Source organism: Streptomyces sp. CMB-StM0423, from assembly GCF_002847285.1.
Lineage (GTDB): Bacteria > Actinomycetota > Actinomycetes > Streptomycetales > Streptomycetaceae > Streptomyces.
In genome coordinates this window covers 3,123,984-3,234,858 of sequence record NZ_CP025407.1, presented here as the reverse complement: position 1 = coordinate 3,234,858, position 110,875 = coordinate 3,123,984, and the positions used below count along the sequence as shown (strand labels likewise).

The 110,875-nt window shown below is 71.2% G+C and carries 116 protein-coding genes, 1 tRNA gene and 3 pseudogenes (2 of these 120 only partly in view); 93 read left to right on the top strand and 27 right to left on the bottom strand.

The window, feature by feature from the left end:
* Window positions 1–1,050, bottom strand: partial view of a helix-turn-helix domain-containing protein gene (locus CXR04_RS13810; protein WP_234380217.1) — the 5' portion only. It extends 432 nt beyond the left edge of the window; the window shows 1,050 of its 1,482 coding nt (coding positions 1–1,050); it begins with the start codon at window positions 1,048–1,050; its stop codon lies off the left edge, out of view.
* A 516-nt stretch (window positions 1,051–1,566) separates the two neighbouring features.
* Window positions 1,567–2,049, bottom strand: a complete 483-nt coding sequence (locus CXR04_RS13805; protein WP_199850457.1) for an Ig-like domain-containing protein — start codon at window positions 2,047–2,049, stop codon at window positions 1,567–1,569.
* Between the two features lie 532 nt (window positions 2,050–2,581).
* Here CXR04_RS13805 and CXR04_RS34820 point away from each other — a divergent pair.
* Both CXR04_RS34820 and CXR04_RS13785 read left to right on the top strand, forming a co-directional pair.
* The gene (locus tag CXR04_RS34820; RefSeq protein WP_159072315.1) at window positions 2,582–3,379 is read left to right on the top strand and encodes an IPT/TIG domain-containing protein; all 798 of its coding nucleotides are present in this window, start codon (window positions 2,582–2,584) and stop codon (window positions 3,377–3,379) included.
* Window positions 3,380–3,504: 125 nt separating this feature from the next.
* Window positions 3,505–4,497: an IPT/TIG domain-containing protein gene (locus tag CXR04_RS13785; RefSeq protein ID WP_101422329.1), complete on the top strand. Its 993-nt coding sequence runs from the start codon at window positions 3,505–3,507 to the stop codon at window positions 4,495–4,497.
* A 92-nt stretch (window positions 4,498–4,589) separates the two neighbouring features.
* Here the strand turns inward: CXR04_RS13785 and CXR04_RS13780 are convergent, their stop codons facing one another.
* On the bottom strand, window positions 4,590–5,894 hold the full coding sequence (locus tag CXR04_RS13780; RefSeq protein ID WP_159072314.1) for a hypothetical protein: 1,305 nt from the start codon (window positions 5,892–5,894) through the stop codon (window positions 4,590–4,592).
* Window positions 5,895–6,053: 159 nt separating this feature from the next.
* Between CXR04_RS13780 and CXR04_RS13775 the strand changes: the two genes are divergently transcribed.
* Complete coding sequence (locus CXR04_RS13775) at window positions 6,054–6,650, top strand: hypothetical protein (protein ID WP_101422326.1); 597 nt, start codon at window positions 6,054–6,056, stop codon at window positions 6,648–6,650.
* A gap of 18 nt (window positions 6,651–6,668) precedes the next feature.
* Here CXR04_RS13775 and CXR04_RS13770 read toward each other — a convergent pair whose 3' ends face one another.
* The 3 genes from CXR04_RS13770 to CXR04_RS13760 form a co-directional block, all read right to left on the bottom strand.
* Complete coding sequence (locus CXR04_RS13770; protein WP_234380216.1) at window positions 6,669–8,285, bottom strand: N,N-dimethylformamidase beta subunit family domain-containing protein; 1,617 nt, start codon at window positions 8,283–8,285, stop codon at window positions 6,669–6,671.
* 157 nt (window positions 8,286–8,442) lie between these two features.
* A complete protein-coding gene (locus CXR04_RS13765; protein WP_199850630.1) occupies window positions 8,443–9,078 on the bottom strand; it encodes a response regulator in 636 nt (211 codons plus the stop codon).
* On the bottom strand, window positions 9,078–10,232 hold the full coding sequence (locus CXR04_RS13760; protein WP_101422322.1) for a sensor histidine kinase: 1,155 nt from the start codon (window positions 10,230–10,232) through the stop codon (window positions 9,078–9,080). The genes CXR04_RS13765 and CXR04_RS13760 overlap by 1 nt, the downstream gene beginning before the upstream one ends.
* A 224-nt stretch (window positions 10,233–10,456) precedes the next feature.
* Between CXR04_RS13760 and CXR04_RS13755 the strand changes: the two genes are divergently transcribed.
* The 4 genes and pseudogenes from CXR04_RS13755 to CXR04_RS13740 all read left to right on the top strand — a co-directional run bounded on the left by CXR04_RS13755 (window position 10,457) and on the right by CXR04_RS13740 (window position 13,153).
* Window positions 10,457–11,059, top strand: coding sequence for a DedA family protein (locus CXR04_RS13755; RefSeq protein ID WP_101422320.1), 603 nt, complete (start codon window positions 10,457–10,459; stop codon window positions 11,057–11,059).
* A 48-nt stretch (window positions 11,060–11,107) separates the two neighbouring features.
* A pseudogene (locus CXR04_RS35860) lies at window positions 11,108–11,518 on the top strand (nitroreductase/quinone reductase family protein); the annotation flags it as partial.
* Between the two features lie 269 nt (window positions 11,519–11,787).
* Window positions 11,788–12,087: pseudogene (locus CXR04_RS35855) on the top strand (hemerythrin domain-containing protein); the annotation flags it as partial.
* A gap of 10 nt (window positions 12,088–12,097) precedes the next feature.
* Window positions 12,098–13,153 (top strand): UDP-N-acetylmuramate dehydrogenase, encoded by a 1,056-nt coding sequence (locus CXR04_RS13740; protein WP_101422318.1) that lies wholly within the window; start codon window positions 12,098–12,100, stop codon window positions 13,151–13,153.
* Between the two features lie 88 nt (window positions 13,154–13,241).
* Here the strand turns inward: CXR04_RS13740 and CXR04_RS13735 are convergent, their stop codons facing one another.
* Window positions 13,242–13,985 carry an NAD(P)-dependent oxidoreductase gene (locus tag CXR04_RS13735; RefSeq protein WP_101422316.1) on the bottom strand — a complete coding sequence of 248 codons (744 nt, stop codon included), beginning with the start codon at window positions 13,983–13,985 and terminating at the stop codon, window positions 13,242–13,244.
* A gap of 49 nt (window positions 13,986–14,034) precedes the next feature.
* Between CXR04_RS13735 and CXR04_RS35850 the strand changes: the two are divergent.
* Window positions 14,035–14,523: pseudogene (locus CXR04_RS35850) on the top strand (TetR/AcrR family transcriptional regulator); the annotation flags it as partial.
* 56 nt (window positions 14,524–14,579) lie between these two features.
* Here CXR04_RS35850 and CXR04_RS13725 read toward each other — a convergent pair.
* Entirely contained in the window at window positions 14,580–15,749 is a 1,170-nt protein-coding gene (locus tag CXR04_RS13725; RefSeq protein ID WP_101422314.1) for an adenosine deaminase, read from the bottom strand.
* A 104-nt stretch (window positions 15,750–15,853) separates the two neighbouring features.
* Entirely contained in the window at window positions 15,854–17,089 is a 1,236-nt protein-coding gene (locus CXR04_RS13720; protein WP_101426353.1) for a pyridoxal phosphate-dependent aminotransferase, read from the bottom strand.
* A gap of 190 nt (window positions 17,090–17,279) precedes the next feature.
* On the opposite strand from CXR04_RS13720, the gene CXR04_RS13715 reads away from it, so the two are divergent.
* The 21 genes from CXR04_RS13715 to CXR04_RS34815 all read left to right on the top strand — a co-directional run bounded on the left by CXR04_RS13715 (window position 17,280) and on the right by CXR04_RS34815 (window position 42,302).
* Window positions 17,280–17,352 (top strand) — tRNA-Trp (locus CXR04_RS13715).
* A gap of 106 nt (window positions 17,353–17,458) precedes the next feature.
* Window positions 17,459–17,731 (top strand): preprotein translocase subunit SecE, encoded by a 273-nt coding sequence (gene secE, locus CXR04_RS13710; RefSeq protein ID WP_027771083.1) that lies wholly within the window; start codon window positions 17,459–17,461, stop codon window positions 17,729–17,731.
* Window positions 17,732–17,820: 89 nt separating this feature from the next.
* Window positions 17,821–18,783, top strand: a complete 963-nt coding sequence (gene nusG / locus CXR04_RS13705) for a transcription termination/antitermination protein NusG (protein ID WP_101422312.1) — start codon at window positions 17,821–17,823, stop codon at window positions 18,781–18,783.
* 177 nt (window positions 18,784–18,960) lie between these two features.
* Complete coding sequence (gene rplK / locus CXR04_RS13700) at window positions 18,961–19,395, top strand: 50S ribosomal protein L11 (RefSeq protein ID WP_018834878.1); 435 nt, start codon at window positions 18,961–18,963, stop codon at window positions 19,393–19,395.
* An 85-nt stretch (window positions 19,396–19,480) separates the two neighbouring features.
* Window positions 19,481–20,197, top strand: a complete 717-nt coding sequence (gene rplA / locus CXR04_RS13695) for a 50S ribosomal protein L1 (RefSeq protein ID WP_101422310.1) — start codon at window positions 19,481–19,483, stop codon at window positions 20,195–20,197.
* 170 nt (window positions 20,198–20,367) lie between these two features.
* A complete protein-coding gene (locus tag CXR04_RS13690) occupies window positions 20,368–21,267 on the top strand; it encodes a hypothetical protein (RefSeq protein ID WP_101426352.1) in 900 nt (299 codons plus the stop codon).
* An 80-nt stretch (window positions 21,268–21,347) separates the two neighbouring features.
* Window positions 21,348–22,229: a DUF1396 domain-containing protein gene (locus CXR04_RS13685; RefSeq protein WP_234380215.1), complete on the top strand. Its 882-nt coding sequence runs from the start codon at window positions 21,348–21,350 to the stop codon at window positions 22,227–22,229.
* Window positions 22,230–22,543: 314 nt separating this feature from the next.
* Window positions 22,544–23,098 (top strand): 50S ribosomal protein L10, encoded by a 555-nt coding sequence (gene rplJ, locus CXR04_RS13680; RefSeq protein WP_047017547.1) that lies wholly within the window; start codon window positions 22,544–22,546, stop codon window positions 23,096–23,098.
* A 98-nt stretch (window positions 23,099–23,196) separates the two neighbouring features.
* Window positions 23,197–23,583, top strand: a complete 387-nt coding sequence (gene rplL / locus CXR04_RS13675) for a 50S ribosomal protein L7/L12 (protein ID WP_101422308.1) — start codon at window positions 23,197–23,199, stop codon at window positions 23,581–23,583.
* A 616-nt stretch (window positions 23,584–24,199) separates the two neighbouring features.
* Window positions 24,200–27,685: a DNA-directed RNA polymerase subunit beta gene (gene rpoB, locus CXR04_RS13665; RefSeq protein WP_101422306.1), complete on the top strand. Its 3,486-nt coding sequence runs from the start codon at window positions 24,200–24,202 to the stop codon at window positions 27,683–27,685.
* Between the two features lie 127 nt (window positions 27,686–27,812).
* On the top strand, window positions 27,813–31,721 hold the full coding sequence (locus CXR04_RS13660; protein ID WP_101422304.1) for a DNA-directed RNA polymerase subunit beta': 3,909 nt from the start codon (window positions 27,813–27,815) through the stop codon (window positions 31,719–31,721).
* Window positions 31,722–32,059: 338 nt separating this feature from the next.
* Entirely contained in the window at window positions 32,060–32,536 is a 477-nt protein-coding gene (locus tag CXR04_RS13655) for a DUF1707 and DUF4190 domain-containing protein (protein ID WP_101422302.1), read from the top strand.
* Window positions 32,537–32,826: 290 nt separating this feature from the next.
* On the top strand, window positions 32,827–33,198 hold the full coding sequence (gene rpsL, locus CXR04_RS13650; protein ID WP_003948652.1) for a 30S ribosomal protein S12: 372 nt from the start codon (window positions 32,827–32,829) through the stop codon (window positions 33,196–33,198).
* Window positions 33,199–33,200: 2 nt separating this feature from the next.
* Entirely contained in the window at window positions 33,201–33,671 is a 471-nt protein-coding gene (gene rpsG / locus CXR04_RS13645) for a 30S ribosomal protein S7 (RefSeq protein ID WP_101422300.1), read from the top strand.
* A 39-nt stretch (window positions 33,672–33,710) separates the two neighbouring features.
* Complete coding sequence (gene fusA, locus CXR04_RS13640) at window positions 33,711–35,831, top strand: elongation factor G (RefSeq protein WP_101422298.1); 2,121 nt, start codon at window positions 33,711–33,713, stop codon at window positions 35,829–35,831.
* A 198-nt stretch (window positions 35,832–36,029) separates the two neighbouring features.
* Window positions 36,030–37,223: an elongation factor Tu gene (tuf, locus tag CXR04_RS13635; RefSeq protein ID WP_018834867.1), complete on the top strand. Its 1,194-nt coding sequence runs from the start codon at window positions 36,030–36,032 to the stop codon at window positions 37,221–37,223.
* 262 nt (window positions 37,224–37,485) lie between these two features.
* On the top strand, window positions 37,486–38,142 hold the full coding sequence (locus CXR04_RS13630; protein WP_101422296.1) for a hypothetical protein: 657 nt from the start codon (window positions 37,486–37,488) through the stop codon (window positions 38,140–38,142).
* A 32-nt stretch (window positions 38,143–38,174) separates the two neighbouring features.
* On the top strand, window positions 38,175–39,212 hold the full coding sequence (locus tag CXR04_RS13625; protein WP_101422294.1) for a hypothetical protein: 1,038 nt from the start codon (window positions 38,175–38,177) through the stop codon (window positions 39,210–39,212).
* Window positions 39,213–39,408: 196 nt separating this feature from the next.
* Window positions 39,409–40,008: a hypothetical protein gene (locus tag CXR04_RS13620; RefSeq protein ID WP_234380213.1), complete on the top strand. Its 600-nt coding sequence runs from the start codon at window positions 39,409–39,411 to the stop codon at window positions 40,006–40,008.
* Between the two features lie 721 nt (window positions 40,009–40,729).
* Window positions 40,730–41,449, top strand: a complete 720-nt coding sequence (locus CXR04_RS13615; protein ID WP_101422293.1) for an endonuclease V — start codon at window positions 40,730–40,732, stop codon at window positions 41,447–41,449.
* A 592-nt stretch (window positions 41,450–42,041) separates the two neighbouring features.
* Window positions 42,042–42,302, top strand: a complete 261-nt coding sequence (locus CXR04_RS34815; RefSeq protein WP_159072312.1) for a hypothetical protein — start codon at window positions 42,042–42,044, stop codon at window positions 42,300–42,302.
* Window positions 42,303–42,377: 75 nt separating this feature from the next.
* Here the strand turns inward: CXR04_RS34815 and CXR04_RS13605 are convergent, their stop codons facing one another.
* A complete protein-coding gene (locus tag CXR04_RS13605) occupies window positions 42,378–43,013 on the bottom strand; it encodes a GAP family protein (RefSeq protein ID WP_101422291.1) in 636 nt (211 codons plus the stop codon).
* A gap of 417 nt (window positions 43,014–43,430) precedes the next feature.
* Between CXR04_RS13605 and CXR04_RS13600 the strand changes: the two genes are divergently transcribed.
* From CXR04_RS13600 to CXR04_RS13425, 35 genes are all read left to right on the top strand, one after another.
* Window positions 43,431–44,300, top strand: coding sequence for an LLM class flavin-dependent oxidoreductase (locus CXR04_RS13600; RefSeq protein ID WP_101422289.1), 870 nt, complete (start codon window positions 43,431–43,433; stop codon window positions 44,298–44,300).
* 187 nt (window positions 44,301–44,487) lie between these two features.
* Window positions 44,488–45,288: a hypothetical protein gene (locus tag CXR04_RS13595; protein ID WP_101422287.1), complete on the top strand. Its 801-nt coding sequence runs from the start codon at window positions 44,488–44,490 to the stop codon at window positions 45,286–45,288.
* Between the two features lie 443 nt (window positions 45,289–45,731).
* Window positions 45,732–46,040: a 30S ribosomal protein S10 gene (gene rpsJ / locus CXR04_RS13590; RefSeq protein ID WP_003948644.1), complete on the top strand. Its 309-nt coding sequence runs from the start codon at window positions 45,732–45,734 to the stop codon at window positions 46,038–46,040.
* Between the two features lie 14 nt (window positions 46,041–46,054).
* Window positions 46,055–46,699, top strand: coding sequence for a 50S ribosomal protein L3 (gene rplC, locus CXR04_RS13585; RefSeq protein ID WP_101422285.1), 645 nt, complete (start codon window positions 46,055–46,057; stop codon window positions 46,697–46,699).
* A gap of 4 nt (window positions 46,700–46,703) precedes the next feature.
* Window positions 46,704–47,387 (top strand): 50S ribosomal protein L4, encoded by a 684-nt coding sequence (rplD, locus tag CXR04_RS13580; protein WP_101422283.1) that lies wholly within the window; start codon window positions 46,704–46,706, stop codon window positions 47,385–47,387.
* The gene (gene rplW, locus CXR04_RS13575; RefSeq protein WP_101422281.1) at window positions 47,387–47,755 is read left to right on the top strand and encodes a 50S ribosomal protein L23; all 369 of its coding nucleotides are present in this window, start codon (window positions 47,387–47,389) and stop codon (window positions 47,753–47,755) included. Before rplD ends, rplW begins: the two co-directional genes overlap by 1 nt.
* A gap of 43 nt (window positions 47,756–47,798) precedes the next feature.
* On the top strand, window positions 47,799–48,635 hold the full coding sequence (gene rplB / locus CXR04_RS13570) for a 50S ribosomal protein L2 (protein WP_101422280.1): 837 nt from the start codon (window positions 47,799–47,801) through the stop codon (window positions 48,633–48,635).
* A gap of 17 nt (window positions 48,636–48,652) precedes the next feature.
* A complete protein-coding gene (gene rpsS, locus CXR04_RS13565; RefSeq protein WP_101422278.1) occupies window positions 48,653–48,934 on the top strand; it encodes a 30S ribosomal protein S19 in 282 nt (93 codons plus the stop codon).
* Window positions 48,935–48,977: 43 nt separating this feature from the next.
* Window positions 48,978–49,325, top strand: coding sequence for a 50S ribosomal protein L22 (gene rplV, locus CXR04_RS13560; RefSeq protein ID WP_018834843.1), 348 nt, complete (start codon window positions 48,978–48,980; stop codon window positions 49,323–49,325).
* A complete protein-coding gene (gene rpsC, locus CXR04_RS13555; RefSeq protein WP_101422276.1) occupies window positions 49,325–50,188 on the top strand; it encodes a 30S ribosomal protein S3 in 864 nt (287 codons plus the stop codon). Before rplV ends, rpsC begins: the two co-directional genes overlap by 1 nt.
* 3 nt (window positions 50,189–50,191) lie before the next feature.
* The gene (gene rplP / locus CXR04_RS13550; RefSeq protein ID WP_027754754.1) at window positions 50,192–50,611 is read left to right on the top strand and encodes a 50S ribosomal protein L16; all 420 of its coding nucleotides are present in this window, start codon (window positions 50,192–50,194) and stop codon (window positions 50,609–50,611) included.
* Window positions 50,611–50,838, top strand: coding sequence for a 50S ribosomal protein L29 (rpmC, locus tag CXR04_RS13545; protein WP_101422274.1), 228 nt, complete (start codon window positions 50,611–50,613; stop codon window positions 50,836–50,838). The genes rplP and rpmC overlap by 1 nt, the downstream gene beginning before the upstream one ends.
* A complete protein-coding gene (gene rpsQ / locus CXR04_RS13540; protein WP_101422272.1) occupies window positions 50,835–51,122 on the top strand; it encodes a 30S ribosomal protein S17 in 288 nt (95 codons plus the stop codon). The genes rpmC and rpsQ overlap by 4 nt, the downstream gene beginning before the upstream one ends.
* A 99-nt stretch (window positions 51,123–51,221) precedes the next feature.
* The gene (gene rplN / locus CXR04_RS13535) at window positions 51,222–51,590 is read left to right on the top strand and encodes a 50S ribosomal protein L14 (protein ID WP_018834838.1); all 369 of its coding nucleotides are present in this window, start codon (window positions 51,222–51,224) and stop codon (window positions 51,588–51,590) included.
* 3 nt (window positions 51,591–51,593) lie between these two features.
* Window positions 51,594–51,917: a 50S ribosomal protein L24 gene (gene rplX, locus CXR04_RS13530; protein ID WP_027754750.1), complete on the top strand. Its 324-nt coding sequence runs from the start codon at window positions 51,594–51,596 to the stop codon at window positions 51,915–51,917.
* Complete coding sequence (rplE, locus tag CXR04_RS13525; RefSeq protein WP_018834836.1) at window positions 51,917–52,477, top strand: 50S ribosomal protein L5; 561 nt, start codon at window positions 51,917–51,919, stop codon at window positions 52,475–52,477. The genes rplX and rplE overlap by 1 nt, the downstream gene beginning before the upstream one ends.
* Before the next feature lie 3 nt (window positions 52,478–52,480).
* The gene (locus CXR04_RS13520; protein ID WP_018834835.1) at window positions 52,481–52,666 is read left to right on the top strand and encodes a type Z 30S ribosomal protein S14; all 186 of its coding nucleotides are present in this window, start codon (window positions 52,481–52,483) and stop codon (window positions 52,664–52,666) included.
* Window positions 52,667–52,795: 129 nt separating this feature from the next.
* Window positions 52,796–53,194 carry a 30S ribosomal protein S8 gene (rpsH, locus tag CXR04_RS13510; protein WP_018834834.1) on the top strand — a complete coding sequence of 133 codons (399 nt, stop codon included), beginning with the start codon at window positions 52,796–52,798 and terminating at the stop codon, window positions 53,192–53,194.
* Window positions 53,195–53,217: 23 nt separating this feature from the next.
* A complete protein-coding gene (rplF, locus tag CXR04_RS13505) occupies window positions 53,218–53,757 on the top strand; it encodes a 50S ribosomal protein L6 (protein WP_101422270.1) in 540 nt (179 codons plus the stop codon).
* A 3-nt stretch (window positions 53,758–53,760) separates the two neighbouring features.
* Window positions 53,761–54,144 (top strand): 50S ribosomal protein L18, encoded by a 384-nt coding sequence (gene rplR, locus CXR04_RS13500; protein WP_101422268.1) that lies wholly within the window; start codon window positions 53,761–53,763, stop codon window positions 54,142–54,144.
* A 13-nt stretch (window positions 54,145–54,157) separates the two neighbouring features.
* Window positions 54,158–54,760: a 30S ribosomal protein S5 gene (gene rpsE, locus CXR04_RS13495; protein WP_101422266.1), complete on the top strand. Its 603-nt coding sequence runs from the start codon at window positions 54,158–54,160 to the stop codon at window positions 54,758–54,760.
* Entirely contained in the window at window positions 54,760–54,942 is a 183-nt protein-coding gene (gene rpmD, locus CXR04_RS13490) for a 50S ribosomal protein L30 (RefSeq protein ID WP_018834830.1), read from the top strand. Before rpsE ends, rpmD begins: the two co-directional genes overlap by 1 nt.
* 1 nt (window position 54,943) lies before the next feature.
* Window positions 54,944–55,414, top strand: coding sequence for a 50S ribosomal protein L15 (gene rplO, locus CXR04_RS13485; RefSeq protein ID WP_101422264.1), 471 nt, complete (start codon window positions 54,944–54,946; stop codon window positions 55,412–55,414).
* Window positions 55,415–55,610: 196 nt separating this feature from the next.
* On the top strand, window positions 55,611–56,924 hold the full coding sequence (gene secY, locus CXR04_RS13480; protein ID WP_101422262.1) for a preprotein translocase subunit SecY: 1,314 nt from the start codon (window positions 55,611–55,613) through the stop codon (window positions 56,922–56,924).
* Window positions 56,924–57,592, top strand: a complete 669-nt coding sequence (locus CXR04_RS13475) for an adenylate kinase (protein WP_101422260.1) — start codon at window positions 56,924–56,926, stop codon at window positions 57,590–57,592. Before secY ends, CXR04_RS13475 begins: the two co-directional genes overlap by 1 nt.
* Before the next feature lie 281 nt (window positions 57,593–57,873).
* On the top strand, window positions 57,874–58,710 hold the full coding sequence (gene map / locus CXR04_RS13470) for a type I methionyl aminopeptidase (RefSeq protein WP_101422258.1): 837 nt from the start codon (window positions 57,874–57,876) through the stop codon (window positions 58,708–58,710).
* Window positions 58,711–58,886: 176 nt separating this feature from the next.
* A complete protein-coding gene (gene infA / locus CXR04_RS13465; RefSeq protein WP_003948620.1) occupies window positions 58,887–59,108 on the top strand; it encodes a translation initiation factor IF-1 in 222 nt (73 codons plus the stop codon).
* A gap of 58 nt (window positions 59,109–59,166) precedes the next feature.
* Complete coding sequence (gene rpmJ / locus CXR04_RS13460) at window positions 59,167–59,280, top strand: 50S ribosomal protein L36 (protein ID WP_009740505.1); 114 nt, start codon at window positions 59,167–59,169, stop codon at window positions 59,278–59,280.
* Between the two features lie 194 nt (window positions 59,281–59,474).
* On the top strand, window positions 59,475–59,855 hold the full coding sequence (gene rpsM, locus CXR04_RS13455) for a 30S ribosomal protein S13 (protein ID WP_101422256.1): 381 nt from the start codon (window positions 59,475–59,477) through the stop codon (window positions 59,853–59,855).
* A 69-nt stretch (window positions 59,856–59,924) separates the two neighbouring features.
* Entirely contained in the window at window positions 59,925–60,329 is a 405-nt protein-coding gene (gene rpsK / locus CXR04_RS13450) for a 30S ribosomal protein S11 (RefSeq protein ID WP_101422254.1), read from the top strand.
* A gap of 27 nt (window positions 60,330–60,356) precedes the next feature.
* On the top strand, window positions 60,357–60,983 hold the full coding sequence (gene rpsD / locus CXR04_RS13445) for a 30S ribosomal protein S4 (protein ID WP_101422252.1): 627 nt from the start codon (window positions 60,357–60,359) through the stop codon (window positions 60,981–60,983).
* Between the two features lie 117 nt (window positions 60,984–61,100).
* Window positions 61,101–62,123 carry a DNA-directed RNA polymerase subunit alpha gene (locus CXR04_RS13440; protein ID WP_018834822.1) on the top strand — a complete coding sequence of 341 codons (1,023 nt, stop codon included), beginning with the start codon at window positions 61,101–61,103 and terminating at the stop codon, window positions 62,121–62,123.
* Window positions 62,124–62,200: 77 nt separating this feature from the next.
* Complete coding sequence (rplQ, locus tag CXR04_RS13435) at window positions 62,201–62,764, top strand: 50S ribosomal protein L17 (RefSeq protein ID WP_101422250.1); 564 nt, start codon at window positions 62,201–62,203, stop codon at window positions 62,762–62,764.
* 74 nt (window positions 62,765–62,838) lie between these two features.
* Window positions 62,839–63,693 carry a tRNA pseudouridine(38-40) synthase TruA gene (truA, locus tag CXR04_RS13430; protein ID WP_101422248.1) on the top strand — a complete coding sequence of 285 codons (855 nt, stop codon included), beginning with the start codon at window positions 62,839–62,841 and terminating at the stop codon, window positions 63,691–63,693.
* Window positions 63,694–64,092: 399 nt separating this feature from the next.
* The gene (locus CXR04_RS13425) at window positions 64,093–65,781 is read left to right on the top strand and encodes a glycoside hydrolase family 3 protein (RefSeq protein WP_101422247.1); all 1,689 of its coding nucleotides are present in this window, start codon (window positions 64,093–64,095) and stop codon (window positions 65,779–65,781) included.
* 68 nt (window positions 65,782–65,849) lie between these two features.
* Here CXR04_RS13425 and CXR04_RS13420 read toward each other — a convergent pair whose 3' ends face one another.
* Together CXR04_RS13420 and CXR04_RS13415 are read right to left on the bottom strand one after the other, a co-directional pair.
* Complete coding sequence (locus tag CXR04_RS13420) at window positions 65,850–66,812, bottom strand: NAD-dependent epimerase/dehydratase family protein (protein ID WP_101422245.1); 963 nt, start codon at window positions 66,810–66,812, stop codon at window positions 65,850–65,852.
* A gap of 84 nt (window positions 66,813–66,896) precedes the next feature.
* Window positions 66,897–67,766, bottom strand: coding sequence for a hypothetical protein (locus CXR04_RS13415; protein WP_101422242.1), 870 nt, complete (start codon window positions 67,764–67,766; stop codon window positions 66,897–66,899).
* 155 nt (window positions 67,767–67,921) lie between these two features.
* Between CXR04_RS13415 and CXR04_RS13410 the strand changes: the two genes are divergently transcribed.
* The 4 genes from CXR04_RS13410 (at window position 67,922) to glmM (ending at window position 72,344) form a co-directional block, all read left to right on the top strand.
* Window positions 67,922–69,553, top strand: coding sequence for an ABC-F family ATP-binding cassette domain-containing protein (locus tag CXR04_RS13410; protein WP_101422240.1), 1,632 nt, complete (start codon window positions 67,922–67,924; stop codon window positions 69,551–69,553).
* A 263-nt stretch (window positions 69,554–69,816) separates the two neighbouring features.
* Window positions 69,817–70,260 carry a 50S ribosomal protein L13 gene (gene rplM, locus CXR04_RS13405; RefSeq protein WP_027772201.1) on the top strand — a complete coding sequence of 148 codons (444 nt, stop codon included), beginning with the start codon at window positions 69,817–69,819 and terminating at the stop codon, window positions 70,258–70,260.
* Between the two features lie 42 nt (window positions 70,261–70,302).
* Window positions 70,303–70,800, top strand: a complete 498-nt coding sequence (rpsI, locus tag CXR04_RS13400) for a 30S ribosomal protein S9 (RefSeq protein WP_101422238.1) — start codon at window positions 70,303–70,305, stop codon at window positions 70,798–70,800.
* Window positions 70,801–70,979: 179 nt separating this feature from the next.
* Complete coding sequence (glmM, locus tag CXR04_RS13395) at window positions 70,980–72,344, top strand: phosphoglucosamine mutase (protein ID WP_101422236.1); 1,365 nt, start codon at window positions 70,980–70,982, stop codon at window positions 72,342–72,344.
* A 73-nt stretch (window positions 72,345–72,417) separates the two neighbouring features.
* Here the strand turns inward: glmM and CXR04_RS13390 are convergent, their stop codons facing one another.
* Together CXR04_RS13390 and coaA are read right to left on the bottom strand one after the other, a co-directional pair.
* Complete coding sequence (locus CXR04_RS13390) at window positions 72,418–73,404, bottom strand: DUF389 domain-containing protein (RefSeq protein WP_101422234.1); 987 nt, start codon at window positions 73,402–73,404, stop codon at window positions 72,418–72,420.
* Between the two features lie 109 nt (window positions 73,405–73,513).
* Window positions 73,514–74,488: a type I pantothenate kinase gene (gene coaA, locus CXR04_RS13385; protein ID WP_101422232.1), complete on the bottom strand. Its 975-nt coding sequence runs from the start codon at window positions 74,486–74,488 to the stop codon at window positions 73,514–73,516.
* 115 nt (window positions 74,489–74,603) lie between these two features.
* Here coaA and CXR04_RS13380 point away from each other — a divergent pair, with 115 nt between their 5' ends.
* Window positions 74,604–74,870, top strand: a complete 267-nt coding sequence (locus tag CXR04_RS13380) for a hypothetical protein (RefSeq protein WP_101422230.1) — start codon at window positions 74,604–74,606, stop codon at window positions 74,868–74,870.
* An 8-nt stretch (window positions 74,871–74,878) separates the two neighbouring features.
* On the opposite strand, the gene CXR04_RS13375 is transcribed toward CXR04_RS13380, so the two are convergent.
* The gene (locus tag CXR04_RS13375; protein WP_101422228.1) at window positions 74,879–75,253 is read right to left on the bottom strand and encodes a holo-ACP synthase; all 375 of its coding nucleotides are present in this window, start codon (window positions 75,251–75,253) and stop codon (window positions 74,879–74,881) included.
* 77 nt (window positions 75,254–75,330) lie between these two features.
* Between CXR04_RS13375 and CXR04_RS13370 the strand changes: the two genes are divergently transcribed.
* The 6 genes from CXR04_RS13370 (at window position 75,331) to CXR04_RS35195 (ending at window position 81,106) form a co-directional block, all read left to right on the top strand.
* A complete protein-coding gene (locus CXR04_RS13370; RefSeq protein WP_101422226.1) occupies window positions 75,331–76,167 on the top strand; it encodes a class I SAM-dependent methyltransferase in 837 nt (278 codons plus the stop codon).
* Window positions 76,168–76,229: 62 nt separating this feature from the next.
* Window positions 76,230–77,747: an NAD(P)H-hydrate dehydratase gene (locus tag CXR04_RS13365; protein ID WP_101422224.1), complete on the top strand. Its 1,518-nt coding sequence runs from the start codon at window positions 76,230–76,232 to the stop codon at window positions 77,745–77,747.
* Window positions 77,748–77,791: 44 nt separating this feature from the next.
* Complete coding sequence (alr, locus tag CXR04_RS13360) at window positions 77,792–78,985, top strand: alanine racemase (protein WP_101422222.1); 1,194 nt, start codon at window positions 77,792–77,794, stop codon at window positions 78,983–78,985.
* Complete coding sequence (locus CXR04_RS13355) at window positions 78,978–80,279, top strand: alpha/beta fold hydrolase (protein ID WP_101422219.1); 1,302 nt, start codon at window positions 78,978–78,980, stop codon at window positions 80,277–80,279. Before alr ends, CXR04_RS13355 begins: the two co-directional genes overlap by 8 nt.
* Window positions 80,280–80,290: 11 nt before the next feature.
* A complete protein-coding gene (gene tsaE, locus CXR04_RS13350; protein WP_101422217.1) occupies window positions 80,291–80,845 on the top strand; it encodes a tRNA (adenosine(37)-N6)-threonylcarbamoyltransferase complex ATPase subunit type 1 TsaE in 555 nt (184 codons plus the stop codon).
* 87 nt (window positions 80,846–80,932) lie between these two features.
* Window positions 80,933–81,106, top strand: a complete 174-nt coding sequence (locus CXR04_RS35195) for a hypothetical protein (protein ID WP_199850456.1) — start codon at window positions 80,933–80,935, stop codon at window positions 81,104–81,106.
* Window positions 81,107–81,161: 55 nt separating this feature from the next.
* On the opposite strand, the gene CXR04_RS13345 is transcribed toward CXR04_RS35195, so the two are convergent.
* The 3 genes from CXR04_RS13345 to CXR04_RS13325 all read right to left on the bottom strand — a co-directional run bounded on the left by CXR04_RS13345 (window position 81,162) and on the right by CXR04_RS13325 (window position 83,162).
* On the bottom strand, window positions 81,162–81,584 hold the full coding sequence (locus CXR04_RS13345; RefSeq protein ID WP_159072311.1) for a hypothetical protein: 423 nt from the start codon (window positions 81,582–81,584) through the stop codon (window positions 81,162–81,164).
* Window positions 81,581–82,425 (bottom strand): IS5 family transposase gene (locus CXR04_RS13340; protein ID WP_442802456.1). Its coding sequence is split into 2 segments (ribosomal slippage): window positions 81,581–82,065 and window positions 82,065–82,425, totalling 846 coding nucleotides; the frame shifts between segments, so codons are not numbered across the junction. Before CXR04_RS13340 ends, CXR04_RS13345 begins: the two co-directional genes overlap by 4 nt.
* Before the next feature lie 359 nt (window positions 82,426–82,784).
* A complete protein-coding gene (locus CXR04_RS13325; RefSeq protein ID WP_101422213.1) occupies window positions 82,785–83,162 on the bottom strand; it encodes a hypothetical protein in 378 nt (125 codons plus the stop codon).
* 95 nt (window positions 83,163–83,257) lie between these two features.
* Between CXR04_RS13325 and CXR04_RS13320 the strand changes: the two genes are divergently transcribed.
* Window positions 83,258–84,124 (top strand): LLM class flavin-dependent oxidoreductase, encoded by an 867-nt coding sequence (locus CXR04_RS13320; protein ID WP_101422211.1) that lies wholly within the window; start codon window positions 83,258–83,260, stop codon window positions 84,122–84,124.
* 53 nt (window positions 84,125–84,177) lie between these two features.
* Here CXR04_RS13320 and CXR04_RS13315 read toward each other — a convergent pair whose 3' ends face one another.
* Window positions 84,178–84,696, bottom strand: a complete 519-nt coding sequence (locus CXR04_RS13315; protein WP_101422209.1) for a hypothetical protein — start codon at window positions 84,694–84,696, stop codon at window positions 84,178–84,180.
* 240 nt (window positions 84,697–84,936) lie between these two features.
* On the opposite strand from CXR04_RS13315, the gene tsaB reads away from it, so the two are divergent.
* From tsaB to CXR04_RS13295, 4 genes are read left to right on the top strand one after another with little or no spacing between them, the layout of a single operon-like run.
* Entirely contained in the window at window positions 84,937–85,608 is a 672-nt protein-coding gene (tsaB, locus tag CXR04_RS13310; protein WP_101426349.1) for a tRNA (adenosine(37)-N6)-threonylcarbamoyltransferase complex dimerization subunit type 1 TsaB, read from the top strand.
* 37 nt (window positions 85,609–85,645) lie between these two features.
* Complete coding sequence (gene rimI / locus CXR04_RS13305; RefSeq protein WP_101422207.1) at window positions 85,646–86,116, top strand: ribosomal protein S18-alanine N-acetyltransferase; 471 nt, start codon at window positions 85,646–85,648, stop codon at window positions 86,114–86,116.
* An 8-nt stretch (window positions 86,117–86,124) separates the two neighbouring features.
* On the top strand, window positions 86,125–87,234 hold the full coding sequence (gene tsaD / locus CXR04_RS13300; protein WP_101422205.1) for a tRNA (adenosine(37)-N6)-threonylcarbamoyltransferase complex transferase subunit TsaD: 1,110 nt from the start codon (window positions 86,125–86,127) through the stop codon (window positions 87,232–87,234).
* Between the two features lie 14 nt (window positions 87,235–87,248).
* Window positions 87,249–87,515, top strand: a complete 267-nt coding sequence (locus CXR04_RS13295) for a hypothetical protein (protein ID WP_101426348.1) — start codon at window positions 87,249–87,251, stop codon at window positions 87,513–87,515.
* Here the strand turns inward: CXR04_RS13295 and CXR04_RS13290 are convergent.
* Window positions 87,478–88,701, bottom strand: a complete 1,224-nt coding sequence (locus CXR04_RS13290; protein WP_101422203.1) for a class I SAM-dependent methyltransferase — start codon at window positions 88,699–88,701, stop codon at window positions 87,478–87,480. The genes CXR04_RS13295 and CXR04_RS13290 overlap by 38 nt on opposite strands.
* Before the next feature lie 112 nt (window positions 88,702–88,813).
* On the opposite strand from CXR04_RS13290, the gene CXR04_RS13285 reads away from it, so the two are divergent.
* The 4 genes from CXR04_RS13285 to groL all read left to right on the top strand — a co-directional run bounded on the left by CXR04_RS13285 (window position 88,814) and on the right by groL (window position 92,967).
* A complete protein-coding gene (locus CXR04_RS13285; RefSeq protein WP_101422201.1) occupies window positions 88,814–89,746 on the top strand; it encodes a polysaccharide deacetylase family protein in 933 nt (310 codons plus the stop codon).
* Complete coding sequence (locus tag CXR04_RS13280) at window positions 89,743–90,678, top strand: polysaccharide deacetylase family protein (RefSeq protein WP_101422199.1); 936 nt, start codon at window positions 89,743–89,745, stop codon at window positions 90,676–90,678. Before CXR04_RS13285 ends, CXR04_RS13280 begins: the two co-directional genes overlap by 4 nt.
* A 236-nt stretch (window positions 90,679–90,914) precedes the next feature.
* On the top strand, window positions 90,915–91,223 hold the full coding sequence (groES, locus tag CXR04_RS13275; protein WP_101422197.1) for a co-chaperone GroES: 309 nt from the start codon (window positions 90,915–90,917) through the stop codon (window positions 91,221–91,223).
* 124 nt (window positions 91,224–91,347) lie between these two features.
* Window positions 91,348–92,967 carry a chaperonin GroEL gene (gene groL, locus CXR04_RS13270; protein WP_101422195.1) on the top strand — a complete coding sequence of 540 codons (1,620 nt, stop codon included), beginning with the start codon at window positions 91,348–91,350 and terminating at the stop codon, window positions 92,965–92,967.
* 226 nt (window positions 92,968–93,193) lie between these two features.
* Here the strand turns inward: groL and CXR04_RS13265 are convergent, their stop codons facing one another.
* From CXR04_RS13265 to CXR04_RS13255, 3 genes are all read right to left on the bottom strand, one after another.
* Window positions 93,194–93,973 (bottom strand): SDR family NAD(P)-dependent oxidoreductase, encoded by a 780-nt coding sequence (locus tag CXR04_RS13265; RefSeq protein WP_101422193.1) that lies wholly within the window; start codon window positions 93,971–93,973, stop codon window positions 93,194–93,196.
* 56 nt (window positions 93,974–94,029) lie between these two features.
* Window positions 94,030–95,598 (bottom strand): multicopper oxidase family protein, encoded by a 1,569-nt coding sequence (locus CXR04_RS13260; protein WP_199850455.1) that lies wholly within the window; start codon window positions 95,596–95,598, stop codon window positions 94,030–94,032.
* A gap of 110 nt (window positions 95,599–95,708) precedes the next feature.
* The gene (locus tag CXR04_RS13255; protein ID WP_101422192.1) at window positions 95,709–96,377 is read right to left on the bottom strand and encodes an MOSC domain-containing protein; all 669 of its coding nucleotides are present in this window, start codon (window positions 96,375–96,377) and stop codon (window positions 95,709–95,711) included.
* An 88-nt stretch (window positions 96,378–96,465) separates the two neighbouring features.
* Between CXR04_RS13255 and CXR04_RS13250 the strand changes: the two genes are divergently transcribed.
* Window positions 96,466–97,428 carry a LysR family transcriptional regulator gene (locus tag CXR04_RS13250; RefSeq protein ID WP_101422190.1) on the top strand — a complete coding sequence of 321 codons (963 nt, stop codon included), beginning with the start codon at window positions 96,466–96,468 and terminating at the stop codon, window positions 97,426–97,428.
* A 75-nt stretch (window positions 97,429–97,503) separates the two neighbouring features.
* Here CXR04_RS13250 and CXR04_RS13245 read toward each other — a convergent pair whose 3' ends face one another.
* Window positions 97,504–97,899, bottom strand: coding sequence for a WhiB family transcriptional regulator (locus CXR04_RS13245; RefSeq protein WP_101422188.1), 396 nt, complete (start codon window positions 97,897–97,899; stop codon window positions 97,504–97,506).
* A 413-nt stretch (window positions 97,900–98,312) separates the two neighbouring features.
* Between CXR04_RS13245 and CXR04_RS13240 the strand changes: the two genes are divergently transcribed.
* From CXR04_RS13240 to CXR04_RS13215, 6 genes are all read left to right on the top strand, one after another.
* Window positions 98,313–98,924: a response regulator transcription factor gene (locus tag CXR04_RS13240; RefSeq protein WP_026276081.1), complete on the top strand. Its 612-nt coding sequence runs from the start codon at window positions 98,313–98,315 to the stop codon at window positions 98,922–98,924.
* 301 nt (window positions 98,925–99,225) lie between these two features.
* Complete coding sequence (locus tag CXR04_RS13235; protein ID WP_101422187.1) at window positions 99,226–99,828, top strand: sigma-70 family RNA polymerase sigma factor; 603 nt, start codon at window positions 99,226–99,228, stop codon at window positions 99,826–99,828.
* A 225-nt stretch (window positions 99,829–100,053) separates the two neighbouring features.
* Window positions 100,054–101,559, top strand: a complete 1,506-nt coding sequence (gene guaB, locus CXR04_RS13230) for an IMP dehydrogenase (RefSeq protein WP_101422186.1) — start codon at window positions 100,054–100,056, stop codon at window positions 101,557–101,559.
* A gap of 53 nt (window positions 101,560–101,612) precedes the next feature.
* A complete protein-coding gene (locus CXR04_RS13225; protein ID WP_101422185.1) occupies window positions 101,613–102,728 on the top strand; it encodes a GuaB3 family IMP dehydrogenase-related protein in 1,116 nt (371 codons plus the stop codon).
* Between the two features lie 378 nt (window positions 102,729–103,106).
* Window positions 103,107–103,301: a hypothetical protein gene (locus CXR04_RS13220; protein ID WP_101422184.1), complete on the top strand. Its 195-nt coding sequence runs from the start codon at window positions 103,107–103,109 to the stop codon at window positions 103,299–103,301.
* A gap of 213 nt (window positions 103,302–103,514) precedes the next feature.
* The gene (locus CXR04_RS13215) at window positions 103,515–103,922 is read left to right on the top strand and encodes a hypothetical protein (RefSeq protein WP_101422183.1); all 408 of its coding nucleotides are present in this window, start codon (window positions 103,515–103,517) and stop codon (window positions 103,920–103,922) included.
* A 98-nt stretch (window positions 103,923–104,020) separates the two neighbouring features.
* On the opposite strand, the gene CXR04_RS13210 is transcribed toward CXR04_RS13215, so the two are convergent.
* From CXR04_RS13210 to CXR04_RS13200, 3 genes are all read right to left on the bottom strand, one after another.
* A complete protein-coding gene (locus CXR04_RS13210; protein ID WP_101422182.1) occupies window positions 104,021–104,542 on the bottom strand; it encodes a hypothetical protein in 522 nt (173 codons plus the stop codon).
* A 118-nt stretch (window positions 104,543–104,660) separates the two neighbouring features.
* A complete protein-coding gene (locus CXR04_RS13205; protein WP_234380212.1) occupies window positions 104,661–105,113 on the bottom strand; it encodes a hypothetical protein in 453 nt (150 codons plus the stop codon).
* Between the two features lie 113 nt (window positions 105,114–105,226).
* Window positions 105,227–106,504 carry a nucleotide sugar dehydrogenase gene (locus tag CXR04_RS13200; RefSeq protein ID WP_101422180.1) on the bottom strand — a complete coding sequence of 426 codons (1,278 nt, stop codon included), beginning with the start codon at window positions 106,502–106,504 and terminating at the stop codon, window positions 105,227–105,229.
* A 296-nt stretch (window positions 106,505–106,800) separates the two neighbouring features.
* Here CXR04_RS13200 and CXR04_RS13195 point away from each other — a divergent pair, with 296 nt between their 5' ends.
* Window positions 106,801–108,507 (top strand): glycerol-3-phosphate dehydrogenase/oxidase, encoded by a 1,707-nt coding sequence (locus CXR04_RS13195; RefSeq protein WP_101422179.1) that lies wholly within the window; start codon window positions 106,801–106,803, stop codon window positions 108,505–108,507.
* Window positions 108,508–108,756: 249 nt separating this feature from the next.
* On the top strand, window positions 108,757–110,875 hold the 5' portion of the coding sequence (locus tag CXR04_RS13190; protein WP_101422178.1) for a serine/threonine-protein kinase. It continues 62 nt past the right edge of the window; only the first 2,119 of its 2,181 coding nucleotides appear in the window; its start codon is at window positions 108,757–108,759; its stop codon lies beyond the right edge, outside the window.

The window sequence follows — 110,875 nt, the reverse complement described above, 5'->3', positions numbered from 1 at the left end:
GTGCGCCGCGGTGAAGTCCGCGATCCACCGGGGTTCGCCGTCCGCGGACGTTTCGTCGAACGTCTCCAGTGCGAGGTCTGCGCTCCGCTCGCAGGAGAATGCGTCGCCAAGCAAAGCGTGCCCGCGTGCCTCCGCCAGGTGAAACAGTGCTTCCAAGGACGGGGTAGTGAGGCCGCCGGTGCCGCCACGGGCGGCGAGGGCGAGTGGCACCACTTCTCGTGGGTGACCGAGAAGCGGCGCGATATAGGCCATACCGTCGGCCAGCACGAATCCACCGAGCGCGCGGTCGCCGGCCGCTTGAGCCAGCCTGAGCGCCTGGATGTAGTAGCGCTGCGCCAGACTGGGCCTGCCGGTGTCCACCGTCATGAGGCCGGTGTGCTTGGCGAGTTGGGCAACGGCGGCGAAGAGGCTGCGGCCGGTCGTCTCCGTGTAGGTGCCTGAGAGCAGTCCGGAGACGAATACGTTGAGGTAGTGCACCGCGACGGAACGCGTGTGGCCGCCGCCGAAGCTGCGGTCGAGCCCGGACAGCGCCAGGGTCGTCTCCCGCACCGCCTCCACGTCGGCGAGGTGCACCTGTGAGCCGCCCTCGCGGGAGACCTCCGCATCGCATGCCGTGATGAGCCAGTCGCGGCTGGGGCCGATCAGGGTGGAGACCGCCACCGTGGGGCCGAACACCAGGCCCCGGGGGTCGGCGTCGCAGGACCAGAGTTCGCATGTCGACTGGATGGCCTCGGGCAGATCTGGTGCAAATTTCAGACCGACGTTACTGGCCAGGCTTTTCCCGTACCCCATTCCGATCTCGTCCAGCGATACGGTACGGTCGAGTTTCTCGCTGAGTACTTCGGCGATAATCACGGCCGTGCGGATTCGAGGACGCTGACCACGCACCCACCGACTCACGGAGGTCTTGTCGTGACGCAGGTTGAGTCCGCGCTGGCTGCCCCGGATGTTCACTCGCCGAGCGAGTCCGGCATTCGAGATCCCCGCCTCGTGCAGCAGGGCCTCAAGTCTCTGATTCGGCGGACGAGAAACAAGCTTGCGGGCAGCCATCTTCATCCTTTCAAAGAACCCCTGAGCGGACCGGCCGTGCCGTCACTCAATGAGGAAATTTGACCAAGCAGCCCCGTGCGAGAACCAGACCCCCCTGCAGCCATTCTCATGTTTCCGATTGCCTCTGGCAAGTGCGCAAAGTGGTGAACCGGAATCGAAGTCGCATGTACCGGCGCGCAAGTAGCATTTGGGAAAGAAACGTTCCCTCGTGCACCTGTTTTCACCTTCTCATTAGTTATTCCTTTTAATACGGTGCCCGTGGGAGGAGGTAGCGCACGGCACGATGAACGCGGGCCGACCTCGCCCAGCTCCGCGCCGCACCGGCGGCCGCAAGCCCTGCTTCTGCCGGCGATTCACCCGGGGGCGGCGGTTGTGCGCGGCCCGGCAAGTTCGCCGATCCGGGCGCGTTACCAGGCGCGTTCGTGTAGGGGGGTCTCGTGGCGGCGGTGGTGTGGGACGGCTGCGGGCGCCGCTCAGCCATTGATCACGGCGAGCGGCGCCCGGTCGTCGGGGTGTTCAGTACACGACGACGTCGTTGTCGATGTTGCCGACGGTGAAGTTGATCACGCCGCCGCAGGCGAGGACGCAGAAGCCGTAGGGCGGGTCGGGGGGAGTGGGGGAGGAGGAGACCGTGACGGTGGCTTCGTCGTTGGAGGCGGCGCAGTTGTCGTTGCCGTTGTAGGCGGCGGTGATGGTGTGGGTGCCTGTGGTGGCGAAGGTCGTGTCGTATGTTGCGGTGCCGTCGGGGGCGACCGGGACGGTGGCCAGGAGGTCGGGGCCGTCGAAGAAGGAGACGCCCAGGCCGCCGCTGGGGTCCTCGGGGCAACTGACCGTGGCGTCCAGTTCCACCGGTGCCCCGACGGCTGCGGTTGAGGGTGTTGCGGTGACCGAGGTGGTCGAGGGCTCCAGGGCTGCGGCCGGGGAAGCCAGGCCGATGACTGCGGCCAGTGCGCAGAAGAACGCTGTCTTCCAGAATCTCCATCGCTGCCAACGACTCACTGATGGGCTCCTTGAACGAGGGTTTTCCGGGCTTGTGCACCCGGCCGGACAGCCGAGGACCGTAGTCGCCCTTTGCGGTGACGACACGGAAGGCACTCGGGAGACGGTCCACTTGGATCACACGGAATACCCCCCCCGGAGTAACACCCCCTTTTCTCCGTGGTGCTTCCGGTTCCTCCCGTCTCAGCGCGGAACATGCGGGTGCGGCCGGGCGGGGAGGTGGATCGACTCACATGTGTTCATATGTCCCAACAGTCACTCGGATGTAACTCGTTTGGGTGATGTGTCGTGCATATTCTTGCCACTTCTTTCACCCGAGTGGCTCACTGGCTATGTCCGACACAGGCGGACCGCACATCCCTCCGCTGGGGGCATCGGCGGCAGTGCCGCGATTCCCAAGACGCCTCGGCTCGGCAACCCGGTCACGGGCGTACCCGGCGTGGTGATCCGATCTGCTTCCTCGTGTCTGCTGCCGCACGCGGCACTGATCCGGATGCGGCGGCAGAACTCACTCCGCAAAGGAGAGGACCCCATGGCCCCCTTCATCACGTCCATCAGCCCCACCCAGGGCACGGCCGGCACCTCGGTGACCATCACCGGTACCGGGTTCGGCGCCCTCGCCAGCACGCCGGTCGTCCACTTCGGCAGCACGTCCGTGAACGGTACGGTCACGGTCGCCAACACCCAGATCAGCGTCACCGCCCCCGGCGGTTGCGCCGGGCAGGTCAACGCCAGCGTGACCGTGGGCAGCTCCACCAGCAACAGCAAGGCGTTCTTCTACATCGCCGCCCCCACGATCGGGGGCGTCAGCGCCAACGTCGGCCCCGACACCTCCCCGCCGGCCAGCACCCTCTTCGGCAGCGGATTAGCCGCTGCCACGGCGGTCACCTTCGGTGCCGCCGGCGCCGGCACCCTCGGCGCCGTCGTCAGCGACTCCCAGCGCTCCGCCACCCCGCCCTCCTTCGCCGTCACCGGCGCCCCGGTCACCGTCAACGTCACGGTGACCAACCCGGGCGGGACCAGCACCATCACCGGAGCCGCCGACCAGTACTCCTACTACGACCAGCCGACGGCCACGGCCATCAGTCCCAGTACCGGGTCGCCGGGAGACAGCGGCGTCCTCATCACGGGCACCGGCTTCTACGATGTCAGCGCGGTGACCTTCACCGACCCCGCAGGCCCGACCGACTTCCCGGCCAGTTTCGCCGCTTCCAGCGACACCCAACTGATCGTGACGGTCCCCTCCGGTGCCCCGACGGGAACGGCGCTCAATGTGACCGTCACCAACCCCGGCGGCACCACCACTCCCGCTCTGGTCTTCAACACCTGACCGCACAACACCGCGCGCGTGTGTGCCATGGGCAACCAGGGCACACACGCCCCCGAACCGGGCATGGCGAGCGCACAGATGTGCACAGCGCCCGGACGAGAAACACAGCGAGAAAGGTCCTTTCCATGGCACCGGTGATCAGCGCTCTCAATCCCACCCAGGGCCCCGCCGCCGGTGGCAACCAGGTCACCATCTCCGGCTCCGCCTTCACCGGCGCCACCGCCGTCCGCTTCGGCACGAACTCCGCCACTTTCGGGGTGGTCAGCAACTCCTCGATCACAGCCGTCGCGCCCCCGGGCTCCGGAGCCGTGACCGTGCGGGTGACGTCGCCGAGCGGGACGAGCAACGGCCTCACCTACACCTACGTCCCGGCGCCGGTACTCAGCGGGCTCGTACCCGGCCAGGGGCCGACGAGCGGCGGGACTCAGGTGGTCCTCACGGGCACCGGATTCACCGGTGCCACTTCGGTCCACTTCGGCGCCGCCTCAGCGGCATTCACGGTCAACAACGACACGCAGATCACCGCCACCGCACCCGCGGGCTCGGGTTCCGTCGCCGTGACGGTGACGACACCGGGCGGCACCAGCAACAGCATCACCTACACCTACGTCACGGCACCGGCGCCCGTCCTCATAGACCTCGATCCCCATTTCGGGCCCAACGGTGGCGGCAACAGCGTCACCATCCTCGGGGCCGGCCTGACCGGCACCACTGCCGTCCACTTCGCAGCCCAGACCGCCGGCTACGTCGCCGTGAGCGACAACGAGATCACCGCAACCGCACCGGCCGGCACCGGCACCGCCGTGGTCACCGTCACCACACCCGGAGGCACCAGCAGCACCAGCATCGGCAACCCCTACTACACCTACCTACCACAACCCGTCCTCACCAGCCTCGCCCCCAACACCGGCCCCACCACCGGCGGCACCGACATCACCATCAACGGCACCGCCCTCACCTACACCGACAAAGTCCTCTTCGGCGCCACCCTCGCCAACTTCGCCGCCATCTCCGACACCATCGTCGTCGCCACCGCACCACCCGGCACCGGAACCGCCCCCCTCACCGTCCACACCCCCGGCGGCACCAGCAACTCCCTGCCCTTCACCTACCAGTGACCAGACCACACCACACCCGGCTCCGTCCTCCGGCACCGCTGCCCCGGGAGACGGGGGCTCGTCCAGTGCCGCGGTGCGGGCGGTGCGGGGGTTCAGCTCGCGTGTGGGTACGCGACCATCGTGCGCGACGCTTCGTCCCAGAACAGGCCGAAACCGGCGGTGTCGCCGAAGGGGAAGTCGATGTTGACGTCGTCGAACTCCTGGATCTTGCCGGTCCTCATGTCGAGTTGCACCGGCCGCCCCGAGGAGCTGAAGCCCTCCGAGTTGATGGCGTTCCCGTACACCACGCCCTCGTCGGTGGCGAGTTGGAACTCGACCGGGTTTGTCGAGTCCGTGCGCTCGTAGCAGACGCCTGTGCCCTCTTCGAGGTCGAACACGCGGCCCCCGTGGACGAGGTAGCGGCCGTTGGCCGACATGTGGTCGTCTATGGGGGTCGTGTCCCCCTCACAGCGGACCGTGGCGAGCGTCTCACCCGAGGCGCTGTCGACGGCGCTCCACACGATCGCGTCGGTGTTCCGCTCCTGGCCCCAGTCGACGACGAGGAGGTCGTCGGAGATGACCTGGGCGATGGGCGACCCATCCGGGTCGACGCCCTTCGGGCGGAGGTCGGCGGAGGTCCAGCCGCCGGGGACCCAGAAGCCGCTGTAGTCGATGTCGATGCTGGTGCCCATCAGCAGACCGTTGGCCGTGAGTCCCCGAACCTCCCAACTGCTCTCGCACTGTGGGCAGTCGGCCGGCGGTTCCTGGTCGTCGATGCCGTACTCGGTGGTGTCGCCGGTCGCCGGGTCGACGGCCACCACGGTGTCGTCGCCGCTCTCCACCAGCAGGCCGGCGCCGCCGTCGCGGACCTTGCCCTCACCGTCCACCTCGACGTGGACCGGTTGGACGCCGTCACCGGACGAATCGGCCGGGAAGATGTCGATGGCGACGATCTCCCTGCCGCGGTTGACGGCATCGTCGTCCGTGGTGCCGGACGACCAGACGGCCAGATACTCCTTGCCGTCCACGGTCGCCCTGATGTACGGAAGATTCGTACTCCCCAGCGGGCTGACGGGGACGCTGCTCCACCGCTTCTCGCCCGTTGCGGCGTCCAGGACCGTGAACCCGTGCTCGTCGGGTCCCCCCTCGCCCGGCCGCTCCCAGTACACCGCCACCGCGCCGGTCCGCGGGAGCGGCAACTGCGTGCCCTCCTCCGTCGACTCCCAGCCGCGCCCCGTGTCGTACAGCGTCGGCACCTCCAACTGGGTGCCGGGCGGCGTCGCCTCGGCACTCGGCGACGGGCCGGTGCGCTTGCCGTCCTTCGCCCCGGGGTTCTCCTCGTCCTCTCCGGAGTCCGAGCAGCCCGCCAGTAACGCCACCACCACCGCCGCGCAGGCGATCCACCTCGTTGTACGCATCAGCGTCCCCCACCCCGTATTCGACTGAGCGCACCACAATGTCACCGCGGCTGACGGTCCGCAAACCTCGTCCAGGGCTGCGCGGCAGGGAAGTTCGCCGGCCACCGGCGGACCGCCGCCCTCCGGCAGAATCGACCCGGACGAAGGTGGAGGATGTGTATGGGCAGGAGCCGGATCGGATACCTGGGCTCGTACCGGCCGCTGGACGGGCCGGAGGCCGGGGACGGGGTGCCGGAGGCGCGGGATCAGGTCGTGTCGGCGTTCTTCCAGCAGGTCTCGGACATGGCGTTCAAGGGCGGTCCGCTCGGCATCGAGCTGACGCGCCTGGACGCTGTCAGCCAGACGTTCACCTTCCGCAAGGCGCCCGAGCCGGATCCGCTGGTTCCGGTCGGCGAGGCCGGTGCCGTGCCCGCCGATGACCGCGAGCGGGCCGGGACGGAGTGGGCGCCGCGGCCCGCTTCTCCGGCGTGGGCGCATCTGGCGTGGCTGCTCGCCGAGCTTCCCTTCGTCCATACGTTCAGGGAGTACGGCCCCGAGGGTGGCCCGGCGCTCCGCGGAGTGGTGGTTCCGTCGCGTGAATGGGCGGACGTGCTCGTGGAGCATCGCCGGGAGCAGTGGCGGGTGCGGGTGGCGCTGCAGGGGCGCACCGAGCCGATCGAGTTTCCCGGGATGGTGATCGGCGAGCTGTTCGGCGAGGGCAGGCACCGGCGCCTGGCGGTGGCGGGCGAGCCGAACCTGGTGGCTTCCGGGATCTGACGACGCCCTCCCGCGCCGTCAGGTACGGGCGTCCCGCACCGCTACCCCCCGGAACCCGGGCCTCAGCAGTTTGCGGGGGTCCCGCAGCCTTCCTTTCTCGTACATCTCCTTCACGTTCGGGTTCGGCTTCGGCCGGTGGCGGGCGGCGGGGCCTTCGGCGAAGGCGTGCAGGAGGTTCTCCGTGGTACGGGTGACGAAGGCGCGGGTGCGGGCGTCCATGCCGTGGACGCGGCCCGCGTGGGGGGTCTTGGCCGTCAGGGCCTCCACCCAGCGCATGGTGCCGGTCGCGAAGACGCCCGCGCCGCCCGGCACGGTGTAGTACGCCGAATCGCTGCTGCTGCGGCGGCCGTTGCACACCAGCGGGGAGTGGGCGGTGATCTCGATGGACCCCGGGTGCGGCGACTCCGGGGTGACCCGGTCGTACTCGACGCCGACCAGATGGTCGAAGCCGTCGCCGCGGCGTACGCCCGTTCCCTCGTACAGCCAGTGGCCCGCGGTGTGGACGACGTAGGGGGCGTCCGTCGGGTAGCCCTCGTAGAGCACGCCCGTCAGCGTGGACTCCGGGTCGGGTTCCGGGTCCTGGCGGAAGTCCGCCGTCACCGCTGCGGGGCGGCTGGTGTAGCAGGGGTCGTCCTTGAAGGAGGACTTGTAGCAGACCACCCTGTCCCCTTCGAAGCGGATGCGGCGGTAGCAGGTGTTGGCGCCGAGGAAGGCCACGTTGGTGCCGGTGTCGCGGGCCTCGGTGAGGTGCCGGCGCTGCCGCGGGGTCCAGTACTCGTCGTGGCCCAGGGAGATCACCGCGGCGGCCCCGCGCAGCACCCGCGGGTCGCGGTGCACGTCGTTCCCCGTCGTGTACGCCAGCGGGATGCCGAGCCGTTCGGCGAGGACCACCAGCGGCCGCTCGTACACCATGAACTTCTCCGCGCCGTCACGGTCGTAGGGCCGGTCGTAGCTCACGGCCAGGGACCGCTTCTCGTACGAACCGGAGTGGCCCTCGTAGAGGTTGTAGCCGCCCCACCGGTTGTACGCCTGCCAGGTCGCGGGCGCGTGCATCAGCACCGTCCGGCCCTCACCCTGCTCCGAGCGCACGACGAGCGGGACGTAGCGCTGGTGGCCGTCCCGGGTGTCGAGCCGCAGCAGGTAGGCACCCTCCGGCCAGCCCTCCGTGTCGAGGCTCATCGTGCGCCGCCACTCCGCCCGGATCGTACGGGTACCGGACACCAGCCGGGGCCCGGACTGGGCCCGGCCCCGTACCCGCCCGGACGACCACACCAGCCGCGCCCCCGCCCCGCCGTACCAGCCGATGCGGAAGGCCGAGACCTTGAAGGACGGGGCGGTCGTCGACACGTACAGGCCGCACTCGTCGCCCGGCCGCACGCTCACCCGGTCGGTATACGCGGCGACGGCCGCCGCGGGACCTTGCGAGCGGATACGCCAGTCGGAGGTCCCGGACCGGTCCCGTTCGTCCTCCGGCCGGTGCGAGGCCGATGCGCCGCCTTCGCCGGCGGCGGGGGCGTCGCAGGCGCCGGCGATCGCGGGGACGAGCCCGGCACCCGCCTTCAGCAGGGTTCTGCGGCGCAGTACAGGCCCGTCTTCCGCGCCGTGCCGCGGTGTCTCCTGCCCGCCAGGGCTCATGTCGCCTCCGTACGTCCGGCCCGTATGCCGCCACCTCCCCAGCGGCAGCGTCGCACGGCGGCAGACGTTCCGCCCGGCGTGCCCGGCCGGTACGGAGGCGGCGGCATCGACGGCGGCGACGGCGGCGGAGCCGTCAGCGCCCGCTACGCCCCCGGGCTCACGGCTCCAGGTAGCGCAGGATGGCCAGGACCCTGCGGCTGTAGCCCTGCGTGTGGCCCAGGTCGAGCTTGTCGAAGATCGCGTTGACGTGCTTCTCCACCGCGCTCTGCGAGATGTGCAGGCGGGTGGCGATCGTGGCGTTGGTGTGGCCCTGGGCCATGCGGTCCAGGACGTCCCGTTCGCGCGGGGTCAGGCGGTCCAGGGGGGCCGTGCGGGTGCTGTGGGTCAGGAGGCGGCGCACGACCTCGGGGTCGAGGGCCGTGCCGCCCGCGGCCACGCGGTCGAGGGCGTCGAGGAACTCGTCGACCTGGACCACGCGGTCCTTCAGCAGATAGCCGACGCCGCCCGTGCTGCCGGTGACCAACTCGGCCGCGTAGCGCCGCTCCACGTACTGCGACAGCACCAGTACCCCCGTCTGCGGCCACCGTTCGCGGATCTCCAGCGCCGCGCGCAGGCCGTCGTCGGAATGGCCGGGGGGCATGCGGACGTCGACGACGGCGACGTCGGGCGGGTCGGCGGCGACGGCCGCGACCAGGGCCGGGGCGTCGCCGACGGCGGCGGTGACCTCGTGGCCCTCGTCGGCGAGGAGGCGGGCGAGGCCCTCGCGGAGGAGTGTCGAGTCGTCGGCCAGCACTACGCGCACGGCAGCTCCGCGGTGACGGTGGTGGGCCCGCCGGGCGGGCTGGAGACGGCGAGCCGGCCGTCGAGGGCGGCGATGCGGCGGGCGAGGCCCAGCAGACCGCCGCCGGCGGGGTCCGCGCCGCCCGTACCGTCGTCCTCGATGCTCACGCGCGCCATGGTCGCATCCCGCGTCAGCCGTACGGTCACGAGCGTGGCGGACGAGTGCTTGATCGCGTTCGTGACGGCCTCGGAGACGGTGAAGTACGCGACCGTGCGCACCGCTTCCGGCAGCGGGTCCGCGAGCGCGTAGTCGATCCGTACGGGCAGCTCCGAGCGCTCCGCCAGCGCCTCCAGCGCGGCGCGCAGGCCGGTGTCGTCCAGCGCCGCCGGGTAGACGTGCCAGGCGACCTCGCGCAGGTCGGTGAGCGCCAGTTGGGACTGCTCGTGGGCCTGGCGGAGCAGTTCCCGCGCCTTGTCCGGGTCGGCGGCCCCGGTGCGCCGGGCCCGGCCCAGGAGCAGTCCGAGGACGACGAGGCGCTGCTGTACGCCGTCGTGGAGGTCGCGTTCGATGCGGCGGCGCTCGTCGTGTACGGCGGCCACGATCCCGGCCCGGGTGGCGGCGAGTTCGCCGATACGGCGCTGGAGGAGGTCGGCGGGGCTGGGGCCGAGGAAGCGGTGGGCGAGGTGGTTGTCGAGCGCGGCGACGCTTTCCACACCCTGGATGGAGAGGAAGAGGAGAAACAGGCCGCCGAGGCCGGAGGCGAGCATGACGAAGGGGTTGGCGTCCCGCGCGACGAACCAGATCCACAACAGCGTCGAGCCGTACAACGCGCCGATCAGCGCCGTCAAGAGCACAGCGCCCCCGAGCGCGCCGACGCCCCAGCGCAGCGCGAGGTACTGCAGCGCGCGGGGGGTGGCACGGGGCGGGGCGAGCTCGCTGCCGTAGAAGTACGTCATGCGCGTGCGCTCCGCCGCCGCCAGGCGGGCGGCAGCCGCGTACGGCAGGCGCGTCGCGCGCGGGGCGCCGCCGGCGGCGGCCTGCCACGGCCAGGCGGCGAGGAGCCACAGCCCGCACAGGGCGACCAGCGGCAGCTCGACGAGGGCGGTGAGGCCGCCGGTGAGGACCCCGGCCGCGGTACGCAGGCGGCGGAGCAGGATCGGACGCATGATGCCGTCACGCTAACCGCGGGCGGGGGAGGGGCGCACTGCGGCTTTCCGCACGATGGTCCGGGGTGCGGTCCGGCACAGCCGGGGGGTGTGGTTTTCCTTACGGGGTTGGGTGGGACCCCGGATTCCGGTTGTCGGACCGGACACGTAACGTCATCACCATGATCGGAATCGCTGCGGGAGAGGCGCCCAGCGGTGGCGTCGCGGGGTGGGCCGCCGGGCTCATGGAGGATCTCGGGGCGCCGGGGGCCGGGCTGGCCATCGCGCTGGAGAACCTCTTCCCGCCCCTGCCCAGCGAGGTCATTCTCCCGCTCGCCGGATTCACGGCCAGCCAGGGCGGGTTGAACCTGGCGGCGGTCCTCGTCTGGACCACCATCGGCTCCGTCGTCGGCGCCCTCGCGCTGTACTGGGTGGGCGCGATGCTCGGCCGCGAGCGGACCGTCGGGCTGGCGGCGAAGCTGCCGCTGCTCAAGGTGCGCGACATCGAGCGTACGGAGGCATGGTTCCTCCGGCACGGCACGAAGGCGGTCTTCTTCGGCCGCATGATCCCGATCTTCCGCAGCCTCATATCGGTGCCCGCGGGCGTCGAACGGATGCGGGTGCCGGTCTTCCTCTGCCTCACGGCCGCGGGCAGCGCCCTGTGGAACACGGTGTTCGTGCTCGCCGGCTACTGGCTGGGCTCGCGCTGGCACGAGATCAGCGACCTGGTCGGCGTGTACTCCAAGGTGGTCCTGGGCGTCGTCGCCCTCGCGGTGGTGCTGTTCTTCGCCGTACGGGCCGTGACCGCGGGCCGCGGCCGCCACCGGGCGCCCCGCGGGGGCGCGTAGCCCGTACCGTCCGGGCGTCCGGCCCTACGCCGGGTCGCCGCCGCCCAGGTGCCGCTCGTACGCCGTCAGCGTCTCCACGAACGTCCGCCGCTCGGCCGCCGTCAGCGGCTCCAGCGCCACCCGCCACGCCGCCGCGCTCCGCCCCAGCCACCCGTCGATCGCCGGGCGGCGCTCCGCCGTGATGCTGACCAGCTTCCGCCGCCGGTCCGCCGGGTCCTCGCGCCGCTCCAGGACGCCGTCGTCTACCTGCGCGACGGCGCCCGCCTGCTCGTCTTCGGCTCCAACGGCGGCGCCGACCACCACCCCGCCTGGTACCGCAACCTCCTCGCCCACCCCCGCGTCACCGTCGAGATCCGGGACGCCGACGCCCCCGGCGGCACGACGGCGTACGAGGCCGACGCCGTCCCGCTGCCCGCCGCGGAACGCGACCGGATGTACGCGGTGCAGGCCGGACTCGACCCCGCCTTCGCCGCCTACGAGCGAGGCACCGCACGCACCATCCCCGTCGTCGCCCTGCACCCCGCCCCTTCCCCGGACGCCAACCCCTTCGCCGACCCGCAGCGCCGCCTGGCCGCCGGGGAGCAACTTCTCAAGGCGCACGAGGATCTGCGCCGCGAGCTGGCAGGGGTGCTGGCCGCTGCCGAAGGGGCACGTGCGGACACCGCCCGGGAGCCTGCCTCCGTGACCTCCGCCGCCACTGCCTCGCCTACGGCGGGTCCCTCGAAGAGCACCACGGCGCGGAAGACGGCGCCCTCGGCGCCATGGAGCGGCAGTTCCCCCACCTCGCCCCCGCCGTCGCCCGGATCCGCGAGGAGCACCACGACGTCACCGCGATGCTGGAGCGCGTACGCGACCTGGCCGCCGCAGTGCCGCAAGCGGCTGCTGCCCAGGCTGCCGCCCCCGTCCTCGCCGAGCTGCACGCCCTCGCCGGCCGCCTCGACGCCCACTTCGCGTACGAGGAGCGCGAGCTCCTTCCCGCCCTCGGCCTCCCGGCACCGCTTACGCGCGCTGTCACCCCCGGCCCGTAACCTTGGCCTCGTGCAGGTACGCCACGACGCCCCCCTCGCCCCGCTGACCACCCTCCGCCTCGGCGGCCCCGCCGCCCGGCTCGTCACCGCCACGACCGACGCCGAGGTGGTCGACGCCGTGCGCGCGGCCGACGCCGCCGGGACGCCGCTGCTGATCGTCGGCGGCGGCAGCAACCTCGTCGTCTCCGACGCCGGCTTCCCCGGCACCGCGCTGCGCATCGCCACCGCGGGGTTCGCCCTCGACGGCACCGCGCTCGAACTGGCCGCGGGGGAGAACTGGTCAGACGCCGTCTCCCGCACCGTCGACGCGGGACTCGCCGGCGTCGAGTGCCTCGCCGGCATCCCCGGCTCGGCCGGGGCGACGCCGATCCAGAACGTCGGCGCGTACGGCCAGGAGGTCGCGGAGACGATCACCGAGGTCGTCGCGTACGACCGCACCACCGGCGAGACCGTCACCGTCCCCGGCGCCGACTGCGGCTTCTCGTACCGGCACAGCCGCTTCAAGGCCGACCCCGACCGCTTCGTCGTGCTCCGCGTCCGCTTCCGGCTCGCCGACGAGGGCGGGCTCTCCGCGCCCATCCGCTACGGGGAGACGGCGCGCATGCTCGGCGTCGCGCCCGGCGGGCGGGTGCCGGCCGCCCAGGCGCGCGACGCGGTGCTGAAGCTGCGCGCGGGCAAGGGCATGGTGCTCGACCCGGAGGACCACGACACGTGGTCGGCCGGCTCCTTCTTCACCAACCCGATCCTCGACGAGCAGGCGCACGCCGCCTTCCTCGGCCGCGTCGCCGACCGCCTCGGCCCCGACGCGCGCCCGCCGGCGTTCCCGGCGGGGGAGGGGCGTACGAAGACGTCGGCGGCCTGGCTGATCGACCACGCCGGCTTCACCCGCGGCTACGGCACGGGCCCGGCCCGCATCTCCAGCAAGCACACCCTGGCCCTGACCAACCGCGGCTCGGCGACCACGGAGGACCTGCTCGCGCTCGCCCGCGAGGTGCGCGACGGCGTACGGGACGCCTTCGGCGTCACGCTGGTCAACGAGCCGGTGACGGTCGGCGTCAGCCTGTAGCCGACGGTTGGGCGTCGCCTCGCAGGCGAGGTTCGACGGCACCCCGCAGCCGGCGGTCGGCGCCAGCCCGCGGCCGCCGTACGGGCCTTCACCCCCGCGCCGACCCGAGCCCCACCGTCCGCCCCCGCACCGCGGGGTCGTCCATCAGGTCGAGCACCGCCCGTGCCAGGTCCGCCCGCGCCAGCGTCCCCGTACCGGGGACGTTGCCGCCGACCCGGCGCCGGTAGCGCCCCTTGCCCCGCCGGTTCGTCAGCTTGCCCGGCCGCAGCACCGTCCAGTCGAGACCGCTGTGCGCCAACTCCGACTCCATCGCCGCGGCCTCCGCGTACACGTCCTTGAACACCGTCCGCAGTACCGGCGACACCGCCCGCCCCAGCACCCCCTCGTCCGGCGGCAGCGGCCCGACCGGCGCCGTGCTGACGACCAGCAGCCGCCGCACGCCTGCCGCCCGCGCGGCCCGTACCAGCGCGTGTGCGGCGGCGCCGAGGCGGCCCGTGGGCCGGCCCCCGCCCGGCAGCCCGGGGCAGAACAGCAGCGCGTCGCGGCCCCTGACGACGGGACCGAGGGCCGCGGGGTTCGTCAGGTCCTCGACGGTCATCACCGTCAACCGCCCGCGCCCGCCGCCCTGTCCGCCCCGCCGCGAGGCGTCCGCCACGCCGCTACGGCCCTTCCCGCCCGGTGCCGCGCCGTCCCCGGGGTCCGCGCCCGCCACCGCGGCCAGGCTCCGGGCCCCCTTGCGCACCACAGCCGTCACCTCGTGCCCGGCGGCCAGCGCCTGCCGGACGACCTCCCGGCCGGTCCCGCCGGACGCGCCCAAGACCGTGAGCTTCATGGTCCCTCCCGTAAGTGGGTGCTCACCCACCCCCTGTTAGGGTGAGTGAATGCCCACCTCCCCGTCAAGGCCGGCTCCCGAGCGCATCGTCGACGCCGCGGAGCGGCTCATCCGCACCGCCGGGTTCGTGCACGCGACCACCAAGGAGATCGCGCGCGAGGCGGGCTGCTCGGAGGCGCTGCTCTACAAGCACTTCGTCAACAAGGAGGACATCTTCCTCCGCGTCCTCATCGAGCGGCTGCCGCGCCTGACCGCGCTGTTCACCGGGCTGACCGACGACCCGGGCGGGCGCGGGGTCGAGGAGTGCCTGACGGCCGTCGCCCGCAAGGCCGCCGACTTCTACGAGGAGATGCTGCCCATGGTGGGCGCGCTGCTCGCCGAGCCGGGGCTGCTCACGCGGTTCGCGGAAGGGCTCTCCGCGGTCGGGCGCAAGGGGCCGTACGAGGCGGGCGACGCGCTCACCGACTACCTGGCCCGGGAGCGCGAGCGCGGCCGGATCCGCGCCGACGCGGACCCGCGGGCCGCGGCGGGGATGCTGATAGGCGCGTGCTTCCAGCGGGCGTTCTTCGTGGCCTTCGGCGGGCCCGCGGCGGTTCAGCCGGCGGACGACTTCGCCGCGGCGCTGTCCCGTACGCTCTGGGCCGCGCTCGCCCCGCCGCCCGCGGCAGCCGCGCCTCCGGCAGCCCCGCCCGCGGCGCCTCCGCCCGCGGCCTGACGGCCGGCCTCCGGCTCCCCCGACAGCCAGTCGTCCACCCGCGCCAGCAGCCCCCGCCGCACGTCCTCCGGCGCCACCGAGGCCCGTACCGACTGCCGCGCCAGCTCCGCCAACTCCTCGTCCGTGAACTCGTGGTACGTCCGCGCGAGCTCGTACTGCGCCGCCAGCCGCGAGCCGAAGAGCAGCGGGTCGTCCGCCCCCAGCGCCATCGGCACCCCCGCGTCCCACAGCGCCCGCAGCGGCACGTCCTCCGGCCGCTCGTACACCCCCAGGGCGACGTTCGACGACGGGCACACCTCGCACGTGACCCCCGCAGCCGCGAGCCGCGACAGCAGCCGCGGGTCCTCGGCGGCGCGGATGCCGTGCCCGATGCGGCCCGCGTCCAGGTCGTCCAGGCAGTCGCGGACGCTCGTCGGGCCCGCCAGCTCGCCGCCGTGCGGGGCGGCCAGCAGGCCGCCGTCGCGGGCGATGGCGAAGGCGCGGTCGAAGTCGCGGGCGAAGCCGCGGCGCTCGTCGTTGGAGAGCCCGAAGCCGACGACGCCGCGGTCCGCGTAGCGCACGGCGAGCCGGGCGAGGGTACGGGCGTCGAGCGGGTGCTTCATCCGGTTCGCGGCGACCAGCACGCGCATCCCGAGGCCGGTGTCCCTGGCCGTGGTCTCGACCGCGTCGAGGATGATCTCCAGCGCCGGGATCAGCCCGCCGAGGCGCGGCGCGTACGAGGTGGGGTCGACCTGGATCTCCAGCCACCCCGAGCCGTCCGCGAGATCCTCTTCCGCGGCCTCGCGCACCAGCCGCTGGATGTCCTCCGGCGTACGCAGACAGGAGCGGGCCAGGTCGTAGAGCCGCTGGAAGCGGAACCAGCCGCGCTCGTCGGTCGCGCGCAGCTTGGGCGGCTCGCCGCTGCTCAGCGCCTCGGGCAGGTGCACGCCGTACTTCTCGGCCAGCTCGATGAGCGTGGCCGAGCGCATGGAGCCGGTGAAGTGCAGGTGCAGATGTGCCTTCGGCAGGCGGCGTACGTCTCGTGCGGCGGGGCGGTGGTCGTGCTCCATGGAGAGATCTTGCCGCATCCGCGGGGGGTGGCGACACCGGCACCTACGAACGAGGGCTTGCCCGGACGGTTGTCCGGGCAAGCCCCGTCTGCTCACGTGCCCGGCTACTCCGCCTCCGCCAGCAGCTTCTGCATCCGCGAGACGCCCTCGACCAGGTCCTCGTCCCCCAGCGCGTACGACAGCCGCAGGTACCCCGGCGTCCCGAACGCCTCACCCGGGACCACGGCCACCTCGGCCTCCTCCAGGATCACCTCGGCCAGCTCCACCGAGTTCGCCGGCCGCCGGCCGCGGATCTCCTTGCCGAGCAGCCCCTTCACCGACGGGTACGCGTAGAACGCGCCCTCCGGCTCCGGGCACTCCACGCCCTCGATCTCGTTCAGCATCCGCACGATCGTCCTGCGCCGCCGGTCGAACGCCTCGCGCATCTTCGCCACCGCGTCCAGGTCGCCGGAGACGGCCGCCAGCGCGGCGGCCTGGGCGACGTTGGAGACGTTGGACGTGGCGTGCGACTGCAGGTTCGCCGCGGCCTTGATCACGTCCTTCGGGCCGATGGCCCAGCCGACCCGCCAGCCGGTCATCGCGTACGTCTTGGCCACGCCGTTGACGACGACGCACTTGTCGCGCAGCTCCGGCACCACCACCGGCAGGGAGTGGAACTCGGCGGTCCCGTACACCAGGTGCTCGTAGATCTCGTCCGTCAGCACCCACAGCCCGTGCTCCGCGGCCCAGCGGCCGATCGCCTCGACCTGCTCGCGGGAGTAGACCGCGCCGGTCGGGTTGGACGGGGAGACGAAGAGCAGCACCTTCGAGCGCGGGGTGCGCGCGGCTTCGAGCTGCTCGACGGAGACCCGGTAGCCCGTGGTCTCGTCGGCGACGACGTCGACGGGCACGCCGCCGGCCAGCCGGATCGACTCGGGGTAGGTGGTCCAGTACGGCGTCGGGACGATGACCTCGTCGCCCGGGTCGAGCAGGGCGGCGAACGACTCGTAGATCGCCTGCTTCCCGCCGTTGGTGACGAGCACCTGGGCCGGCTCCACCTCGTACCCCGAGTCGCGCGCGGTCTTCGCGGCGATGGCGGCCTTCAGCTCGGGCAGCCCGCCCGCGGGCGTGTACCGGTGGTACGTCGGGTTGGTGCACGCTGCGATCGCGGCCTCGACGATGTAGTCGGGCGTCGGGAAGTCGGGCTCGCCTGCGCCGAAGCCGATCACCGGCCGGCCGGCCGCCTTCAGTGCCTTGGCCTTGGCGTCCACGGCGAGCGTCGCGGACTCGGAGATGGCGCCGACGCGGGCCGACACCCGTCGTTCGGTCGGGGACTGGGACGCGGTGTTTGCAGCGGTCATGACGCCCATCGTTCCAGACGGGCGGGGGGCCGGGCACGTGGGTTGCACGGCTCGTACGCGGGGCGCGCGGCGTACTCGTTCGACGGCGGGGCGTGAAACCCGTACACTCAACCACCGTGCCAGCCCTGGTGCAGATCTTGCACGCGCTCGTGAAGCCCCTGCAAGAATGCGTTAGGTTGGCATGACACAAAGGGTCGTAGCTCAATTGGTAGAGCACTGGTCTCCAAAACCAGCGGTTGGGGGTTCAAGTCCCTCCGGCCCTGCTACGCGCATCCTCTTCAGGGGGTGCGTACGCAGTTCACAGCAGCCCCGCCGTGCTGCACCACCGGGCGCGGCAGGTCAACGAACCGGGATCCAGGTGAGGGACGAGTGACGGAAGCCTCCACCGCGACGCCTGACCGCCCCGAAGGCGACGCGCGACCCGCTCGCCGCGGCGGCAAGCGCGGCCGGAAGGGCCCGTTCGCCCGCCTGGCGCTCTTCTACCGCCAGATCGTCGCGGAGCTGCGCAAGGTCGTCTGGCCGACGCGGAACCAGCTCACGACGTACACGACCGTCGTGATCATCTTTGTGGTGGTCATGATCGGCATCGTGACGGTGATCGACTTCGGGTTCACCGAACTCATGCAGTACGTCTTCGGCTGACCGATTCGCGTACGCGCCGCCCCGTAAGGTACGTAAGGTAGGCGTCTGCATGTGCACATCCCCTTTTGAGCCAGGAAGAAGCAGCTACCGTGTCTGACCCGAACCTGAACGACGCAGTCGCGACCGACGAGGTCGCCGGCGCTGAGCCTGCCGAGCGGGTGGAGGCGGCCGAGACGGCGGCGGTGGAGGCCGGACGCGAAGACGCCGAGGAAGCCGGGGCCGCGGCCGAGCGGGCCGGCGACGCCGAAGAGGACGCCGAAGAGGCCGAGGACGGCGCCGGGAGCGCGGCCGGAGAGGCCGCTGACGAGGCGGCCGAGGCCGGCGACGAGACGGCCGAGGCTGGCGACGAGACGGACGGCGACGAGACGGCCGCGGACGCGGACGAGAAGCCCGACGAGACCGACGAAGCCGCCGAGCCGGCCGAGGAGACCGTCGACCCCGTCGAGGCGCTGCGCCAGGACCTGCGCGGCCTGCCCGGCGAGTGGTACGTGATCCACACCTACGCGGGCTACGAGAAGCGGGTCAAGGCCAACCTCGAACAGCGCGCCGTCTCCCTGAACGTCGAGGACTTCATCTACCAGGCCGAGGTGCCCGAGGAAGAGGTCGTCCAGATCAAGAACGGCGAGCGCAGGAACGTCCGGCAGAACAAGCTCCCGGGCTACGTCCTGGTGCGGATGGACCTGACGAACGAGTCGTGGGGCGTCGTGCGCAACACCCCGGGCGTCACCGGCTTCGTCGGCAACGCCTACGACCCGTACCCGCTGACGCTCGACGAGATCGTCCGCATGCTCGCCCCGGAGGCCGAGGAGAAGGCCGCCCGCGAGGCCGCGGAGGCCGAGGGCAAGCCGGTACCGTCCCGCAAGGTCGAGGTGCAGGTGCTCGACTTCGCCGTGGGCGACTCGGTCACCGTCACCGACGGCCCGTTCGCGACGCTGCAGGCGACGATCAACGAGATCAACGCCGACTCGAAGAAGGTCAAGGGCCTGGTGGAGATCTTCGGCCGGGAGACCCCGGTCGAGCTGAGCTTCGACCAGATCCAGAAGAACGACTGAGGGCACCCCGCCCGCCACGCTTCCGACCAGGTCAGAGGGCTTCACAGCCGCTCTGACCTGCTCGGTTTCAGGACCCGTACCCGATACGGCTATCGTGGTGCGGTATGCCTCCATCCGGACGATCTGGCAATCACCGGATCGAGGCGCAAAACCTCTCATTCAAGGACCCGGAGAGACATGCCTCCCAAGAAGAAGAAGGTCACGGGGCTGATCAAGCTCCAGATCCAGGCCGGTGCCGCGAACCCGGCCCCGCCGGTCGGCCCCGCGCTGGGCCAGCACGGCGTGAACATCATGGAGTTCTGCAAGGCGTACAACGCCGCGACCGAGTCGCAGCGCGGCTGGGTCATCCCGGTGGAGATCACGGTCTACGAGGACCGCTCGTTCACCTTCATCACCAAGACGCCGCCGGCCGCGAAGATGATCCTCAAGGCCGCGGGCGTCGAGAAGGGCTCCGGCGAGCCGCACAAGACCAAGGTCGCGAAGATCACCCGCGACCAGGTCCGCGAGATCGCCACCACCAAGATGGCCGACCTCAACGCCAACGACCTGGACGCCGCCGAGAAGATCATCGCCGGCACCGCCCGCTCCATGGGCGTCACGGTCGAGGGCTGAGCGGCCCACGCCACCCGCAGCACCCTGTGGCAGGGCCGTGCGCCGGCCCGGACCACGACTCCGTACCGACACATCAGGAGCAGCAGTGAAGCGCAGCAAGGCACTCCGCGGCGGCGACGCCAAGGTCGACCGCACGCGGCAGTACGCACCCCTTGAGGCCGTCCGCCTCGCCAAGGAGACGTCCACGACGAAGTTCGACGGCACCGTCGAGGTCGCCATGCGCCTGGGCATCGACCCGCGCAAGGCCGACCAGATGGTCCGCGGCACCGTGAACCTCCCGCACGGCACCGGCAAGACCGCCCGGGTCCTGGTCTTCGCGACCGGTGACCGTGCAGCGGCCGCGGAGGCCGCGGGCGCCGACATCGTCGGCGCCGACGAGCTGATCGAGGAGGTGCAGAAGGGCCGCCTCGACTTCGACGCGGTCGTCGCCACCCCGGACCTCATGGGCAAGGTCGGCCGCCTCGGCCGGTTCCTCGGCCCGCGCGGTCTGATGCCGAACCCGAAGACCGGCACGGTCACGCCCGATGTGGCGAAGGCCGTCACCGAGATCAAGGGCGGCAAGATCGAGTTCCGCACCGACAAGCACTCCAACCTGCACTTCATCATCGGCAAGACCTCGTTCGACGAGCAGAAGCTGGTGGAGAACTACGGTGCGGCGCTGGAGGAGGTGCTGCGGCTCAAGCCGTCGGCCGCCAAGGGCCGTTACATCAAGAAGGCCACGATCACCACGACGATGGGCCCCGGCATCCCGGTGGACCCCGCGCGCGTGCGCAACCTCCTGTCGGAGGACCCCGCGGTCTGACGGGCGCCGCCCGTTCGACAAGCACGCATCATCTGTCACGGCCATGCAACGGGTCGGACCCGGAACGCCCATCGGGCACCGGGTCCGGCCCGTTTCTGGTGTTCACTGGCCCGTACGGGCAGAACGCCTGCCCGTACGAGAACGACCACCACGAGGGGGCGGGGATTCCCATGCACACGACCGTGAAGCGCGCAGGTGTCTCTCTGGGGGCGGCGCTGCTGCTCGCATTCGCGGCGGCCTGCGGGTCCGACTCGGGCGGCGGTGACGGCGGTTCCGGCAACGGGGGCGGCGACGGCGGTGGCAACGGCGGCAGCGGGACGATCCGGGGCGCCCAGGCCGCGCTGAAGGCGATCGACGAGAAGACCACGGGCGCGGAGTCGTCGAAGTTCGAGAGCACCATGGTCATGGGCGAGGCGATGACCACCGAGAACGAGGGTGAACTCGACTGGGCCGACGGCGCGATAGGCACCGCCACCGTCAAGTACACCGACGGCCAGATGGCTTCGTCGATCCAGATGATGGACGACGACGGCACGCTGGACGCCCGCTACCTGCCGGACGCCTACTACGCGGGCGTCGAGGGCGCGTTCCAGACCCAGTACCCGGACAAGAAGTGGATCCGTTACGACTACGACGACCTGTCGGAGTTCATGGGCCCGTCCGGGGACTACATGAAGGACCAGATGCAGAACAGCACCCCGGGGCAGGCCGTGAAGCTCCTGCTGGCCTCCGAGGACGTCGAGGAGGTCGGCCAGGAGGAGGTGCGCGGCGTACAGACCACGCACTACTCCGGCACCGTGGACGTCTCCGACCTGGCCCGCGCGTCCTCCAAGACGCTGAGCGAGCAGCAGCTTTCGGACCTGGAGGACCAGCTTGAGGCTTCCGGCGTCACCACGCAGACCGTCGACATCTGGGTGGACGAGAACGACCTGATGATCAAGCGCGAGGAGTCCGGGAAGATGACGGGCGGCGAGTTCAGCACCACCGTCTACTACTCGGACTACGGCGTCGACGTGCAGGTCGAGGAGCCGTCCGCGGCGGAGAGCATTGACTTCACCGAAATCCAGTAGCGGCCGGCGGTTTCCCCTTGTCCGATAGCGTGTTCCCTTCCATGTCCCGGGACACGCGTGCCCGGAGGGAAAGGATCACCATGCGCTCGACCTTCGTACGGGGCGGTGCCGCGCTCGGCGCGGCCGCCCTGGCCCTGACCGCCTTCACCGCCTGCGGCGACGACGAGGGAGCCGGCAAGGCGGACGGCGGGAAGGGCGGGAACGCCGCCCAGCCGGTCGGCGTCACGCCCGCGGCCGCCGTCCGCAAGGCCACGGAGAATGCCGAGGAGTTCACCTCCCTCGAGTACCGGATGGCCGGTGAGATGCCTGGCGAGGGCGCCATGGAGGGCACCGGGGCGATCAGCCTGGACCCGCCCGCCATGCAGATGACGATGACGGTGGACGGCGCGACCCCCGCCGAGAGCGGCGAGTTGGAGATACGTCTCCTCGACGACGCCATGTACATGAACCTCGGCGAAGAGGCCGCCGCCGAGATGGACGGCAAGACCTGGCTCAAGATGGGCATGTCGGAGGGCGGTTCGGGGGCGGACGAGAACCCGCTGCTGGAGCTGAAGCAGGCGGACGACAACCCCGCCGAGGACACCCAGATGATGAACGCGGCCGATGATCTGAAGAAGGTCGGCGAGGAGGAGATCGAGGGGGTGCGGACCACCCGCTACACGGGCACGGTCACCCTCGACGACCTCCGCGCGGAGCTGGAGGGCGTGGACGCGAAGGCGAAGAAGAACCGCCAGGAGAAGGTCGACGAGTTGGCGGAGACGGGCGCCGACGAGATCACCATGGACATGTGGATCGATGGCGAGGACCGCACCAAGCAGTTCCGCATGCGGGCCGACACGAAGGAGGGCCCGCTGGACACCACCATGACCTTCCTGAGCTACAACGAGCCCGTCACGGTGAAGGCACCGCCGGCCGCCGAGACCGCCGACATGGACGCCATGATGGAAGAGGGCGGCGCGTAGCACCGGACGCGACGTCTTGTACGGCCCGGCCGTCCCGGGGGCGATTTGCCCGCGGGACGGCCGCTGCCGTACGCTTCCTCCTCGTAGCCAAAGACCGCTGGCCGCCGCCGTACGCCCGCAGGGGAGTGCGGTGGCCGAAGGCTCCGCGTACGTCGCGGACGGCCCGCGCAGGTGAACGAGGAAGACCTCCCGCAGGGCCCCGGCCCGTGCGGTCGAGTCACGCCCCGAGCGCCTGCGCCGGGGCGTTTGCCGTGTGTGCGAGGGCCTCGTGCATCCGAAGGGCGGTCCCATCACCCGGAAGGAGGCTGAGGCTCATGGCGACGCCGGACAAGGTCGAGGCCGTCAAGGAGATCGCGGACAAGCTCCGCGGCTCCAACGCGGCCGTCGTGACCGCGTACACCGGACTGAGCGTGGCGCAGCTTAAGGATCTGCGCCGTTCTCTCGGCGAGAACGCGCAGTACCGAGTGGTGAAGAACACGCTGACCAAGATCGCGGCGAAGGAGGCCGGGCTCGACCAGCTCGACGAGCACCTCCAGGGCTCGACCGCTGTCGCCTTCGTGACCGGTGACCCGGTCGAGGCGGCCAAGGGGCTGCGTAACTTCGCCAAGGACAACCCCGCGCTCGTCATCAAGGGCGGCGTGCTCGACGGCAAGGCTCTGACCGCCGACGAGATCAACAAGCTCGCGGACCTCGAGTCCCGCGAGGTGCTGCTCGCCAAGCTGGCCGGTGGCATGAAGGCGTCCATGGCGAAGGCCGCGGCGACCTTCCAGGCCCCACTCACGAAGTTCGTCCGCACCGCGGACGCGCTGCGCGACAAGGTCGAGCAGGGCGGTGCCGGTACGCCGGCTCCCGCCGACGCCGCGGAGTAGCAGAAGCGCTCTCCGTGGCTCAGCGGGCACCGCGAACGCCCGCCGTACCGATGCATCAGCACAACCGCACCAGCCGACTTAGTGGAAGGACCGCCACCATGGCGAAGCTCAGCCAGGAAGACCTGCTCGCGCAGTTCGAGGAGATGACCCTCCTTGAGCTCTCCGACTTCGTCAAGAAGTTCGAGGAGAAGTTCGACGTCGAGGCCGCCGCGCCGGCCGCCGTCGTCGCCGCCCCGGGCGGTGGCGCCGCCGCCGCCGAGGCCGCCCCGGAGCAGGACGAGTTCGACGTCGTCCTGCTCGGCGCCGGCGAGAAGAAGATCCAGGTCATCAAGGTCGTGCGCGAGCTGACCTCGCTTGGCCTGAAGGAGGCCAAGGAACTGGTCGACGGCACGCCGAAGCCGGTTCTGGAGAAGGTCAACAAGGAGGCCGCGGACAAGGCCAAGGACTCCCTTGAGGGCGCCGGCGCCTCCGTCGAGGTCAAGTGACCTCGTCCCGGCCGGTCGGGGCGCTGTGAGCCCGGCCCGCCGGGGCTGACGGCCCCTGTGCCGCAACCGAGGGCGATCACCCATCCGGGTGGTCGCCCTCGCTGCGTTGCCGGGGCCCCCGGCCGGAGCGCTTGCCCCGCGGGCACCGGCGGGTATGGTGATCTTCACCGGCCGGGGCAGCCGACATGATCTCCCTGGGGCAGGGGGGCCTTGACGAACGGCCAGCGGCGCGCGATTCTCAGGTCGTCACATCTCAGGTCGTCACATCGGTCCGTACTCCGAGGCATGGATCGGTGACTGAGTGGGAATGGCTTCAAGCGCGAAGGCATCCGGTATTCGGCATAACTTCAGGGGAGGCCCCACGCGAGGGCGGGCGCTCCTCAGGCAGGGAGAGATCGAAGATTTGCTGGTCTCCAGCCTCCGCTGGACATCAGTGTGGCGAGTCGCTACACTGACCCTTTGCGCTGCCTGTTAACTGCCCCCTGCCCGTCACCAGGGGTCTGTCCAGAGCTCGTACGATCTTGAGAGACACGCTTTGACCTGGGCGTTCTCCTCCCCGTGTGGGTTTTGGGACCGGTACGCGCGTAGTGAGTCCGAGCCCTCGGAAGGACCCCTCTTGGCCGCCTCGCGCACCGCCTCGACCGCTAGTACGAACAACGGCGCCAGCACCGCCCCGCTGCGCATCTCTTTCGCGAAGATCAAGGAACCCCTCGAGGTTCCGAACCTCCTTGCGCTCCAGACCGAGAGCTTCGACTGGCTCCTCGGCAACGACGCCTGGAAGGCTCGTGTCGAGGAGGCTTTGGATCACGGACAGGACGTCCCCACCAAGTCCGGCCTCGAGGAGATCTTCGAGGAGATCTCCCCGATCGAGGACTTCTCCGGGTCGATGTCGCTGACCTTCCGCGACCACCGCTTCGAGCCCCCGAAGAACTCCATCGACGAGTGCAAGGAGCGCGACTTCACGTACGCCGCGCCGCTCTTCGTCACCGCCGAGTTCACCAACAACGAGACCGGGGAGATCAAGTCCCAGACGGTCTTCATGGGCGACTTCCCGCTCATGACGGACAAGGGCACCTTCGTGATCAACGGCACCGAGCGTGTCGTGGTCTCGCAGCTCGTCCGGTCCCCGGGCGTCTACTTCGACTCCTCCATCGACAAGACCTCCGACAAGGACATCTTCTCCGTCAAGGTCATCCCCTCCCGGGGTGCCTGGCTGGAGATGGAGATCGACAAGCGCGACATGGTCGGTGTCCGCATCGACCGCAAGCGCAAGCAGTCGATCACCGTGCTGCTCAAGGCCCTCGGCTGGACGAACGAGCAGATCCTCGAGGAGTTCGGCGAGTACGAGTCCATGCGCGCCACCCTGGAGAAGGACCACACCCAGGGCCAGGACGACGCGCTGCTCGACATCTACCGCAAGCTGCGTCCGGGCGAGCCGCCGACCAAGGAGGCCGCGCAGACGCTGCTGGAGAACCTGTACTTCAACCCCAAGCGCTACGACCTCGCCAAGGTCGGCCGCTACAAGATCAACAAGAAGCTGGGCGCCGCCGCGCCGCTCGACGCCGGCACGCTGACGGTCGAGGACATCATCGCCTCGATCAAGTACCTGGTGAAGCTGCACGCCGGTGAGGTCGAGACCGTCGGGGACAACGGCCAGTCCGTGGTCGTCGAGACCGACGACATCGACCACTTCGGCAACCGCCGCATCCGCAACGTCGGCGAGCTGATCCAGAACCAGGTGCGTACGGGCCTCGCCCGTATGGAGCGCGTCGTGCGCGAGCGCATGACGACCCAGGACGTCGAGGCGATCACGCCGCAGACCCTGATCAACATCCGGCCGGTCGTCGCCTCCATCAAGGAGTTCTTCGGCACCAGCCAGTTGTCGCAGTTCATGGACCAGACGAACCCGCTGTCCGGGCTCACCCACAAGCGCCGGCTCAACGCGCTGGGCCCCGGCGGTCTGTCCCGTGAGCGGGCCGGCTTCGAGGTCCGCGACGTGCACCCGTCGCACTACGGCCGCATGTGTCCGATCGAGACGCCGGAAGGCCCGAACATCGGCCTCATCGGCTCGCTCGCCTCGTACGGCCGGGTCAACGCCTTCGGCTTCATCGAGACCCCGTACCGCAAGGTCGTCGGCGGCGTCGTCACCGACGACGTGGACTACCTGACGGCCGACGAGGAAGACCGCTTCGTCATCGCGCAGGCCAACGCGCCGCTGACGAACGACCTGCACTTCGCCGAGAACCGGGTCCTGGTCCGCCGCCGCGGCGGCGAGGTCGACTACATCCCCGGCGACGACGTCGACTACATGGACGTCTCGCCGCGCCAGATGGTGTCGGTCGCGACCGCGATGATCCCCTTCCTGGAGCACGACGACGCCAACCGCGCGCTCATGGGCTCCAACATGATGCGCCAGGCCGTGCCGCTGATCCGGGCCGAGTCCCCGCTCGTCGGCACCGGCATGGAGTACCGCTGCGCGGTCGACGCGGGCGACGTCATCAAGGCCGAGAAGGACGGCGTGGTCCAGGAGGTCTCCGCGGACTACGTCACCGTCGCCAACGACGACGGCACGTACACCACGTACCGCGTCAACAAGTTCCACCGCTCCAACCAGGGCACCTCCTTCAACCAGAAGGTGCTCGTGGACGAGGGCTCCCGCGTCATCGAGGGCCAGGTGCTCGCCGACGGCCCCTCGACCGACGAGGGCGAGATGGCGCTCGGCAAGAACCTCCTGGTGGCGTTCATGCCGTGGGAGGGCCACAACTACGAGGACGCCATCATCCTCAGCCAGCGCCTCGTGCAGGACGACGTCCTGTCCTCGATCCACATCGAGGAGCACGAGGTCGACGCCCGCGACACCAAGCTGGGCCCCGAGGAGATCACCCGGGACATCCCGAACGTCTCCGAGGAGGTCCTGGCCGACCTCGACGAGCGCGGCATCATCCGCATCGGCGCCGAGGTCGTCGCCGGCGACATCCTGGTCGGCAAGGTCACGCCCAAGGGCGAGACGGAGCTGACCCCGGAGGAGCGGCTGCTGCGCGCGATCTTCGGCGAGAAGGCCCGCGAGGTCCGTGACACGTCGCTGAAGGTCCCGCACGGCGAGACCGGCCGCGTCATCGGCGTCCGCGTCTTCGACCGCGAGGAGGGCGACGAACTGCCGCCCGGCGTGAACCAGCTCGTCCGCGTCTACGTCGCCCAGAAGCGCAAGATCACCGACGGCGACAAGCTCGCCGGCCGGCACGGCAACAAGGGCGTCATCGCCAAGATCCTGCCGATCGAGGACATGCCGTTCATGGAGGACGGCCACCCGGTCGACATCATCCTCAACCCGCTCGGCGTGCCCTCCCGGATGAACCCGGGTCAGGTGCTGGAGATCCACCTGGGCTGGCTCGCCGCCCAGGGCTGGGACGTCTCCGGCATCAAGGAGGAGTGGGCCGAGCGCCTGCAGGGCATCGGCGCCGACCAGGTCGCGTCCGGTACGAACGTGGCGACGCCGGTCTTCGACGGCGCCCGTGAGGACGAGCTGGCCGGCCTGATCCAGAACACGCTGCCCAACCGCGACGGCGACCGCATGGTGCAGCCGTCCGGCAAGGCGCAGCTCTTCGACGGCCGCTCCGGCGAGCCGTTCCCGGAGCCGATCTCCGTCGGCTACATGTACATCCTCAAGCTGCACCACCTCGTGGACGACAAGCTCCACGCCCGGTCCACCGGCCCGTACTCGATGATCACCCAGCAGCCGCTGGGCGGTAAGGCGCAGTTCGGCGGCCAGCGGTTCGGCGAGATGGAGGTGTGGGCCCTGGAGGCGTACGGCGCCGCCTACGCACTGCAGGAACTGCTCACCATCAAGTCGGACGACGTGACCGGCCGCGTGAAGGTCTACGAGGCCATCGTCAAGGGCGAGAACATCCCCGAGCCGGGCATCCCCGAGTCCTTCAAGGTGCTCATCAAGGAGATGCAGTCCCTGTGCCTGAACGTGGAGGTGCTCTCCTCCGACGGCATGTCCATCGAGATGCGCGACACGGACGAGGACGTCTTCCGTGCCGCGGAAGAGCTTGGCATCGACCTGTCCCGGCGCGAGCCGAGCAGCGTCGAAGAGGTCTGACGGGTCCGGCGGGGGCTTCCTTCGAAGCTCCCGCCACCCCCTCGGCCCTAGCGGGCCCGGGAGGCACCCCCTCCCCGCGACCCGCGATCAGACCATTGGCACACGACCCTGAGAGGGATTGACGAGAGTGCTCGACGTCAACTTCTTCGACGAGCTGCGGATCGGCCTGGCGACCGCGGACGACATCCGGACCTGGTCGCACGGCGAGGTCAAGAAGCCCGAGACCATCAACTACCGCACCCTCAAGCCCGAGAAGGACGGCCTCTTCTGCGAGAAGATCTTCGGCCCCACCCGGGACTGGGAGTGCTACTGCGGCAAGTACAAGCGCGTCCGCTTCAAGGGCATCATCTGTGAGCGCTGCGGCGTCGAGGTGACCCGCGCCAAGGTGCGCCGTGAGCGGATGGGCCACATCGAACTGGCCGCGCCCGTCACGCACATCTGGTACTTCAAGGGCGTCCCGTCGCGCCTCGGCTACCTGCTCGACCTGGCGCCGAAGGACCTGGAGAAGGTCATCTACTTCGCCGCCTACATGATCACGTGGGTGGACGACGAGCGCCGCCAGCGCGACCTGTCGTCGCTGGAGGCGCAGATCTCCGTCGAGCGCCAGCAGATCGAGCAGCGCCGCGACGGCGACCTGGAAGCCCGCGCCAAGAAGCAGGAAGCCGACCTGGCCGAGCTGGAGGCCGAGGGCGCCAAGGCCGACGTGCGCCGCAAGGTGCGCGAGGGCGGCGAGCGCGAGATGAAGCAGCTCCGCGACCGGGCCCAGCGTGAGCTGGACCGCCTGGACGAGGTGTGGAACCGGTTCAAGAACCTCAAGGTCCAGGACCTGGAGGGCGACGAGCTGCTCTACCGCGAGCTGCGCGACCGCTTCGGCACGTACTTCCAGGGCGGTATGGGCGCCGCGGCGCTGCAGAAGCGCCTGGAGTCCTTCGACCTGGACGAGGAAGCGGAGAAGCTCCGCGAGATCATCCGTACCGGCAAGGGCCAGAAGAAGACCCGTGCCCTGAAGCGGCTGAAGGTCGTCTCCGCGTTCCAGCACACCCGCAACAGCCCCAACGGCATGGTGCTGGACTGCGTCCCGGTGATCCCGCCGGACCTGCGTCCGATGGTGCAGCTCGACGGTGGCCGCTTCGCGACCTCCGACCTGAACGACCTGTACCGCCGCGTCATCAACCGCAACAACCGGCTGAAGCGGCTGCTCGACCTCGGCGCGCCCGAGATCATCGTCAACAACGAGAAGCGCATGCTGCAGGAGGCCGTCGACGCGCTGTTCGACAACGGCCGCCGCGGCCGGCCGGTGACCGGGCCTGGCAACCGGCCGCTCAAGTCGCTGTCCGACATGCTCAAGGGCAAGCAGGGCCGCTTCCGGCAGAACCTGCTCGGCAAGCGCGTCGATTACTCGGCCCGTTCCGTCATCGTCGTCGGCCCGCAGCTCAAGCTGCACCAGTGCGGTCTGCCCAAGGCCATGGCGCTGGAACTCTTCAAGCCGTTCGTGATGAAGCGCCTGGTGGACCTGAACCACGCGCAGAACATCAAGAGCGCCAAGCGCATGGTCGAGCGCGGCCGCACGGTCGTGTACGACGTGCTGGAAGAGGTCATCGCCGAGCACCCGGTGCTGCTGAACCGGGCGCCGACGCTGCACCGCCTCGGCATCCAGGCATTCGAGCCGCAGCTCGTCGAGGGCAAGGCCATCCAGATCCACCCGCTCGTCTGCACCGCGTTCAACGCGGACTTCGACGGCGACCAGATGGCCGTGCACCTGCCGCTCTCCGCGGAGGCGCAGGCCGAGGCCCGCATCCTCATGCTGTCCTCGAACAACATCCTCAAGCCGGCCGACGGCCGTCCGGTGACCATGCCCACCCAGGACATGGTGCTCGGGCTGTTCTTCCTCACCACCGACGAGATCGAGGGTGAGAAGAAGGGCGAGGACCGCTCGTTCGCCTCGGTCGCCGAGGCGATCATGGCCTTCGACGCCGGCGAGCTGTCGCTCCAGGCGAACGTCGACATCCGGTTCCCCGTCGGCTCCGTGCCGCCGCGGGGCTGGACGCCGCCGGTGCCCGAGGGCGAGGCGGCGGCCGACTCGGACTGGCAGCCGGGCGACCCGTTCCGGCTCCGTACCACCCTGGGCCGCGCGCTCTTCAACGAGCTGCTGCCCGAGGACTACCCGTTCATCCACTACACCGTCGGCAAGAAGCAGCTCTCCGAGATCGTCAACGACCTCGCCGAGCGCTACCCGAAGGTCCTCGTCGCGCAGACCCTGGACAACCTGAAGTCCTCGGGCTTCTACTGGGCCACCCACTCCGGCGTCACCATCGCCATCTCGGACGTGGTCGTGCCGGAGGCGAAGAAGGAGATCATTGCCGGGTACGAGGCCCAGGACGAGAAGGTCCAGAAGCAGTACGAGCGCGGCCTGATCACCAAGGACGAGCGCACCCAGGAACTCATCGCGATCTGGACCAAGGCGACCAACGAGGTCGCCGAGGCCATGAACGAGAACTTCCCGAAGACCAACCCGATCTTCATGATGGTCAACTCGGGTGCGCGCGGAAACATGATGCAGATGCGCCAGATCGCCGGTATGCGCGGCCTGGTGTCCAACGCCAAGAACGAGACCATCCCGCGGCCGATCAAGTCCTCGTTCCGCGAGGGCCTGTCCGTGCTGGAGTACTTCATCTCCACGCACGGCGCCCGCAAGGGTCTCGCCGACACCGCGCTGCGCACCGCCGACTCGGGTTACCTGACCCGGCGTCTGGTGGACGTCTCGCAGGACGTGATCATCCGCGAGGAGGACTGCGGCACCGACCGCGGCCTGAAGCTGGAGATCGCGTCGGTCGGCGCCGACGGCGTGCTGCGCAAGGCCGAGGACGTCGAGACCTCGGTGTACGCGCGCTGCCTCGCCGAGGACATCGTCGTCGACGGCAAGGTGCTGGCCCCGGCCGGCACCGACCTGGGCGACGTGCTCATCGACGAGCTGATCCGCCACGGCGTGGCGACGGTCAAGACCCGCTCGGTGCTCACCTGCGAGTCCGCCGTCGGCACCTGCGCCATGTGCTACGGCCGTTCGCTGGCCACCGGCAAGCTGGTCGACATCGGCGAGGCCGTGGGCATCATCGCCGCCCAGTCCATCGGCGAGCCCGGCACCCAGCTCACGATGCGCACCTTCCACACCGGTGGTGTGGCGGGTGAGGACATCACCCAGGGTCTGCCGCGTGTCGTCGAGCTCTTCGAGGCCCGTACGCCCAAGGGCGTGGCGCCGATCTCGGAGGCCGCGGGCCGGGTGCGGATCGAGGAGACGGAGAAGACCAAGAAGGTCGTCGTCACCCCCGACGACGGTTCCGACGAGGTCGCGTACGGCGTGTCCAAGCGCGCCCGTCTCACCGCCGGCGAGGGCGACCACGTCGAGGTCGGCCAGAAGCTGACCGTCGGTACGGAGAACCCGCACGACGTGCTGCGCATCCTCGGCCAGCGGGCCGTGCAGGTCCACCTGGTCGGCGAGGTGCAGAAGGTCTACAACAGCCAGGGCGTGTCCATCCACGACAAGCACATCGAGATCATCATCCGGCAGATGCTGCGCCGGGTGACGATCATCGAGTCCGGCGACGCGGAGCTGCTGCCGGGCGAGCTGGTCGAGCGCTCGAAGTTCGAGCACGAGAACCGGCGCGTGGTGGCCGAGGGCGGCCAGCCCGCCTCCGGCCGGCCGCAGCTCATGGGCATCACGAAGGCGTCGCTGGCCACCGAGTCGTGGCTGTCGGCGGCGTCGTTCCAGGAGACGACCCGGGTGCTGACCGACGCGGCGATCAACGCCAAGTCGGACTCCCTGATCGGCCTCAAGGAGAACGTGATCATCGGCAAGCTGATCCCGGCCGGTACGGGCCTGTCCCGCTACCGCAACATCCGGGTGGAGCCCACCGAGGAGGCGAAGGCCGCGATGTACTCGACCGTCGGCTACGACGACATCGACTACTCGCCCTTCGGCACCGGCTCCGGCCAGGCGGTCCCGCTGGAGGACTACGACTACGGCCCGTACAACCAGTAACGGCCACTGTCACCGCACGCCCCGCAGGGCGGCTCTCCCCCGGGAGAGCCGCCCTGCGGCGTTCCAGGGGCCCGCTGGGAGGCCGCGCGGGACCCGGCCGCCCGGGCGCGTCCCGGGGCTGATGCCCGTACGGCACAGGGCTACGCTGAGGCAGCGTGCGAACCGGACAACGTGGTGTGCGGGGGGCGCGCGGCGGCGTGAACTTCGCGGCGCCGCACCGGAACTCCCCCGGCGCCCCATGCGTCGAGCACAATAGAAGGCACGCGGTACGCGGAGACCGCGGGTGGGGAGGTTCCTGAGTGTCCATGCAGCCGTGGGACCCAAGCCGGCCCCCGTCCATGCGTGCCGCGCACGCCGACCGGGAGCGGACCGTCGACGTGCTCAAGGCCGGTTTCGCCGAGGGCAGACTCACCCAGCCGGAGTACGAGCAGCGCATGGCGCAGGCGTACGACGCGCAGACCTACGGCGAGCTGCACGCGCTCGTCGCCGACCTGCCGCAGGGCCCCGCCGGCATCCCCACGATGCCCGCCGTGGTGCCGCGTACGTTCCATCCGGTGCCCGTCCTGCCGCCCCCGCGGCGCACGAACAGCTCGGCGATCGGCGCGATGGTGTGCGGGGCGCTGGTGCCGGCGACGTTCGGCGTGACGTTCATCCCGGCGATCGTCCTGGGGCACAAGGCGCGCGCCGAGATCCGCAGGACCGGCGAGCAGGGCGACGGACTGGCGCTGGCGGGCCTGGTCATCGGCTATCTGACGCTCAGCTTCGTGGCCTTCATCGCCCTCATCGTGGCCGCCGTGGCCGGCAGCGGGGCATAACTGTACCCAGGGCCGCCGTCCCTTATGTCTCTTTGTTTTGACCGGAGCGGGTGGCTGTAGGTACCCTCTGACCTTGTGCCTGGGGTGTCCCCGGGTCTTCGCGTGCGCGGGGGCGCTCCCGCGAAGGCGCCGAGGCTGTGACACCGAAGAGCTGCACTACCCCGTGAGACTGGCGGGGTCGTACGGGGCTTGCGACACACCCGACCGCGTGGGTCGGGGGCCGGCCGGTCTTCACGGACAAAACCCCAGGTTAGAAGTATCGAGATCGGCACACAGAAACCGGAGAAACGGTGCCTACGATCCAGCAGCTGGTCCGCAAGGGCCGGCAGGACAAGGTCGAGAAGAACAAGACGCCCGCGCTCGAGGGTTCGCCCCAGCGCCGTGGCGTGTGCACGCGTGTGTTCACCACCACCCCCAAGAAGCCGAACTCGGCCCTGCGTAAGGTCGCGCGTGTGCGTCTGACCAGCGGGATCGAGGTCACCGCTTACATCCCGGGTGAGGGGCACAACCTGCAGGAGCACTCGATCGTGCTCGTGCGCGGTGGCCGTGTGAAGGACCTGCCGGGCGTTCGCTACAAGATCATCCGCGGTTCGCTCGACACCCAGGGTGTCAAGAACCGCAAGCAGGCCCGCAGCCGCTACGGCGCCAAGAAGGAGAAGTAAGCATGCCTCGTAAGGGCCCCGCCCCGAAGCGACCGGTGCACATCGACCCGGTCTACAACTCTCCTCTGGTGACCTCCCTGATCAACAAGGTGCTGCTGCACGGCAAGCGCTCCACCGCCGAGCGCATCGTGTACGGCGCCATGGAGGGCCTGCGCGACAAGACCGGCAACGACCCGGTCATCACGCTGAAGCGCGCCCTGGAGAACGTCAAGCCGGCCATCGAGGTCAAGTCCCGCCGCGTCGGCGGCGCGACGTACCAGGTCCCGGTCGAGGTCAAGCCCGGCCGGTCCGCCACGCTCGCGCTGCGCTGGCTCGTGGGCTACTCCCGCGCCCGCCGTGAGAAGACGATGACCGAGCGGCTCATGAACGAGCTGCTGGACGCCAGCAACGGCCTCGGCGCCTCCGTCAAGCGCCGCGAGGACACCCACAAGATGGCCGACGCCAACAAGGCCTTCGCGCACTACCGCTGGTAGTCGAGAACCCCGTATTACGAGAGAGAAGACTGAGCCAACATGGCCACCACTTCACTTGACCTGGCCAAGGTCCGCAACATCGGGATCATGGCGCACATCGACGCGGGCAAGACGACGACCACCGAGCGGATCCTGTACTACACCGGTGTCTCGTACAAGATCGGTGAGGTCCACGACGGCGCAGCCACGATGGACTGGATGGCGCAGGAGCAGGAGCGCGGCATCACGATCACGTCCGCCGCGACGACCTGCCACTGGCCGCTCGATGACGTCGACCACACCATCAACATCATCGACACCCCGGGCCACGTCGACTTCACCGTCGAGGTGGAGCGCTCGCTGCGCGTGCTCGACGGTGCGGTGACGGTGTTCGACGGTGTGGCCGGTGTCGAGCCGCAGTCCGAGACCGTGTGGCGCCAGGCCGACCGGTACGGCGTCCCGCGTATCTGCTTCGTGAACAAGCTGGACCGCACGGGTGCCGAGTTCCACCGCTGCGTCGACATGATCACCGACCGGCTGGGCGCGACCCCGCTGGTGATGCAGCTCCCGATCGGTACCGAGGCCGACTTCAAGGGCGTCGTCGACCTGGTCCGGATGAAGGCGTTCGTCTGGTCGCCCGAGGCCAAGCTCGGCGAGGCGTACGACGTCGTCGAGATCCCGGAGACGCACCTTGAGGCGGCCGACGAGTGGCGGGGCAAGCTGCTCGAAGCCGTCGCCGAGAACGACGAGGAGATGATGGAGCTGTACCTGGAGGGCGAGGAGCCCACCGAGGAGCAGCTCCACGCGGCCGTGCGCCGTATCACCATCAACTCCGGCAAAGGCGAGGGCACCACCGTCACCCCGGTGTTCTGCGGCACCGCGTTCAAGAACAAGGGCGTACAGCCCCTGCTGGACGCGATCGTGCGGTACCTGCCGTCGCCGCTGGACGTCGAGGCCATCGAGGGCCACGCCGTGGGCAACCCCGACGAGGTCATCGTCCGCCGGCCCTCGGAGGAGGAGCCGCTCTCCGCGCTCGCCTTCAAGATCGCCAGCGACCCGCACCTGGGCAAGCTGACCTTCATTCGGGTCTACTCGGGCCGGCTGAACTCCGGCTCGCAGGTGCAGAACTCGGTCAAGGGCCGCAAGGAGCGCATCGGCAAGATCTACCGGATGCACGCCAACAAGCGCGAAGAGATCGACTCGGTGGGTGCCGGCGACATCGTCGCCGTCATGGGTCTGAAGCAGACCACCACCGGCGAGACCCTGAGCGACCCGGCGAATCCGGTCATCCTGGAGTCCATGGACTTCCCGGCCCCGGTGATCGAGGTCGCCATCGAGCCGAAGTCCAAGGGCGACCAGGAGAAGCTGGGTGTCGCGATCCAGCGCCTCGCCGAGGAAGACCCTTCGTTCCGGGTCAAGACGGACGAGGAGACCGGCCAGACCATCATCTCGGGCATGGGCGAGCTGCACTTGGACGTGCTGGTCGACCGCATGAAGCGCGAGTTCAAGGTCGAGGCGAACGTCGGTAAGCCGCAGGTGGCCTACCGCGAGACGGTGCGCCGGCCGGTCGCGAAGCACGAGTACACGCACAAGAAGCAGACCGGCGGCTCCGGCCAGTTCGCGCGCGTCATCATCGCGCTCGAACCGCTGGAGGGCGACGGCTACGAGTTCGTCAACGAGGTCACCGGCGGCCGTATCCCCAAGGAGTACATCCCCTCGGTGGACGCGGGCAGCCAGGAGGCCATGGAATTCGGCATCCTCGCCGGATACCCGCTGACGGGCGTGCGTGTGCGCCTGCTGGACGGTGCCTACCACGAGGTGGACTCGTCCGAGATGGCCTTCAAGATCGCCGGCTCGATGGCCTTCAAGGAGGCCGCCCGCAAGGCCGCTCCGGTCCTGCTGGAGCCGATGATGAAGGTCGAGGTCACGACGCCCGAGGACTACATGGGCGACGTGATCGGCGACATCAACTCGCGCCGTGGACAGATCCAGTCCATGGAGGACCGGAGTGGTGCCAAGCTGGTCACCGGTCTGGTCCCGCTGTCGGAGATGTTCGGCTACGTCGGCGACTTGCGCAGCAAGACGTCCGGCCGGGCGAGCTACTCCATGCAGTTCGACTCCTACGCCGAGGTTCCCAAGAACGTCGCCGAGGAGATCATCGCGAAGGCCAAGGGCGAGTGAAGCCGTAGGCTGTAGCAAACGGCATACGGGTCATACCGCCGCAGATCCCCCGGGAGCTGTGGCGGGTGCCCCGGCCGCCGACCACAGGCGGACAGGTCAAGGGCATCCCCCTAGGGGTCCTGACCGGTTCGGAACGACCACCTGAACCCCTCCGTAGAAGGCGGGGGGCGTACAGCACCAGTCCACAGGAGGACCCCAGTGGCGAAGGCGAAGTTCGAGCGGACTAAGCCGCACGTCAACATCGGCACCATCGGTCACATCGACCACGGCAAGACCACTCTTACCGCGGCGATCACCAAGGTGCTGCACGACGCTTACCCGGACCTGAACGAGGCTTCGGCCTTCGACCAGATCGACAAGGCTCCGGAAGAGAAGCAGCGCGGTATCACGATCTCCATCGCGCACGTCGAATACCAGACCGAGTCGCGGCACTACGCGCACGTCGACTGCCCCGGTCACGCGGACTACATCAAGAACATGATCACCGGTGCCGCCCAGATGGACGGCGCGATCCTCGTGGTCGCCGCTACCGATGGTCCGATGCCGCAGACCAAGGAGCACGTGCTGCTCGCCCGCCAGGTCGGCGTGCCGTACATCGTCGTCGCGCTGAACAAGGCCGACATGGTGGACGACGAGGAGATCATGGAGCTCGTCGAGCTCGAGGTCCGTGAGCTGCTCTCCGAGTACGAGTTCCCGGGCGACGACGTCCCGGTCGTCAAGGTCTCCGCGCTGAAGGCGCTGGAGGGCGACGCCGAGTGGGGCAAGACCGTCCTCGACCTGATGAAGGCCGTCGACGAGTCCATCCCGGAGCCGGTCCGTGAGATCGACAAGCCGTTCCTGATGCCGATCGAGGACGTGTTCACGATCACCGGTCGTGGCACCGTCGTCACCGGCCGCATCGAGCGTGGCATCCTCAAGGTGAACGAGGAAGTCGCGATCATCGGCATCAAGGAAGAGACGACCAAGACCACGGTCACGGGCATCGAGATGTTCCGCAAGCTGCTGGACGAGGGCCAGGCCGGTGAGAACGTCGGTCTCCTCCTCCGCGGTATCAAGCGCGAGGACGTCGAGCGCGGCCAGGTCATCATCAAGCCGGGCACCGTCACCCCGCACACCGAGTTCGAGGCGACGGCGTACATCCTGTCGAAGGACGAGGGCGGTCGGCACACCCCGTTCTTCAACAACTACCGCCCGCAGTTCTACTTCCGCACCACCGACGTGACCGGCGTCGTGCACCTCCCCGAGGGCACGGAGATGGTCATGCCGGGCGACAACACCGACATGAAGGTGGAGCTGATCCAGCCCATCGCCATGGAGGAGGGCCTGAAGTTCGCCATCCGCGAGGGTGGCCGGACGGTGGGCGCCGGCCAGGTCACGAAGATCCTCAAGTGACCTGACGGTACTGCTTGTCAGGGGCCCCGGCCCGCCTTGCGGCGGACCGGGGCCTTTGGCGTGGGCGGGGGTGGAGTATGCCTGTTCAGGCAAGTTGCCTTGGAGGGAGGGGCAATGGAATTCCAATTGCCTGATGAGGGCGGTGTGAAATGCGTCAACGCGCGGAGTTATCCACAGCCCCGAAAGCGGGGGTGGTGAACGCTGCGGGGACTCCTATAGCGTCGGCTTCCCAACGTATCGTCACCGTAACCGGGAGTTGATCGTGTCCCCCCGCGCCCTTTCCGCTGCCGCCCTGGCGGCCACCGCCGCCCTGAGCCTGCTGCTGACCGCCTGCGGCAGCGACGAGGAGGACGGCGACACCAAGCCGGACGACAAGATCCAGGGCGCGGACAAGCCGGAGCAGTCCCCGTCACCGAGCGCGGAGGAGGAGGCGGCGGGCAGACCGGAGATCAAGCTGCCGAAGGACGTCACGTACGAGTTCGAGTGGGCGAAGACCGGCGACCCGGAGAAGGACGCCGTGCTGCGGGACACCGAGGAGCGCATAAAGGCGTTGGACATGGCCATCGCCGACCAGGACCCGAACCACCCGGCGTACCGCTTCTACTACGAGGGGATGGCCGCGGTTGGGGCGGAGGAGACGATTCAGCGTTTCGTTGATCACAAGGCGCGTACGACGGGCACCAACCGCTACTACGCAGAGCAGCTCTCGCTGGAGGAAGACGGCACTGCGAACCTGATCTACTGCGAGGACCAGTCGAAGGCTTTCAACAAGTTCCTGGACACCGGGAAAGTTGACAGGACGCCTGCGACCGCGGACAGCTACGTCGTCTACAACACCAAACTCCGCAAGGGCGAGGAAGGAACCTGGGTTACCGAGGAACTCATCTCCGAAAGGGGGGCGGCCCAGTGTCAGCCGTGAAGTTAGCCTGCCGACTCCTGTGTGCCGTGACGTTGGCATTAGGAGTGGTACTTGCCGGCGGAGTCCCAGCCCACGCAGACAAGGACTTCGAGGGGCGGAACGAGGGCGACGGGGGAGAACACGCCGACGGCGGTGCCGAAGGGCAGAACCTGAACGCTGAGGCCGGCGGGGTGGTGTTCGATGACTCGGAGAACGGGGGCGGGGGTGGGGGTGGCTCCCCGGGAGCTGGGGCGTTGGAGCCTTTGGGGGACTGGGTGCCGCCGCCCTGTTGGTACGCACCGCTCTATACGCCCAAGCAACTGAAGAAAGAGATGGAGCACATCTGGTCCCTGGAGTCCACCGGCTATGAGTGGGACGCCGAGCAGCGCGCGAAGTACTCCAAGGGCGGTGACAAGCCCGGCACCTACGAGGACTTCAACATGGCGAAGTCCGACGACGGCTACTGGTGGGACGGCTACGTGCCGGACGGCGGCGAGGGTGTCCCCGGCGCGTTGGACTGTGACGACGGGCCGTTCTGGCTGGACAAGGGTGATCCGCCGCCGGCGGAGTACCAGAACGCCGTGACGCCGCAGATCCTCTCCGAGATCGCGTACAACCGTATCCGGGTGCCGGATACGGAGATCAACCTCAAGCCCGATGCCGAGAACGCACAGAAGGTGAACCTTCCCACCTGGGCCTGGCTGGACGCCGCCACCTTCGAACCCGTCTCGGTCACCGCCCGGGTACCGGTGCTCGGGATATGGGCCAGAACCACCGCCACCCCGGTGTCCCTCACCCTCGAACCCGGCACCGGCGACGCCGAGTTGCACCCGTCCTCGGGCACCTGCCCCATCAATGACGACGGCTCCATCGGCACCCCGTACACCGCCGGGTCGGCGGAGGAGACCCCGCCGTGCGGGCTGACGTACCTGCGGGCCACGCCGGACGGCGAGACCTACCCGCTCCGGGCGACGATCACCTGGTCCATCGAATGGACAGGCTCGGGCGACACGGGCGACGACCTTCCCGACGGCTCCTTCGGCACGACCACCGAGGTGGAAGTCGACGAGATCCAGTCCATCGTCCGCTGACGCCCTCAGCCTCAACCTGGGCCGGCCGACTGCGGAGTTGGGCTGTCCGATGGGCAACGTGCCTCGGGTGGCCCGGGAAGCTCGACGTCTCCTGCCCGGAGCGGCCGGCGCCGGCCGTAGGACGTCTGGTCATCGAAACCGGGAGTTGATCGTGTTTCCCCGCGCCGTTCCTGTCACCGCCGTAGCGGCTGCCGCGTTGAGCCTGCTGCTGGCCGGCTGCAGTGGTGACGACGACACTTCGCCGAGTGGCAAGAGCCAGGGGCTCGGCACAGTGGAGTTGTCGCCGTCGCTGAGCCTCTCGGATGAGGCGGCGGCCGGACCGGAGATCAGGTTGCCCGCGGATCTCAAGGTGACATTCGACCCGGAGGAGACGGGTGATCCCGTCAAAGACGCCGTCCTGCGCGGCAACGCCGAGCGCATGAAAGCAGTGTTCGCCGCCATCGTCGGCCAGGACCCGAATGACGACGCCCTCAGCTACTACAACATCGGTCGGGCACGAGCCGAGACGTCCGACTGGGTCGGGGAATTCAAGGAAGAGAAGCTCACCGTGACAGGAGACGTCCATTATCTCGACCGGAAGGTGACACTGAACGAGGACGGAGCGGCAACGCTCACGTTCTGTGCCGACGAGAGCGAGGGCTTCAGCAAGAGTCTTGAGACCGGGAAGGTGTATGTCACGCCGGTCACAGAGAACAGCTACGTCTACTACCGCGCCGAGTTGCAGAAGAGCGAGCACGGCGTCTGGCGGACTGCCGACATCTCCTCCGAAAGGGGTGCGGCCGAGTGCCAGCCGTGACGCGCGCCTTCGTAGTCCGTGCCGGCCCCGAACGAACGGCCGATGTTCCTTCGTGATCCTCCGGGGGCTCGCTGGAGCCTGTCTGCTCGGGCAGGGAACCGATCTCGAAAGGTGGAATGGAATTCCGAAGGGCTGGTGAGAACGGTGCTCCGTGTGGTCGTCGTCAACGGCCTCGATTGTGGGGTGGTGCGTGCCGTTGGGGCTCCTATAACGTCGAGTCTCCTTGCGCATCGTCGCTCGACCCGGGAGTTGGTGGAACCGTGCCAGCCGTGAGGTGTTTGCGAGAGATTCTGGCCGCGTTGTTCGTGGTGGGAATCTTGGTCGCATTGCCATTCCCCGCGTCCGCGGCCGAGCCGTCTGCCACCCGGGTCACCCGCGTTCCCGCCACCGGCGCCGCGGCCGAGCGGCAGGCGCTGCGGGACGAGGCGGGGGCGCTTGCTTCCCTTCCCGCGGCCACCTGTCCGGCCCGGGCGGCGGGGAGGGCGACCGGGCGGTGCGGGGGGCGGCGGGGGCGTTCGCGGAATGGGGCGCGTTGTGCGGTGCCGGGCCGGGTGGGGCGGCAGAGGTGCCGCGGGGGCGGTTCGGGGGTGATCTCCGGTCAGGGAAGGGCGGGTACCGTGGCCCGTTCGGGGTGGTCGTCCACGTCCCTGAGGACCAGGCCCGGCAGGTGCGACTCCGGCCGGTGACCGCGCGACCGCCGGAGAGTTGCAAAGGGGTTCGCGTGGAACTGGCCGGCGGGCTTCGCCATCCTCGGACCGTCGAGGAGGCGGTGGCGGAGCAGGAGCGGTTGCGGGGGCTCGTACGGGTCGAGTCGGCGCACGACGTAGCGCAATGGCGCACGGCCGCCGGGGTCGATGTGGCGTACGACGACGAGTCGGGGGCGTGTGCGGCGGCGGTCGTCGTGCTGGATGTGGCGAGTCTGGACGTCGTCGATTCGGTGACCGCTGTTTCGCGCATCGAGTTCCCGTATGTCTCCGGCCTGCTGGCCTTTCGGGAGATTCCCGCGGTTGCTGAGGCGCTGCGCAAACTCGGTGATCCTCCCGATGTGTTCGTGTGCGACGGCTACGGCATCGCTCATCCCCGTCGCGTCGGTCTGGCGAGTCACCTGGGGGTGCTGACGGGGATTCCGTCGTTCGGAGTGGCGAAGAATCCGCTGTATTTCCGGTGCGAGGTGCCGGGAGCCGAGCGGGGTTCGTCGACGCCGCTTCTGGACGGTACGGAGACGGTGGGGTGCGCCCTTCGTACGCAGGCCGGGGTGAAACCCGTGTACGTGTCCGCCGGCCACCTGATCGGCGTGGACGACGCCTGTGCGCTCACGCTCAGGCTGGCGGGGCGGTATCGGCTTCCCGAGACGACGCGGGCCGCGGACAGGCTCTGCCGCCAGGCGCTGGATACGGCGCTCGGCGAGCGGCAGACCCCCCGCGGCGCAGCCGGCTCCTGACCGCAGCCCACGACCGCCCCGTCCCGTCCCGCACGGCGGGCGGCCTCAGCGGACGCCCGTGCGGGCCCGGTTGAAGCTCGCGCGGTACGCCGTGGGCGTGACGCGGTGCGGCGGACGGGGGCGGCGTACGTCATGCTCGGCAACCTCTACGCGTACGGGCCGGTCGCCGGACGATCACGCCGGACCTCCCGCTGGCCGCGACCGGCCCCAAGGGCCGCGCCAGGGCCGGGGTCTGGGAGGAGGCCGCGGCGGAGGCGGCGGCCTCGGGGGCACGGGTGACGAAGGTGCGGGCGGGGCAGTTCTACGGCGCCGGGGCGTACTCGTTGTTCAGCCTCATGGTAGTGGCCCAGGCGGTTGCCAATCTGTACAACTTTTCGCAGGGACTCCGGTTCGCAGGTACCGTCCACGCCGGGTTTTGCCTGCATCAGCACGGAGGGCAGATGAGCCTGGGCCCGCTCATCGTGGCCGCTCGGCGCACGGGTTATGGCGCACCCGGTACCGCGGTGGCGGGAATGGTGTCCGCTTTCGGGCGGAGTGAGCGTGGTTCGCGAGTGCGGGGAAAGCCGTTCGACCTGCCGTGTGGAAGGCTGCTGTGTTTGCCAGTGAGTTTCCGTACGTCATCCCGAAGGGTGATGTGCCGCAGGGGGCACAGGTATCCATCGTGATGCGGCAGTTGCAGGCGTTCATTCCGCTACCGCGAGAAGCGGGCGACGGCCAAGAAGCGGTGGCTGTCGTCACGATGCTGACTCCGGCCCATGCGCACTGGGACCTGTACGCCGGGCATGCAGTAGAGGTGCTTCGCAGTCTGGAATTTGATGAACCCCGTACCCGGGAAGATCGGTGTGAGTGCTGACGAGGCCGGCTTCCACGCCGCGGCGGTCGTTCCGCGCTCCCTGCGGCGCCGGGTTCGAGACCGTCTGCCGCCCGGCTAGCCCTTGATGAGGCCGTTGATCGCGATCGCGGCGAAGAACACCAGGACGATCTCGCTGATCACCCAGGAGTGGGAGTTCATCCAGTCGCGGATCTTCGGCAGGACGACCTCGGCCCGTCTCCCGAGGAACACGACGCACAGCGCGGGCATCGCCAGGAGCAGCAGGGTCAGCGCCACAAAGGGAAGGCACTGCCACCAGGGGTCGCCGCTGCGTTCGACGTGGAAACCGGCCGCGACCGAGCTTGCGATGTCCGTCGGGAAGACGCCCATGAGGGCGAGGCCCATCTGAAGGGCGAACCTCGGCTCCGCCGCCTGCAACTTGCCCATCCACTTCGGCGGCTGGGACCTTTCGCGGGTGAGGTAAACGCGCACGATCAGGAACAGCATCAGCACGAGCACGATCCCGTCGATGCTGCGGTCGAAGGCCGCCTTGTGGCCGCTCGCCGAGTTGTTGACGCCTTTGGCGACGAAGTAGGCGACCGTGACCGTCGTGGTGACGGAGATCGCGGCGCCGAGGACATAAGCAAGGGAATTCGCAGCCCAGCGCCCGCTCGTCGCCAGGAAGAACGAGGTGACGATCTGTGGTCCCGCGATCATGACGAAAGCCAGCGGAAGGGTTTCGCTGAAGCTCACGGCAATCGCCCTCTCCTCGGGAGCACGAAAATCTCGCCGAGAACCTACCACCGGCGACGGCTCAGGCCCGGCTGACTCGATTGCGCCCGGCATTGATGTCATTTTCTGAAGGGCGTCGCGCACCTTTCGCGGGCCGCGACCTGGCCGCGACCTGTCCGCGTCCGGCCTGCGGGATGGGCGGCATGGCCGATGGATTCGGATACGAACTCTCCCGGCCTCGCATGGGCGGGCACGCCACGCGGCTCGTCTTCGTGCGGGACGACAGCGAGCAGGCTCGCCGACGGGCCGAGTAGTCCTCTGAGGCACTACCGCGCGCACGGACGACGGGCCTCATCGATCTACGCCGCCGGTCCGTCGTACGGCCGATGCGTAGGGAAGGTCATTGCCGCCGCGCCGTACGCTGCGCATCCTGCGGGGATGCGCTTCTCCGTCAACATCCCGAACTTCGGTGATTTCGCCGCCCCCCGCAACGTCGCCACCGTCGCGGCAGCCGCCGAACAGGCCGGCTGGGACGGGCTCTTCGTCTGGGACCACGTCCTGCACCGACGCCATCTGGGCCGCCCCTTCGGCGACCCCTGGATGCTGCTGACCGCGGCCGCGCTGGCGACCTCCCGGCTCCGGCTGGGTCCCCTGCTCACTCCCGTCCCCCGTTACCTCCCGCAGCAACTCGCCCGCCAGGTCGCCACCCTCGACCAGCTCAGCGGCGGGCGCGTGATCTTCGGCGCCGGCCTGGGCGGTCCCATCGAGGACGAGTACCGCAGCTTCGGCGACACCGCCGAGCCGCGGGTGCTCGGCGAGCGCCTGGACGAGGGCCTGGACCTGCTCCAGCGCTTCTGGTCCGGCGAGCCCGTGACCCACCACGGCCGGCACTTCCACGCCCAGGATGTGACCCTTCTGCCCGCAACTGTCCAGCAGCCCCGTCCGCCGGTGTGGATCGGCGGCTTCTGGCCCCGCCGCCCTCCCATGCGGCGGGCAGCGCGGTGGGACGGTGCGGTGCCGTTGTTCGAGTCGGCCCGCCACGGATACGTACCGGATCTGGCCGAGGTACGGGATCTCTTCGCGTACGTACGCGAACAGCGCGCGGCGGCCGGGGCCGAAGGGCCCTTCGAGTACGTACTCGGTGGTGCCACGCCGCCGGACGGGGCCAGGGCCAAGGACATCGTCGGCCCCCTGCGGGACGAGGGAGCCACGTGGTGGGACGAGCGCCAGGTCCAGACCGGCCCCGATCTGGACAGTCTGTCCGCGGTGCTGCGCCGGGTGGAGGCGGGTCCGCCGGTGGTCGAGTAGCGGGTTGAGCGTGTGCCGAGGACGTGAGGGGGGTCGCCGGGAGTACGGGGAGGAGCGCCGGGACATGCGTGTTCGCGTGCGGGGCTCCTTGCTTCTGTGCTCGGCTCCCCGCTCCCGGCACCCCGTGGCTACGTACCGCTCGCCGGTGGATACTGCACGTAAGTGTCCATTCGAGGGGGGAACACACATGGCACGTGCAGAGATCCCCGGGAATCCCGACCGCGAGCGGGCCCGGCTGGTGCCCCGGCAGGTGCCCGGCCGGGCCCCGCGGGAGTTACCCGTCCGCGACGGTCTCCCCCTCCCCGCCCGGCGGCGCGGGGAGGAAGCCGCCGCCCGGATCCACCCGCCCGGCGAGCTCCCCCTCGAAGACGTCCCCACCCGCGAGGAGTGCTGGGACATCCTCGGGCCCGACGTACGGGCGCGGCTCCAGGCCAAGGCCGGCACCATCCTGGAGTGGTGGGCCCGCCTCGACCGCACCGGCCGGCCCCGCGCCGTCGTCCTCGGGCCCAACGGGCTGTGCAAGGCCAAGCCCATCACCCGGCACGGCAGGCACGCCCACGTCGTCGAGCGGCTCCAGTTCGAGCCCCGCGCCCTGCGCCGCCAGGCGTTCGACACCCGTACGCCCCCGGCGCCGCCCCCCGGCGCCCCCGCCGCCCGCGGCGCCGGCCACCTCCCCACCGTCGATCTCGGGCTCGACGCCGAGACCACCGCTGTCCTCGGGAACTTTCCCCCCGCCGTACAGGACTTCCTCCAGCGCCCCTTCCTGCACGGCGACTCCCGCGGTGTCGTCTCCGACTGGGACTACCAGGAGGAGACAGAGTTCACCCACCGGCACCTCTCGGTGCTCCTCGTCCTGTCCGCCGACCGCAACGTGACCTTCGCCTCCGGCATCCGCGTCCTGCCCCGGGGGCGCTCCCCGCAGGACGCATACTGGGAAGTCGAGTGCTACCACGCGCCGGTACGCGCCCGGGGCCCGATCGGTACGTAGAAGCGCCCTGGGCGCAGGTACGCGCCCGGTCCCTGGGCGGTCGCCGGGGCCGTGTGGTATTTGGGCCGATTGGCGCGAGCCGAGCGCCGTATGGCACACTAACCGGGTTGCTCGGCTGAGCGTCGATGCTGCGCGCCTCCCGCCGGGAGGACCGGAAGCGAGTCCCACGTATTCGTCGCCCCTCATCAGGGGCGGAAGTACGGGAATCTTCCGGGAAGCGTCAGCGCGGTGCAGGCCAGGGCACTTGGTGGGATCTTCCCCCCTCTTCCTGCAAGGAAAACTCCTGCGGACCGCGGACCTCCGTGGACGTCCGTAGGAGACATGCTTTCGCGGGAGAAATGCGGGGAGGGTTGCGACACGCCCGACCGCGTGGGTCGGGGAACGGGTACGCAGCGAGACCGCCGGGCGCCGGAGCGCTACGAGAACAGGACTGCTGAGAAGCCATGGCGGGACAGAAGATCCGCATCCGGCTCAAGGCCTACGACCACGAGGTCATCGACTCCTCGGCGAAGAAGATCGTCGAGACGGTGACCCGCACTGGTGCGTCGGTCGCGGGCCCGGTGCCGCTGCCCACTGAGAAGAACGTGTACTGCGTCATCAAGTCGCCGCACAAGTACAAGGACTCGCGCGAGCACTTCGAGATGCGCACCCACAAGCGTCTGATCGACATCCTCGACCCGACCCCCAAGACCGTTGACTCGCTGATGCGCCTGGACCTCCCGGCCGGCGTCGACATCGAGATCAAGCTCTGAGAGGTCGCGAAGAGATGGCTAAGCAGATCAAGGGTGTCCTGGGCGAGAAGCTCGGCATGACCCAGGTCTGGGACGAGAACAACCGGATCGTCCCCGTGACCGTGGTCAAGGCCGGCCCCTGTGTCGTCACCCAGGTCCACACCGCAGACTCCGACGGCTACGACGCCGTCCAGATCGCCTTCGGCGAGATCGACCCGCGCAAGGTGAACAAGCCCCTCAAGGGCCACTTCGCCAAGGCCGACGTCACTCCCCGCCGCCACCTGGTGGAGATCCGCACCGCGGATGCCTCCGAGTACACCCTCGGCCAGGAGGTGACCGCCGAGACCTTCGAGGCCGGCGTGAAGGTAGACGTGACCGGCAAGAGCAAGGGCAAGGGCTTCGCCGGTGTCATGAAGCGCCACGGCTTCGCCGGCGGCAAGGCCAGCCACGGCGCCCACCGCGTGCACCGCAAGCCGGGCTCCATCGGTGGCTGCGCCACCCCGGGCCGCGTGTTCAAGGGCATGCGGATGGCCGGCCGGATGGGCAACCAGCGGGTCACCACCCAGAACCTGACCGTCCACGCCGTTGACGCGGAGAAGGGACTGCTGCTCATCAAGGGCGCCGTCCCCGGTCCGAACGGCGGCCTCGTCCTGGTCCGTAGCGCGGCCAAGGGGGCCTGAGGTAATGAGCACCGTTGACATCCTTTCGCCGGCGGGCGAGAAGGCCGGGACCGTCGAGCTCCCCGCGGAGATCTTCGACGCGCAGGTCAGCATTCCGCTGATCCACCAGGTCGTCACCGCCCAGTTGGCCGCGGCCCGGCAGGGCACGCACAAAGTGAAGACCCGCGGCGAGGTCCGCGGCGGCGGCAAGAAGCCGTACCGCCAGAAGGGCACCGGCCGCGCCCGCCAGGGCTCGATCCGCGCCCCGCAGTTCGCGGGCGGCGGCATCGTGCACGGCCCCGTGCCGCGCGACTACTCGCAGCGGACCCCGAAGAAGATGAAGGCCGCCGCACTGCGCGGCGCTCTCTCGGACCGGGCGCGCCTCGGCCGGATCCACGTCGTCACCGGCGTGGTCGACGGCGAGGTATCGACCAAGGCCGCCAAGACCCTCCTCGGCAAGGTCAGCGAGCGCAAGAACGTGCTGCTGGTCATCGAGCGGGACGACGACCTGGCGCTGCTGTCCGCCCGGAACCTGCCCGACGTGCACATCCTGGACGCCGGTCAGCTCAACACGTACGACGTGCTCGTCTCCGACGACGTGGTCTTCACGCAGGCCGCCTTCGAGCGGTTCGTGGCCGGCCCCGTCAAGGGCGGCAAGGCCGTGGCCGACGAGGTCGAGCTCCAGAAGGCTGAAGGGAGCGACGCCTGATGGTCGACATGGACAAGACCGAGGCCGAGGCCGCGGACGAGACGGCGACGGAGTTCACCGTCACCAGCAAGACCTATGACGACCCGCGCGACGTGCTGCTGAAGCCCGTCGTCTCGGAGAAGAGCTACGCGCTGCTCGACGAGAACAAGTACACGTTCATCGTCGACCCGCGGGCGAACAAGACCCAGATCCGGCAGGCCGTGGAGAAGGTCTTCCAGGTCAAGGTCATCGGGGTCAACACGATCAACCGCCAGGGCAAGCGCAAGCGCACCCGCACCGGCTACGGCAAGCGCGCCGACACCAAGCGCGCCATCGTGACCGTCGCCGAGGGCGAGCGCATCGACATCTTCGGCGGCCCGGTCTCCTGACGGGGACCGACAGGGCTGTCCGTTACGGACGAGGACTGAAGAAATGGGTATCCGCAAGTACAAGCCGACGACTCCTGGCCGTCGTGGCGCCAGCGTCGCCGACTTCGTCGAGGTAACGCGGTCCACGCCGGAGAAGTCGCTGGTCCGCCCGCTGCACAGCAAGGGCGGCCGAAACAATTCCGGTCGTGTGACCGTCCGCCACCAGGGCGGTGGCCACAAGCGTGCCTTCCGCGTGATCGACTTCCGTCGGCACGACAAGGACGGTGTCCCTGCCCGGGTCGCGCATATCGAGTACGACCCGAACCGCACCGCGCGCATCGCGCTGCTGCACTACGCCGACGGCGAGAAGCGCTACATCCTCGCGCCGGCCGGCCTGAAGCAGGGCGACCGGATCGAGAACGGCGCCGGCGCGGACATCAAGCCGGGCAACGCGATGCCGCTGCGCAACATCCCGGTCGGTACCGTCATCCACGCCATCGAGCTGAAGCCCGGGGGCGGCGCGAAGTTCGCCCGCTCCGCCGGTGCGCACGTGCAGCTCCTGGCGAAGGAGGGCCGCATGGCCCACCTGCGGATGCCGTCCGGCGAGATCCGGCTGGTCGACATCCGCTGCCGCGCCACGGTCGGCGAGGTCGGCAACGCCGAGCAGTCGAACATCAACTGGGGCAAGGCCGGCCGCATGCGCTGGAAGGGCGTGCGCCCGACCGTCCGCGGTGTCGTGATGAACCCGATCGACCACCCGCACGGCGGTGGCGAGGGCAGGACCTCCGGTGGTCGCCACCCGGTCTCGCCCTGGGGCCAGAAGGAAGGTCGTACGCGCTCACCGAAGAAGGCGAGCAGCAAGTACATCGTCCGCCGCCGCAAGACGAACAAGAAGCGCTAGGAGCGGGTGGAGTAGAGATGCCGCGCAGTCTGAAGAAGGGGCCCTTCGTCGACGACCACCTCATCAAGAAGGTGGACACGCAGAACGAAGCAGGCACCAAGAACGTCATCAAGACCTGGTCCCGCCGCTCGATGATCATCCCCACCATGCTGGGGCACACGATCGCGGTGCACGACGGCAAGAAGCACGTCCCGGTGTTCGTCACCGAGTCGATGGTCGGGCACAAGCTCGGCGAGTTCGCGCCTACCCGCACCTTCAAGGGCCACGTCAAGGACGACCGCAAGTCGCGTCGTCGCTGACCTGCGGAGTGCGAAGACCATGACTCACACCGAAGGGACAACCATGGAAGCCAGGGCCTCCGCGCGCTATGTGCGCGTCACGCCCATGAAGGCCCGCCGTGTGGTGGACCTCATCCGTGGCATGAATGCCACGGAGGCTCAGGCGGTCCTGCGTTTCGCCCCGCAGGCCGCGAGCTTGCCCGTCGGCAAGGTGCTGGACAGCGCCATCGCCAACGCGGCGCACAACTACGACCACACCGACGTCGACAGCCTCTTCGTCAAGGAGGCGTACGTCGACGAGGGCCCGACCTGGAAGCGGTTCCGGCCCCGCGCGCAGGGCCGGGCGTACCGGATCCGCAAGCGCACCAGCCACATCACGCTGGTCGTCGGCAGCAAGGAAGGGACCCGGTAATGGGCCAGAAGGTAAACCCGCACGGGTTCCGGCTTGGCATCACCACCGACTTCAAGTCGCGCTGGTATGCCGACAAGCTGTACAAGGACTACATCAAGGAAGACGTCGCCATCCGCCGGATGATGACGCAGGGCATGGAGCGCGCCGGCATCTCCAAGGTGGAGATCGAGCGCACCCGTGACCGCGTCCGCGTCGACATCCACACCGCCCGGCCGGGCATCGTCATCGGCCGCCGCGGCGCGGAGGCCGACCGGATCCGCGGCGACCTGGAGAAGCTCACCGGCAAGCAGGTGCAGCTCAACATCCTTGAGGTCAAGAACCCCGAGACCGACGCGCAGCTCGTGGCCCAGGCCGTCGCCGAGCAGCTCTCCTCGCGTGTCTCCTTCCGCCGGGCCATGCGCAAGAGCATGCAGTCCTCGATGAAGGCGGGCGCCAAGGGCATCAAGATCCAGTGCGGCGGGCGGCTCGGCGGCGCCGAGATGTCCCGCTCGGAGTTCTACCGCGAGGGCCGTGTGCCCCTGCACACCCTGCGCGCCAACGTCGACTACGGCTTCTTCGAGGCCCGTACGACCTTCGGCCGCATCGGTGTGAAGGTCTGGATCTACAAGGGCGACGTGAAGAACATCGCCGAGGTCCGCGCCGAGAACGCCGCGGCCCGCGCCGGCAACCGCCCGTCCCGCGGTGGCGGTGGCGGTGGCGGCGGTGGCGACCGTCCGCGTCGCGGCGGTGAGCGCGGTGGCCGCGGCCGTCGTCCGCAGCGCGAGCAGCAGCAGCAGGCTCCGGCTGCCGAGGCCCCCCGGGCCGAGGCCGCCGGCACCGCCGCAGCCGCTCCCGCTGCCGAAAGCACCGGAACGGAGGGCTGACCCATGCTCATCCCTCGCAGGGTGAAGCACCGTAAGCAGCACCACCCGAAGCGCCGCGGCCTCGCCAAGGGCGGCACCGAGCTGGCGTTCGGCGACTACGGCATCCAGGCCGCCACGGCCGCGTACGTCACCAACCGGCAGATCGAGGCCGCGCGTATCGCCATGACGCGGCACATCAAGCGTGGCGGCAAGGTGTGGATCAACATCTACCCGGACCGTCCGCTGACGAAGAAGCCCGCCGAGACCCGCATGGGCTCCGGCAAGGGCTCGCCGGAGTGGTGGGTTGCGAACGTCAAGCCCGGGCGCGTGATGTTCGAGCTGTCGTACCCGAACGAGAAGACCGCTCGTGAGGCGCTGACCCGTGCGGCTCACAAGCTTCCGATGAAGTGCCGGATCGTCCGGCGCGAGGGTGGTGAGTCGTGATGGCCGCCGGTACCAAGGCGACCGAGCTGCGTGAGCTCTCCAAGGATGACCTCGTGGAGAAGCTCCGCGAGGCCAAGGAAGAGCTGTTCAACCTCCGCTTCCAGGCGGCGACCGGACAGCTTGAGAACCACGGCCGGCTGAAGGCCGTCCGCAAGGACATCGCCCGGATCTACACCCTGATGCGCGAGCGCGAGCTCGGCATCGACACGGTGGAGAGCGCCTCATGAGCGAGACGAATGTGACCGAAGAGACCAAGACCGAACGCGGCTTCCGCAAGACCCGTGAGGGTCTCGTCGTCAGCGACAAGATGGACAAGACCGTCGTCGTCGCCGTCGAGGACCGCGTCAAGCACGCGCTGTACGGCAAGGTCATCCGCCGTACGAACAAGCTCAAGGCGCACGACGAGCAGAACGCCTGCGGCGTCGGCGACCGCGTCCTCCTCATGGAGACCCGGCCGCTGTCGGCGACCAAGCGCTGGCGCGTCGTCGAGATCCTCGAGAAGGCCAAGTAAGTATTCCTGGGGGGAGCCCCCAGGACGGTTCCGCCAGGCTCGGCGGGTCCCTCGTAACACGGGTCCCGCCGGGAACCGGCAGACGATCAGGAGATAGACGTGATCCAGCAGGAGTCGCGACTCAAGGTCGCCGACAACACGGGTGCAAAGGAGATTCTTTGCATCCGTGTGCTCGGCGGATCGGGCCGCCGCTACGCGGGTATCGGTGACGTGGTCGTCGCCACCGTCAAGGATGCGATCCCGGGTGGCAACGTCAAGAAGGGCGACGTCGTCAAGGCGGTCGTCGTGCGCACCGTCAAGGAGCGCCGCCGGCCGGACGGTTCGTACATCCGCTTCGACGAGAACGCCGCCGTCATCCTCAAGGCTGACGGTGACCCCCGCGGCACCCGTATCTTCGGCCCGGTCGGCCGTGAGCTGCGCGAGAAGAGGTTCATGAAGATCATCTCGCTCGCGCCGGAGGTGCTGTAGCACATGAAGATCAAGAAGGGCGACCTGGTTCAGGTCATCACCGGCAAGGACAGGGGCAAGCAGGGCAAGGTCATCGCGGCCTTCCCGCGCGAGGACCGCGTCCTGGTCGAGGGTGTCAACCGGGTCAAGAAGCACACCAAGGCCGGCCAGACGGCCCGCGGGTCCAAGACCGGCGGGATCATCACGACCGAGGCCCCGATTCACGTCAGCAACGTTCAGTTGGTGGTGGAGAAGGACGGCCAGAAGGTCGTGACCCGGGTCGGCTACCGCTTCGACGACGAGGGCAACAAGATCCGCGTTGCCAAGCGGACGGGTGAGGACATCTGATGACTGCCACCACCACCGTCCCGCGCCTCAAGCAGCGCTACCGGGACGAGATCCAGGCCAAGCTGAAGGACGAGTTCTCGTACGAGAACGTCATGCAGATCCCCGGCCTGACCAAGATCGTGGTCAACATGGGCGTGGGCGATGCCGCCCGCGACTCCAAGCTGATCGAGGGTGCCATCAAGGACCTCGCCACGATCACCGGCCAGAAGCCGTCCGTGACCAAGGCCCGGAAGTCCATCGCGCAGTTCAAGCTGCGCGAGGGCATGCCGATCGGCGCCCACGTCACGCTCCGCGGCGACCGGATGTGGGAGTTCCTCGACCGGCTGCTGTCGCTCGCGCTGCCGCGCATCCGCGACTTCCGCGGCCTGTCGCCGAAGCAGTTCGACGGCCGGGGCAACTACACCTTCGGTCTCACGGAGCAGGTCATGTTCCACGAGATCGACCCTGACAAGATCGACCGGGTCCGGGGCATGGACATCACCGTGGTCACCACGGCGAGCAACGACGACGAGGGCCGCGCCCTGCTTCGTCTCCTCGGCTTCCCGTTCAAGGAGGCATGAGCCGTGGCAAAGAAGGCCCTGATCGCGAAGGCCGGCCGTAAGCCGAAGTTCAAGGTGCGCGGTTACACGCGCTGCCAGCGCTGCGGCCGTCCGCACTCCGTGTACCGCAAGTTCGGCCTGTGCCGCGTGTGCCTGCGTGAGATGGCGCACCGGGGCGAGCTGCCGGGCGTGACCAAGAGCTCCTGGTGATCCGCCGGATCACCGGGACGCTTTGACCGACTACTACGCCGTAGGTCCCCGCACCACACCCGTCCTCGTACCGAGGGAGAGGGACGGTGCAGACAGGAAACCGCGGCGAGAGAGGCCGAAGGCCATCACATGACCATGACCGATCCGATCGCAGACATGCTGACCCGTCTGCGGAACGCGAACTCGGCGTACCACGACACCGTGACGATGCCGCACAGCAAGATCAAGACGCACATCGCGGAGATCCTCCAGCAGGAGGGCTACATCAGCGGCTGGAAGACCGAGGAGGCCCGGGTGGGCCAGAGCCTCGTCCTGGAGCTGAAGTACGGCCCGAACCGCGAGCGCTCGATCGCGGGCATCAAGCGGATCTCGAAGCCGGGTCTGCGGGTCTACGCAAAGTCCACCAACCTGCCGAAGGTGCTCGGCGGCCTGGGCGTGGCGATCATCTCCACTTCCCACGGGCTGCTCACCGACAAGCAGGCAGGCAAGAAGGGCGTGGGCGGGGAAGTCCTCGCCTACGTCTGGTAACGGAAGGGAACGGAGGTAAAGCCATGTCGCGTATTGGCAAGCTGCCCATCCAGGTTCCCGCCGGCGTGGACGTCACCATCGATGGCCGTACGGTCAACGTGAAGGGCCCCAAGGGCTCCCTCTCGCACACCGTCGTCGCGCCCATCGACGTCGCCCGTGGCGACGACGACACGATCGTCGTCAGCCGCCCGAACGACGAGCGCAAGAGCCGGGCGCTGCACGGCCTGTCGCGCACCCTGGTGGCGAACATGGTCACCGGTGTGACCCAGGGCTACGTGAAGAAGCTGGAGATCAGCGGGGTCGGCTACCGCGTCCAGGCGAAGGGCTCCAACCTGGAGTTCGCGCTGGGCTACAGCCACCCGATCCTCATCGAGGCCCCCGAGGGCATCACCTTCAAGGTCGAGAACCCGACGCACTTCAGCGTCGAGGGCATCGACAAGCAGAAGGTCGGCGAGGTCGCTGCGAAGATCCGCAAGCTCCGCAAGCCCGACCCGTACAAGGCCAAGGGCGTCAAGTACGAGGGCGAGTACATCCAGCGCAAGGTCGGAAAGGCGGGTAAGTAAGCCATGGCATACGGTGTGAAGATCGCCAAGGGCAGTGCCCGCAAGGCGGCCGCCGTCAAGCGCCGGCACATCCGCGTGCGGAAGAAGATCTCCGGTACGCCGGACCGTCCGCGCCTGGTCGTGACCCGCTCGAACCGCCACATGATCGCCCAGGTTGTCGACGACATCGCCGGCCACACGGTGGCCTCGGCCTCCTCGATGGACACGTCCATCCGGGGCGCCGAGAGCGACAAGACGGCGCAGGCCAAGCAGGTCGGCGCGCTGGTCGCCGAGCGTGCGCGGGCCGCCGGAGTCGAGGCCGTGGTGTTCGACCGCGGTGGCAACAAGTACGCCGGGCGCATTGCCGCCCTGGCCGACGCCGCCCGCGATGCCGGGCTGAAGTTCTGAGAGAGGAAGACCAATGGCTGGACCCCAGCGCCGCGGTGGCGGCGCCGGCGGCGGCGAGCGGCGGGACCGGAAGGGCCGGGACGGCGGCGGTGCTGCCGACAAGACCGCGTATGTTGAGCGCGTTGTCGCGATCAACCGAGTCGCCAAGGTAGTGAAGGGTGGTCGTCGCTTCAGCTTCACCGCGCTGGTCGTGGTGGGTGACGGTGACGGCACCGTGGGTGTCGGGTACGGGAAGGCCAAGGAGGTGCCGGCCGCTATCGCCAAGGGTGTCGAGGAGGCCAAGAAGCACTTCTTCAAGGTCCCCCGGATCCAGGGCACCATCCCGCACCCGATCCAGGGTGAGGAGGCCGCGGGTGTCGTGCTGCTGAAGCCGGCGTCGCCCGGTACCGGTGTGATCGCCGGTGGCCCGGTGCGTGCCGTGCTGGAGTGCGCGGGCATCCACGACGTGCTGAGCAAGTCGCTCGGCTCGTCCAACCCGATCAACATCGTGCACGCCACGACGGCCGCACTGAAGGGCCTGCAGCGCCCCGAGGAGATCGCCGCCCGCCGTGGCCTGCCGCTGGAGGACGTGGCGCCTGCCGCAATGCTGCGCGCCCGCGCTGGGGTGAACGGCTGATGGCACAGCTCAAGATCACCCAGAGCAAGTCCTACATCGGGAGCAAGCAGAACCACCGGGACACGCTGCGTACGCTCGGCCTGCGCCGGCTCCACGACAGCGTGGTCCGCGATGACAGTCCCCAGGTGCGCGGCATGGTGCACACCGTCCGCCACCTGGTGACGGTCGAGGAGGTCGACTGACATGGCCGTCCAGGACGCGGCGGAGCAGAAGCCGCTGAAGATCCACAACCTGCGGCCGGCCCCGGGCGCCAAGAAGCCGAAGACCCGCGTGGGTCGAGGCGAGGCGTCCAAGGGCAAGACCGCGGGCCGCGGCACCAAGGGCACCAAGGCCCGCTACCAGGTGCCGGAGCGCTTCGAGGGCGGGCAGATGCCGCTGCACATGCGGCTGCCGAAGCTCAAGGGCTTCAAGAACCCCGCCCGCAAGGTGTACCAGGTGGTGAACCTGGACAAGCTGGCCGAGCTCTACCCCCAGGGTGGCGAGGTCACGGTGGCCGATCTGGTCGCCAAGGGCGCGGTGCGCAAGAACGAGCTCGTGAAGGTGCTGGGCAACGGGGACCTCTCCGTGGCGCTGCAGGTGGCCGTCGACAAGGTCTCCGGCTCCGCCCGCGAGAAGATCACCGCTGCCGGCGGCTCGGTCACCGAGCGCGTCTGAGTGTGACGAGCAACCGGGGATGTCCCGCATGGGCATCCCCGGTTGGTCGTTCCACGGCAGCCGCACCCCCCGGTAAGGTGGCGTGCACTGTCCCTACCCATGTGGGCGTACGCCTGCGTGGGACGTCTACCGACCATCCGCTGAACAAATGACCCGTCAGCCCCCGTGATCAAGCATGGGGGCCGCAGGAGGCACCGTGCTCACCGCGTTCGCCCGGGCGTTCAAGACACCCGACCTGCGCAAGAAGCTGCTGTTCGTGCTGGGCATCATCGTGATCTACCGGCTCGGTGCGCAGGTTCCAGTCCCCGGAACCGACTACCAGGCCGTGCAGCAATGCATGGACGAGGCCAACGCCAACCAGGGCCTGTTCGGCCTGGTCAACATGTTCAGCGGTGGGGCCCTCCTGCAGATCACCATCTTCGCGCTGGGGATTATGCCGTACATCACGGCGAGCATCATCCTGCAGTTGCTGACGGTGGTGATCCCGCGGCTGGAGGCCCTGAAGAAGGAGGGCCAGTCCGGCACCGCGAAGATCACACAGTACACGCGCTATCTGACCGTCGCCCTCGCGATTCTGCAGGGCACCGGTCTGGTCGCCACGGCGCGTAGCGGCTCGCTCTTCCCGCAGTGTCAGGTCAACGACCAGATCATCCCCGACGACTCCATCTTCATCGTCATCACCATGGTGATCTGCATGACCGCCGGTACGGCGATGGTCATGTGGCTCGGCGAGCTGATCACCGACCGCGGCATCGGCAACGGCATGTCGATGCTGATGTTCATCTCGATCGCCGCCGGCTTCCCCGGCGCCCTCTGGAACATCAAGCAGTCCGGCAAGATCATCGACGGCTGGGGCGAGTTCATCGTCGTCATCGCGCTCGGCCTGGCGATGGTCGGCCTGGTGGTCTTCGTCGAGCAGGCGCAGCGCCGCATCCCCGTGCAGTACGCGAAGCGCATGATCGGGCGCCGTTCCTACGGCGGCACCTCGACGTACATCCCGCTGAAGGTCAACCAGGCGGGCGTCATCCCGGTGATCTTCGCGTCCTCGCTGCTCTACATTCCCGCCCTGGTGGTCCAGTTCACCGGCTCCAACTCGGGCGCGGCGCAATGGGTCGAGAAGAACTTCGTCACCGGTGATCACCCGGTGTACATCCTCACGTACTTCCTCATGATCGTGTTCTTCGCGTTCTTCTACGTGGCCATCACGTTCAACCCCGAGGAAGTCGCGGACAACATGAAGAAGTACGGTGGCTTCATCCCGGGCATCCGGGCCGGCCGTCCCACCGCGGAGTACCTGAGCTACGTGCTCAACAGGATCACCTGGCCGGGCTCGCTCTATCTGGGTCTGATCGCGCTGGTACCGACAGTGGCGTTGGTGCTGTTCAACGCGAACCAGAACTTCCCCTTCGGTGGCACGAGCATCCTCATCATCGTGGGTGTCGGGCTTGAGACGGTGAAGCAGATCGAGAGCAAGCTGCAGCAGCATCACTACGAAGGGTTCCTCCGCTGATGCGAATCGTCCTCGTCGGGCCTCCCGGTGCGGGCAAGGGCACGCAGGCCGCCCTGCTCGCCAAGAACCTGTCCATTCCGCACGTCTCCACCGGTGACCTCTTCCGTGCCAACATCAGCGAGGGCACGGAGCTGGGCCGCCAGGCGAAGGCGTACATGGAGGCGGGCAACCTGGTTCCGGACGAGGTAACCGTGGGGATGGCCTGGGACCGCATGGAGCAGCCCGACGCTGCCCGCGGATTCCTGCTGGACGGCTTTCCGCGGAACGTGGCGCAGGCGGTGGCGCTCGACGGGCTGCTGAAGGAGGCCGGGCTGGAGCTGGACGCCGTGCTCGACCTGGAGGTGCCGGAGGACGAGGTCGTCAAGCGCATCGCGGGCCGGCGGATCTGCCGGAACGACAGCAGCCACGTCTTCCACGTCACGTACTCCCCGCCGGAGCGCGAGGGCGTGTGCGACATCTGCGGCGGCGAGCTGTACCAGCGCGACGACGACAACGAGGACACGGTCCGGCGCCGGCTGGAGGTCTACCACGAGGAGACCGAGCCGATCATCGACTACTTCAAGGCCCAGGGCCTGGTGACGACGATCTCGGCGCTCGGTTCGGTCGCCGAGGTCACCCGGCGGGCGATGCAGGCGCTGCCCGGTGAGGTCCCCGCAGACCGGTCCTGAGCCGCCCGCAGCAGCCGCGGAACACCCAGCCGGTCCCCGCCCGCCCGCGGGGGCCGGCTGACGCGGTTCCACGGCCCGTACGGGCCCCTGCACGGCCCGTGGCGCCCGGGGCGCGTACGGATCCTTGCGCCACGGCCCGTACGTCCCCCCGTACGACCTCTGTACGACCTCTGTACGACCCTTCTACGCCCACCGCACCGGCCCCCGCCCGGAGGCCCGCGGCGGGCCCGTATCGTGGACGGGGGAGACGTCCCTCGCCGGCCCAGGAGGCAGCAGCCGTCATGGTGGAGATCAAGACCCCGGAACAGATCGCGAAGATGCGGGCCGCCGGCCTCGTCGTCGCGGCCATGCACCAGGCGTGCGCCGCCGCCGCCGTGCCCGGGGCCACCACGAAGGACCTCGACGAGATCGCCGCCAAGGTCCTCGCCGACCACGGCGCCAAGCCGAACTTCCTGGGGTACGGGGGCTTCCCCGGCAACATCTGCACGTCGGTCAACGACGTCGTCGTCCACGGCATCCCGGACCGCGAGACCGTGCTGCGCGAGGGCGACGTGATCTCCATCGACGCCGGCGCCATCGTCGACGGCTGGCACGCGGACGCCGCCATCACCGCCTTCGTCGGCTCCGGACACAAGGCGGAGCTGCACGAGCTGAGCCGGGTGACCGAGGAGTCCATGTGGGCCGGCATCGCGGCCGTCCGCAAGGGCAACCGGCTGGTGGACATCTCCGCCGCCGTCGAGGGCTACATCCGCCGCCAGCCGCGCCCGGCCGCCGGCAAGTACGGCATCGTCGAGGACTACGGCGGCCACGGCATCGGCTCGCAGATGCACATGGACCCGCACCTGCTGAACTACGTCGACAGGCGCCGCGGCCGCGGCCCCAAGCTCGTCCCGGGCTTCTGCATCGCGATCGAGCCGATGGTCAGCCTCGGCACCCCGCGCACGCACGTGCTGGCCGACGAGTGGACGGTCAAGACGGACGACGGAAGCTGGTCGAGCCACTGGGAGCACTCCGTGGCTCTCACCGAGGCCGGCCCGCTGGTGCTGACGGCCCCGGACGGCGGCCGCGAGAAGCTCGCGGCGTACGGGATCACGGCGGCCCCGGACCCGCTGGACTGAGGCCGCGGCGCACCCGGGGGCGCCCGGTTCGCCGGGTGCTTAATGATCTTGCGGAGCGGGCACACTCCCGATTTCGCCTTTCTGGTGCGGTCGCGTAGACTGACTCGTCGGTCCCCGTGCACCCGTGTGCCCCGGACCATCCAGGTAGCCGAATCCGGAAGGTGAAGCGCTCAAGCATGGCCAAAAAACAAGGGGCCATCGAGATCGAGGGCACCGTCGTCGAGTCTCTGCCGAACGCGATGTTCAAGGTGGAGCTCCAGAACGGGCACCAGGTCCTCGCGCACATCAGCGGCAAGATGCGGATGCACTACATCCGTATCCTTCCCGACGACAGGGTCGTGGTGGAGTTGTCTCCGTACGACCTGACGCGCGGACGGATCGTCTACCGCTACAAGTAGATCTTGCTTCGTCCCGCTCCCGTGGGGCGGGGCACCGACCCGGAGAACCTCCAGACACATGAAGGTCAAGCCGAGCGTCAAGAAGATCTGCGACAAGTGCAAGGTGATCCGCCGCCACGGCAGGGTCATGGTCATCTGCGAAAACCTGCGCCACAAGCAGCGCCAGGGCTGACGTACGCCGACCCATTGCCTCGCACCGCTCGCAGCTCCTCGCGCGACGCAACAAGCGAAAAGTAAGAAGCAGCCACCCGACCCCCACGAACGTGTGTGGGACGAAACCCCCGGCTCGGAGGCCGGGGACCCGGCTCGTAGCGAAATACGGGAACGGTGCTGCGGAAGACCTCCGACAAGACACAGGAGCCTTCAATGGCACGCGTTGCAGGTGTCGACATCCCGCGCGAGAAGCGCGTGGAGGTCGCCCTCACCTATGTGTTCGGCATCGGCCGGACGCTCTCCCAGCAGACGCTGGCCGCGACCGGGGTGAGCCCCGACACCCGCGTCCGCGATCTGACCGAGGAAGAGCTCGTCCAGATCCGCGAGTTCGTGGACAACAACCTCAGGACCGAGGGTGACCTCCGCCGCGAGATCCAGGCGGACATCCGGCGCAAGGTCGAGATCGGCTGCTACCAGGGCCTGCGGCACCGCCGCGGACTGCCCGTCCACGGTCAGCGCACCTCCACCAACGCCCGCACCCGCAAGGGCCCGCGTCGCGCCATCGCCGGCAAGAAGAAGCCGGGCAAGAAGTAGTCCGCAGCGGTCCGCTCCGTGCGCCCGCATCGCTGCAGGACCGACCACCTCCACGGGAGATAACACCGAATGCCTCCGAAGAGCCGAACGGCCGGGGCCAAGAAGGTCCGCCGCAAGGAAAAGAAGAACGTGGCCCATGGCCACGCTCACATCAAGAGCACGTTCAACAACACGATCATCTCGATCACCGACCCGTCCGGGAACGTGATCTCGTGGGCCTCCGCCGGCCATGTCGGCTTCAAGGGCTCGCGCAAGTCGACGCCCTTCGCCGCCCAGATGGCCGCCGAGTCCGCCGCCCGCCGTGCCCAGGAGCACGGCATGCGCAAGGTCGACGTCTTCGTGAAGGGTCCCGGCTCCGGCCGTGAGACCGCGATCCGCTCCCTCCAGGCCACCGGCCTCGAGGTCGGGTCCATCCAGGACGTCACCCCCACCCCGCACAACGGCTGCCGCCCGCCGAAGCGCCGCCGGGTCTGAGAAAAGCGAAGTAGGAGACGACAAGACATGGCGCGTTACACCGGGGCCGACTGCAAACGTTGCCGTCGGGAGAAGATGAAGCTCTTCCTCAAGGGAGCCAAGTGCGAGAGCGCTAAGTGCCCGATCGAGATCCGTCCTTACCCCCCGGGTGAGCACGGGCGCGGGCGCACAAAGGACAGCGAGTACCTGCTGCAGAAGCGCGAGAAGCAGAAGTGCGCGCGCATCTACGGGGTGCTGGAGAAGCAGTTCCGCGGTTACTACAACGAGGCCAACCGGCAGTCCGGCAAGACCGGTGAGAACCTGCTGCGCATCCTCGAAACACGGCTGGACAACGTCGTCTACCGGGCCGGCTTCGCCAAGTCCCGCGACCACGCCCGCCAGCTCGTCCGGCACGGCCACATCACGGTCAACGGGCGCAAGACCGACATCCCGTCGGCCCGCGTCGTGCCGAGCGACATCATCGAGGTCCGCGAGTCCTCCAGGAACCTGACCCCCTTCGCGGTGGCGCAGGCGGAGGCCGGCGACAGGACCGTCCCGGCCTGGCTGGAGGCGATCCCGTCCAAGCTGCGGATCCTCGTGCACAGCCTGCCCGAGCGCCAGGTGATCGACACCCAGGTGCAGGAGCAGCTCATCGTCGAGCTCTACTCGAAGTAAGTCTTCGGGCGGAAGTTCGCAGGTACGGGCGGTATGGCGCGTTTGCGCCGTGCCGCCCGTACCCTGGTCGGTACAGCGGGCGTCAAATAGCGGGCGCCCACGACTGAAGGAACAGACATGCTGATCGCTCAGCGTCCCTCTCTCACCGAAGAGGTCGTCGAGGAGTACCGCTCCCGGTTCGTCATCGAGCCGCTGGAGCCCGGCTTCGGCTACACCCTCGGCAACTCCCTGCGCCGTACGCTCCTCTCCTCGATCCCGGGTGCCGCAGTCACCAACATCCGGATCGACGGCGTTCTGCACGAGTTCACCACCGTGCCGGGCGTCAAGGAGGACGTCACCGACCTCATCCTCAACATCAAGCAGCTCGTCATCTCCTCCGAGCACGACGAGCCCGTCGTGATGTACCTGCGCAAGCAGGGCCCCGGTGTCGTGACGGCCGCGGACATCGCCCCGCCTGCCGGTGTGGAGGTGCACAACCCGGACCTGGTCCTGGCCACGCTCAACGGCAAGGGCAAGCTGGAGATGGAGCTGACCGTCGAGCGCGGCCGCGGCTACGTCTCCGCCGTGCAGAACAAGCAGGTCGGCCAGGAGATCGGCCGGATCCCGGTCGACTCCATCTACTCGCCGGTCCTCAAGGTCAGCTACAAGGTCGAGGCGACCCGTGTCGAGCAGCGCACGGACTTCGACAAGCTGATCGTCGACATCGAGTCCAAGCCGTGCATGCGCCCCCGTGACGCGGTGGCCTCCGCCGGCAAGACCCTGGTCGAGCTCTTCGGCCTGGCCCGCGAGCTGAACATCGACGCCGAAGGCATCGACATGGGCCCGTCCCCCACGGACGCCGCCCTGGCCGCGGACCTGGCGCTGCCGATCGAGGAGCTGGAGCTCACGGTCCGCTCGTACAACTGCCTCAAGCGCGAGGGCATCCACTCGGTGGGCGAGCTGGTGGCCCGCTCCGAGGCGGACCTCCTCGACATCCGCAACTTCGGCGCCAAGTCGATCGACGAGGTCAAGGCGAAGCTGGCCGGCATGGGCCTGGCCCTCAAGGACAGCCCGCCCGGATTCGACCCCACCTCGGCCGCCGACACCTTCGGTGCCGACGACGACGCCGACGCCGGCTTCGTCGAGACCGAGCAGTACTGATGTCCCGGGGGGCGCCACGCCCCCCGGACCCCGATCACCGGTACCTGACACGGCCGGTGCGGTAAAGGAGAAACACCATGCCGAAGCCCACCAAGGGCGCCCGACTGGGCGGCGGCGCGGCGCACGAGCGCGCCATGCTGCGGAACCTGGCCACCGCTCTCTTCGAGCACGGTCGCATCACGACGACCGAGGCCAAGGCCCGCAGGCTGCGTCCGTACGCCGAGCGGCTGGTGACCAAGGCGAAGAAGGGCGACCTTCACAACCGCCGCCAGGTCATGCAGCTCATCTCGGACAAGAGCGTGGTGCACACGCTGTTCACCGAGATCGGTCCGCGGTACGACAACCGCCCGGGCGGCTACACCCGGATCACCAAGATCGGCAACCGTCGCGGCGACAACGCCAAGATGGCGGTGATCGAGCTGGTCGAGGCGCTGACCGTGCAGCAGGAGGCGGTCGGCGAGGCCGAGGCGGCGACGAAGCGCTCCGCGAAGGACGTGGCGGGCGAGGAGGCGGCGGCCGGTCTGAAGAAGGACGCGGAGGCCGCCGAGGCGGCGGACGCCGCTGAGGCCGAGGCGGGCGAGGCCGAGGCTTCGTCCGAGGCCGGCGAGTCCGCCGAGGGCAAGGACGCCAAGGACGCCTGACGCGCGTTCGTGCATGACGACGGGCCCGTTTCCCTCCGGGGGAGCGGGCCCGTCGCGCTGAGAGGAACAGGGCAGTGAGTGACGAGGTGGCGGCCGGCTTCGTACGGGTGCGGCTGGACCTGTCGTACGACGGGAGCGGCTTCTCCGGCTGGGCGCGGCAGCGCGAGGGCCAGCGGACGGTACAGGAGGAGCTGGAGACGGCGCTGCGCGTCGTCCTGCGGGCGTCCGCGCCGTACGAGCTGACGGTGGCGGGCCGTACGGACGCGGGGGTGCACGCGCGGGGGCAGGTGGCGCACGTCGACCTGCCGGAGCCGGTGTGGGCGGAGCAGGGGGAGCGGGGAGAGCTGCTGCTGCGGCGGCTGGCGGGGCGGCTGCCGCACGATGTCCGGGTCTGGCGGGTGACCGCCGCACCGCCGCACTTCAACGCCCGGTTCTCGGCGATCTGGCGCCGCTACGCGTACCGCGTCGGCGACGACCCCGGCGGCGTCGACCCGCTGCTGCGCGGGCACGTGCTGTGGCACAACCGGCCGCTCGACGCCGCCGCGATGAACGCGGCGGCGGAGCTGCTGCTGGGGGAGCACGACTTCGCGGCCTTCTGCAAGCGCCGGGAGGGGGCGACGACGATCCGGCGGCTGCTGGACCTGCGGTGGTCGCGGCGGGCGGACGGGGTGCTGGAGGCGACGGTCAAGGCGGACGCCTTCTGCCACAACATGGTGCGGGCGCTGGTCGGCGCGATGCTTTTCGTCGGCGACGGGCACCGGGAGCCGGAGTGGGTGGGGCGGGTGCTGGGGGCGGCGGTGCGGGACTCGGCGGTGCAGGTCGTGCGTCCGCACGGGCTGACGCTGGAGGAGGTGGGCTACCCGCCGGACGAGGCCCTGGCAGCCCGCAACACGGCCTCCCGCCGCCTCCGCACCCTGGGCACGAGCTAGGGGTCTCCCCCTCCCGGACCCCGGGGGCGCGGCCCCCGGACCCCGGCGGCTGCGCGTTCGCGGGCGGGCGTGCGTGCGGGTCAGGGCTGGTCCGGACGCCGGGTGCGGGGGGCTGTCCCCGATCCCGCCCCTTCCCGAAACCGGGGGCTCCGCCCCCCCCGGACCCCGTTGCATCTCCTGAGCCCCTCCTCCGCCCCCGGCGGGTGACCTGTGCCCCCAGTCCCGTGTGCCTGGGCCACTCGCGCCCCCGGCATAGGTTGGGTGACGAGCATGCGTCTCCTTGCCGCTTTCTGTTCTCTCCTTCTCCTCGGCGCCTGCGCCGCCCCCTCCTCCCTCGACCCCGACTCCCGGCCCCCTGCGCCCCCTGCCCGCTGTCGCGGTCTCGACTGTCTGCCTCACATGACCCTCGCCGAGAAGGCCGGGCAGATGATCCAGGTGCAGAACGCCTTCCTCGGCGACCCCCGCGACCTCGCCCGTCTCGGCATCGGCGCCATGCTCAGCGCCGGCGACGACGGCGGCCCACGCGGCGGAGGCAACGACGCCGCCGCCTGGGCCCGGATGACCGACGGGTATCAGCGGGCCGCCCTGCGCAGCAGGCTGCGTATTCCGTTGCTCTACGGTGCCGACGCCGTGCACGGCATGAGCGGCATCACCGGGTCCGTGATCTTCCCGCACCACATCGGCATGGGCGCCACCCGCGCCCCCGCGCTCGTCCGCCGCGCCGAGCGCGTCGCGCGGGACGAGACGCTGGGCGCCGGGGTGCGGTGGGCGTTCACGCCGTGCGTGTGCGTGCCGCAGGACGTGCGGTGGGGGCGTACGTACGAGGGCTACGCCGAGGATCCCGCCCTCGTGGGGAAACTCGGCGCCGCCTCCGTGCGCGGGTTCCAGGGGGCCGCCCTCGGCCCCCGCTCCGTGCTCGCCACCGCCAAGCACTACCTCGGCGACGGCGGCACCGCCTACGGCACCGCCGCCGGCGAAGGCCGGCTCCTGGACCAGGGCGACGTACGGGTCACAGAAGAGGAGCTGCGCCGCGTCCACCTCGCCCCGTACCGCGACGCCATCGCCGCCGGCGTCGGCTCCGTCATGGCCAGCTACAGCAGCGTCCACGGCACGAAGACCCACGGCGACCGCCGGCTCCTCACCGGCGTGCTCAAAGGCGAACTCGGCTTCCGCGGCTTCGTCGTCAGCGACTACGACGCCGTGCAGCAGCTCCCCGGCAAGGACCTCGCCGCCCAGGTAGCGCGTGCCGTCAACGCCGGCGTCGACATGGTCATGGTCTCCAGGGACCACCGCGGCGTGCACCGCGCAATCGTCGGCGGCGTCCGCCGCGGGGACATCCCCCTCCAGCGCGTGGACGACGCCGTACGCCGCATCCTCGCCGCCAAGGACCGCCTCGGGCTCTTCGACCGCCCCTTCACCGACCCCGCCCGCACCGCCGCCGTCGGCTCCCCCCGCCACCGCGCCGTCGCGCGCCAGGCCGTACGGGCCTCGCAGGTGCTGCTCCGCAACGAGCGCGGCGCGCTGCCGCTCCCGCGGCGCGGCCCGTACCGCATCGTCGTCGGCGGCAACGGCGCCGACGACCTGGGGCGGCAGCTCGGCGGCTGGTCGGTCGGCTGGCAGGGCGGTACGGGGCGGACGACGCGGGGGACGACGTTCCTCCAGGCGCTGCGGGCCGCCACCGCCGGCACCGGCATCGAGGTGGCGACCGAGGGGCGCGGCGACGTCGGGATCTGGGTCGGCGGCGAGGATCCGTACGCGGAGTGGTCCGGCGACTCCGGGACCCTGGCGCTGGGCGCGCGGAACGAGGCCGGTCTCGCCGACGTGTGCGGGCGTGCGAAGACCTGCGTGGGCGTCCTGTACTCCGGGCGGCCGCTGGTGCTGGGGGAGGCCCTGGCGCGCACGGACGCCTTCGTGGCGGCCTGGCTGCCGGGGACGGAGGCCCGCGGCATCACGGACGCGCTCTTCGGGGCCGGGTTCAGCGGGCGGCTGCCGGTCACCTGGCCGCGCCGGGCGGCGGACGCGGCGGTGTCCCGGGAGGCCGGCTCGGAGCCGCTGTTCCGGTACGGGTACGGGCTCCGGCCCTACTGAAGGGGTGGGGGGCCCGTTGCGGTGTGGCTTCCTGCGGGGACGGGCCCCCCGCCCCCGTCGCCCTGCCCCTACCTCGCCGCGAACACCTCCGTGAACCCCTCCCGCCACGTCGGGTGCCCCGGCTGCCACCCCAGCTCGCTCTTGGCCTTGTCGTTCGACGCCCCCCGGCCCTCCGTCATCACCATCGTCACCCACTTCCCCGCCGCCAGCCGCGCCAGCCACACCGGCACCCGCCGCGGCGGCCGCGCGCCCATCGCCGCCGCCAGCCGCGGCAGCCACTCCTTCTGCGCCGCGGGGTCGTCGTCCGTGATGTTGTAGATGCCCGGCGTGCCCCGTTCCACCGCCGCGGCCGTCGCCGCCGCCGCGTCCTCGATGTGGATCAGCGACAGCACTCCCTCGCCGCGGCCCACCACCGGCAGGAGGCGCCTGCGCACCATCTCCGCCTGCTCGCCGCCCGGGTAGATCGTCGTGCCGGGGCCGTAGAAGCCGCCGTAGCGCAGGACGATGCCCTCGATGCCGGGGGCGGTGGTGACCGCCTCCTCCAGGTGCTTCATGGCGCCAAGGCTCTGCTCGGTGCCGGGGGGAGGGGTGGTGTCGAGCGGGTCTTCCTCGGTCTTGATCCGGCTGCCTTCGCGCTTGTACGGCCAGCCGGCGAAGCTCTGCGCGATGAACCGGCGGGTGCCGGTGTCGGCGGCCGCCGCCAGCAGGTTGTCGGTGCCCTCGCTGCGCAGCCGGTTGGTGGTGGCGAAGACGGTGTCGAGGTTGCGGAGTTCGCGGGCGCTCAGGTCGGTCTGCTGGGAGAGGGCCGTGGCCTCGTGCACGATCACCTCGGGGGCGGCGTCCGCCACGGCCTCCCGTACGGCCGCCGGGTCGAGCACGTCGAGCACGACCGGCTCCGCGCCCGCCGCGCGCAGCCGCTCCGTCTTCGCCTCGCTCGTGGTGGTGCCGGTGACGGTGTGTCCGGCCGCGGTGAGGAGGGGTACGAGTCGGCTGCCGAGGGCGCCCGTGGCGCCGGTGACCAGGATTTTCATGAGTCCAGCGGACCACCGCGCGCGCCCTCGTACCACGCGGGTTGCCCCGTTCGGGGGCTGTCCTCGCCCGAAAGGCGGACGGGGCTACTGCTCGGTTGACTTCAGGGCCTGCTCCCGGCCGCGGTCCATGATGCGGCGGTAGACGTACGCGCCGGTGTCCCGTACGGCCTCGCTCGTCGGGCCGTCGTCGGCGGTGACGGCCTTGCCGTCGGCGTAGCCGGCGATGGTGAAGTAGGCGTAGCGGCCGAGGGTGTTGCTCGTTAGCCGGCAGGCGGTGGCGCGGCAGAACTCGGGGACGCCCTGGCCGGGCAGCGACTCCAGGTTGCCGTTCGCCTGCTCGGCGGTGCGGGCGGCCGGGCCCTCGTCGGCGAAGGCGGCGACGCCGACGGTGACCGCCATGCCCTCGCGGGTGAACGTGGCGCGCAGCAGCCGGTCGCAGCCGTTGGCGGTGAGGATCTTGCCGAGCTTGCTGGAGGCGCCGGAGGCGCACTCGCGGGTGCTGTGAGTGGCCCTGCGCTCGTACGTGTGGCCGCTGACGGTGATCTTCTCGTTGGGGAAGAAGCTGTCGACGGTCAGCGGGGCCGTGTCCTTGTCCGCGGAGGCGATGAACTCCTTGGGGTCCGGCGGCGGGGCCACCGAGGAGAACGACGGGTCGCCCTTGCCGCTCTCGCTCCCCGCGCCGGATATCCGGTCCTCCGAGGCGCTGCTCGACGGATCGTCGTCGCCGCCGGAGGTGGTGACGACCGCCGCGGCGACCGCGCCGGCTATCACGACCGTGGCCAGCGCCCCGCCGACGATCGTCAGCAGCCGCCGCTTGCGGCGCCGCTCGGCGGCCGCGGAGTCGGCGAGCGCGCTCCAGTCGGGCGCGGGCCCGCCGGATCCCGGCGGACCGAAGCCCGATCCCTGCCCCTGCCCCCCGGGGCCGCCGTAGCCGCCCCCCTGCCCGAAGCTCATGGCGGGCATCTTAACCGGGCCCACCGTCACCCGGACGGCGGCGTGGGGGCGTTGGGCGCCGCGGGGGCGGTCCGGGGGCGTACGGGACGGGCGGGTCCCGTACGGCGCGGAAAACCCGTTTCGCCGTGGCGCCGCGGGCCGGGAGGATGGGGTGCATGGGACACCTGGAGGCCGCGCACCTGGAGTACTACCTGCCGGACGGGCGGCCGCTGCTCGGCGACGTCTCGTTCCGCGTCGGCGAGGGCGCCGCCGTGGCGCTGGTGGGGGCCAACGGGGCGGGGAAGACGACCTTGCTGCGGCTGCTCGCCGGGGAGCTGCAGCCGCACGGCGGCAGCATCTCGACCGGCGGCGGGCTGGGCGTGATGCCGCAGTTCGTCGGCTCGGTGCGGGACGAGCGTACGGTTCGTGACCTGCTGGTCTCCGTCGCCCAGCCGCGGATCCGGACGGCCGCGGCGGCGGTCGACGAGGCCGAGTCGGCGATCATGGAGCGCGACGACGAGCGCGCCCAGCTCGCGTACGCGCAGGCGCTGAGCGACTGGGCGGAGGCCCGGGGGTACGAGGCGGAGACGCTGTGGGACAAGTGCACGATGGCCGCCCTGGGCGTGCCGTACGAGCGGGCCCAGTGGCGCGAGGTGCGTACGTTGTCGGGCGGCGAGCAGAAGCGGCTCGTGCTGGAGGCGCTGCTGCGCGGTACGGACGAGGTGCTGCTGCTCGACGAGCCGGACAACTATCTGGACGTACCGGGCAAGTTGTGGCTGGAGCAGCAGCTCCGGGAGACGCAGAAGACCGTGCTCTTCGTCAGCCACGACCGGGAGCTGCTGGCGCGCAGCGCGGAGAAGATCGTCAGCGTCGAGCCGAGCCCCGCGGGCAGCGACGTGTGGGTGCACGGGGGCGGCTTCGGCACGTACCACGAGGCGCGCAAGGAGCGCTTCGAGCGGTTCGAGGAGCTGCGCAGGCGCTGGGACGAGGAGCACGCGAAGCTCAAGCGGCTGGTCATCATGTACAAGCAGAAGGCCGCGTTCAACTCCGACATGGCCTCGCGCTACCGGGCCGCGCAGACGCGGCTGCGGAAGTTCGAGGAGGCGGGACCGCCGATGGCGCCGCCGCGGGAGCAGGACATCCGGATGCGGCTGCGCGGCGGGCGGACCGGGGTGCGGGCGATCACCTGCGAGGAGCTGGAGCTGAGCGGGCTGATGAGCCCGTTCTCGCTGGAGGTCTTCTACGGGGAGCGGGTCGCGGTGCTGGGCTCGAACGGCTCGGGGAAGTCGCACTTCCTGCGGCTGCTGGCGGGGAGCCCCACGGGAGAGGCAGTGGCGCACGGCGGGATGTGGAAGCTGGGCGCCCGCGTGGTGCCGGGGCACTTCGCGCAGACCCACGCGCACCCGGAGCTGCAGGGGCGCACCCTGCTGGACATCCTGTGGAAGGACCACGCGAAGGACAAGGGCGCGTCGATGTCGGCCCTGCGCAGGTACGAGCTGGACCGGGCGGCGGAGCAGCCCTTCGACCGGCTCTCGGGCGGCCAGCAGGCCCGGTTCCAGATCCTGCTGCTGGAGCTGGAGGGGTCGACGGCGCTGCTGCTCGACGAGCCGACGGACAACCTCGACCTGGAGAGCGCGGAGGCGCTCCAGGAGGGGCTTGAGGCGTACGAGGGGACGGTGCTGGCGGTGACGCACGACCGCTGGTTCGCGCGCAGCTTCGACCGGTTCCTGCTCTTCGGCGCGGACGGCCGGGTCCGGGAGACGCCGGAGGCGGTCTGGGACGAGGGCCGGGTGGCCCGGCGGCGTTGATCTTCCGGGCCTGACGTGGGCCGGGCCTGCGTGCGGGGGAGCGGCAGGGGTGTTTTGACCTGGTGGTGCGGGCCCCGGTATTCTGCTGGATTGTTGTGCGTATTGGCTGCTCGTTCTCACGCGTGAGGCCGTTACGCCTGGTCCACCAGGACGATTGATCAGCGATCAGCCGTCGGTTTGCGTCGCCGGCGCGGTCTACTGCTGCCGTGATCTCCGGGTGACCTTGTCAGAGAACACCCACTGAAGAAGCGAAGGCTACGACCGTGCGTACGTACAGCCCCAAGCCCGGCGACGTCCAGCGTCAGTGGCACGTCATCGACGCCACCGACGTCGTTCTGGGCCGCCTGGCCTCCCAGGTCGCCCAGTTGCTGCGTGGCAAGCACAAGCCGGTGTACGCGCCTCACGTCGACGCTGGTGACTTCGTCATCATCATCAACGCCGACAAGGTGCACCTCTCCGGCAACAAGCGGACCCAGAAGCTGGCCTACCGCCACTCCGGCTACCCCGGCGGTCTCCGTTCCGTCCGCTACGACGAGCTGATGGACAAGAACCCGGAGAAGGCCGTCGAGAAGGCCGTCCGCGGCATGCTGCCCAAGAACACCCTGGGCCGTCAGATGCTCAGCAAGCTGAAGGTGTACCGCGGTGCCGAGCACCCGCACGCCGCTCAGCAGCCGGTCCCGTACGAGATCACCCAGGTCGCGCAGTAGTCCCGGCCACACCCCCTAGAGACAGAGAAGCTGAGGAGAATCGTGGCTGAGACCACCGCTGAGGCGCCCGTCGAGGACGTCGAGGAGTACACCACCGAGACGCCCGCCGAGGACTACACCACCGAGTCCGTCGCGGCGCGCTTCGGCGACCCGCAGCCGGCCGCGGGCACCGGGCGCCGCAAGAACGCCATCGCCCGGGTGCGCATCGTCCCGGGCTCCGGCAAGTGGAAGATCAACGGCCGCACCCTGGAGGGCTACTTCCCCAACAAGGTGCACCAGCAGGAAGTCAACGAGCCCTTCAAGGTGCTGGAGCTCGACGACCGTTACGACGTCGTCGCCCGCATCGCAGGCGGCGGCATCTCCGGCCAGGCCGGTGCGCTGCGCCTGGGCGTGGCCCGTGCGCTCAACGAGGCGGACGCGGAGAACAACCGCGGCGCGCTGAAGAAGGCCGGCTTCCTGACCCGTGACGACCGCGCGGTCGAGCGGAAGAAGGCCGGTCTGAAGAAGGCCCGTAAGGGAACGCAGTACAGCAAGCGCTGATCATCGTACTGCTACTGTGCTCAGCCCCGGCGGCCCCCGGAGAGATCCGGGAGGGCGCCGGGGCGCGCTTGTATGGTCGGCATACGGTCCGCGGGTATGGTCACGTGAGGACTTTTAACGGTCCGTAGTCGAACGTACTCGCTCAGAATTGAGCACTCGGGAGCACTCGGAGGAGATCAGTGGGACGACTCTTCGGCACCGATGGCGTGCGCGGCGTCGCCAACGCGGACCTCACCGCGGAGATGGCCCTCGGGCTGTCCGTGGCGGCGGCACACGTGCTCGCCATCGCCGACGCCGCCCAGCCGGCCGACCAGCGCCCGAAGGCGGTGGTCGGGCGCGATCCACGGGCGTCCGGAGAGTTCCTGGAGGCGGCCGTCGTCGCCGGACTGGCCAGCGCGGGCGTCGATGTGCTGCGCGTCGGCGTGCTGCCGACCCCCGCGGTCGCGTACCTCACCGGCGCGCTCGGCGCCGACCTCGGCGTGATGCTCTCCGCCAGCCACAACCCGATGCCCGACAACGGCGTGAAGTTCATCGCCCGCGGCGGCCACAAGCTCTCCGACGAGCTGGAAGACGAGATCGAGGAGCTTTACCACAAGCACGAGCGCGGCGAGCCCTGGGAGCGCCCGACCGGCTCCGGCGTCGGCCGCGTCCAGCGCTACGAGCAGGGCTTCGACCGCTACGTCGCCCATCTGCTCGGCGTCCTGCCGCACCGCCTCGACGGGCTCAAGGTCGTCGTCGACGGCGCCCACGGTGCCGCCGCCCGCGTCTCCCCCGAGGCGTTCCAGCGGGCCGGTGCCGAGGTGATCCCCATCGGCACCGACCCCACCGGCCTCAACATCAATGACGGCTACGGTTCCACCCACCTCGACCAGCTCAGCGCCGCCGTCGTCGAGCACGGCGCCGACCTCGGCATCGCCCACGACGGCGACGCCGACCGCTGCCTCGCCGTCGACGCGGCCGGCAAGGAGATCGACGGCGACCAGATCCTCGCCGTCCTCGCCCTCGGGCTGCGCGAGGCCGGCCGGCTGCGCGAGAACACCGTCGTCGCCACCGTCATGTCCAACCTCGGCTTCAAGCTCGCGCTGGAGCGCGAGGGCGTGGACCTGATCCAGACCGCCGTCGGCGACCGCTACGTGCTGGAGGAGATGAAGCGCGGCGGCTACGCCCTCGGCGGCGAGCAGTCCGGCCACGTCATCGTCCTCGACCACGCCACCACCGGCGACGGCACCCTCACCGGCCTGCTGCTCGCCTCCCGGGTGGCCGCCAGCGGCCGGCCGCTGGCGGAGCTGGCGGCGGTGATGGACCGGCTGCCGCAGGTGCTGATCAACGTGCGGGACGTCGACAAGTCCCGGGTCGCCAGCTCCCCGGAGCTGCGCCAGGCCGTCCTGGAGGCGGAGCGGGAGCTGGGCGCCACGGGGCGGGTGCTGTTGCGCTCGTCCGGTACGGAGCCGGTGGTGCGGGTCATGGTGGAGGCGGCCGACATCGACCAGGCGCGGTCGGTGGCGGGGAAGCTCGCGGACGTGGTGAAGTCGGCGCTGGGCTGAGGCGGTTGCCGCTGCCGTAGTTGTTGACTGTCCTACGCCGTACGGGGCGCCCGCCCCGTACGGCGTACGGCCGTCAGAGCCGTCGCTGCGGCTGCTGCGCCGCGGCCCGGGACTGCTGGAGGTGCTGGCCGAGCGTCTGCTCCGTGTGCCAGGCCCAGTACAGCTTCTGCGCCAGCAGCGTCAGCGTCCCGGCGACGACGATGCCCAGCAGGTTGAGCAGCAACTGCTCGGACGAGCCGCGGGCCTGGCCCCAGTCGGCGTAGCTGACCGCGACCGCCGCGTTGGCCGCCGCCGGCACCGTCGTCACCGAGATCGCGACGCCCACCAGCGCCCCCGACTTCGACGACGTCAGCGACAGCGTGCCCGCCATGCCCGCCAGCAGCGCGACGATAAACGAGAACCAGTCGGGCGCGAAGATGAACCCCGTCTGCGGCCGAACGGCTTCCAGATCCGTCTCCGTGAACAGCCCGAAGGCGTCCATCATCACGCTGAAGGCCACCGTCAGTACCATCGCCGCCGCGAACCCCGCGAGCAGCGCCACCAGCGACCGCGCCACCAGCCGCGGCCGCCACTGCACCAGCGCCACGCACAGCCCCGCCACCGGGCCGAACTCCGGCCCCACCGCCATCGCGCCGACGATGAGGATCGCGCTGTCGATCATCACTCCGCAGGCGGCGAGCAGCGTGGCGACGCCGAGCATGGCGAGGTACGTGAGCGACAGCGTCGACTCCTCGTGCGTCTCCTCGACCAGCGACTCCCACACCACCGCGTCCGCCGCCTCGCCCGGCGCGGCCTCCTCGGCCTGGTCGGCGCGGCGCGAGAGCGTCAGGTCGACCTGGTCGACGCAGACCGCCCCCTCGTCGTACAGCCCGCGCACGCGCAGCTCCTGGAGCAGCTTGTCGGCGGCCTCGCGGGCGATGTCGCACAGCACCACGTCGCCCTCGGGATCGAGGGAGGCGCCGCGCAGCACGGCGAGGTGGGCGGTGCCGACGGTCTTGTGCAGAAGCCCGACGACTTCGGGGGTACGGGCGGCGGGGCACTGGATCCGCAGGTGCAGCATGCGCCGAGATTAGCGGGTGCCGGGAGGGTGGATTCCGTACAACCGTCCGACGGCGGGACGCCGGCCGGGGTGCCCGGCGGGGCGCGGGCGCGGTGGCGTAGCGCGCCCGCTAGAGCTTGCGCAGGGAGAGGCGCTGGACCTTGTGGTCCGGGCCCTTGCGCAGGATGAGGGTCGCGCGGCCGCGGGTCGGGGCGATGTTCTGGCGCAGGTTGGGCTCGTTGATCGTGCGCCAGTTGCGCTTCCCGTACGCCATCGCCTCGGCCTCCGGCACCTCGGCGTAGCGGCGGAAGTACGACAGGGGGTTCTGGAACGCCGTCTCGCGCAGCTTGCGGAACCGCTCGACGTACCAGCGCTCGATGTCCTCGATGCGGGCGTCCACGTACACGCTGAAGTCGAAGAAGTCGGCGAGCGTGACGCGGGTGCGGCCGTCGCGGCCGGGGAGCGCGGGCTGCAGGACGTTGAGGCCCTCGACGATGAGTATGTCGGGGCGCTGCACCTTCAGCCGCTCGCCGGGGACGATGTCGTACGTGAGGTGGTCGTAGACCGGCGCGGTGACCTCGTCCTTCCCGGACTTCACGTCGGCGACGAAGCGGGTCAGCGCGCGGCGGTCGTACGACTCGGGGAAGCCCTTGCGCGACATCAGCCCGCGGGCTTCGAGCTCGGCGTTGGGCAGCAGGAACCCGTCGGTGGTGACGAGTTCCACGCGCGGGTGCTCGGGCCAGCGCGCGAGCAGCGCCTGGAGCAGCCGCGCGACGGTCGACTTGCCGACGGCCACGCTGCCGGCGACGCCGATGACGAACGGGGTGCCGGCCTGGGGGCCCGCGGTCTCCCCGGGGCCGCCGAGAAAGGTGTTGACGGCGTCCCGCAGGCCGTGGGTGGCGCCGACGTAGAGGTTGAGCAGGCGGGAGAGGGGCAGGTAGACGTCCCGCACCTCGTCGAGGTCGACCACGTCGCCGAGGCCGCGCAGCCGCTCGACCTCCGCCGCGGACAGCGGGAGCGGGGTCCGGTCCCGCAGGGCGCTCCACTCGGCGCGGGAGAGATCGACGTACGGGGAGGGGCTGTGCGTGCTCGTCGGCGAGGCCACGGGGCCATTGTGCGCGGGCGGGCGGGGGGACGCGCGGGCGGGGCCTGTCGTACCTCTAGGCCGGGGCCGGGCGGAGGGTTATGGTCCGGATGCGTATTCGAATCCAGGGGACGAGATGTCAGTACTGCAGACGGCTTGGCACGAGAGACGCAGGCAGCTCGCGGCGGCGGGCGCCCGGCGGCGGCGGGCCCGGGGCGCGCGCGAGGCGTTCGCGGGCCGGGTCCGGGGCGATCTGGCGGCGGAGCTGCCGGACGAGGACCTGGGGGAGGACCTGGTCGAGTCGCTGGACCTGTACCGCATGGGCAGCAAGCCGCGCTGCGAGGAGGTGGAGTACCTGGACCTGGTGCAGGAGGCGGTGGCACGGATGGCGTGGGGCAGGTAGCCCCTCGGTCACCCCTCGGCGATGACGACGGCGGAGGCGACGCCGGCGTCGTGGCTGAGTGACACGTGCCAGGTACGCACCCCCAGCTCGGCGGCGCGCGCGGCGACGGTGCCGCGGACGCGGAGATGGGGCCGCCCGTTGTCGTACACGCACACCTCGGCGTCGTGCCAGTGCAGCCCGGCCGGCGCCCCCAGCGCCTTGGCCAGCGCCTCCTTGGCCGCAAACCGCACCGCCAGCGAAGCCACCCCCCGCCGCCCCCCGTCGGGCAGCACCTGCTCCGCAGGCAGAAACAACCGATCCGCCAACTCCGGCGTCCGCTCCAACGCCGCCCCGAACCGCCCCACCTCGGCGACATCGATTCCGACCCCGACGATTCCACTCATGCGCGGCAGAGTAACGGTTCGGGTGGCCACGCTGCCGGTCAGACGTGTGCCGCTGAGGCGCCGGACCGGCCCCGCGGATGGGGGAGCATGGGCGACATGAGCGCTGCCCCCCAAGTCGCCCCGAGATCCTGCACTTCTACGGGGCCGACTTCGACGAGGCCACCCGGCTGACCGGCACCGCGGACGGGCGGTTGGAGCTGGTGCGTACGCGGGAGCTGTTGCGGCGGCATCTGCCCGGGGCGCCGGCCGACGTGATCGACGTGGGTGGGGGGCCCGGGGTGCACGCGGCGTGGCTGGCCGGGGACGGGTACCGGGTGCACCTCGTCGACCCGGTGCCGCGGCACGTCGAGGCCGCGCGCCGGGCCGGGGTCGACGCGGAGGTGGGCGACGCCCGGGCGCTGCGGGCGGCGGACGGTGCGTACGACGTGGCCCTCGTCCTCGGCCCGCTGTACCACCTGCTGGAGCGCGGCGACCGCGACCGGGCCCTCGCGGAGGCCCGCCGCGTCACCCGGCCGGGGGGTCTCGTCGCGGCGGCGGCGATCGGCCGGTACGCCTCCGTCTTCGAGCACACCGCGACCACACTGCTCACCAAGGACCGCGTCCACGACGCCGTACGCGACATCCTGACCACCGGCCGCCACGACCCCGGGCGCAAGGGGTTCACCGCCGCGTACTTCCACACGGCGGCGGAGCTGGAGGGTGAACTGCGCGACGCGGGGTTGGGCGAGGTGACCCTCTACGGGGTCGAAGGCCCCGGGTGGGCGCAGCTCAAGGCCGTCGAGCAGCACACGGGGCGGCCGTTGGCCGAGAATCACCCGGCGTTCGAGGCAGCTCTGCGGGCGGCGCGACTGGCCGACCGGCATCCGGAACTGCTGGCCGCCGCGTCGCACCTGCTGGGGGTCGCCCGGCGGTGAGGGCCGGGGGGTGGCGGCGGTACGCGGCTGCGGGGGTTCGCGGGGCGGGGGAGGATGGGGGTATGAGGAGTGCGTACGGGGTGGAGACGGTGCGTCGTGCCGAGGCGGCGCTTATGGCCGAGTTGCCCGAGGGAGCGCTTATGCAGCGCGCCGCCGCGGGGCTCGCCGCCGCCGCGGCCGGGTTGCTGGGGCGGGTGTACGGGCGGCGGGTGGTGCTGCTCGTGGGGAGCGGGGACAACGGCGGGGACGCGCTGTACGCCGGGGCGCGGCTGGCGCGGCGCGGGGCGCGGGTGACGGCTGTGCTGCTGCGCCCGGAGCGTACGCACGAGGGCGGGCTCGCCGCCCTGTGGGCCGTCGGCGGGTGCGTCGTGCCCGCGGAGGAGGGCGGCGACCTGGGTTCGCCCCTCTGCCGCGTGTTCGACCGGGTCGACCTCGTCGTCGACGGCATCGTCGGCATCGGCGGGTCCGGCGGCCTGCGCCCCGCCGCCGCCGCGCTCATGCGCGTCGTCCGCGACACCGGCGCCCCCGTGCTCGCCGTCGACCTGCCCAGCGGCGTCGAGGCCGACACCGGGGAGGTACGGGGCGAGGCCGTGACCGCCGACGCCACCGTGACCTTCGGTACGTACAAGCCCGGGCTGCTCGTCGACCCCGCCGCCGAGCGGGCCGGCGCGCTGCGGCTCGTGGACATCGGGCTCGGCCCGTACCTGCCCGCGGTGCCCGACCTGGAGGCCCTGCAGCACGCCGACGTCGCCGCGCTGCTGCCGGAGCCGACCGGCGAGAGCGACAAGTACCGGCGCGGTGTCGTCGGCGTCGTCGCCGGCTCCGAGCGCTACCCGGGCGCCGCCGTGCTCGCCGTCGGCGGGGCGCTGCGCGGCGGGGCGGGGGCCGTGCGGTACGTGGGGCCCGCGGCGCGGGCGGTCATCGAGCGGTACCCGGAGACGCTGGTGCACCCCGGGCCGCCGGGGAAGGCCGGCCGGGTGCAGGCGTGGGTCGTCGGGCCCGGGCTGGGGGACGGGCCGGGTGCGGAGGAGGTGCTGGAGCAGGTGCTCGCCACCGACGTGCCGGTGCTGGTCGACGCCGACGGCCTCCGGCTGCTGGACCGGGTACGGGTACGGCGCCGGTCCGCCCCGACGCTGCTCACCCCGCACACGGGGGAGGCCGCCGCACTCCTCGGCGTCGACCGGGCCGAGGTCGAGTCCCGCAGGCTCGCCGCCGTACGGTCGCTGGCCGACGCGTACGGCGCGACCACCCTGCTCAAGGGCTCCACCACCCTGATCGCCGACCCCGGCGGCGAGCACCCCGTGCGCCAGAACCCCACCGGCACCTCCTGGCTCGCCACCGCCGGCAGCGGCGACGTCCTCTCCGGTCTCACCGGCTCCCTCCTCGCCGCCGGCCTCACCGCCCGCGACGCCGGCTCCGCGGGCGCGTACCTCCACGGCCTCGCAGCCCGCACCCTCGCCGCCGGCGCCCCGATCACCGCCCACGAACTCCCCGGCGCCCTCCCCGCCGTCTGGCGTGACGTCCGTGACGTCCGTGGCGTCCGTGACCGCCCGCCCGTGACCGTCCGTGACCGCCCGTGACGAACGCGAAGCCTGATCAGGCGGAAATGCGAGACTGGCTACCGATGACCGACTCCCCCCTCCGCGCCCGCGCGGAGATCGACCTCACCGCGTACGGCGCGAACATCCGTGCCCTGCGCGGCATCGCCCCGCGCGCGCAGTTCATGGCCGTCGTCAAGGGCGACGCGTACGGCCACGGCATGCTGCCCTGCGCCCGCGCCGCCCGCGCCGCGGGCGCCGAGTGGGTGGGGACCGCCACCCCGCAGGAGGCGCTCGCCCTGCGTGCCGCAGGCGACCGGGGCCGGATCCTGTGCTGGCTGTGGACGCCCGGCGGGCCGTGGCGGGAGGCCGTCGAGGCGGACCTCGACATCACCGTCAGCGGCCTGTGGGCGCTGCGCGAACTGCTGCCCGCCGCCCGCGCCGCCGGGCGCACCGCGCGCGTGCAGCTCAAGGCCGACACCGGCCTCGGCCGCAACGGCTGCCTCGCCGCCGACTGGCCCGGCCTCGTCGCCGCCGCCCGTGCCGCCGAGGCCGAGGGCGCCATCGAGGTCACCGGCGTCTGGTCGCACTTCGCCTGCGCCGACGAGCCGGGACACCCCTCCGTCCGCAGCCAGCTCGACGCCTTCCACGACGCCCTCGCCGTCGCCGACCGCGCGGGACTGCGCCCCGAGGTGCGGCACATGGCGAACTCGCCCGCCATGCTCACCCTCCCCGGCGCCCACTTCGACCTCGTCCGGCCCGGGATCGCGTCGTACGGGCTGTCGCCGAGCCCCGAGGTGGGCAGCCCCGCGGACTTCGGGCTGCGTCCCGTGATGGCGGTCAAGGCATCGCTGGCGCAGGTCAAGGAGGCGCCGGCCGGCCTGGGCATCTCGTACGGGCACCACTACGTCACCCCGGGCCGGACCACCCTCGCGCTCGTCCCCCTCGGCTACGCGGACGGGGTGCCGCGGCACGCGTCCGGTACCGGTCCCGTGCTGGTCGCCGGGAAGTGGCGGACGGTCGCGGGGCGGGTCGCGATGGACCAGTTCGTCGTGGACCTGGGCGGGGACGCCGCGGCGGCGGGCGACGAGGCGGTGCTCTTCGGGGCCGGGGACCACGGCGAGCCGACGGCGGAGGACTGGGCGCGGGCGGCGGGCACGATCGGGTACGAGATCGTCACGCGCATCGGACCCCGCGTACCGCGCGTGTACGCGGGCGGGGCGGGGGATGCCACCCCCATGGACACCGACACGGACCGCCCCGGGCCCCGCCATGGCTGACCCCCTCGCCACCCCCGCCGTCGTCCCCGGCCCCGGCGGCTGGGCCCGGGCCGGCCGGCGCGCCGGGATCGCCGGCGTCGCCATCGGCGTGCTCGCCGCCGGGGCGGCCGCGGGCATGGCGGTGGAGCGCCTGGCGATGGGCCGCGACGTACGCCGCCGGGCCCGGCAGGCGCTCGACGCGGCCGGTCCGTACGGCACGCTCCGCGGCACCCCCGGCACTGCCGTCGCGGACGACGGCACCGAGCTGTACTACGAGGTCGAGGAGGCCGGCGACTTCCCGGCCGCGTTCCCCGACGGCACACCATCCGACCCGCAGACCACGGCCCCCCGCCGCCGGCGCCGCCGCCTCGCGGGCCGCCGCGACCCCGCACCCCTCACCGTCGTCTTCAGCCACGGCTACTGCCTCACCCAGGACTCCTGGCACTTCCAGCGCGCCGCCCTCCGCGGCCGAGTCCGCACCGTCTACTGGGACCAGCGCAGCCACGGCCGCTCGGCCCGCGGCATCTCCCAGCTCGCCGGCGACGAGCCGGTCACCATCGAGCAGCTCGGCCGCGACCTCAAGGCCGTCGTCGACGCCGCCGCCCCCGAGGGCCCGCTGCTGCTCGTCGGGCACTCGATGGGCGGCATGACGATCATGGCCTTCGCCGACCAGTTCCCCGACGCGGTACGGGACCGGGTGGCCGGCGCCGCGTTCCTCGGCACCTCCTCGGGCGACCTCGGCCGGGTGACGTTCGGCCTGCCCGCGGCCGGCGCCTGGGCCGTACGGCACTTCGTGCCCGGCGTCCTGAAGGCCCTCGGCAGCCGCGCCGAGCTGGCCGAGCGCGGCCGGCAGGCGACGGCCGACCTCTTCGCCGGGATCATCAAGCACTACTCGTTCGGCACCGAGGGCGTCGACCCGGGCGTCGTGCGCTTCGCCGAGCGGCTGCTGGAGAGCACGCCGATAGACGTGGTCGCGGAGTTCTACCCGGCGTTCGCCGCGCACGAGAAGGGCGAGGCGCTGGCGCTCTTCCGCGACCTCCCCGGGCTCGTCCTCGTCGGCGACCGCGACATGGTCACGCCCCCGGAGCACAGCGAGCACATAGCCGCACGGCTGCCCGACGCCGCGTTCGAGGTCATCGAGGACGCCGGCCACCTGGCCATGCTGGAGCGCCCGGACCGGGTGAACGACGCGCTGGCCGCGCTGCTCGCCCGCGCGGGCGTGCGGCTGCGCACCGGGTCGGGGGCGGGGCCGGGGGCGGAGGCGGGGGAGGGGCCCGTACGGCGGCCGCGCGGCACGTCGCGCCGGACCCTCTAACATCCAGTGCCATGAGCGCCGCCGCGACCACCACCGCAGTCCAGTTGACCGTCGAGTCGCCCGAGCAGATGCAGGAGCTGGGCAGCCGGCTGGCCGCCGTGCTGCGCGCCGGGGACCTCGTGCTGCTCACCGGGGCGCTGGGCGCGGGCAAGACGACGCTCGCGCGCGGGCTGGGTGCGGGGCTCGGGGTACGGGGGGCGGTGACCTCGCCGACGTTCGTCATCGCGCGCGTGCACCCGTCGGTCTCGGGCGGGCCGCCGCTGGTCCACGTCGACGCCTACCGGCTGGGCGGCGGTCTTGAGGAGATGGAGGACCTGGACCTCGACGTGTCGCTGCCGGAGTCGGTCATGGTCGTGGAGTGGGGCGAGGGCAAGGTCGAGGAGCTGGCCGAGGACCGGCTGCACGTCGTCATCGAGCGCACCACGGGCGGTGCGGCCGAGGCGGCAGCGGACGCCGCGGAGCCGGACGCGGAAGGGGCCGACGCGGCCGACGTACGGCACGTCACCGTCACCGGCGTCGGCGAGCGCTGGGCGCACGGCGCGCTGGCCGCGCTCGCCCGCACCTGAACAGCAGTGCTGGACGTTCCGACAAATATGCCGACGTGCTGTCGGCATATCGTTGCCCCAGGTCGGCGGGCGTGGTCCCATGGGCGTATGGCACCTGAGCAAGACGAGCAGCGCCCCGCCGTGGGAGTCGCCGAGCTGCTCGCCGCCTGCGCGGCGGCAGAGGCGGTCTCGACGCCGCCCGCGCCGGAACCCGAGGCGGCCGGGACGGACGGGCGGCGCACCCCGGAGAGCCCTGCCGCACCGGAGCAGCACGCCGCGTAGCGCAAGCGCGTCCCGCCCCGCCCCACTCCGGGACAGCTAGGCCGTGTCGTTCGGATCAAGGCTTGGGGTCCGACTGGATCGCCAAGGTGGGCATCGTCGATTGCAGGTTGATCTCGCCCCAGTCACCGAGTATCTGATAGCCGTCATCGATCCTGGTCATGGAGTCGACTGATCCGAAGTCGGGGGTGCCACTCGCGTCAGTGGCGGGCGGTGCTCCCTGGCCGACCCAGTGCACGGCCTGCATAGGCGAGAAGGTGATTGTGGCTGGTCGGAAGCATGCACGCTCTCCTGGTAGCGGAGCCCGGTGCTCCGGGTGATCCGGCAACAGCAGAAGATCGAGCTTGATGGTCAGGGCGCCGGGGTGGACCTCTATGTCCAGGACGTAGCTGTCCTCCAGGCTGATCTGTTCGAACCCTGGCAGGCTCGTGTAGTCCGCGCGCATGGCTCCCCTCTCGCGTCCGCCGTCCCACTCGATCATCGGGCGGACCACAGGAAGATGCCAGCAATGTGCAGGCCAGCCTGGTAGATGGTGGCGGTCTTGTCATAGCGGGTGGCGATGCCTCGCCACTGTTTAAGGCGGTTGATGCATCGCTCGACGGTGTTGCGCTGCTTGTACGCCTCCCGGTCGAACGCCGGTGGTCTGCCGCCTCGACTGCCGCGCCGCAGGCGGTGGCTCCGTTGATCGGCCGGGGTGGGGATCACCGCGCGGATGCCGCGTGTGCGTAGGTGCTCACGGATGGCGCGGGAGGAGTACGCCTTGTCCGCCAGGACCACCTCAGGCCGGGTGCGAGGCCGTCCGCGACGGCGCGGAACGCGCAGGCGGGCCATCACGTCCGGGAAGGTGGGTGCGTCGCCGGCCTGCCCGGCGGTCAGCACGAACGCCATCGGCCGACAGCGGGTGTCCGCGGCGAGGTGAATCTTTGTGGTCAACCCGCCGCGGGACCGGCCGATGGCGTGGTCGGCCGGTTCACCCGCCGGGCCCCCCTTTTGCGGGCCCCGGCGGCGTGCTGGTGCGCCCGCACGATCGTGGAGTCCACCGACACCACCCAGGTCAAATCCTCGTCCGCATCGGCCTGAGTCACCAACGCGGTGAACACCCGCTCCCACGTGCCGTCGATGGCCCACATCCGCAGCCGGTTGTAGACGCCTCGCCAGTTGCCGTATCTCTCGGGCAGGTGGACCCACTGCGTCCCGGTCTGGAACTTGAAGGCGATCGCGTCGATGACCTCCCGGTGGTCCCGCCACCGGCCACCCCGCTGCGGCGTCCGGTCCGGGAGTAACGGCTCGATCCGCGCCCACTGCGCGTCAGTCAACGGCACAACCGGATCAACGACCAACCGATCCAAACGAAACCGCCTAGTGCTGTGACCGCGTAGGTGCGCCGGGTTGGTGGTCGTGGCGGTTGGATGCGCGGTGAGGTCCATTCGACCGCTGGAGGCGCGGTGGCTGAGCCTGTCCGTGTACGCGGACTGACCGACAAGGAGGGGCAGAAGCTGATGCCGCTCGCCTCGGCGGGCGGAAACCGGGTGCCGGTGATCGGAGCAGGGCAAGCCGAACCGGCTGCCGGCGACCTACCGCCGCACCCACGGTGTCACCTACTTCCACGGCTGTTACTTCGTGGGCGACGACCGCCTGTGGGGCGACAGGTTCACGAGAAGGACAGCGACAGAGGGACGGCTCAGGAGGCGGACGGCTCGATCTCCCCCGCAAAGACGATGACCTGGTCGATGAGGCTCCGCCGCAGATGGACGACGTCCGTTCCCGCCAGGCGGGGGCCTCCGTCCGGCGTGGTGAAGACCCACTGGTACCGGGCCCACTCGCCAGGCATGTCCACCGCTGAGCAGCGCACCATCGTGCCGGTCCCCGCCGGGTGGCGCCGGATGTCCAGCACGAACCGCTCGACCGCCGCGATTCCTTCGCTGCGACCCATCGGTCCCCAGAAGACCACGTCTGAGGTCAGGGCCTGGGAGAGCAGGGCAGTCACATAGCTGTCGACCGAGGCGTTGAACGCGGAGATGAACGTGTCGATCGCGGAGCGTGCCGTCTCTTCCTGCATGCCCCAGTAATACCAGCCGTTGCGCGTGCGCTCCTCCCGCGAGCCGCCTTCCGATCACGGTGGACCATCCCGGTCACAGCACTAGGCTGCGCTGCATGGACATCGGCATCGGACTTCCCTCCACCATCTCCGGCATCCCCGGCAAGCTGATCCCCGAGTGGGCCGCCGCGGCCGAGCGGGCCGGGTTCTCGACTCTGGGCACCATCGACCGCGTCGTCTACGGCAACCTCGAAACGATCCCCACCCTCGCCGCCGCCGCGGCCGTCACCGAGCGGATCGGTCTGACGACGACCATCCTCATCGCCCCCTTCCGCGGCAACGGCGCCCTGCTCGCCAAGCAGCTCGCCTCCGTCGACGTGCTCTCCGGCGGCCGGCTCACCGTCGGTGCCGCGGTCGGCGGGCGGGAGGACGACTACGAGGCGGCGGGGGTGCCGTTCACCCGGCGCGGCCGGATCTTCGACGAGCAGCTCGCCGAGATGCGCGCCGTGTGGCAGCAGGACGCCCGCGGCCGCGCCCACCCCGTCGGCCCGGCGCCTGTGCAGGCGGGCGGGCCGCCGATCCTCTTCGGCGGCAACTCGCCCGCCGCCTTCCGGCGGCTCGCGGAGTACGGCGCCGGGTGGATCCTCGGCGGCGGCAGCCCGGAGCAACTGGCCGGGGGCGCCGAGAAGGCCAGGGCGGCCTGGCGCGAGGCGGGCCGGGAGGGCGAGCCGCGGGTGGCGGCCCTGGCGTACGTGAGCCTCGGCCCCGACGCCGAGGAGCACGCCCGCCGCTATCTGCTGGACTACTACGGGTTCCTGGGGGAGTTCGCCGAGAAGGTCGCCGCGGGGGCGCTGACCTCGCCGGAGGCGGTCGCCGGCGCGAAGGCCGCGTTCGCGGACGCGGGCTGCGACGAGCTGGTGCTGTTCCCCTGCAACCCGGACGTGGCGCAGGTCCCGCTGATCGCGGAGGCCGCCGGGCTGTAGGAACGCACGGAACGTACGGACGAAGGGGCGGGGGGTCCGGCGGCGGGTCCCCGCTACTTCACCACCGCGACCGGTACGCCCACGGTCGCGAAGCGCCACAGCGCCTTGCCGTCCACCCGCGACGAGCGCACGCCGCCCGTCTTCTCCGTCGCGTCCGGGTCCGGCCGGGAGCCGTCCATGGCGGCGCTGAAGCCTATGACCGTGCCCTCGGCCTCCGCGAACCGCACCACGTGCTCCACCAGCACCCCGTCCGTGCCCGTGATCTGCCGCGACCGCGAGGTCACGGTGTACATCCCGGGCGGCGGGTCGACGGTGCTCGGGGTCACCTTGTACGTCCGCAGCACCGAGTTGTCCTCGCCGACGAGCCACACGCGCTTGTCCTTCAGCGCGTAGACCACCCGCAGCCCGGAGCCCGAGCGCGCGGGCAGTTCGAGCTTCTTCTCCTTGGCCTTGGACGGCTCGGGACTGGCGACGCCCGGGCGGTTGCGGGCCAGGGAGTCGGGGGCGTTGGCGTTGGCCTGGTAGGCGAAGAAGGCGACCACGCCCAGGGCGGCGGCCGTCAGCCCGGCCACGAATTTCCCGCTGCCTGCCACGCGGTACGCCCCTTCCGGTACGGCGGCCGCAGGGCCGCTCTGCCGCAGTCTGCCCCCGGCCCGCCCTCTTCTCACGCGCCGGGCCGCCCCGCCTGCTCCGCCCGACGGTAGCACCCGCCATCGTGCGCCCCGGCCCCACCGCAGCGGGAGTCACCGGCCCGGCGGACGCGCTCCGGGCACCCTTTCCGCGCGACTACCCTGAAGGGCGTGCTGCTCGCCATGGATACCGCCTCCCCCGCCGTCACCGTCGCACTCCACGACGGCGACCCCGCGTCACCCGCGCTCGCCGCGTCGCACCAGGTCGACGCCCGGCGCCACGGCGAGCTGCTGCTGCCCGCGGTCGACCGGGTGCTCGCCGAGGCGGGCCGCGGGCTCGGGGAGCTGACCGGCGTCGTCGTCGGCGTCGGGCCAGGGCCGTACACCGGGCTGCGGGTGGGGCTGGTGACCGCCGAGGTCCTCGGCATGACGCTCGGCGTCCCCGTGTACGGCGTCTGCACGCTGGACGGCATCGCCTACGCCGCCGGCCGCGACGGCGGCGTCGCCGGCGGCATTGACGGCCCGTTCGTCGTGGCCACCGACGCCCGGCGCAAAGAGGTGTACTGGGCGCGCTACGCCGACGCCCGTACCCGCGTCACGGACCCGGCCGTCGACCGGCCCGCCGACCTCGCCGAGGAGGTCGCGGGCCTGCCCGCCGCCGGGGCGGGCGCGGAGCTGTACCCCGGGGCGTTCCCCGACGCCCGCCCCCCGGCGCACCCGCACGCCGCCGCCCTCGCCGCGCTGGCCGCCGAGCGGCTCGCGGCGGGCGCCGAGCTGCTGCCGCCCCGCCCGCTGTACCTGCGCCGCCCCGACGCGCAGGTGCCCGCCGCGTACAAGGCGGTCACCCCGCGATGACCGCGCGCCGGGATCCGTACGAGAGCGGCGAGAACCCGTGACCGCCGTCGCCCTCCGCGGGATGCGGTGGTGGGACATCGACCCCGTGCTCGCCCTCGAACGGGACACCTTCCCCGAGGACGCCTGGTCCCCGGCGATGTTCTGGTCCGAGCTGGCCCACGCCCGCGGCCCCGGCGCCACCCGCGCGTACCTCGTCGCCGAGGACGAGGCCGGCCGCGTCGTCGGCTACGGCGGCCTCGCCGCGCTCGACGGCACCGGCGACATCCAGACCATCGCCGCCGCCCGCGACCACTGGGGCACCGGCCTCGGCCCGCGCCTGCTGGAGGCGCTGCTCGCCGCCGCCCGCCGCTTCGGCTGCCGCGAGGTGCTGCTGGAGGTGCGCGTCGACAACGAGCGCGCGCAGCGCCTCTACGAGCGCCACGGCTTCGCCGTCATCGGGGTCAGGCGCGGCTACTACCAGCCCGGAAACGTCGACGCGCTCGTCATGCGCCGTACCGAGAAAGAGTGACGCCCCCCATGGCAGACGAACCCCTGGTGCTCGGGATCGAGACGTCCTGCGACGAGACCGGTGTCGGGATCGTCCGCGGGCACACGCTGCTCGCCGACGCCATCGCGTCCAGCGTCGACGCGCACGCCCGCTTCGGCGGCGTGGTGCCCGAGGTGGCGAGCCGGGCACACCTGGAGGCGATGGTCCCGACGATCGAGCGGGCGCTGCGCGATGCCGGGATCGCGGCCCGCGACCTGGACGCGGTCGCGGTGACGGCGGGCCCGGGTCTCTCCGGGGCGCTGCTGGTCGGGGTGTCGGCGGCCAAGGCGTACGCGTACGCGCTGGGCAAGCCGCTCTACGGCGTCAACCACCTCGCCTCGCACATCGCCGTCGACCAGCTCGAACACGGCGCGCTGCCGGAGCCGACGATGGCCCTGCTGGTCTCCGGCGGGCACTCCTCGCTGCTGATGTCCAGCGACATCACCGCCGACGTCCGCCCCCTCGGCGCGACCATCGACGACGCGGCGGGCGAGGCGTTCGACAAGGTCGCCCGCGTCCTCGGACTCGGCTTCCCCGGCGGCCCGTTCATCGACAAGGCCGCGCGCGAGGGCGACCCGGCCGCGATCCGCTTCCCGCGCGGCCTGACGGGCCCGCGCGACCCGGTGTACGACTTCTCCTTCTCCGGTCTGAAGACCTCCGTCGCCCGCTGGGTGGAGGCCAGGCGTGCGGCGGGGGAGGACGTGCCGGTGGCGGACGTGGCGGCGTCGTTCCAGGAGTCGGTGGCGGACGTGCTGACGCGCAAGGCGGTACGGGCCTGCCGGGACAACGGCGTCGGGCACCTGATGATCGGCGGCGGCGTGGCGGCGAACTCGCGGCTGCGGGCGATGGCCGAGCGGCGCTGCGAGGACGCGGGGATCGTGCTGCGGGTGCCGCGGCCGAAGCTGTGCACGGACAACGGGGCGATGGTCGCGGCGCTGGGCGCGGAGATGGTGGCGCGGGGGCGGGCGGCGTCGGACTGGGAGCTGTCGGCGGACTCGTCGCTGCCGGTCACGGAGACGCACGTACCGGGGCACGAGCACCTGCCCGGGCACGGCCACGACCACGTGCACGAGCTGGCGAAGGACAACCTGTACTCGTGACCGTCATCGCGCAGATGTGGGAGGCCAGGGCCGCGGCCGGGCGCGGCGACGAGCTGCTGGCGTGGGCGCGGGCGCAGCGCCTGCCCGTCCGGCCGCTGCGGCGCGAGACGTTCCGCGCGCCGGGGGACCGGGTGCTGGTCATCACCTGGTGGGACGCGGGCTGCGGCAACCGCGAGGCGGCCATGCCGGAACTCCCGGCTCCGGACCCCGGTCTGCTGGCCCGGCCGGTGCACCGCTGGCGGTTCACGTCGCTGGGACCGGACGGCCCAGAAGCACCGTAGGGGCGCCGGCGACCCGGGTGAGGAAGACGGTGCAGGACACCGCGGTCCGGCCGGTGAGCTTCAGCTTGCGCCGCAGCTCCTCGGGCTCGACGGCGGAACCGCGCTTCTTGACGGTGACGCTGCCGACGCCGCGTTCGCGCAGCAGGGCGCGGAGCTTCTTGACGTTGAACGGGAGCGTATCGGTGATCTCGTACGCGGTGGCGTACGGGGTCCGCGCCGGGTCGTCTGCCGTGACGTACGCGATGGTGGGATCCAGCAGCCGCCCGCCGACCTGCGCCGCCACCTCGGCGACGAGGTGCGCGCGGATGACGGCGCCGTCCGGCTCGTACAGATAGCGCCCCACGGGGCCCGGCGGCGGGTCGGGCAGGTCGCGGCCCGCGAGGGTGGCGCCGGCGGGCAGCAGGGTCGCGCGGCGGCCGCCGGGGAAGACGGCGCCGGATGCAGCGCCGAACCAGAGCACGGCCTCCTTCACGTCGCCGGCGTCGGAGACCCACTCCGCCTCCGCGGCGTCCGGCACCGCCTCGTGCGGGATGCCGGGGGCGACCTTCAGCGCGGCGTGCGAGACCCGGCCGGCGACCTCGACGGCCCAGGACAGCGGCGGTGAGTACGCCTCGGGGTCGAAGACGCGGGTACGCCCCCTGGCGCCGCCGCCCACCCGCCGCGCCGGGTCGACGAACACCGCGTCGTACCCGGAGATGTCCACGTCCCCCACCTCCGCGCAGCGCACCTCGACCAGCTCCGCGACCCCCAGCGCCGCCGCGTTGGCCCGCGCGGCGGCGGCCGCCGCCGGGTCCCGGTCGACGGCGAGCACCGCGATCCCGGCCCGCGCCAGCGCCACCGCGTCGCCGCCGATGCCGCAGCACAGGTCGGCGACCCGGTCGACGCCGAGTGCCGCGAACCGCGCCGCGCGGTGCGCCGCCACCGCCGTACGGGTGGCCTGCTCGACGCCGTCGGGGGTGAAGTACATCCGCGCGGCGTCCGCCCCGAACTTCGCCGCCGCCCGCTGCCGCAGCCGGGACTGTCCGAGCGCGGCGGAGACCAGCTCCGCGGGGTGGGTGCGGCGCAGCCGGGTGGCGAGGGCCAGTTCGTCGGCGGGATCGTGCTCGCGCAGCTCGGCGAGGAGCGCCTGCCCCTCGGGGGTGAGGAGGGCGGCGAGGGGGTCGTCGGGGGCGTCGGGGCCGTGCATGGGCCCATTGTCCGCTGTCCGCCATGCGGGCGCCCGTGCGGCGTGGCGCCATGACACCCCGTTCCGTACTGGCAGGATGCGGGCTCTGGAACTAATACGACAAAAGGATAAAATGCTCCCACGTGCCCGACCCCGCACCGGCCTCCTCGCCCTGGCCGTCACCGCCGCGCTCCTCGCCTCCGCCTGCTCCTCGGGTACCGCCGGACCCGACCACCCCCGCCCCCTCACCCACCCCTACGGGGACGCCAAGCCCGCCGTCGCCGGCGGCCTCGCCGCCGCCCCCGCCCGAGCGCTCGCCCGCACCGCGCAGCACCAGCGGCGCGTCCACGCGCAGCGGCTCGCCACCGCCCGCACCTGGGGCCTGGACGCCACCCCGCTGCTGCCGCCCGCCCCGCCGCGCAGCAAGCCCGCGCTCGCCACCGAACCCGGCTTCGAGGCGAACGGCGGCGGCCCCGGCCTGCCGCCCGTCATCACCCGGGTACCGACCGACGACCGCGTGATCTTCCTGACCATCGACGACGGCTACCGCAAGGACCCCGAGCTGCTGCGCATGCTGCGCGAACTCGACGTGCCCGTCAGCGCCTTCCTCGCCGACGAGGTCGCGCGCGACGACTACGGCTACTTCCGCGACCTCCGCGACCTCGGCACCACCGTCAGCAACCACACCCTCCACCACCCCAACCTCCGCGAACTGCCCTACGAGGCCCAGCGCGAGGAGATCTGCGGCCAGCAGCGCGTCCTGGAGCGCGAGATGGGCACCAAGCCGCGGATCTTCCGGCCGCCGTACGGCAATTACAACGCCGACACCCTGCGCGCCGCGAAGGACTGCGGCATCGGCCTCGTACCGCTCTGGCAGCAGGAGGCGTTCCCGGGGCGCTGGACGTACTCCCGCGCGGACACCGCTTTCCACCCCGGCGATATCGTGCTCACCCACTTCGAAGGACCTTCCGAATTCGGCGGCACGATGACCGATATGCTCCGTACGGTGCTCCGTAAGGCGAACGACGAGGGCTTCGCCGTTGCCCGCTTGGAGGACTACGTATGAGGCGCACCCGCCGCTCCGGGCGGCGGTCGTCAGCCGCTGCGATAGCCGCCGTCTGCCTGCTCGCGCTCACCGCCTGCGCGGACGCGGCCAGACCGCCAGAGGAGTGGTTCCCGCAGAGCGCGGAGGAGTCCGCGGCGCCCGGGGACGGGCGGGCGGACGGCAAGCCGGGCACGCGGCACGCGGGGCGTACGCCGCGGGCGCTGCCCGGCGGTGACGGCACAACCCGCAAGGACGTCGCCCGCGCCGGCGGCCCCGAGGCGTACCGCCGCTGGGGCCTCGACCGCCCGCTCGCCGCCCCGCCCACGCCCCCCGCGAGCCGCCCGGTGCGGCCGGGGGAGTCCGGGCTGCCGGCGGTCGCGGGCCGGGTGCCGACGCGGGACAAGGTCGTCTTCCTCACGATCGACGATGGCTGGGACAAGGACCCCGAGCTGATCCGGATGGCGGCCGATCTGCGGCTGCCGTTCAGCATGTTCCTCTCCGACTCCGCGGCCGGCGGGGACTACGGCTACTTCGAGGAACTGCGGCGCCTCGGCAACTCCGTTCACGGCCACACTCTCACCCACCCCGACCTCACCTCCCTCCCGTACGCCGGACAGCGCCGCCAGATCTGCCGCCAGCAGGAGCGGGTCGCCGCTGCCTTCGGCGTCCGCCCGACGCTCTTCCGGCCGCCCTACGGCACGTACGACGAGGCGACGCTGCGGGCCGCCGCCTCCTGCGGGGTGCGCGCGATGCCGCTGTGGCGGGCCGACATGAAGGCGGGCGGCCTGGAGTACCGCAGCGGCGACCGGCTGCGCCCCGGCGACATCGTGCTGGCGCACTTCCGGGGTCCTGAGCAGCAGGGCGGGCGGACGATGACGGACGTGGTGGCGGAGTTCCTACGGGAAGTCCAGCGGCAGGGCTTCACGGTGGCCCGTCTTGAGGACTACATGTGACGCGGGCGGGGGCGCGGCTCGTACGACTGTACGGCCGGCGGCGGGCGACGCGGGTGGCAATCTGGCACTCGGCTTGACCGAGTGCTAAAGGGCGGCATAACCTCGGCTCTGGCACTCCCCCAGGGAGAGTGCCAACACAGCGACGAGGCGGATCCGGCACCCGCGACGACGGGTCCTCCAGGGTCGCCACCCCAGACATTCAACCCCGCGAGATCTCCGAAGGGGGAGGTCGGATCGTGACGACCGCCAGCACCAAGGTTGCCATCAAGCCGCTTGAGGACCGCATCGTGGTCCAGCCGCTCGACGCCGAGGAGACCACGGCCTCGGGCCTGGTCATTCCGGACACCGCCAAGGAGAAGCCCCAGGAGGGCGTCGTCCTTGCCGTCGGCCCGGGCCGCTTCGAGGACGGCGACCGGCTGCCGCTCGACGTCTCCGTCGGCGACGTCGTTCTCTACAGCAAGTACGGCGGCACCGAGGTGAAGTACAACAACGAGGACTACCTCGTCCTCTCTGCCCGCGACGTGCTCGCGATCATCGAGAAGTAATCGGGGCGCTTCCCGCTTCTTCCCAACCAGGCCGCGCCCCGGATCCGTTCGCCGAGCAGGACATATCGAAACGGGCCGGGGCGTCGGCGCTCCCTACGGCGCCCTTTGAGAGGACCCACGTTCCATGGCGAAGACTCTGAAGTTCGACGAGGACGCCCGCCGCGCTCTTGAGCGCGGCGTGGACAAGCTTGCCGACACCGTGAAGGTGACGATCGGCCCCCGGGGCCGCAACGTCGTCATCGACAAGAAGTTCGGCGCCCCGACCATCACCAACGACGGCGTGACCATCGCCCGTGAGATCGAGGTCGAGGACCCGTACGAGAACCTGGGCGTCCAGCTCGTGAAGGAGGTGGCGACCAAGACCAACGACGTCGCGGGCGACGGCACCACCACCGCCACCGTGCTGGCCCAGGCGCTGGTCCGCGAGGGCCTGCGCAACGTGGCCGCCGGCGCCTCCCCCTCCGCGCTCAAGCGCGGCATCGACGCCGCCGTCGCGGCCATCTCCGACGAGCTGCTGAAGGCCGCCAGCCCGATCGACTCCAAGTCCGACATCGCCGCGGTCGCCGCGCTGTCCGCGCAGGACGAGCAGGTGGGCCAGCTCATCGGCGAGGCCATGGACAAGGTGGGCAAGGACGGTGTCATCACCGTCGAGGAGTCCAACACCTTCGGCCTGGAGCTGGACTTCACCGAGGGCATGGCCTTCGACAAGGGCTACCTCTCGCACTACATGGTGACCGACCAGGACCGCATGGAGGCGGTGCTGGAGGACCCGTACATCCTGATCAACCAGGGCAAGATCTCCTCCATCCAGGACCTGCTGCCGCTGCTGGAGAAGGTCATGCAGGCCGGCTCCGCCAGGCCGCTGCTGATCGTCGCCGAGGACGTGGAGGGCGAGGCGCTGTCCACCCTCGTCGTCAACAAGATCCGCGGTACGTTCAACTCCGTCGCGGTCAAGGCCCCCGGCTTCGGCGACCGCCGCAAGGCGATGCTCGGCGACATGGCCACCCTCACCGGCGGCACCGTGGTCTCCGAGGAGGTCGGCCTCAAGCTCGACCAGGTGGGCCTTGAGGTGCTGGGCACCGCCCGCCGCGTGGTCATCACCAAGGACGACACCACGATCGTCGACGGCGCCGGCAAGTCCGACGAGGTCGCGGGCCGGGTCGCGCAGATCAAGGCCGAGATCGACGCCACGGACTCCGACTGGGACCGCGAGAAGCTGCAGGAGCGGCTGGCGAAGCTGGCCGGCGGCGTGTGCGTCATCCGCGTCGGCGCGGCCACCGAGGTCGAGCTGAAGGAGAAGAAGCACCGTCTGGAGGACGCCATCTCCGCCACCCGCGCGGCGGTCGAGGAGGGCATCGTCTCCGGCGGCGGCTCGGCGCTCGTGCACGCGGCGAAGGTGCTGGAGGACGGCCTCGGCCTCACCGGCGACGAGGCCACCGGCGTGGCGGTCGTCCGCCGCGCGTCGGTCGAGCCGCTGCGCTGGATCGCGGAGAACGCGGGCCTGGAGGGCTACGTCATCACCTCCAAGGTCTCGGAGCTGACCGCGGGCCAGGGCTTCAACGCCGCCACCGGCGAGTACGGCGACCTGGTGAAGGCCGGCGTCATCGACCCGGTGAAGGTGACCCGCTCGGCGCTGGAGAACGCGGCGTCGATCGCCTCGCTCCTGCTGACCACGGAGAGCGCGGTCGTGGAGAAGCCGGAGCCCGAGCAGGACCAGGGCCACAGCCACGGCCACTCCCACTGACCACCGGTCGGTACGAGCACCACGCCGCAGGGCCCCGCCTCCCAGGAGGCGGGGCCCTGCGGCGTATGCCGTCCGCCCGCCCCGGCCCTGGCCGGAGGCCGGCGGCCCCCCGGTGCGGCGGAGCCGCGAGGGGCCGGGGTCTCGGGGGCGGAGCCCCCCGGGTTCCGGGAAGGGGCGGGGTCGGGGAACAACCCTCCCGCCACGGTGCCGGGGCGGACCCAACGCCCTACTGCGGACCGTACTTGCGGCCCGCCCCCGTCGACACCCGCCCCAGCAGCCCCCGCGGCACCAGCTTCGCCGCCCCCATCAGCGCCTTGTACCGCGGATCAGGGATCGACACCGTACGACCCCGCCTCAGGTCCCGTAGCCCCTCCGCCACCACCTTGTCCGCGTCCAGCCACATCCACCCCGGGATGTTGTCCGTCCCCATCCCCGCCCGCTCGTGGAACTCCGTCCTGACGAACCCCGGGCACAGCACCATCAGCCGCACCCCGCTCCCCGCCAGGTCCCGCGCCACGCCCTGCGTGAACTGCACGACCCACGACTTGCTCGCCCCGTACGTCCCCCGCGGCACGAACGCCGCCACCGACGCGACGTTCACCACCGCACCCCGCGACCGTTCCCGCATCGCCGCCGCCGCGGCCGTCGTCAGCCGCAGCACCGCCTCGCAGTGCACCTTCAGCATCGTCAGCTCGTCGGCGAGCGTCACCTGGAGGAAGCGCCCCTTCAGCCCGAACCCCGCGTTGTTGACCAGCAGGTCCACCGGCTGCCCTGCGCCGGCCTCGCCGAGGCGCTTCGCCACCGCCGCGATGCCCTCCTCCGTCGCCAGGTCCGCGGGCAGCACCGACGTCTCCACGCCGTACCGCTCGTGCAGCTCCGCGGCCTGTTCGTGCAGCCGTTCCGCCGTCCTGGCGACGAGCACCAGGTCGTACCCGGAAGCCGCCAGCCGGCGCGCGAAGGCGGCACCAAGGCCGGCCGTCGATCCCGTAATCAGCGCAGTCGTCATGTCCGCACGCTAGCGGGCGCGATCGGCACCCGGTCAGACCCGGCGGGTGCGCCCGGTCAGTGCCCGGCATGCCCGTCGCCCCCGCCCGGCGGCCGCCCGGCCTTCTCACCCGGGTTCACGACCGCGAACTGGCCCATCATCCCGCCGTCCTCGTGCGACAGCAGATGGCAGTGGTACATGTACGGCACGTCCGGGTCGGGCGGCCCGTCGAAGCGCAGCACGAGCCTCACCTCCCGCCCGTTCGGTACGTACACCGTGTCCTTCCGCCCGCGCAGCTCCGGCGGCGGCGGTGCGCCGTCCACCTCCAGCACCCGGAACTGCACGTCGTGGACGTGGAAGTTGTGCGTGATGCCGTCCCGGTTGCGCACCGTCCAGATCTCGGTCGCGCCCCGCTCGACGGTGGCGTCGATGCGGTCCATCGCCATCGGCTGTCCGTTGATGCCGCTCGTTTGCAGGTCGAAGTGGCGTTCGCGGGAGGCGTCGGCCGGATCGGGCAGCTCGACGTCCCCGAACCGCGCCGGCACGGCGGGCGCCGGGCGCAGGGTGCCGGCGGCGCGCAGCTCCAGCACGTCGAAGGAGTCGTCGCCGCCCGCGAAGCGGGACTGCCAGAAGTCGCCGCCGCCCGGCGGGCTGCTGCGCAGGACGGTCCGCTCGCCCGGCCGCATCCGCACCAGGATCTCGGCGCGTTCGCCGGGGGAGAGCAGCACGCGGTCGGTGCGGTACGGGGCGCCGAGCAGGCCGCCGTCGGTGCCGACGAGGTCGAAGCCGCGGTCGTCGGCGAAGCCGAAGTCGTAGACGCGCGCGGTGGAGGCGTTGAGCAGCCGCAGCCGGACGACCTCGTCGCGTACCTCCTGGTAGGGGGCGAGGGTGCCGTTGACCATCGTCTCGTCGCCCAGGAAGCCGGTGTTCGCCATCATCCGGTGGCCGTGGTCGAACCGGTCGCCGTCGAAGCGCACGTCCTGGACGACGACGGGCACGTCGTTCACCCCGTACTCGTCGGGGAGCCCGAGCTTGCGCGCCTCCGGGTCGTCGACGAGGAACATCCCGGCGAGCCCGCGCTGCACGTGCCGCTCCGTCCGGCCGTGCGGGTGCGGGTGGTACCAGAGGGTGGCCGCGGGCTGGTCGACGGTCCAGTGGGGCCGCCACTCGCCGCCGGCCCCGACCATCTGGTGCGGGCCGCCGTCCATGGCGGCGGGCAGGTGCATGCCGTGCCAGTGGACGGTGGACGGCTCGTCGAGCCCGTTGCCGACCTCGACGCGGACCTTCTCGCCGCGCTCCGCGCGCAGCGTCGGCCCGAGGTACGTCCCGGGCCACCGCTCGTCGGCGGCCGTGGCGGGGCTGGTGAACCCCCAGGTCGGCGTGGTCCTGCCGGGCCTGAACTCCGTCTCGCCCGCGCGCATCCCCAGCCGGAAGACCCGGGTGCCGTCCGCCTCCACCTCGCCCTCCTCCAGCGGCGGTATCCGCAGCTCGTTCGCGAAGTCGACCTTGCCGACCGTGGAGACGTCCGCGGTCGCGTAGAACCATGCTCCGGCGCCGACGACCACGGTCACGATCGCGACCGCCACCGCGGTCAGGGCGAGGAGCACGCGCTTGAGCCGCGGTCTCGGTCCACTCGTCTTTTTCATGTGTCAGAGTTTTCTGACATATCGGGCGACCGGGCATCGGGTATCGCACGGGTACGTCCCGGAGGGAACCCTGAGCCCGCTCTCCGGGTCGGCCCGGAGGACCGCGGCCGTCAGGACGCGCGGGCCGCCGCCTTGCGGGCCTTCTCCAGGGACTCCGGATGCAGCGCGTCCCCGGCGGCGAGGAGCCGGGGCAGCAACTCCCGCTCCAGGGTGCTCGCGCGGAACCAGAAGGAGGTGGTCACCTCGTGGTCCGGGCGGTGCTCGATGCGGATCCCGTCCCCGGCCCGGATCTCGCCCGGCTCGATCACCCGCAGGTACGCGCCCGCGCGGGCCGCCTGCGTGAAGCGCTTGACCCAGCCCCGCTCGCCGAGCCAGCCGGCGAACGTGCGGCAGGGGATGCGCGAGCTGGTGACCTCCAGCAGCAGGTCGGGGCCGATCCGCCAGCGCTCGCCGATCCGCGCGCCGCAGACGTCGAGGCCGGAGGTGGTCAGGTTCTCGCCGAAGACGCCGTTCGGCAGCTCGCGGTCCAGCTCCGCGCCCCAGATGTCGAGGTCTTCGCGCGCGAATGCGTACACCGCCTGGTACGTGCCCCCGTGGTGGCGCAGGTCGCCGACGACGTCACCGGCGAGCGCGCTGCCGCCGACGCCCTTGGGGCCGGGCTCCTCGACGCGCACGGGGCCGTCGGCCGGGCGCTTGTCGATGCCGGTGACGAAACCCGGGGCGTCGGTGATGCCGGGCGCGGTCTGCGGCCGGGCGAGGTTCACGGAGAGCACCTGCATCCCCCGACCGTAACCGCCCCTTCCGGCAACGCTCAACGAGCTTTCCGATCGCGCCTGCCCGAGCGCGTGACTCGCCTAGGCTGGAGGCATGTTCGACGCCCGCCACCTGCGCGTTCTCCGGGCCGTCGCCGCGACCGGCTCGTTCTCCGCCGCCGCCCGCGAACTCGGCCTGACCCAGCCCGCCGTCAGCCAGCAGATGAAGGCGCTGGAGCAGACGGCGGCCACGCCGCTGCTCGTCCGCGCCGGCCGCGAGCTGCGGCTGACGGAGGCGGGGGAGGCCCTCGCACGGCACGCGGGCGGCATCCTCGCCGGGCTGGCCGCGGCCGAGGACGAGGTCGCGGCGCTCGCGGGGCTGCGCGCGGGACGGGTGCGGCTGGTGTCGTTCCCGAGCGGCAGCTCCACGATCGTGCCGGGCGCGCTGGCGGCGATGCGGGCGGCTCATCCGGGTACGCGGATCTCGCTGGTGGACGCGGAGCCGCCGCGGTCGGTGGAGATGCTGCGGGAGGGGGAGTGCGAGATCGCGCTGGCGTTCCACTACCCGCCCGCGGGCGGGACCGTGCCGGAGCGCGGTGCCGCCGCCGCGGGCGCCGGTGCCGCCGGCGACCGGGTCGACGGGTGGGACGGCCTCGTCGTACGGCCGCTGCTCGCGGACCGGCTGCTGTGCCTCGTGCCGGAGGGCCACCCCGCCGCCGCGGCGGGCCGGCTGGAGCTGGCGGAACTCGCCGCGGAGCCGGTGATCGCGGGCTGCCCCCGGTGCCGGCGGCATCTGGTGGAGCTGTGCGAACGGGCCGGCTTCGCGCCCCGTATCGACTTCGCGACCGACGACTACCCCGCCGTCGTCGGCCTGGTGCGCGCCGGGCTGGGGGTCGCGGTGCTGCCGGGGCTCGCGGTGCGCGCGGTGCCGCCGCGGGGGGTCGTCACCGTGCCGCTGATGCCGGAGGCGCGGCGGGAGGTGGTCGCGCTGACGCTGCCGGACCTGGCGCGGGTGCCGGCGGTGGCGGCGATGCTCGACCGCCTGGCGGCGGCGGCGAAGGATGCCCAGGACACGTAGACGCCCGGGGCACGGGGCACGGGGCGAGGGAGATACGTACGACGCCGCCCCGGGGACTCCGCGGGGCGCCCCGCCTCAGTTGTGCGGTGTCGGTGTCGGCGCCGGTGCCGGTGTCGCGGTCGGTGTCTGCGCCGGTTCCGGGGCGGGTGCCGCCGCGGGTGCCGGGGAGGTGGCCCCCGGAGTCGGCGTCCGGTGCCGGGCGCGGCCCAGCAGCTCCTCGCGCTCGTCCTCCGTCAGCCCGCCCCACACGCCGTACGGCTCGCGGACCGCCAGCGCGTGCGCCGCGCACTCCGCGCGCACGGGACAGCGCATGCACACCTCTTTGGCGGAGGCTTCCCGTGCGCTTCGGGCGGCGCCCCGCTCCCCTTCCGGGTGAAAGAACAGCGAGCTGTCGACACCGCGGCACGCGGCGATGAGCTGCCAATCCCAGAGATCGGCGTTCGGGCCCGGCAGCCGGGAGAAATCAGCCATTTTGTATCACCTTGGGAGCGCCGTGGAAGACCCTTAACGGTCGTGACACTACCTCTCCGGGCTTACCGGATGTAAATAGTACTCATAGGGAAAATGGAGAATAGCTGATCAGAACGGTATCAATAGGTGCATTTGGGTCATGGCGCGGCGCGGCGCGGTGACTGCTTCTCGGTGACCGTTTCCTCACGTAGAGTGGCGACGTGTGTGGCCCCGGTTCCCGTGGCGACAGCCGTTGCAACAGGTGCCAGGAGCCCCCGTAACTCTTTCGGGTGACCGTCGTTGAGAGTGCGGAAGCGGTTGACTGTGAGCGCGTTCGTCCCGGGCGCGCCCGACGCGCGGTCGACCGCCGAAGGTGACGATACGTACCAGCCCTGGAGGCTCAAGGTGACGCGCATCAGCTCCGGAGGGCGGCCATGACTTCCGTCCTCGTTTGCGACGACTCCCCACTCGCCCGAGAGGCGCTGCGCCGTGCGGTTGCGACCGTGCCCGGCGTCGAGCGCGTGACGACGGCGGCTAACGGCGAGGAAGTACTCCGCCGCTGGGGCGCCGATCGTTCGGACCTGATTCTGATGGATGTACGGATGCCAGGACTCGGCGGCGTCGAGACCGTGCGCCGGCTGCTCTCGGCCGACCCGGGGGCGCGGATCATCATGCTGACCGTGGCCGAGGACCTCGACGGCGTGGCCCTCGCCGTCGCCGCCGGCGCCCGCGGCTACCTGCACAAGGACGCCTCCCGCGCCGAGCTGCGGGCCACCGTCACGCAGGCCCTCGCCGACCCGACCTGGCGGCTCGCGCCGCGGCGGCTGCGCTCCACCGAGATGGGGGCCGCGCCGACGCTCACGGCGCGCGAGATCCAGGTGCTGGAAGGCATGAGCCACGGGCGGTCCAACGCCGAGATCGGCCGCGAGCTGTTCCTCTCCGAGGACACCGTGAAGACCCACGCGCGCAGGCTTTTCAAAAAGCTCGGCGCCTCCGACCGGGCGCACGCGGTGGCGCTCGGTTTCCGCTGGGGTCTCGTACGCTGACCTGCTGCGCATCCGCCGCGCCGGGGCCCCGTGCCCCGGGCCGGCACACCCGCCCCGTAGCCGGCGGCGGGCCCGCGGAACGGGGCCGCGGGCCACGGGGCGATCCGGTTTCCCGCGCGAAGGCGCATGCTTGAGGCATGGGTTCTCCGGAACGAGGCGCATCGGGCACAGCCGAATCCCGCACGGGGGCAGCGAAGGGAGGGCGCGCGTGGTGACCGTCCGCGCGGTTGCGCATAACGCTTCGGTCTACAACGACGGCCGCGATACCGCGGAACGTTCGGGGGCGAGGCACCATGGACGGATGCGCGGCAACGAGACCACTGTTTCCCAGACGGCCGAAAGGCCCGTCGAGATCAGGGGACTCGTGCAGCTCGCGGCCGAGGGGGACGAGCGCGCGACGCACGACCTGCTGGCCCACGTGCACCCGCTGGCGCTTCGCTATGTTCGCACGCGGCTGCACCGGTTGCCGGGCGACGCACGGCACTTCGTCGACGATCTCGCGCAGGAGGTCTGCATCGGGGTGCTCTGCGCACTCCCGCGCTACCGCGACACCGGCCGTCCCTTCGAGGCGTTCGTCTTCGCCATCGCCGCGCACAAGGTCGCGGACCTCCAGCGCGCCGCGATGCGCGGCCCGGGATCGACCGCCGTGCCCTCCGACGAGATGCCGGAGCGGCCGGACGACTCCCTGGGGCCCGAGGAGCAGGCGCTGCTGAGCAGCGACGCGGAGTGGGCGAAGCAGCTCCTGGCGAGCCTGCCGGCGAACCAGCGGGAGCTGCTGCTGCTGCGGGTGGCGGCGGGCTTCAGCGCGGAGGAGACGGGCCAGATGCTCGGGATGACGCCGGGTGCGGTGCGGGTGGCGCAGCACCGGGCGCTGAGCAGGCTGCGGGCGCTGGCGCGGCAGTAGGCGCGGGGCGGACGGGCCGTGGCGCGGGGGCGTACGGGTCGTCACTCAGGGCGTACGGCATTCGCGTGTACGGCGTACGGGGAGCGGGTCGCGACGGCGGTCCGAAGGTCCCGCCGGCCCCGGACTTCGTACCTTCGTACACCCGCCACCAGCCCCGTTACGTGACGCTCCGGCGCGCCGTTACCATGGTCAGTCCCATCGGGCAAGACCCACCGGAAGGGTGTCATGACAGAGCGCGCCGCCGACGTCCCTGACAAGTTCGCCACCATCGGGCTCACGTTCGACGACGTGCTGTTGCTGCCCGGCGCCGCCGACATGGCCCCGGGCGAGATCGACACCGCAAGCCATGTGTCGCGGAACGTCAAGGTGAACATTCCGCTCCTCTCCGCCGCCATGGACCGGGTCACCGAGTCCCGGATGGCCATCGCCATGGCCCGCCAGGGCGGCGCCGGCGTACTGCACCGCAACCTCTCCATCGAGGACCAGGCCAAGAAGGTCGACCAGGTCAAGCGCTCCGAGTCCGGCATGGTCGCCGACCCGATCACCATCCGCCCCGACGCGACGCTCGCCGAGGCGGACGCGCTCTGCGGCCGGTTCCGGATCAGCGGCGTACCGGTGACCGACGACGGCGGCCGGCTCGTCGGCATCGTCACCAACCGCGACATGGCCTTCGAGCCCGACCGCAGCGTCGAGGTGCGGTCGATCATGACGCCGATGCCGCTGGTCACCGGCCGGGTCGGGATCTCCGGCGCGGAGGCCATGGAGCTGCTGCGCCGGCACAAGATCGAGAAGCTGCCGCTGGTCGACGACCGGGACGTGCTCAAGGGCCTCATCACGGTCAAGGACTTCGTCAAGGCCGAGAAGTACCCGAACGCCGCCAAGGACGCGGAGGGCAGGCTGATCGTCGGCGCCGCCGTCGGCGTCGCGGGCGACGCGTACGACCGCGCGCAGGCGCTGGTGGAGGCGGGTGCGGACTTCATCGTCGTGGACACCGCGCACGGCCACTCGCGGCTCGTCGCCGACATGGCCGCGAAGATCAAGTCGAACGCGGCGGCCGACGTCGTCGCCGGCAACGTCGCCACCCGCGACGCCGCCCAGGCGCTCGTCGACGCGGGCGTCGACGGCATCAAGGTGGGCGTGGGCCCCGGCTCCATCTGTACGACGCGTGTGGTCGCCGGCGTCGGCGTCCCGCAGGTCACCGCGATCTACGAGGCCGCGCAGGCGGCCCGGGACGCCGGCGTGCCGGTCATCGGCGACGGCGGCCTGCAGTACAGCGGCGACATCGCCAAGGCGCTGGTCGCCGGCGCGGACACCGTGATGCTCGGCAGCCTGCTGGCGGGCTGCGAGGAGTCGCCGGGCGAGCTGCTGTTCATCAACGGCAAGCAGTTCAAGTCGTACCGCGGGATGGGCTCGCTGGGCGCGATGCAGTCGCGCGGCGGCAACAAGTCGTACTCCAAGGACCGTTACTTCCAGGACGAGGTCAAGAGCGACGACCAGCTCATCGCCGAGGGCATCGAGGGCCAGGTCCCGTACCGCGGCCCCCTCGCCTCCGTCGTGCACCAGCTCATCGGCGGGCTGAAGCAGTCGATGTTCTACGTCGGCGGGCGCACCGTCCCGGAGATGAAGGACCGCGGCCGCTTCGTCCGCATCACCTCCGCGGGCCTGAAGGAGAGCCATCCGCACGACATCCAGATGACGACCGAGGCCCCGAACTACTCCCGCAAGGTCTGACCGGACCGACCGGGGGATACTGGGGCGGCAACCGTCTGGAAAGGGCAGCATCCGTGACTGAGATCGAGATCGGCCGTGGCAAGCGCGGGCGCAAGGCGTACGCGTTCGACGACATCGCCATCGTGCCGAGCCGGCGCACCCGGGACCCGAAGGAGGTCTCGATCGCCTGGCAGATCGACGCCTACCGCTTCGAGCTGCCCTTCCTCGCCGCCCCGATGGACTCCGTCGTCTCGCCGGAGGCGGCCATAAGGATCGGGCGCTTCGGCGGCCTCGGGGTGCTCAACCTCGAAGGGCTGTGGACCCGTTACGAGGACCCGGAGCCGCTGCTCGCCGAGATCGCCGGGCTGGACGAGGGCGACGCGACGCGGCGGATGCAGGAGATCTACGACGAGCCGATCAAGGAGGAGCTGATCGGCCGGCGGCTCGCGGAGGTCCGCGAGTCGGGCGTGGTCACGGCGGCGGCGCTGTCGCCGCAGCGTACGGCGCAGTTCTCCAAGGCGGTCGTGGACGCGGGGGTGGACATCTTCGTCATCCGCGGCACGACGGTCTCGGCGGAGCACGTCTCGTCGGCGGCGGAGCCGCTGAACCTCAAGCAGTTCATCTACGAGCTGGACGTGCCGGTCATCGTCGGCGGCTGCGCGACGTACACGGCGGCGCTGCACCTGATGCGGACGGGCGCGGCGGGCGTGCTCGTCGGCTTCGGCGGCGGCGCGGCGCACACGACGCGCAACGTGCTGGGCATCCAGGTGCCGATGGCGACGGCGGTGGCCGATGTCGCCGCGGCGCGCCGGGACTACATGGACGAGTCCGGCGGCCGCTACGTGCACGTGATCGCGGACGGCGGCGTCGGCTGGTCCGGCGACCTGCCGAAGGCGGTGGCGTGCGGGGCGGACGCGGTGATGATGGGCTCGCCGCTGGCCCGCGCGACGGACGCGCCGGGGCGGGGGCACCACTGGGGGATGGAGGCGGTCCACGAGGACGTGCCGCGGGGGAAGGTGATGGACCTGGGCACGGTGGGCACGACGGAGGAAGTCCTGCTGGGCCCGTCGCACACGCCGGACGGGTCGATGAACTTCTTCGGCGCCCTGCGGCGGGCGATGGCGACGACGGGTTACTCGGAGCTGAAGGAGTTCCAGCGCGTCGAGGTCACGGTGGCCCGCTCCCGCTGAACCCTTCCGTCTGCGAAGGGGAGCACCGCCCCGGCCCCGGCGGGAGGGCAGTCCCGCGGGGCCAGGGGGTGCGCTCACGAACCGCCGCCCGGCGGCCCGGGTCTTCGTCCTCGGTACACCCCGGCCCGTACCCGGCTCCCACGCATCGGCGAACTCCTCGGCGACGGCGGTCGATCGGTGCACCCGCATTGATCAACGCCCCACCCACCCCGACCGCAACCCCGAAGACATTCCCCCCAAGCCGGACTCACCCCCGCTTGTCCCACCACTTGACGCGACCCCACCGCGCGGACGACGGTGCCGGGCTGGCCGAGAGATCCGGGCGGAAGGACTTGCGGTGGGGGACGTTGTCGGCTGGGTGAACCCCTGCCCGACGGGGTGGCTGCGTGGGTCGTCATCGGCGGTATCGCGTGGCTGCTCGCGGCAGGTCTGGTGCTCGTCCCCTCCGTCATCCTCTTCGACCGGCCCAAAGTCCTCGTCGCTCCGCCCTACCGGCACGAACGCGGGCTGCTCGCCTCGCGGCGCAGGGCCAGGGAGGTGGCGCGGGCACTCGGCGTTCGCCACGGCGGCTGAGTAACCGGCCGCGGTGTGCTGGTCGTTGCCGGAACCGGCAGGTCGGGGGTTTGTCCAGACCTGGGTGGTGACCCCTCGTGTGGGAAGTGTCACCCCTCGGAGGTGTGACGTTTAATCGGGGTCCCGGCGCTGTTCATGTGAAGGTCGCTACCGACGAGCGTGGAGGGGATTCCCATGGGGCGTGCCAGCGATGTGTTACCCGAAGCGGCCGGGATGAGCCGGTACGTGGAGGGGGTGGTGGCCGAGTGGTTGCGCGGGCCGCGGCGGTTGCCGCTGGACTACTCGGTGGAGAGCCTGCGCGTCGCGGACCGGATCGTCGCCGGGATCCGCGCCGGGCAGGGGGCCGACGAGCGCGCGGTGGCGCAGGCGCTGCGCGGGGTCGGGGCGTACGTCGGAGAGGTCATGGTCCGGGCCGGGGGCGGGAGTTGGGTGGACCTCGACGACCGGCAGCGCGACTACTTCGAGCAGCCCGTCGGCGTACGGATGCCGGACGGGCGGGTGTGGAACCCCCTCGGCCGCGCGCTGCGGCGCTACGACCGCGGTAAGGGCGGCCGGGAGTCGCTGTACGTCTTCTACCTGCTGCTGCACGGCCGGCTGAGTACCGCCCTGCCGCCCGCCTGACGCACGACGCGCCGCCCGACCGGGCTGGCGCAACGACGCAGGGCCGGGACCGCGTTCGTCGCGGTCCCGGCCCTGCGTCATCGACGTGGGCGGCTGCCTCAGCTGCTGCCGAGGCGCTTCGTCAGGGCGAAGCCGGCCGCGCCGCCGACCGCGTACATCGCGGCCACCAGTGCGTCGAAGTCCTCCTTGAAGGCTTCCTTCAGCAGGTCGAACTCGTCGGTGAACGCGGTCGCGATGCCGATCTGGCCGTCGGTCCAGTGGTTGATCAGCAGCGCGTAGCCGAGGAACTGGCCCATGATGGCGCCGAGGATGCCGAGCACGATGGCGACGAAGGGCAGCGCCGGGTTCCGGCCGCCGAGCTTGCCGAACGCAAGGCCGACGAGGATGCCGGCCGCGGCGGCGGGGTAGGCGTACAGCGTGTACTCGCCGGCGTCTCCCCCGGACGCCCGCATGATGGCGCCGTAGATGACGGCGCCGACGATCATCGCGACGATGCCGACGCCCACGGCGAGGCCCGTGTTGCCGGAGCCGGCCGGCTGCTGCGCGTAGGGCGGCGGGGCGCTGTACGGCTGCTGGCCGGGAGCGCCTGGGCCTGGTTGCTGCTGGTAGGGCTGGGACATGGGTATTTCCCCCCGGAGAGATGGGTCTGCCGTGCCCGGGGACAGTTGGTGTGGTGGGCGCGGTCAGTGGGACAACCCGCGGCACGCTAGCAGTTGAGCGGTGCCCGACAACAAGCCCTTAAAGGGAGTCGTGACGCGACTGCGACATGCTGTTTCGAACTTCGGACACTCGCTGGCTGACCAGGAACGCTTCGGCCGCGGCCACGAGGTAGAACGTCATGTCGTTCTTCCCCAGCACTTCGCTCTGCCAGAAGTCGTACGCCGCGCCCACGTCCGCCGTACCGAGGTGCACGGCCGTCGCGGTGAGCTGGGTGAGGCAGACGCCGGCGAGTGCCACGGGGGTCGCCAGGAACGCCGAGCCGCGGGTCTCCGCGCCCGCGCGGCCGACGGCGGCGCCGACGAGGAGGCCGAGGGCCAGCGCCCAGTAGCCGAGCTCCAGGCCGCGTTCGCCCACCAGGCCCTGCGTCACGCCCAGGACCAGCGCTCCCGCCAAGGTGGCGGCGGCGCCGACGGCGAGCGCCTGCAGCAGCCGGGGGCGGCTGTCAGCCGCCGTCATCACCGCATCACCCATACGGCCGAACGGTAGCAGTTCCGCCGGGATACCTCCGGTTCCGGCACCCCGGGGGGTGGGTGATCCGCGGGGTGTCTACCCCCCTTGCCGCCTGCCGCCCGGCCGCTCGCCGCTCACAGCCGGTGTGCCGCTCCCGGCGGCGTCGCCCCCCGGGTGTCCAGGAGGAGCTGCGCCTTCACCGCCAGTGCCTGGAGGTCGTACGTCCGGTGCGGTTGCAGCAGCACCGTCAGGTCCGCGTCCGCCGCCGCGTCGTACACCGACCCCGTCCGCGGCACCGGCCGGCCCAGCACCTGCCACGCCGTGACGTACGGGTCGTGGAAGCCCACCCGCGCGCCCAGCTCCGTCAGCCGGGCCGCGACGTCGGTCGCCGGGGTGCGCTCCAGGTCCGCGACGTCCGGGTCGTACGTGACGCCGAGGAGCAGCACGCGGGCGCCGCGGGCGGACTTGCCGTGCTCGTTGAGGAGCTGGGCGCACCTCTGGACGACGTACCGCGGCATCCGGCCGTTGACCTCGCGGGCGAGGTCGACCATCCGCAGCGGGTGGTCGAAGCCGGGCGCGGTCCTGCCGCCCGGATGCGGTACGCGGACGGGGACGCGGCCCGGGTCGACCGGCACCCCGTGGCCGCCGACGCCGGGGCCCGGGCGGAAGCTGTGGGCGGTGCCGAAGGGGCGGGTCTCGGCGCAGCGGACGACGTCCCACAGGTCGATGCCCCGGTCGTGGCAGAACCAGGTCAGCTCGTTGACGAGGGCGAAGTTCACGTGCCGTACGTTGCCCTCCAGCAGCCGCACCGTCTCCGCCTCGCGCGGCCCCCTGGCCCGTACGACCCGCTCCGCGAACCGCCCGTAGAACGCCACCGCCGCCTCCGTGCACCCCGGGGTCAGCCCGCCGACGACCTTCGGCGCGGAGGCGGTGTCGGCGGGGTCGAGGGGGCCGGGGGAGTAGGCGAGGTGGAAGTCGCGCCCGGCGCGCAGCCCGGAGCCCCGCTCCAGGAGGGGCCGCAGGAGGTCCTCGGTGCTCCCCGGGTAGGCGGCGGACTCCAGCAGCACGGTGGTGCGGGGCTTGAGGTGCCGCGCCAGTTCGCGCGCCGCGTCGGCGACCGGGCCGAGGTCGAGCGCGCCGTCGTCGGCGAGCGGGGTGGGCACGCAGACGACGGCGGTACGGACGCCGCCCAGGTCGGCGGGGTCCGCGGAGGCGCGGAACCCGGTCGTCAGGAGCCTCCGTACCTCGGCGGCCGTCAGCGAGCCGCCGACCGGCGGGCGGCCGGCGGCGAGGGCGTCGACGGCGCGCGGATCGGGGTCGTATCCGACGACGGAGAAGCCGGCCGCCGCCGCGGCCTGGGCGAGCGGCAGGCCGTGGTGGCCGAGTCCGATGACGGCGACGTCTGCGGGCATGTCTGGGGGACGTTCCTTCCCGGAGGGCCCCGGGTGCCGGGCCCGGGGTGAGCAGAGGCTCTTGTCAGGCTACGGGCATATATGACTGTTATTCAGTATTGGGCGCTTTGCGGCGCCCGCGGCGCGGCGGCATGCGGGGGCCGCCCAGGGGCCGAACGGCGGCTGTCCCGCGGCTGTTCCGCGGCTGGGCGGTGTGCCCCAAGGCCGACGCACGGTGGCTGTACGGCGCGGGTGCGGACAGAATCGGACGTGGGCACGTGGACTGCCGCAACGGGGCGACAGGACAGGAGGCATCCGTGAAGACAGCGGTACTGGGGCCGGCCGAGCGCGGCGCGGCCCTTGCACAGATGGCCGAGCGCGAGCTGGACCTGCTGGTCGTCGGCGCCGGGGTGGTCGGCGCGGGCACCGCGCTGGACGCGGCGACCCGCGGGCTGGCCACCGGGCTGGTCGAGGCGCGGGACTGGGCGTCGGGCACGTCGAGCCGGTCGAGCAAGCTCATCCACGGCGGGCTGCGCTATCTGGAGATGCTGGACTTCGCCCTCGTCCGCGAGGCGCTGAAGGAGCGCGGGCTGCTCACCGAGCGCCTGGCGCCGCACCTGGTCAAGCCGGTGCCGTTCCTCTACCCGCTCAAGCACCGGGCCTGGGAGCGGGCGTACGCGGGCTCCGGCGTGCTGCTGTACGACGCCATGTCCGTCTCCCGCGAACACGGCCGCGGCATGCCCGCGCACCGCCACCTCTCCCGCTCGCACGCCCTGCGCGTCGCGCCGTGTCTGCGCAAGGACGCGCTCGTGGGCGCGCTGCAGTACTACGACGCACAGGTCGACGACGCCCGCTACGTCGCCACCCTCGTCCGCACCGCCGCGCAGTACGGGGCGCAGGCCGCCAACCGCGCGCGGGTCGTGGGCTTCCTGCGCGAGGGCGAGCGCGTCGTGGGCGCGCGGGTGCACGACCTGGAGCAGGGCGGGGAGTTCGAGGTCCGGGCGCGGCAGGTCGTCAACGCCACCGGGGTGTGGACGGACGAGACGCAGGCGATGGTCGGCGAGCGCGGGCAGTTCCACGTGCGGGCGTCGAAGGGCATCCACCTCGTCGTACCGAAGGACCGCATCCACTCCGCCAGCGGCCTCATCCTGCGCACCGAGAAGAGCGTGCTGTTCGTCATCCCCTGGGGCCGGCACTGGATCATCGGCACCACGGACACCGAATGGGACCTCGACAAGGCCCACCCGGCGGCCTCCTCCGCCGACATCGACTACCTGCTGGAGCACGTCAACGCGGTGCTCGCGGTGCCGCTGACGAGAGACGACGTGGAGGGCGTGTACGCGGGCCTGCGGCCGCTGCTGGCCGGCGAGTCCGACGCGACCAGCAAGCTGTCGCGCGAGCACACCGTGGCGCATCCGGTGCCCGGGCTCGTCGTCGTCGCGGGCGGGAAGTACACGACGTACCGCGTGATGGCCCAGGACGCCGTCGACGAGGCCGTGCACGGCCTCGACCAGCGCGTCGGGCCGTGCGTCACGGAGGACGTGCGGCTGCTGGGCGCGGAGGGGTACCAGGCGCTGTGGAACGCGCGGGCGCGGACGGCGGCGCGTACGGGGGTGCACGTCGCGCGGGTGGAGCACCTGCTGAACCGGTACGGGTCGCTGTCGGAGGAGGTGCTGGAGCTGATCGAGCAGGACCCGTCGCTGGGCCTGCCGCTCACGGGCGCGGACGACTATCTGCGCGCGGAGGTCGTGTACGCGGCCTCCCACGAGGGCGCGCGCCACCTCGACGACGTGCTGACGCGGCGCACCCGGATCTCCATCGAGACCTTCGACCGCGGTACGCAGTGTGCCGCCGAGGTCGCCGGGCTGATGGCGCCGGTGCTCGGCTGGGACGGCGACCAGGTCGAGCGCGAGGTGGCGCACTACGACAAGCGGGTCGAGGCGGAGCGCGAGTCGCAGCGGCAGCCGGACGACCAGACGGCGGACGCGGCGCGGCTGGGGGCGCCGGAGATCGTGCCGCTGTGACCGTGCCCCTGCGGGGGTGCGCGCGCCGGTGCTCCCGCGGGTCCTGCGGGGGGCCGGTGCCGCGGCGGCGGCATGTCGGTTGTAGGTGCATGTAAGCAAACGCGGCAGGGGACTTGGGCGGCGTCAACGCCGCAGATCGGGCCGCGGACGGCGGTAGACCGATCGTGGCAATCCTCGCCCGGCGCTCAGGGGTGTCCGTGCGATAAGACACAATGGAGGTCCTGCCGGGGTGAATCGCTGAGGGGATCGATGGGGCGCGAAGGGGACGGCGCGACGGGTCGGCTGCTGGCGGGCCGCTATCGGCTCGGGGAGGTGCTCGGCCGTGGCGGCATGGGCACCGTCTGGCGTGCCAGGGACGAAGTGCTGGGCCGTGCGGTCGCGGTCAAGGAGCTGCGGCTGCCCACCAGTGTGGACGAGGACGAGAAGCGCCGCCTCGTCACGCGAACGCTCCGCGAGGCAAAGGCGATCGCCCGCATCAGGAACACCGGCGCGGTCACGGTCTACGACGTGGTGGACGAGGACGACCGCCCGTGGATCGTCATGGAGCTCATCGAGGGCCGCTCGCTCTCCGACCTCACCCGCGACGACGGCCCGCTGACCCCGCGGCGCGCCGCCGAGGTCGGCCTCGCCGTGCTCGACGTGCTGCGCTCGGCCCACCGCGAGGGCATCCTGCACCGCGACGTGAAGCCGTCGAACGTGCTCATCTCCGACGACGGCCGCGTCGTGCTCAGCGACTTCGGCATCGCGCAGGTCGAGGGCGACCCGTCCATCACGACGACGGGCATGCTCGTCGGCGCCCCGTCGTACATCTCGCCCGAGCGCGCCCGCGGGCAGAAGCCGGGTCCCCCGGCCGACCTGTGGTCGCTCGGCGGGCTGCTGTACGCGGCGGTGGAGGGGCATCCTCCGTACGACCTGGGGTCGGCCATCGCCACCCTGACCGCGGTGATGACGAAGCCCATCGACCCGCCCAAGAACGCCGGTCCGCTGGAAGACGCCATCTATGGGCTGCTGCGCAAGGATCCCGCCGAGCGGCTCGACGACGCGGGCGCGCGGGCGTTGCTGCGCGCCGTCGTCGACGCACCGGAGGACGCGCCGGGCGAGCCCTCGGCGACGGCGCCGACGAAGATGGTGCCGCTGCCGGTGGTGCCGGACGCGGGCGGTGCGGCAGGCGGTGCGGCGGGCGCGGACGCGCCGGCGCGGCGGAAGTCGGAGCGGAAGAAGGCGGCGCGCAGACAGACTTCGGGGGCGCAGGGGGGCAGGCGTACGGCGGGACGTGCCGGTACGGCCGCGGGCGCGTTGGGCGCCGGTGCCGGTGCGGGTTCCGCCGCGGCGGCGGCGGAGGCGGCGGCTCCGGCCGACGCGCCGGCAGCGCCGCCGCGCCCCGACGCCAGGACCGGTGCGCCCGATCGGCCCGCGGCGCCGCCGCGGTCCGGGGCGGCCGCCGCCGGGACTTCGGGCGCGGCTGCCGCCGGTTCGGGCTCGGCCGGGACCGGAGGTCCGGGGGCCGGTGCGTACGGCGCCGAGGGCCCCGCCGCCCGTACGACGGCCACGGGCGCGGCACCGCCGGCGGCGAGGGCGCGGGCGGGCGCCGGGTCGCTCGCGGCGCGGGTGGCGGCGCTGCCCCGGCGCACGCTGGCGATCATCGCCGCCGTGGTGGCGCTGGCGATCCTCGGCACGGTGCTCGCCGTCGCGCTGGGCGGCGACGACTCCGGCTCGGGCACGTCCGGCAACGACGGCGGGCAGAGCGCGGGCGCGGGTACCCAGGACGGCAAGGGCGCGAAGCAGGACAAGGACCAGGGCGGCTCCGGCAAGAACGACGCCCAGGAGGACAAGCGGCAGCAGGACGACGACGGCGCCGCCGCTGGCGACGAGGACGACGACTCCTCGGGACCGGGGTCCGGGGAGAACGAGGACGAGGACGAGGACAATTCCGGATCCGGCTCCGGAAAGGACTCCGCCGGCGTACCCGACGGCTACGCGACGCTCACGGAGCCCGAGTTCAAGTTTTCCGTGGCCCTCCCCGACGGCTGGAAGCGCAGCAGTACGTCGCCGAACGGCGGCGGCGCGATCTTCAGCGGATCGTCCTCTTACCCGCGCGTACAAATCGACTTCACGTCCCAGCCCAACAACACCGAGGGCGGCGCGCTGTCGAACTGGCAGGACATAGAGGGCGCCGTGAGTTCCTCCAGCTCCGGCTACCGCAAGATCTCGATGAAGGAGATCGAGTGGCGCGGGTATCCCACGGTCGCAGACTGGCAGTTCAGCCGGGTACAGGACGGCCAGCGGATCAGGGTCCTGGACCGCGGATTCGCCGTGGACGACAGCCACGGCTACGCGATAATGATCAGTTGTCCGGAGAGCGAGTGGA

What these genes read in the sequence shown, in the direction of transcription:
- CXR04_RS34820 (WP_159072315.1), top strand. Translation starts at nt 2,582, where the DNA reads ATGGCCCCCTTCATCACGTCCATCAGCCCCACCCAGGGCACGGCCGGC.
- CXR04_RS13785 (WP_101422329.1), top strand. Translation starts at nt 3,505, where the DNA reads ATGGCACCGGTGATCAGCGCTCTCAATCCCACCCAGGGCCCCGCCGCC.
- CXR04_RS13780 (WP_159072314.1), bottom strand. Translation starts at nt 5,894, where the DNA reads ATGCGTACAACGAGGTGGATCGCCTGCGCGGCGGTGGTGGTGGCGTTA.
- CXR04_RS13775 (WP_101422326.1), top strand. Translation starts at nt 6,054, where the DNA reads ATGGGCAGGAGCCGGATCGGATACCTGGGCTCGTACCGGCCGCTGGAC.
- CXR04_RS13770 (WP_234380216.1), bottom strand. Translation starts at nt 8,285, where the DNA reads ATGAGCCCTGGCGGGCAGGAGACACCGCGGCACGGCGCGGAAGACGGG.
- CXR04_RS13760 (WP_101422322.1), bottom strand. Translation starts at nt 10,232, where the DNA reads ATGCGTCCGATCCTGCTCCGCCGCCTGCGTACCGCGGCCGGGGTCCTC.
- CXR04_RS13755 (WP_101422320.1), top strand. Translation starts at nt 10,457, where the DNA reads ATGGAGGATCTCGGGGCGCCGGGGGCCGGGCTGGCCATCGCGCTGGAG.
- CXR04_RS13735 (WP_101422316.1), bottom strand. Translation starts at nt 13,985, where the DNA reads ATGAAGCTCACGGTCTTGGGCGCGTCCGGCGGGACCGGCCGGGAGGTC.
- CXR04_RS13725 (WP_101422314.1), bottom strand. Translation starts at nt 15,749, where the DNA reads ATGGAGCACGACCACCGCCCCGCCGCACGAGACGTACGCCGCCTGCCG.
- CXR04_RS13720 (WP_101426353.1), bottom strand. Translation starts at nt 17,089, where the DNA reads ATGACCGCTGCAAACACCGCGTCCCAGTCCCCGACCGAACGACGGGTG.
- rplK (WP_018834878.1), top strand. Translation starts at nt 18,961, where the DNA reads ATGCCTCCCAAGAAGAAGAAGGTCACGGGGCTGATCAAGCTCCAGATC.
- CXR04_RS13690 (WP_101426352.1), top strand. Translation starts at nt 20,368, where the DNA reads ATGCACACGACCGTGAAGCGCGCAGGTGTCTCTCTGGGGGCGGCGCTG.
- CXR04_RS13685 (WP_234380215.1), top strand. Translation starts at nt 21,348, where the DNA reads ATGCGCTCGACCTTCGTACGGGGCGGTGCCGCGCTCGGCGCGGCCGCC.
- rplJ (WP_047017547.1), top strand. Translation starts at nt 22,544, where the DNA reads ATGGCGACGCCGGACAAGGTCGAGGCCGTCAAGGAGATCGCGGACAAG.
- rplL (WP_101422308.1), top strand. Translation starts at nt 23,197, where the DNA reads ATGGCGAAGCTCAGCCAGGAAGACCTGCTCGCGCAGTTCGAGGAGATG.
- CXR04_RS13655 (WP_101422302.1), top strand. Translation starts at nt 32,060, where the DNA reads ATGCGTGCCGCGCACGCCGACCGGGAGCGGACCGTCGACGTGCTCAAG.
- rpsG (WP_101422300.1), top strand. Translation starts at nt 33,201, where the DNA reads ATGCCTCGTAAGGGCCCCGCCCCGAAGCGACCGGTGCACATCGACCCG.
- fusA (WP_101422298.1), top strand. Translation starts at nt 33,711, where the DNA reads ATGGCCACCACTTCACTTGACCTGGCCAAGGTCCGCAACATCGGGATC.
- CXR04_RS13600 (WP_101422289.1), top strand. Translation starts at nt 43,431, where the DNA reads ATGCGCTTCTCCGTCAACATCCCGAACTTCGGTGATTTCGCCGCCCCC.
- CXR04_RS13595 (WP_101422287.1), top strand. Translation starts at nt 44,488, where the DNA reads ATGGCACGTGCAGAGATCCCCGGGAATCCCGACCGCGAGCGGGCCCGG.
- rpsJ (WP_003948644.1), top strand. Translation starts at nt 45,732, where the DNA reads ATGGCGGGACAGAAGATCCGCATCCGGCTCAAGGCCTACGACCACGAG.
- rplC (WP_101422285.1), top strand. Translation starts at nt 46,055, where the DNA reads ATGGCTAAGCAGATCAAGGGTGTCCTGGGCGAGAAGCTCGGCATGACC.
- rplD (WP_101422283.1), top strand. Translation starts at nt 46,704, where the DNA reads ATGAGCACCGTTGACATCCTTTCGCCGGCGGGCGAGAAGGCCGGGACC.
- rplW (WP_101422281.1), top strand. Translation starts at nt 47,387, where the DNA reads ATGGTCGACATGGACAAGACCGAGGCCGAGGCCGCGGACGAGACGGCG.
- rplB (WP_101422280.1), top strand. Translation starts at nt 47,799, where the DNA reads ATGGGTATCCGCAAGTACAAGCCGACGACTCCTGGCCGTCGTGGCGCC.
- rpsS (WP_101422278.1), top strand. Translation starts at nt 48,653, where the DNA reads ATGCCGCGCAGTCTGAAGAAGGGGCCCTTCGTCGACGACCACCTCATC.
- rplV (WP_018834843.1), top strand. Translation starts at nt 48,978, where the DNA reads ATGGAAGCCAGGGCCTCCGCGCGCTATGTGCGCGTCACGCCCATGAAG.
- rpsC (WP_101422276.1), top strand. Translation starts at nt 49,325, where the DNA reads ATGGGCCAGAAGGTAAACCCGCACGGGTTCCGGCTTGGCATCACCACC.
- rplP (WP_027754754.1), top strand. Translation starts at nt 50,192, where the DNA reads ATGCTCATCCCTCGCAGGGTGAAGCACCGTAAGCAGCACCACCCGAAG.
- rpmC (WP_101422274.1), top strand. Translation starts at nt 50,611, where the DNA reads ATGGCCGCCGGTACCAAGGCGACCGAGCTGCGTGAGCTCTCCAAGGAT.
- rpsQ (WP_101422272.1), top strand. Translation starts at nt 50,835, where the DNA reads ATGAGCGAGACGAATGTGACCGAAGAGACCAAGACCGAACGCGGCTTC.
- rplX (WP_027754750.1), top strand. Translation starts at nt 51,594, where the DNA reads ATGAAGATCAAGAAGGGCGACCTGGTTCAGGTCATCACCGGCAAGGAC.
- rplE (WP_018834836.1), top strand. Translation starts at nt 51,917, where the DNA reads ATGACTGCCACCACCACCGTCCCGCGCCTCAAGCAGCGCTACCGGGAC.
- rpsH (WP_018834834.1), top strand. Translation starts at nt 52,796, where the DNA reads ATGACCATGACCGATCCGATCGCAGACATGCTGACCCGTCTGCGGAAC.
- rplF (WP_101422270.1), top strand. Translation starts at nt 53,218, where the DNA reads ATGTCGCGTATTGGCAAGCTGCCCATCCAGGTTCCCGCCGGCGTGGAC.
- rplR (WP_101422268.1), top strand. Translation starts at nt 53,761, where the DNA reads ATGGCATACGGTGTGAAGATCGCCAAGGGCAGTGCCCGCAAGGCGGCC.
- rpsE (WP_101422266.1), top strand. Translation starts at nt 54,158, where the DNA reads ATGGCTGGACCCCAGCGCCGCGGTGGCGGCGCCGGCGGCGGCGAGCGG.
- rpmD (WP_018834830.1), top strand. Translation starts at nt 54,760, where the DNA reads ATGGCACAGCTCAAGATCACCCAGAGCAAGTCCTACATCGGGAGCAAG.
- rplO (WP_101422264.1), top strand. Translation starts at nt 54,944, where the DNA reads ATGGCCGTCCAGGACGCGGCGGAGCAGAAGCCGCTGAAGATCCACAAC.
- CXR04_RS13475 (WP_101422260.1), top strand. Translation starts at nt 56,924, where the DNA reads ATGCGAATCGTCCTCGTCGGGCCTCCCGGTGCGGGCAAGGGCACGCAG.
- map (WP_101422258.1), top strand. Translation starts at nt 57,874, where the DNA reads ATGGTGGAGATCAAGACCCCGGAACAGATCGCGAAGATGCGGGCCGCC.
- infA (WP_003948620.1), top strand. Translation starts at nt 58,887, where the DNA reads ATGGCCAAAAAACAAGGGGCCATCGAGATCGAGGGCACCGTCGTCGAG.
- rpmJ (WP_009740505.1), top strand. Translation starts at nt 59,167, where the DNA reads ATGAAGGTCAAGCCGAGCGTCAAGAAGATCTGCGACAAGTGCAAGGTG.
- rpsM (WP_101422256.1), top strand. Translation starts at nt 59,475, where the DNA reads ATGGCACGCGTTGCAGGTGTCGACATCCCGCGCGAGAAGCGCGTGGAG.
- rpsK (WP_101422254.1), top strand. Translation starts at nt 59,925, where the DNA reads ATGCCTCCGAAGAGCCGAACGGCCGGGGCCAAGAAGGTCCGCCGCAAG.
- rpsD (WP_101422252.1), top strand. Translation starts at nt 60,357, where the DNA reads ATGGCGCGTTACACCGGGGCCGACTGCAAACGTTGCCGTCGGGAGAAG.
- CXR04_RS13440 (WP_018834822.1), top strand. Translation starts at nt 61,101, where the DNA reads ATGCTGATCGCTCAGCGTCCCTCTCTCACCGAAGAGGTCGTCGAGGAG.
- rplQ (WP_101422250.1), top strand. Translation starts at nt 62,201, where the DNA reads ATGCCGAAGCCCACCAAGGGCGCCCGACTGGGCGGCGGCGCGGCGCAC.
- CXR04_RS13425 (WP_101422247.1), top strand. Translation starts at nt 64,093, where the DNA reads ATGACCCTCGCCGAGAAGGCCGGGCAGATGATCCAGGTGCAGAACGCC.
- CXR04_RS13420 (WP_101422245.1), bottom strand. Translation starts at nt 66,812, where the DNA reads ATGAAAATCCTGGTCACCGGCGCCACGGGCGCCCTCGGCAGCCGACTC.
- CXR04_RS13415 (WP_101422242.1), bottom strand. Translation starts at nt 67,766, where the DNA reads ATGAGCTTCGGGCAGGGGGGCGGCTACGGCGGCCCCGGGGGGCAGGGG.
- CXR04_RS13410 (WP_101422240.1), top strand. Translation starts at nt 67,922, where the DNA reads ATGGGACACCTGGAGGCCGCGCACCTGGAGTACTACCTGCCGGACGGG.
- CXR04_RS13390 (WP_101422234.1), bottom strand. Translation starts at nt 73,404, where the DNA reads ATGCTGCACCTGCGGATCCAGTGCCCCGCCGCCCGTACCCCCGAAGTC.
- CXR04_RS13380 (WP_101422230.1), top strand. Translation starts at nt 74,604, where the DNA reads ATGTCAGTACTGCAGACGGCTTGGCACGAGAGACGCAGGCAGCTCGCG.
- CXR04_RS13375 (WP_101422228.1), bottom strand. Translation starts at nt 75,253, where the DNA reads ATGAGTGGAATCGTCGGGGTCGGAATCGATGTCGCCGAGGTGGGGCGG.
- CXR04_RS13370 (WP_101422226.1), top strand. Translation starts at nt 75,331, where the DNA reads ATGGGGGAGCATGGGCGACATGAGCGCTGCCCCCCAAGTCGCCCCGAG.
- CXR04_RS13365 (WP_101422224.1), top strand. Translation starts at nt 76,230, where the DNA reads ATGAGGAGTGCGTACGGGGTGGAGACGGTGCGTCGTGCCGAGGCGGCG.
- alr (WP_101422222.1), top strand. Translation starts at nt 77,792, where the DNA reads ATGACCGACTCCCCCCTCCGCGCCCGCGCGGAGATCGACCTCACCGCG.
- CXR04_RS13355 (WP_101422219.1), top strand. Translation starts at nt 78,978, where the DNA reads ATGGCTGACCCCCTCGCCACCCCCGCCGTCGTCCCCGGCCCCGGCGGC.
- tsaE (WP_101422217.1), top strand. Translation starts at nt 80,291, where the DNA reads ATGAGCGCCGCCGCGACCACCACCGCAGTCCAGTTGACCGTCGAGTCG.
- CXR04_RS35195 (WP_199850456.1), top strand. Translation starts at nt 80,933, where the DNA reads ATGGCACCTGAGCAAGACGAGCAGCGCCCCGCCGTGGGAGTCGCCGAG.
- CXR04_RS13345 (WP_159072311.1), bottom strand. Translation starts at nt 81,584, where the DNA reads ATGATCGAGTGGGACGGCGGACGCGAGAGGGGAGCCATGCGCGCGGAC.
- CXR04_RS13325 (WP_101422213.1), bottom strand. Translation starts at nt 83,162, where the DNA reads ATGCAGGAAGAGACGGCACGCTCCGCGATCGACACGTTCATCTCCGCG.
- CXR04_RS13320 (WP_101422211.1), top strand. Translation starts at nt 83,258, where the DNA reads ATGGACATCGGCATCGGACTTCCCTCCACCATCTCCGGCATCCCCGGC.
- tsaB (WP_101426349.1), top strand. Translation starts at nt 84,937, where the DNA reads ATGGATACCGCCTCCCCCGCCGTCACCGTCGCACTCCACGACGGCGAC.
- tsaD (WP_101422205.1), top strand. Translation starts at nt 86,125, where the DNA reads ATGGCAGACGAACCCCTGGTGCTCGGGATCGAGACGTCCTGCGACGAG.
- CXR04_RS13295 (WP_101426348.1), top strand. Translation starts at nt 87,249, where the DNA reads ATGTGGGAGGCCAGGGCCGCGGCCGGGCGCGGCGACGAGCTGCTGGCG.
- CXR04_RS13290 (WP_101422203.1), bottom strand. Translation starts at nt 88,701, where the DNA reads ATGCACGGCCCCGACGCCCCCGACGACCCCCTCGCCGCCCTCCTCACC.
- CXR04_RS13285 (WP_101422201.1), top strand. Translation starts at nt 88,814, where the DNA reads ATGCTCCCACGTGCCCGACCCCGCACCGGCCTCCTCGCCCTGGCCGTC.
- CXR04_RS13280 (WP_101422199.1), top strand. Translation starts at nt 89,743, where the DNA reads ATGAGGCGCACCCGCCGCTCCGGGCGGCGGTCGTCAGCCGCTGCGATA.
- groL (WP_101422195.1), top strand. Translation starts at nt 91,348, where the DNA reads ATGGCGAAGACTCTGAAGTTCGACGAGGACGCCCGCCGCGCTCTTGAG.
- CXR04_RS13265 (WP_101422193.1), bottom strand. Translation starts at nt 93,973, where the DNA reads ATGACGACTGCGCTGATTACGGGATCGACGGCCGGCCTTGGTGCCGCC.
- CXR04_RS13260 (WP_199850455.1), bottom strand. Translation starts at nt 95,598, where the DNA reads ATGAAAAAGACGAGTGGACCGAGACCGCGGCTCAAGCGCGTGCTCCTC.
- CXR04_RS13255 (WP_101422192.1), bottom strand. Translation starts at nt 96,377, where the DNA reads ATGCAGGTGCTCTCCGTGAACCTCGCCCGGCCGCAGACCGCGCCCGGC.
- CXR04_RS13250 (WP_101422190.1), top strand. Translation starts at nt 96,466, where the DNA reads ATGTTCGACGCCCGCCACCTGCGCGTTCTCCGGGCCGTCGCCGCGACC.
- CXR04_RS13245 (WP_101422188.1), bottom strand. Translation starts at nt 97,899, where the DNA reads ATGGCTGATTTCTCCCGGCTGCCGGGCCCGAACGCCGATCTCTGGGAT.
- CXR04_RS13240 (WP_026276081.1), top strand. Translation starts at nt 98,313, where the DNA reads ATGACTTCCGTCCTCGTTTGCGACGACTCCCCACTCGCCCGAGAGGCG.
- CXR04_RS13235 (WP_101422187.1), top strand. Translation starts at nt 99,226, where the DNA reads ATGCGCGGCAACGAGACCACTGTTTCCCAGACGGCCGAAAGGCCCGTC.
- guaB (WP_101422186.1), top strand. Translation starts at nt 100,054, where the DNA reads ATGACAGAGCGCGCCGCCGACGTCCCTGACAAGTTCGCCACCATCGGG.
- CXR04_RS13215 (WP_101422183.1), top strand. Translation starts at nt 103,515, where the DNA reads ATGAGCCGGTACGTGGAGGGGGTGGTGGCCGAGTGGTTGCGCGGGCCG.
- CXR04_RS13210 (WP_101422182.1), bottom strand. Translation starts at nt 104,542, where the DNA reads ATGTCCCAGCCCTACCAGCAGCAACCAGGCCCAGGCGCTCCCGGCCAG.
- CXR04_RS13205 (WP_234380212.1), bottom strand. Translation starts at nt 105,113, where the DNA reads ATGGGTGATGCGGTGATGACGGCGGCTGACAGCCGCCCCCGGCTGCTG.
- CXR04_RS13200 (WP_101422180.1), bottom strand. Translation starts at nt 106,504, where the DNA reads ATGCCCGCAGACGTCGCCGTCATCGGACTCGGCCACCACGGCCTGCCG.